The organism is Nonomuraea sp. CA-141351, from assembly GCF_050944675.1.
Taxonomy (GTDB): Bacteria; Actinomycetota; Actinomycetes; order Streptosporangiales; family Streptosporangiaceae; genus Nonomuraea.
Genome location: NZ_CP191982.1, coordinates 9,668,255 through 9,781,939, shown reverse-complemented (window position 1 = coordinate 9,781,939; position 113,685 = coordinate 9,668,255). Strand labels below are relative to the sequence as shown.

The 113,685-nt window shown below is 67.0% G+C and carries 106 protein-coding genes and 3 pseudogenes (1 of these 109 running past the window's edge); 49 read left to right on the top strand and 60 right to left on the bottom strand.

What is annotated here, in order from left to right:
- Window positions 1–662: 662 nt before the first annotated feature.
- Window positions 663–1,454 carry a potassium channel family protein gene (locus ACQPWU_RS45870; protein WP_433432154.1) on the top strand — a complete coding sequence of 264 codons (792 nt, stop codon included), beginning with the start codon at window positions 663–665 and terminating at the stop codon, window positions 1,452–1,454.
- 305 nt (window positions 1,455–1,759) lie between these two features.
- Here the strand turns inward: ACQPWU_RS45870 and ACQPWU_RS45865 are convergent, their stop codons facing one another.
- From ACQPWU_RS45865 to ACQPWU_RS45855, 3 genes are all read right to left on the bottom strand, one after another.
- On the bottom strand, window positions 1,760–2,593 hold the full coding sequence (locus ACQPWU_RS45865) for a class I SAM-dependent methyltransferase (protein ID WP_433432152.1): 834 nt from the start codon (window positions 2,591–2,593) through the stop codon (window positions 1,760–1,762).
- On the bottom strand, window positions 2,593–3,198 hold the full coding sequence (locus ACQPWU_RS45860; RefSeq protein ID WP_433432150.1) for a hypothetical protein: 606 nt from the start codon (window positions 3,196–3,198) through the stop codon (window positions 2,593–2,595). Before ACQPWU_RS45860 ends, ACQPWU_RS45865 begins: the two co-directional genes overlap by 1 nt.
- A gap of 189 nt (window positions 3,199–3,387) precedes the next feature.
- Window positions 3,388–4,551: an FAD-dependent monooxygenase gene (locus ACQPWU_RS45855; protein ID WP_433432148.1), complete on the bottom strand. Its 1,164-nt coding sequence runs from the start codon at window positions 4,549–4,551 to the stop codon at window positions 3,388–3,390.
- Between the two features lie 536 nt (window positions 4,552–5,087).
- On the opposite strand from ACQPWU_RS45855, the gene ACQPWU_RS45850 reads away from it, so the two are divergent.
- On the top strand, window positions 5,088–5,465 hold the full coding sequence (locus tag ACQPWU_RS45850; protein WP_433432146.1) for a DUF3040 domain-containing protein: 378 nt from the start codon (window positions 5,088–5,090) through the stop codon (window positions 5,463–5,465).
- A 210-nt stretch (window positions 5,466–5,675) separates the two neighbouring features.
- Window positions 5,676–6,337, top strand: a pseudogene (locus ACQPWU_RS45845) (SDR family NAD(P)-dependent oxidoreductase).
- Window positions 6,338–6,863: 526 nt separating this feature from the next.
- Here the strand turns inward: ACQPWU_RS45845 and ACQPWU_RS45840 are convergent.
- Window positions 6,864–7,040, bottom strand: a complete 177-nt coding sequence (locus ACQPWU_RS45840; RefSeq protein WP_433445590.1) for a hypothetical protein — start codon at window positions 7,038–7,040, stop codon at window positions 6,864–6,866.
- On the opposite strand from ACQPWU_RS45840, the gene ACQPWU_RS45835 reads away from it, so the two are divergent.
- Window positions 6,966–7,142, top strand: coding sequence for a hypothetical protein (locus ACQPWU_RS45835; RefSeq protein ID WP_433432144.1), 177 nt, complete (start codon window positions 6,966–6,968; stop codon window positions 7,140–7,142). The two genes, ACQPWU_RS45840 and ACQPWU_RS45835, sit on opposite strands and share 75 nt — an antisense overlap.
- Before the next feature lie 49 nt (window positions 7,143–7,191).
- On the top strand, window positions 7,192–7,929 hold the full coding sequence (locus ACQPWU_RS45830; protein WP_433432142.1) for a DsbA family protein: 738 nt from the start codon (window positions 7,192–7,194) through the stop codon (window positions 7,927–7,929).
- 74 nt (window positions 7,930–8,003) lie between these two features.
- Here the strand turns inward: ACQPWU_RS45830 and ACQPWU_RS45825 are convergent, their stop codons facing one another.
- Together ACQPWU_RS45825 and ACQPWU_RS45820 are read right to left on the bottom strand one after the other, a co-directional pair.
- Entirely contained in the window at window positions 8,004–9,227 is a 1,224-nt protein-coding gene (locus tag ACQPWU_RS45825; protein WP_433432139.1) for a Dyp-type peroxidase, read from the bottom strand.
- Complete coding sequence (locus ACQPWU_RS45820) at window positions 9,224–9,409, bottom strand: copper chaperone PCu(A)C (protein WP_433432138.1); 186 nt, start codon at window positions 9,407–9,409, stop codon at window positions 9,224–9,226. Before ACQPWU_RS45820 ends, ACQPWU_RS45825 begins: the two co-directional genes overlap by 4 nt.
- A 14-nt stretch (window positions 9,410–9,423) precedes the next feature.
- On the opposite strand from ACQPWU_RS45820, the gene ACQPWU_RS45815 reads away from it, so the two are divergent.
- On the top strand, window positions 9,424–10,758 hold the full coding sequence (locus ACQPWU_RS45815; protein WP_433432136.1) for a transposase: 1,335 nt from the start codon (window positions 9,424–9,426) through the stop codon (window positions 10,756–10,758).
- Between the two features lie 80 nt (window positions 10,759–10,838).
- On the opposite strand, the gene ACQPWU_RS45810 is transcribed toward ACQPWU_RS45815, so the two are convergent.
- Window positions 10,839–12,272, bottom strand: a complete 1,434-nt coding sequence (locus ACQPWU_RS45810; RefSeq protein WP_433432133.1) for an MFS transporter — start codon at window positions 12,270–12,272, stop codon at window positions 10,839–10,841.
- Window positions 12,273–12,361: 89 nt separating this feature from the next.
- Between ACQPWU_RS45810 and ACQPWU_RS45805 the strand changes: the two genes are divergently transcribed.
- From ACQPWU_RS45805 to ACQPWU_RS45795, 3 genes and pseudogenes are all read left to right on the top strand, one after another.
- A complete protein-coding gene (locus ACQPWU_RS45805) occupies window positions 12,362–12,931 on the top strand; it encodes a TetR/AcrR family transcriptional regulator (protein ID WP_433432132.1) in 570 nt (189 codons plus the stop codon).
- A gap of 226 nt (window positions 12,932–13,157) precedes the next feature.
- A pseudogene (locus tag ACQPWU_RS45800) lies at window positions 13,158–13,400 on the top strand (site-specific integrase); the annotation flags it as partial.
- Between the two features lie 292 nt (window positions 13,401–13,692).
- Window positions 13,693–14,532 (top strand): TSUP family transporter, encoded by an 840-nt coding sequence (locus tag ACQPWU_RS45795; RefSeq protein ID WP_433432130.1) that lies wholly within the window; start codon window positions 13,693–13,695, stop codon window positions 14,530–14,532.
- A gap of 107 nt (window positions 14,533–14,639) precedes the next feature.
- On the opposite strand, the gene ACQPWU_RS45790 is transcribed toward ACQPWU_RS45795, so the two are convergent.
- From ACQPWU_RS45790 to ACQPWU_RS45770, 5 genes are all read right to left on the bottom strand, one after another.
- Window positions 14,640–15,695, bottom strand: a complete 1,056-nt coding sequence (locus ACQPWU_RS45790; RefSeq protein ID WP_433432128.1) for an ArsO family NAD(P)H-dependent flavin-containing monooxygenase — start codon at window positions 15,693–15,695, stop codon at window positions 14,640–14,642.
- On the bottom strand, window positions 15,692–16,039 hold the full coding sequence (locus ACQPWU_RS45785; RefSeq protein WP_433432126.1) for a metalloregulator ArsR/SmtB family transcription factor: 348 nt from the start codon (window positions 16,037–16,039) through the stop codon (window positions 15,692–15,694). Before ACQPWU_RS45785 ends, ACQPWU_RS45790 begins: the two co-directional genes overlap by 4 nt.
- Window positions 16,040–16,070: 31 nt before the next feature.
- Window positions 16,071–16,250, bottom strand: coding sequence for a hypothetical protein (locus ACQPWU_RS45780; protein ID WP_433432125.1), 180 nt, complete (start codon window positions 16,248–16,250; stop codon window positions 16,071–16,073).
- A gap of 11 nt (window positions 16,251–16,261) precedes the next feature.
- The gene (locus ACQPWU_RS45775) at window positions 16,262–17,671 is read right to left on the bottom strand and encodes an FAD-dependent oxidoreductase (protein WP_433432124.1); all 1,410 of its coding nucleotides are present in this window, start codon (window positions 17,669–17,671) and stop codon (window positions 16,262–16,264) included.
- 149 nt (window positions 17,672–17,820) lie between these two features.
- The gene (locus ACQPWU_RS45770; RefSeq protein ID WP_433432122.1) at window positions 17,821–18,918 is read right to left on the bottom strand and encodes a flavin-containing monooxygenase; all 1,098 of its coding nucleotides are present in this window, start codon (window positions 18,916–18,918) and stop codon (window positions 17,821–17,823) included.
- A gap of 81 nt (window positions 18,919–18,999) precedes the next feature.
- Between ACQPWU_RS45770 and ACQPWU_RS45765 the strand changes: the two genes are divergently transcribed.
- Window positions 19,000–19,347: an ArsR/SmtB family transcription factor gene (locus tag ACQPWU_RS45765; protein ID WP_433432120.1), complete on the top strand. Its 348-nt coding sequence runs from the start codon at window positions 19,000–19,002 to the stop codon at window positions 19,345–19,347.
- A 176-nt stretch (window positions 19,348–19,523) separates the two neighbouring features.
- Here ACQPWU_RS45765 and ACQPWU_RS45760 read toward each other — a convergent pair whose 3' ends face one another.
- From ACQPWU_RS45760 to ACQPWU_RS45735, 6 genes are all read right to left on the bottom strand, one after another.
- Window positions 19,524–20,003, bottom strand: a complete 480-nt coding sequence (locus ACQPWU_RS45760) for a hypothetical protein (protein ID WP_433432118.1) — start codon at window positions 20,001–20,003, stop codon at window positions 19,524–19,526.
- Window positions 20,004–20,162: 159 nt separating this feature from the next.
- A complete protein-coding gene (locus ACQPWU_RS45755) occupies window positions 20,163–20,288 on the bottom strand; it encodes an ATP-binding protein (protein WP_433432116.1) in 126 nt (41 codons plus the stop codon).
- A 25-nt stretch (window positions 20,289–20,313) separates the two neighbouring features.
- Complete coding sequence (istB, locus tag ACQPWU_RS45750; protein WP_433432114.1) at window positions 20,314–20,937, bottom strand: IS21-like element helper ATPase IstB; 624 nt, start codon at window positions 20,935–20,937, stop codon at window positions 20,314–20,316.
- Window positions 20,938–20,993: 56 nt separating this feature from the next.
- Window positions 20,994–22,397, bottom strand: a complete 1,404-nt coding sequence (istA, locus tag ACQPWU_RS45745) for an IS21 family transposase (protein WP_433432112.1) — start codon at window positions 22,395–22,397, stop codon at window positions 20,994–20,996.
- Window positions 22,298–22,999, bottom strand: a complete 702-nt coding sequence (locus ACQPWU_RS45740) for a Tn3 family transposase (RefSeq protein ID WP_433432109.1) — start codon at window positions 22,997–22,999, stop codon at window positions 22,298–22,300. The genes istA and ACQPWU_RS45740 overlap by 100 nt, the downstream gene beginning before the upstream one ends.
- A gap of 279 nt (window positions 23,000–23,278) precedes the next feature.
- Complete coding sequence (locus tag ACQPWU_RS45735) at window positions 23,279–23,752, bottom strand: DUF6653 family protein (protein WP_433432107.1); 474 nt, start codon at window positions 23,750–23,752, stop codon at window positions 23,279–23,281.
- A gap of 124 nt (window positions 23,753–23,876) precedes the next feature.
- Between ACQPWU_RS45735 and ACQPWU_RS45730 the strand changes: the two genes are divergently transcribed.
- The gene (locus ACQPWU_RS45730; RefSeq protein WP_433432105.1) at window positions 23,877–24,359 is read left to right on the top strand and encodes a GbsR/MarR family transcriptional regulator; all 483 of its coding nucleotides are present in this window, start codon (window positions 23,877–23,879) and stop codon (window positions 24,357–24,359) included.
- 110 nt (window positions 24,360–24,469) lie between these two features.
- Here the strand turns inward: ACQPWU_RS45730 and ACQPWU_RS45725 are convergent, their stop codons facing one another.
- The gene (locus ACQPWU_RS45725; RefSeq protein ID WP_433432104.1) at window positions 24,470–25,195 is read right to left on the bottom strand and encodes a DUF998 domain-containing protein; all 726 of its coding nucleotides are present in this window, start codon (window positions 25,193–25,195) and stop codon (window positions 24,470–24,472) included.
- 153 nt (window positions 25,196–25,348) lie between these two features.
- On the opposite strand from ACQPWU_RS45725, the gene ACQPWU_RS45720 reads away from it, so the two are divergent.
- From ACQPWU_RS45720 to ACQPWU_RS45710, 3 genes are all read left to right on the top strand, one after another.
- On the top strand, window positions 25,349–25,822 hold the full coding sequence (locus tag ACQPWU_RS45720; RefSeq protein WP_433432102.1) for a GbsR/MarR family transcriptional regulator: 474 nt from the start codon (window positions 25,349–25,351) through the stop codon (window positions 25,820–25,822).
- Window positions 25,819–26,973, top strand: coding sequence for an FAD-dependent oxidoreductase (locus ACQPWU_RS45715; protein ID WP_433432100.1), 1,155 nt, complete (start codon window positions 25,819–25,821; stop codon window positions 26,971–26,973). Before ACQPWU_RS45720 ends, ACQPWU_RS45715 begins: the two co-directional genes overlap by 4 nt.
- A 288-nt stretch (window positions 26,974–27,261) precedes the next feature.
- On the top strand, window positions 27,262–28,200 hold the full coding sequence (locus tag ACQPWU_RS45710; RefSeq protein ID WP_433432099.1) for a sodium:calcium antiporter: 939 nt from the start codon (window positions 27,262–27,264) through the stop codon (window positions 28,198–28,200).
- A gap of 193 nt (window positions 28,201–28,393) precedes the next feature.
- Here ACQPWU_RS45710 and ACQPWU_RS45705 read toward each other — a convergent pair whose 3' ends face one another.
- Complete coding sequence (locus tag ACQPWU_RS45705) at window positions 28,394–30,346, bottom strand: DUF4082 domain-containing protein (RefSeq protein WP_433432097.1); 1,953 nt, start codon at window positions 30,344–30,346, stop codon at window positions 28,394–28,396.
- A gap of 917 nt (window positions 30,347–31,263) precedes the next feature.
- On the opposite strand from ACQPWU_RS45705, the gene ACQPWU_RS45700 reads away from it, so the two are divergent.
- Window positions 31,264–31,653, top strand: a complete 390-nt coding sequence (locus ACQPWU_RS45700) for a helix-turn-helix domain-containing protein (RefSeq protein ID WP_433432095.1) — start codon at window positions 31,264–31,266, stop codon at window positions 31,651–31,653.
- A 215-nt stretch (window positions 31,654–31,868) separates the two neighbouring features.
- Entirely contained in the window at window positions 31,869–32,036 is a 168-nt protein-coding gene (locus ACQPWU_RS45695) for a hypothetical protein (protein ID WP_433432093.1), read from the top strand.
- Window positions 32,037–32,128: 92 nt separating this feature from the next.
- Here ACQPWU_RS45695 and nhaA read toward each other — a convergent pair whose 3' ends face one another.
- From nhaA to ACQPWU_RS45670, 5 genes are all read right to left on the bottom strand, one after another.
- Window positions 32,129–33,433, bottom strand: coding sequence for a Na+/H+ antiporter NhaA (nhaA, locus tag ACQPWU_RS45690; protein ID WP_433432090.1), 1,305 nt, complete (start codon window positions 33,431–33,433; stop codon window positions 32,129–32,131).
- A 611-nt stretch (window positions 33,434–34,044) separates the two neighbouring features.
- Window positions 34,045–34,707, bottom strand: coding sequence for a potassium channel family protein (locus ACQPWU_RS45685; RefSeq protein ID WP_433432088.1), 663 nt, complete (start codon window positions 34,705–34,707; stop codon window positions 34,045–34,047).
- Window positions 34,700–36,049 (bottom strand): TrkH family potassium uptake protein, encoded by a 1,350-nt coding sequence (locus ACQPWU_RS45680; RefSeq protein ID WP_433432086.1) that lies wholly within the window; start codon window positions 36,047–36,049, stop codon window positions 34,700–34,702. The genes ACQPWU_RS45685 and ACQPWU_RS45680 overlap by 8 nt, the downstream gene beginning before the upstream one ends.
- Window positions 36,046–37,350 (bottom strand): cation:proton antiporter, encoded by a 1,305-nt coding sequence (locus ACQPWU_RS45675; protein WP_433432084.1) that lies wholly within the window; start codon window positions 37,348–37,350, stop codon window positions 36,046–36,048. Before ACQPWU_RS45675 ends, ACQPWU_RS45680 begins: the two co-directional genes overlap by 4 nt.
- 432 nt (window positions 37,351–37,782) lie before the next feature.
- A complete protein-coding gene (locus ACQPWU_RS45670) occupies window positions 37,783–38,940 on the bottom strand; it encodes a PP2C family protein-serine/threonine phosphatase (protein WP_433432082.1) in 1,158 nt (385 codons plus the stop codon).
- Between the two features lie 324 nt (window positions 38,941–39,264).
- On the opposite strand from ACQPWU_RS45670, the gene ACQPWU_RS45665 reads away from it, so the two are divergent.
- Window positions 39,265–40,488: a glycosyltransferase 87 family protein gene (locus tag ACQPWU_RS45665; RefSeq protein WP_433432080.1), complete on the top strand. Its 1,224-nt coding sequence runs from the start codon at window positions 39,265–39,267 to the stop codon at window positions 40,486–40,488.
- Between the two features lie 56 nt (window positions 40,489–40,544).
- Here ACQPWU_RS45665 and ACQPWU_RS45660 read toward each other — a convergent pair whose 3' ends face one another.
- The 7 genes from ACQPWU_RS45660 to kdpF form a co-directional block, all read right to left on the bottom strand.
- Window positions 40,545–40,859, bottom strand: coding sequence for a hypothetical protein (locus ACQPWU_RS45660; protein ID WP_433432078.1), 315 nt, complete (start codon window positions 40,857–40,859; stop codon window positions 40,545–40,547).
- Window positions 40,860–40,935: 76 nt separating this feature from the next.
- A complete protein-coding gene (locus tag ACQPWU_RS45655) occupies window positions 40,936–41,604 on the bottom strand; it encodes a response regulator (protein WP_433432077.1) in 669 nt (222 codons plus the stop codon).
- Complete coding sequence (locus ACQPWU_RS45650) at window positions 41,601–44,138, bottom strand: DUF4118 domain-containing protein (RefSeq protein WP_433432075.1); 2,538 nt, start codon at window positions 44,136–44,138, stop codon at window positions 41,601–41,603. Before ACQPWU_RS45650 ends, ACQPWU_RS45655 begins: the two co-directional genes overlap by 4 nt.
- A 1-nt stretch (window position 44,139) precedes the next feature.
- The gene (locus tag ACQPWU_RS45645; RefSeq protein WP_433432073.1) at window positions 44,140–44,955 is read right to left on the bottom strand and encodes a potassium-transporting ATPase subunit C; all 816 of its coding nucleotides are present in this window, start codon (window positions 44,953–44,955) and stop codon (window positions 44,140–44,142) included.
- Window positions 44,956–47,079 (bottom strand): potassium-transporting ATPase subunit KdpB, encoded by a 2,124-nt coding sequence (gene kdpB, locus ACQPWU_RS45640; RefSeq protein ID WP_433432070.1) that lies wholly within the window; start codon window positions 47,077–47,079, stop codon window positions 44,956–44,958.
- A 2-nt stretch (window positions 47,080–47,081) separates the two neighbouring features.
- On the bottom strand, window positions 47,082–48,743 hold the full coding sequence (kdpA, locus tag ACQPWU_RS45635; protein ID WP_433432068.1) for a potassium-transporting ATPase subunit KdpA: 1,662 nt from the start codon (window positions 48,741–48,743) through the stop codon (window positions 47,082–47,084).
- Window positions 48,743–48,832, bottom strand: a complete 90-nt coding sequence (gene kdpF / locus ACQPWU_RS45630) for a K(+)-transporting ATPase subunit F (RefSeq protein ID WP_433432067.1) — start codon at window positions 48,830–48,832, stop codon at window positions 48,743–48,745. Before kdpF ends, kdpA begins: the two co-directional genes overlap by 1 nt.
- 678 nt (window positions 48,833–49,510) lie before the next feature.
- Between kdpF and ACQPWU_RS45625 the strand changes: the two genes are divergently transcribed.
- The gene (locus ACQPWU_RS45625) at window positions 49,511–49,903 is read left to right on the top strand and encodes a hypothetical protein (RefSeq protein ID WP_433432065.1); all 393 of its coding nucleotides are present in this window, start codon (window positions 49,511–49,513) and stop codon (window positions 49,901–49,903) included.
- Window positions 49,904–50,249: 346 nt separating this feature from the next.
- Here ACQPWU_RS45625 and ACQPWU_RS45620 read toward each other — a convergent pair whose 3' ends face one another.
- The 8 genes from ACQPWU_RS45620 to ACQPWU_RS45585 all read right to left on the bottom strand — a co-directional run bounded on the left by ACQPWU_RS45620 (window position 50,250) and on the right by ACQPWU_RS45585 (window position 58,171).
- Entirely contained in the window at window positions 50,250–50,750 is a 501-nt protein-coding gene (locus ACQPWU_RS45620; protein ID WP_433432063.1) for a hypothetical protein, read from the bottom strand.
- Window positions 50,747–52,729, bottom strand: coding sequence for an amino acid permease (locus tag ACQPWU_RS45615; RefSeq protein ID WP_433432061.1), 1,983 nt, complete (start codon window positions 52,727–52,729; stop codon window positions 50,747–50,749). The genes ACQPWU_RS45620 and ACQPWU_RS45615 overlap by 4 nt, the downstream gene beginning before the upstream one ends.
- Before the next feature lie 110 nt (window positions 52,730–52,839).
- Window positions 52,840–52,989 (bottom strand): hypothetical protein, encoded by a 150-nt coding sequence (locus ACQPWU_RS45610; protein ID WP_433432060.1) that lies wholly within the window; start codon window positions 52,987–52,989, stop codon window positions 52,840–52,842.
- Between the two features lie 157 nt (window positions 52,990–53,146).
- Window positions 53,147–54,085: a sodium:calcium antiporter gene (locus ACQPWU_RS45605; protein ID WP_433432058.1), complete on the bottom strand. Its 939-nt coding sequence runs from the start codon at window positions 54,083–54,085 to the stop codon at window positions 53,147–53,149.
- Between the two features lie 2 nt (window positions 54,086–54,087).
- Window positions 54,088–55,680 (bottom strand): ABC transporter permease, encoded by a 1,593-nt coding sequence (locus tag ACQPWU_RS45600; protein ID WP_433432055.1) that lies wholly within the window; start codon window positions 55,678–55,680, stop codon window positions 54,088–54,090.
- Window positions 55,677–56,570 (bottom strand): ATP-binding cassette domain-containing protein, encoded by an 894-nt coding sequence (locus tag ACQPWU_RS45595; RefSeq protein WP_433432052.1) that lies wholly within the window; start codon window positions 56,568–56,570, stop codon window positions 55,677–55,679. Before ACQPWU_RS45595 ends, ACQPWU_RS45600 begins: the two co-directional genes overlap by 4 nt.
- Window positions 56,571–56,928: 358 nt before the next feature.
- Complete coding sequence (locus ACQPWU_RS45590) at window positions 56,929–57,240, bottom strand: hypothetical protein (protein ID WP_433432050.1); 312 nt, start codon at window positions 57,238–57,240, stop codon at window positions 56,929–56,931.
- 85 nt (window positions 57,241–57,325) lie between these two features.
- Window positions 57,326–58,171 carry a cation:proton antiporter domain-containing protein gene (locus tag ACQPWU_RS45585; RefSeq protein ID WP_433445452.1) on the bottom strand — a complete coding sequence of 282 codons (846 nt, stop codon included), beginning with the start codon at window positions 58,169–58,171 and terminating at the stop codon, window positions 57,326–57,328.
- A gap of 636 nt (window positions 58,172–58,807) precedes the next feature.
- On the opposite strand from ACQPWU_RS45585, the gene ACQPWU_RS45580 reads away from it, so the two are divergent.
- The 7 genes from ACQPWU_RS45580 (at window position 58,808) to ACQPWU_RS45550 (ending at window position 65,206) form a co-directional block, all read left to right on the top strand.
- Window positions 58,808–59,251 (top strand): CBS domain-containing protein, encoded by a 444-nt coding sequence (locus ACQPWU_RS45580; protein WP_433432048.1) that lies wholly within the window; start codon window positions 58,808–58,810, stop codon window positions 59,249–59,251.
- 2 nt (window positions 59,252–59,253) lie between these two features.
- Window positions 59,254–60,540 carry an ArsB/NhaD family transporter gene (locus tag ACQPWU_RS45575; protein ID WP_433445451.1) on the top strand — a complete coding sequence of 429 codons (1,287 nt, stop codon included), beginning with the start codon at window positions 59,254–59,256 and terminating at the stop codon, window positions 60,538–60,540.
- Window positions 60,541–60,596: 56 nt separating this feature from the next.
- Window positions 60,597–60,755 carry a hypothetical protein gene (locus ACQPWU_RS45570; RefSeq protein ID WP_433432046.1) on the top strand — a complete coding sequence of 53 codons (159 nt, stop codon included), beginning with the start codon at window positions 60,597–60,599 and terminating at the stop codon, window positions 60,753–60,755.
- A gap of 204 nt (window positions 60,756–60,959) precedes the next feature.
- Complete coding sequence (locus tag ACQPWU_RS45565) at window positions 60,960–62,435, top strand: FAD-dependent oxidoreductase (protein ID WP_433432044.1); 1,476 nt, start codon at window positions 60,960–60,962, stop codon at window positions 62,433–62,435.
- Window positions 62,432–63,052: a TetR/AcrR family transcriptional regulator gene (locus ACQPWU_RS45560; protein WP_433432042.1), complete on the top strand. Its 621-nt coding sequence runs from the start codon at window positions 62,432–62,434 to the stop codon at window positions 63,050–63,052. The genes ACQPWU_RS45565 and ACQPWU_RS45560 overlap by 4 nt, the downstream gene beginning before the upstream one ends.
- Window positions 63,053–63,539: 487 nt before the next feature.
- On the top strand, window positions 63,540–63,992 hold the full coding sequence (locus ACQPWU_RS45555) for a GbsR/MarR family transcriptional regulator (RefSeq protein WP_433432040.1): 453 nt from the start codon (window positions 63,540–63,542) through the stop codon (window positions 63,990–63,992).
- Window positions 63,989–65,206: a glycosyltransferase gene (locus tag ACQPWU_RS45550; RefSeq protein WP_433432037.1), complete on the top strand. Its 1,218-nt coding sequence runs from the start codon at window positions 63,989–63,991 to the stop codon at window positions 65,204–65,206. The genes ACQPWU_RS45555 and ACQPWU_RS45550 overlap by 4 nt, the downstream gene beginning before the upstream one ends.
- A gap of 242 nt (window positions 65,207–65,448) precedes the next feature.
- Here ACQPWU_RS45550 and ACQPWU_RS45545 read toward each other — a convergent pair whose 3' ends face one another.
- Together ACQPWU_RS45545 and ACQPWU_RS45540 are read right to left on the bottom strand one after the other, a co-directional pair.
- Complete coding sequence (locus tag ACQPWU_RS45545; protein WP_433445450.1) at window positions 65,449–65,757, bottom strand: cytochrome P450; 309 nt, start codon at window positions 65,755–65,757, stop codon at window positions 65,449–65,451.
- 894 nt (window positions 65,758–66,651) lie between these two features.
- A complete protein-coding gene (locus ACQPWU_RS45540) occupies window positions 66,652–67,938 on the bottom strand; it encodes a glycosyltransferase (RefSeq protein ID WP_433432035.1) in 1,287 nt (428 codons plus the stop codon).
- A gap of 154 nt (window positions 67,939–68,092) precedes the next feature.
- Between ACQPWU_RS45540 and ACQPWU_RS45535 the strand changes: the two genes are divergently transcribed.
- The 4 genes from ACQPWU_RS45535 (at window position 68,093) to ACQPWU_RS45520 (ending at window position 70,949) form a co-directional block, all read left to right on the top strand.
- Window positions 68,093–68,554: a GbsR/MarR family transcriptional regulator gene (locus ACQPWU_RS45535; protein WP_433432033.1), complete on the top strand. Its 462-nt coding sequence runs from the start codon at window positions 68,093–68,095 to the stop codon at window positions 68,552–68,554.
- A gap of 179 nt (window positions 68,555–68,733) precedes the next feature.
- Complete coding sequence (locus ACQPWU_RS45530) at window positions 68,734–68,955, top strand: hypothetical protein (protein ID WP_433432030.1); 222 nt, start codon at window positions 68,734–68,736, stop codon at window positions 68,953–68,955.
- A 562-nt stretch (window positions 68,956–69,517) separates the two neighbouring features.
- The gene (locus ACQPWU_RS45525) at window positions 69,518–69,715 is read left to right on the top strand and encodes a hypothetical protein (RefSeq protein ID WP_433432029.1); all 198 of its coding nucleotides are present in this window, start codon (window positions 69,518–69,520) and stop codon (window positions 69,713–69,715) included.
- Window positions 69,716–70,544: 829 nt separating this feature from the next.
- Window positions 70,545–70,949: a winged helix-turn-helix transcriptional regulator gene (locus ACQPWU_RS45520; RefSeq protein WP_433432027.1), complete on the top strand. Its 405-nt coding sequence runs from the start codon at window positions 70,545–70,547 to the stop codon at window positions 70,947–70,949.
- Between the two features lie 178 nt (window positions 70,950–71,127).
- Here ACQPWU_RS45520 and ACQPWU_RS45515 read toward each other — a convergent pair whose 3' ends face one another.
- The 3 genes from ACQPWU_RS45515 to ACQPWU_RS45505 form a co-directional block, all read right to left on the bottom strand.
- Entirely contained in the window at window positions 71,128–71,244 is a 117-nt protein-coding gene (locus ACQPWU_RS45515) for a DUF397 domain-containing protein (RefSeq protein ID WP_433445448.1), read from the bottom strand.
- A gap of 61 nt (window positions 71,245–71,305) precedes the next feature.
- Window positions 71,306–71,551, bottom strand: a complete 246-nt coding sequence (locus ACQPWU_RS45510; RefSeq protein WP_433432025.1) for a Tn3 family transposase — start codon at window positions 71,549–71,551, stop codon at window positions 71,306–71,308.
- Window positions 71,552–71,580: 29 nt separating this feature from the next.
- On the bottom strand, window positions 71,581–71,865 hold the full coding sequence (locus ACQPWU_RS45505; RefSeq protein WP_433432023.1) for a hypothetical protein: 285 nt from the start codon (window positions 71,863–71,865) through the stop codon (window positions 71,581–71,583).
- Between the two features lie 593 nt (window positions 71,866–72,458).
- On the opposite strand from ACQPWU_RS45505, the gene ACQPWU_RS45500 reads away from it, so the two are divergent.
- The 8 genes from ACQPWU_RS45500 to ACQPWU_RS45465 all read left to right on the top strand — a co-directional run bounded on the left by ACQPWU_RS45500 (window position 72,459) and on the right by ACQPWU_RS45465 (window position 79,090).
- The gene (locus ACQPWU_RS45500) at window positions 72,459–73,271 is read left to right on the top strand and encodes a hypothetical protein (protein WP_433432021.1); all 813 of its coding nucleotides are present in this window, start codon (window positions 72,459–72,461) and stop codon (window positions 73,269–73,271) included.
- Window positions 73,272–73,673: 402 nt separating this feature from the next.
- Window positions 73,674–74,003, top strand: coding sequence for a hypothetical protein (locus ACQPWU_RS45495; protein ID WP_433432019.1), 330 nt, complete (start codon window positions 73,674–73,676; stop codon window positions 74,001–74,003).
- Window positions 73,990–74,415, top strand: coding sequence for a hypothetical protein (locus ACQPWU_RS45490; protein ID WP_433432018.1), 426 nt, complete (start codon window positions 73,990–73,992; stop codon window positions 74,413–74,415). The genes ACQPWU_RS45495 and ACQPWU_RS45490 overlap by 14 nt, the downstream gene beginning before the upstream one ends.
- Before the next feature lie 7 nt (window positions 74,416–74,422).
- Window positions 74,423–74,716 (top strand): hypothetical protein, encoded by a 294-nt coding sequence (locus ACQPWU_RS45485; protein ID WP_433432016.1) that lies wholly within the window; start codon window positions 74,423–74,425, stop codon window positions 74,714–74,716.
- A 156-nt stretch (window positions 74,717–74,872) separates the two neighbouring features.
- Window positions 74,873–75,916, top strand: a complete 1,044-nt coding sequence (locus ACQPWU_RS45480) for a DUF4192 domain-containing protein (RefSeq protein ID WP_433432014.1) — start codon at window positions 74,873–74,875, stop codon at window positions 75,914–75,916.
- A gap of 6 nt (window positions 75,917–75,922) precedes the next feature.
- The gene (locus ACQPWU_RS45475) at window positions 75,923–77,389 is read left to right on the top strand and encodes an ATP-binding protein (RefSeq protein WP_433432012.1); all 1,467 of its coding nucleotides are present in this window, start codon (window positions 75,923–75,925) and stop codon (window positions 77,387–77,389) included.
- A gap of 80 nt (window positions 77,390–77,469) precedes the next feature.
- The gene (locus tag ACQPWU_RS45470) at window positions 77,470–78,507 is read left to right on the top strand and encodes a DUF932 domain-containing protein (protein WP_433432011.1); all 1,038 of its coding nucleotides are present in this window, start codon (window positions 77,470–77,472) and stop codon (window positions 78,505–78,507) included.
- 91 nt (window positions 78,508–78,598) lie between these two features.
- Window positions 78,599–79,090, top strand: coding sequence for a hypothetical protein (locus ACQPWU_RS45465; RefSeq protein WP_433432009.1), 492 nt, complete (start codon window positions 78,599–78,601; stop codon window positions 79,088–79,090).
- 544 nt (window positions 79,091–79,634) lie between these two features.
- Here the strand turns inward: ACQPWU_RS45465 and ACQPWU_RS45460 are convergent.
- The 9 genes from ACQPWU_RS45460 to ACQPWU_RS45420 all read right to left on the bottom strand — a co-directional run bounded on the left by ACQPWU_RS45460 (window position 79,635) and on the right by ACQPWU_RS45420 (window position 91,234).
- Window positions 79,635–80,333 (bottom strand): DUF305 domain-containing protein, encoded by a 699-nt coding sequence (locus tag ACQPWU_RS45460; RefSeq protein WP_433432007.1) that lies wholly within the window; start codon window positions 80,331–80,333, stop codon window positions 79,635–79,637.
- 242 nt (window positions 80,334–80,575) lie between these two features.
- Window positions 80,576–80,956: a hypothetical protein gene (locus ACQPWU_RS45455; protein WP_433432005.1), complete on the bottom strand. Its 381-nt coding sequence runs from the start codon at window positions 80,954–80,956 to the stop codon at window positions 80,576–80,578.
- 263 nt (window positions 80,957–81,219) lie between these two features.
- The gene (locus ACQPWU_RS45450; protein ID WP_433432003.1) at window positions 81,220–82,461 is read right to left on the bottom strand and encodes a C40 family peptidase; all 1,242 of its coding nucleotides are present in this window, start codon (window positions 82,459–82,461) and stop codon (window positions 81,220–81,222) included.
- A complete protein-coding gene (locus tag ACQPWU_RS45445) occupies window positions 82,458–83,300 on the bottom strand; it encodes a replication-relaxation family protein (protein WP_433432001.1) in 843 nt (280 codons plus the stop codon). The genes ACQPWU_RS45450 and ACQPWU_RS45445 overlap by 4 nt, the downstream gene beginning before the upstream one ends.
- On the bottom strand, window positions 83,301–85,619 hold the full coding sequence (locus tag ACQPWU_RS45440; RefSeq protein ID WP_433431998.1) for a type IV secretory system conjugative DNA transfer family protein: 2,319 nt from the start codon (window positions 85,617–85,619) through the stop codon (window positions 83,301–83,303).
- Entirely contained in the window at window positions 85,619–87,367 is a 1,749-nt protein-coding gene (locus tag ACQPWU_RS45435; protein WP_433431997.1) for a VirB4 family type IV secretion system protein, read from the bottom strand. The genes ACQPWU_RS45440 and ACQPWU_RS45435 overlap by 1 nt, the downstream gene beginning before the upstream one ends.
- Window positions 87,364–88,302, bottom strand: coding sequence for a PrgI family protein (locus ACQPWU_RS45430; protein WP_433431995.1), 939 nt, complete (start codon window positions 88,300–88,302; stop codon window positions 87,364–87,366). The genes ACQPWU_RS45435 and ACQPWU_RS45430 overlap by 4 nt, the downstream gene beginning before the upstream one ends.
- Window positions 88,299–89,939 carry a conjugal transfer protein TrbL family protein gene (locus ACQPWU_RS45425; protein ID WP_433431993.1) on the bottom strand — a complete coding sequence of 547 codons (1,641 nt, stop codon included), beginning with the start codon at window positions 89,937–89,939 and terminating at the stop codon, window positions 88,299–88,301. Before ACQPWU_RS45425 ends, ACQPWU_RS45430 begins: the two co-directional genes overlap by 4 nt.
- A 5-nt stretch (window positions 89,940–89,944) precedes the next feature.
- Complete coding sequence (locus tag ACQPWU_RS45420; protein ID WP_433431992.1) at window positions 89,945–91,234, bottom strand: hypothetical protein; 1,290 nt, start codon at window positions 91,232–91,234, stop codon at window positions 89,945–89,947.
- A 184-nt stretch (window positions 91,235–91,418) separates the two neighbouring features.
- On the opposite strand from ACQPWU_RS45420, the gene ACQPWU_RS45415 reads away from it, so the two are divergent.
- The 3 genes from ACQPWU_RS45415 to ACQPWU_RS45405 all read left to right on the top strand — a co-directional run bounded on the left by ACQPWU_RS45415 (window position 91,419) and on the right by ACQPWU_RS45405 (window position 95,163).
- On the top strand, window positions 91,419–92,033 hold the full coding sequence (locus ACQPWU_RS45415) for an XF1762 family protein (RefSeq protein ID WP_433431990.1): 615 nt from the start codon (window positions 91,419–91,421) through the stop codon (window positions 92,031–92,033).
- On the top strand, window positions 92,033–93,055 hold the full coding sequence (locus ACQPWU_RS45410; RefSeq protein WP_433431988.1) for a DNA-methyltransferase: 1,023 nt from the start codon (window positions 92,033–92,035) through the stop codon (window positions 93,053–93,055). The genes ACQPWU_RS45415 and ACQPWU_RS45410 overlap by 1 nt, the downstream gene beginning before the upstream one ends.
- A 218-nt stretch (window positions 93,056–93,273) precedes the next feature.
- Window positions 93,274–95,163: a recombinase family protein gene (locus ACQPWU_RS45405; protein ID WP_433431986.1), complete on the top strand. Its 1,890-nt coding sequence runs from the start codon at window positions 93,274–93,276 to the stop codon at window positions 95,161–95,163.
- A gap of 104 nt (window positions 95,164–95,267) precedes the next feature.
- Here the strand turns inward: ACQPWU_RS45405 and ACQPWU_RS45400 are convergent, their stop codons facing one another.
- The 4 genes from ACQPWU_RS45400 to ACQPWU_RS45385 form a co-directional block, all read right to left on the bottom strand.
- On the bottom strand, window positions 95,268–95,909 hold the full coding sequence (locus tag ACQPWU_RS45400; RefSeq protein WP_433431984.1) for a hypothetical protein: 642 nt from the start codon (window positions 95,907–95,909) through the stop codon (window positions 95,268–95,270).
- Window positions 95,910–95,921: 12 nt separating this feature from the next.
- Window positions 95,922–96,797, bottom strand: a complete 876-nt coding sequence (locus tag ACQPWU_RS45395) for a hypothetical protein (RefSeq protein ID WP_433431982.1) — start codon at window positions 96,795–96,797, stop codon at window positions 95,922–95,924.
- Window positions 96,794–98,509 (bottom strand): hypothetical protein, encoded by a 1,716-nt coding sequence (locus ACQPWU_RS45390; RefSeq protein WP_433431980.1) that lies wholly within the window; start codon window positions 98,507–98,509, stop codon window positions 96,794–96,796. Before ACQPWU_RS45390 ends, ACQPWU_RS45395 begins: the two co-directional genes overlap by 4 nt.
- Before the next feature lie 94 nt (window positions 98,510–98,603).
- Window positions 98,604–99,518: an IS982 family transposase gene (locus tag ACQPWU_RS45385; RefSeq protein ID WP_433431365.1), complete on the bottom strand. Its 915-nt coding sequence runs from the start codon at window positions 99,516–99,518 to the stop codon at window positions 98,604–98,606.
- 141 nt (window positions 99,519–99,659) lie between these two features.
- Here ACQPWU_RS45385 and ACQPWU_RS45380 point away from each other — a divergent pair, with 141 nt between their 5' ends.
- The 3 genes from ACQPWU_RS45380 (at window position 99,660) to ACQPWU_RS45370 (ending at window position 103,275) form a co-directional block, all read left to right on the top strand.
- Window positions 99,660–100,361 carry an NUDIX hydrolase gene (locus ACQPWU_RS45380; protein ID WP_433431978.1) on the top strand — a complete coding sequence of 234 codons (702 nt, stop codon included), beginning with the start codon at window positions 99,660–99,662 and terminating at the stop codon, window positions 100,359–100,361.
- Between the two features lie 395 nt (window positions 100,362–100,756).
- Complete coding sequence (locus ACQPWU_RS45375) at window positions 100,757–102,895, top strand: MGMT family protein (RefSeq protein ID WP_433431976.1); 2,139 nt, start codon at window positions 100,757–100,759, stop codon at window positions 102,893–102,895.
- 182 nt (window positions 102,896–103,077) lie between these two features.
- Entirely contained in the window at window positions 103,078–103,275 is a 198-nt protein-coding gene (locus tag ACQPWU_RS45370) for a helix-turn-helix domain-containing protein (protein ID WP_433431974.1), read from the top strand.
- Between the two features lie 24 nt (window positions 103,276–103,299).
- On the opposite strand, the gene ACQPWU_RS45365 is transcribed toward ACQPWU_RS45370, so the two are convergent.
- A complete protein-coding gene (locus ACQPWU_RS45365) occupies window positions 103,300–104,589 on the bottom strand; it encodes an IS256 family transposase (protein WP_433431943.1) in 1,290 nt (429 codons plus the stop codon).
- A gap of 162 nt (window positions 104,590–104,751) precedes the next feature.
- On the opposite strand from ACQPWU_RS45365, the gene ACQPWU_RS45360 reads away from it, so the two are divergent.
- On the top strand, window positions 104,752–104,907 hold the full coding sequence (locus ACQPWU_RS45360) for a hypothetical protein (RefSeq protein WP_433431972.1): 156 nt from the start codon (window positions 104,752–104,754) through the stop codon (window positions 104,905–104,907).
- A gap of 353 nt (window positions 104,908–105,260) precedes the next feature.
- Here ACQPWU_RS45360 and ACQPWU_RS45355 read toward each other — a convergent pair.
- A pseudogene (locus ACQPWU_RS45355) lies at window positions 105,261–106,025 on the bottom strand (transposase family protein).
- Window positions 106,026–106,616: 591 nt separating this feature from the next.
- Between ACQPWU_RS45355 and ACQPWU_RS45350 the strand changes: the two are divergent.
- The 5 genes from ACQPWU_RS45350 to ACQPWU_RS45330 all read left to right on the top strand — a co-directional run.
- Window positions 106,617–107,864: an AAA family ATPase gene (locus tag ACQPWU_RS45350; protein WP_433431970.1), complete on the top strand. Its 1,248-nt coding sequence runs from the start codon at window positions 106,617–106,619 to the stop codon at window positions 107,862–107,864.
- A 77-nt stretch (window positions 107,865–107,941) separates the two neighbouring features.
- The gene (locus ACQPWU_RS45345) at window positions 107,942–108,547 is read left to right on the top strand and encodes an RloB family protein (protein ID WP_433431968.1); all 606 of its coding nucleotides are present in this window, start codon (window positions 107,942–107,944) and stop codon (window positions 108,545–108,547) included.
- Between the two features lie 19 nt (window positions 108,548–108,566).
- Window positions 108,567–111,053 (top strand): N-6 DNA methylase, encoded by a 2,487-nt coding sequence (locus tag ACQPWU_RS45340; protein WP_433431966.1) that lies wholly within the window; start codon window positions 108,567–108,569, stop codon window positions 111,051–111,053.
- Window positions 111,046–112,284 carry a restriction endonuclease subunit S gene (locus ACQPWU_RS45335; protein WP_433431964.1) on the top strand — a complete coding sequence of 413 codons (1,239 nt, stop codon included), beginning with the start codon at window positions 111,046–111,048 and terminating at the stop codon, window positions 112,282–112,284. The genes ACQPWU_RS45340 and ACQPWU_RS45335 overlap by 8 nt, the downstream gene beginning before the upstream one ends.
- A 19-nt stretch (window positions 112,285–112,303) precedes the next feature.
- A protein-coding gene (locus ACQPWU_RS45330; protein ID WP_433431962.1) for a type I restriction endonuclease subunit R crosses the window boundary here: on the top strand, window positions 112,304–113,685 show its 5' portion. 2,122 nt of this gene lie beyond the right edge of the window; only the first 1,382 of its 3,504 coding nucleotides appear in the window; the start codon lies at window positions 112,304–112,306; its stop codon lies off the right edge, out of view.

Genomic DNA, 113,685 nt, shown 5'->3' with positions numbered 1-113,685 from the left:
GTTGTAACGCCCATGGCCTGCCTGCAAACGGTGGTTGCTGCTCTGGACGGATGGGGTTCCTGTCGGCGAAATCCTTGCCGAAGTGGATGAGGACCATGCCGAGCTCTCCCGTCCCTGCGCATCAGCCACGAAACCGACCTCGCTCGGGCATGTAGCCAATGGCGACCCCCTCCGGGGTACGTGCGGGTGCGCGAGTACTGCCGGCCGTGCACCAGGAAGAAACGGATGGCCGTCAGGTGCTGAACGCGTATTGCGGCCCCCTGCACAGACACCCTGGACACATCGTTGCACTATGCAATAGATTATCGGGGCAGCTCGGCAGCGGCGAGCTGTCATGTAGGGACAGGTGAAGCGAGCGCCCCCGGAATGACGGCAGAGGACAGGCCGGTCAAATGTCGTGCGCCGGGAGCGCTCGCTACACATGCCCTCACGAGGTCCTCGCGTCCACCGTTACTCCCATCTGAGCGCGAGACAGCCGCCCCGCAGGAGAGCACCCCGTTGGCCATCCTGGCTGGACCGTGCCCGCTACGGCGCGGCCGCAGGTGGGTGGATTCTCGGCCTCTGTCCGCCGATAACAAACACGCCGATCGCCTCGGCCAGCGGTGACGCGGGCAGCGATGAGAGCCGCCCACCTCCGCCATCGTCTGACGGACGGAACGAAGATGGAACAAGCCAGCGAGACAACCACGCCATCGTTCCGGCTGAAAAGCTGGGAGCGCAGGACCGATCCCCTACTGTTCGGCGTGGGCCTGCTCTTCCTGACGACTTGGGCACTGCCGATCGTGTTTCCCCAGTTGATGGACACCGCCGTTCACCGGCTCGGACACGTCCAACAGGCGGCCTGGGCGCTCTTCGCCGCCGATTACCTGATCAGAGTGTGGCTGGCCGACCGGCGTTGGCACTTCATCGCCACCCACATCCCATCGTTACTGGTCGTTCTGCTGCCGCTGCTACGGCACCTGGCGGTGCTGCGTTCACTTTTGCTACTGACCGCGCTGATGCGCCGGGTCACGCTGCCGTTTCGCATGCGCGTGACCGTATACGTCAGCGGCTGGGCCTGCTTCCTGGCCCTGGTCGGCGGCATCGCGGTGCTGGACGCCGAACGCCGTTCCGCCGATCCCACGATCGTCACGCTGGCCGATGCCCTGTGGTGGGCGCTGACGACCATGACCACGGTTGGCTACGGCGATCTGTACCCGACCACGCTGGAAGGACGGCTCATCGCCGCCACGCTGATGCTGTCCGGCATCGCGCTGCTCGGTGTCGTCACCGCCTCGATCGCCGCATGGTTCGTCGAACGCTTCCAGCAGACGTCAACGGCGGAGGCCCGAAATCAGGCCGATCTGCGGCTCGTCCTGACCGAACTGGAAAAGCTCCGCACCCGTCTCGACGAGATCTCCCAGCATCAGCCGGGCCCTCCGAAGCCTGGCGACGACCGCAATGGACCCGCTTGATCGTGGCGGAGCAGCACTCCACTGCCTATTACGATCATGCCTTCACTGGACTCCTTCGCGTGGCGGGCGGGCGACAGCGGGAAGTCACGGCTGTGCGCATCAGCCGCCCAGAGGCAATGGAGATTCACGACGAGCAGCGGCGAAATCCTGGCCGCCAGCACGTTGTACTGCTGCGAGATCAGGCATGCGACGCGGCTCGGCCGGGGAAGGCCCGGTCGGGCTCGACACCGAACCCGACCGGGGCTTTCGCTGCCCCGGACGATCCCGACAGCCCGTGCGCAACCGGGGGTTTGCGGGATTGGGCCTCAAACAGCGGTGGCGGTGACGATCCACGCCGCAGCGGGCAGTCGTACGGCCCCGTCGCGCTCGTGGGGGCGCAACGCCGCTTCCAGTGCGGTGCGGGCTTGTCCTAGGGCTTCGTCCCCGGCACCGTAGACGAAGCCCGCCATCTGGACGTCGAGCAGGAAGCGCGCGGCGTCGGCGGCGTCCAGGCCCAGCACGGTGAGGTACTCCACCGGTGAGGTCGCGATGGTGGCGAAGCCCGCGCGGTCGAGCACGCCGCAGATGTGGTCCCGATCCGTGAAGTCCGTGACTCCCTGCATCCGACTGCCGGGATCCAGGGCCGGCAGATGCCGGGCCAGTGCGGCGAGGATGTCGGCCGTGTGGCTGTCGCCGCCCCGATGGCACAGAAACCCCAGTCGGCCCTGCGGGCGGAGCGTCCGTCTGATGTTGGCGAACGCGGCGACCGGATCGTCGAAGAACATCACCCCCGCCCGGCTGAGCGCCACGTCGAAGCGACCGGACGGCAACGGGTGGACCTGCGCGTCTCCCCGCTCGAAGGTGATGTTGCCGATGGCCTCCTCGGTGGCGATGCGCCGGGCCAACTCCAGCATCGGAGCCGATAGGTCGATCCCGACGGCGTGCCCGCGGGCCGCCAGGCGCGCGGACATCCGGGTGGTCTCACCTGTGCCGCAGCCGATGTCGAGCACCTGGTCGCTCTCGCCGATGGCGGCGGCCGCGAACAGGTGCTCGTTGGCGGGGGCGGCCATGCGGTCGAGTCGTCGGTGATGATCGGTCCAGCGCCTGCCCTCCTCTCCGTTCCACAGTTCGTCCTGCCCGGCGTTGGCGACCAGCGTCATCAGGACGCCTCCGCGATGCTCAGCCTTTTGGCGAAGCGCCCGCGACAGTGAGTGCAGCAGAAGCCGTAGGTCTGCCCGTCGTGTTCAAGGATGACCGCCTTGTCCAGTGGCACGGTCGCGCCGCAGATTGGATCGACGATCATGCCGTCCGGTACGGGCGCCGCCGGTCCGGTCTTGGCCTCCTCGATCAGAGGGACGAAGTCCGCGGAACGATGCGCCCGCCCGCGCAGGCCGTAGCTCCCCTCGGGAAGACTGATCACGTTCACTACGACGCGCGGCTCGGCATTCCCCTCCGCCAGTTCGGCGGTGATCCGGGAAATGAGGTGCTCGCTCATCTCCTTGCCCCACATTCCGGCGATCACGTTCACCACGTACCAGGGGTCCTGGGACTCGTCGAGCAGGTTCCCGCCTGCGCTCCAGATCTCCTCCTCACGAACCACCACGTGGGAGAGCGAGTCGAAGAGGTCCATCACGCCGGGGTCCGTGGCGGGCGTCTTGCCGTTCCCTGGAGACAGCAGGCGCCGCGCCGTCAGCCGCCCGGCGAACCGACGGCGCTCCTGCTCGTCGAATGCTCCCTTGGGCACCAGCAGTTCGACAAACAACATCGTCGCTTCGTCCTTTCCGAAGGGGGGTGATGTCTGGATATGGTGCAGCGGCGAGCCACCCTCTGTCGTCAACCTGGGACAGGCTTTCCCGGCTACTGTGCTGGTCGCAGCAGGCGGGCACGCTACGCCGTGGGAAGTAGTCCGTCATGGTCCGGCCGACGCCTACGAGCGCCGCGGGTTTCTCCCGTCTCAGCTGCGAGGGAGCTGATCGACTCGGCTTTCGATAAGGTTGTGACCTCCAGGAGTCAAGGAGTTCAGGAAAAGGCGATCGGCTCCGGGAAGAGCAGTCAGGCGGAACATCAAGTCGCGAATGGCGATGCGAAGCTGGCTGGATGGTGCCATCCACTCAATGAAGCGGCGACCGAGCGCCTGCACTTCGGCGATGGTGGGGCGCATGCGTCGCTCGTAGCTGCTCAACGCGGTCGCGAGGTCGGTGCCGGCCAGTTCGTCGGCGAGAATCCAGGCGGCGGCCATGGCCATGGAGGCGCCGTGCCCGGCGAACAGCGATACCGCCTGGCACGCATCGCCCAGCAGCACCACCCGGCCTCGACTCCAGGACTCCATCTGTACCTGGGTGACCTGGTCGTAGTACAAGTCCGCCGGGATCCGGGAAAGGAGGGTGGGCAAGATCCATCCCAAGTCGCCGTAGTGGCGGCGGAGCGTCTCCCGGGGGTCGGAGGGAAGGGTGGGATCGGCTTCGCGGCGCAGGAACAGCAGCGCCAGCCGGTCCTGCCTCAGGGCGTACGCACCGGCCATCAGGCCGGGCACGGTCAGCATCTGGTAGCGCTGGCCAACTTGGGCGCTCAGCTCAGGATCGGTGAGGATGCAGGCGGCGACGTGATGATCGAGATAGCGAACATAGCGTTCCTCAGAACCGAACGCCAGCTCGCGGACCCGGGAATGAGCGCCGTCCGCCCCGACCAGCAAATCCACCGTCGTTTGAACACCGCCGGTGAGGGTGACCGTGACCCCCTCGCCGTTCTGGTGAACGGCCTCCACGGTGGAGGCATAGCGAATGGGTGCCCTGACCTCCTCGGCGAGGATCCGGGCCAGATCACCACGTAGCAGGCTGACCACTTGGCGGAAGCTCGGCGGCAGGACGAAACCGCTGGTCCGGCGGCCACCACGATTGACGTAGTCGAGCTCCGTGAAGGGGTACCGCACCTCCTGCAGGCGGCGAGCCAGTCCCATGTGTTCGGCGACCTCATAACCCGCTCCGTAAAAGTCGATCATGTAGCCGCCGTTGCGGAATGCCGGCGCGCGTTCGACTATCTCGACGTGCCAGCCCATGCGCTCCAGATGCCAGGCGAGCGTCAGCCCCGCGATGCCGGCGCCGCAGATGAGGGCCCTCATGTCTCACTCCCTTCGCACTGTCGCCCGCAGCGGTTCCACTGAGGAGAAGGGTCTCCGCGATGGCCGAGGGGGCTACTCCTTGCCTCTCGTGCGATCGCCTTGGACGTTTGCCCAAAGAGTAGACCCGATCATTGCCTTGTGCAACGATTCCTGTCAGGTTGAACATTCACCCAGACAGACACCCGGGAGGCATACCGGCGGCCTCATGTCAGCGGCCGAGATGGACACGCATGGGCGCTGGCGACACGAGTGCACTGCGGGATCAACGCTTCGACCGCCCCCACCCAACTCGCCGTAGCAAGTATCTGCGCCTCATGCGCCGGGCTAAAATCTTGCATTATGCAATGAACGTTAAGGATCAACCGTCAGAGGCAGAACGTCAGAAAAGGACGCATGCACCATGGCAGACGCCTGTTCCAGCACTCTGCCGACTCGCCGCCGTTCGCCTGTCGCGAGCAACCGGTCGGAGCGCGAGGCACGCCTCCAAATCGAATCACGCGCGCAGCCCTCCCCGCACTTCGGAACGAAATGACGCCATGGCATTGTCGGAAGAGGAACAGCGGATAATCTCGGAGATCGAAGATCGGCTTTCGATCGAGGACCCACGCCTCGACGCGCTCTTGTCCCGGTCCTTAGGTGGCGACAGCGACCTGGCCTCGCGCACCATTTCGACGCCGACGTTGGTCATGTGGACACTGGCCGCCGTGACGAGCATCGTCCTGACGCTTGCTGTGGTGCTGCTGCTGTCGTATCCAGACTGGTCGGGCGATGTGCGCCCATCTCCCTCCGCGATACCTTTCACCAGTCTGGACGCCGCCGTCGACCGTCAGGACGACAACGAAGTGGATGCGCTCCACTTGCCTCTATCCAAGCGGGCCGGCCTGCTTGCTGAGCTGTTCGGTGCTCTCATCTGACACCTCCGCCAGTCCCTTCCGCGCCGCACCGTGATCAGAAAACCCTGTCATGAAGACCTTGTCGACGTGTTCGTTGCTCGCTCCATCGCCCTGTTCGTTGCTGCCGTGATTGAGATAGGCGATGCCCGGCTGGCATGGCAGTGGTCATGTATCCCCCTTGTCGCCACTGATCGATCGCGCTGCACGACGCGCTGACGAAAGGCCGACTCCATGTTCTCCCCGTCGTCCACCGCCCGAACCGTCCTGGTCACCGGTGCCTCCTCAGGTATCGGCCAGGCAACGGCCCGCCTGTTCGCCGAGCGCGGCGCGCGGGTCTTCGGCACCTCACGGCGCGAACGCCCGGATGAGCGCGGGGTGGAGATGCTCCAACTGGACGTCCGTTCGGCCGAATCGGTCCGCCAATGCGTCGACCAGGTCCTTGCCCGCGCTTCGACGTACTGGTCAACAATGCTGGCGTGATGCATGAAGGCTTTGCCGAGGAGACCGGTCAAGCAGAAGCCGAAGCGGTCTTCGGCATGAACTTTTTCGGGGCCGTGCGCGTCATTCACACGGTGCTGCCCGGGATGCGCGACCGGCGGCAGGGCCGCGTCATCAACGTCGGCTCGCTGGCTGCCTGGGTCGGAGAGCCAGGTGAGGGATTTTATGCCGCGTCCAAGGCCGCGCTGGCCCGCTACACCGAAGCTCTGCGCCATGAGGTGTGGCACCTGGGCATCCACGTCACTCTGGTCGAACCTGGGGCGTTCAGTACCGCCGTACTGGACGCGTCCTCCTCGTCTCAGGCGAGGATCACGACGGGCCCCGCGAAAACGCCCACCGCACGCTGCACAACGCCCTGCAAGACGGGGAGGACCCTCGCAACGCCGCCGAACTGATCAGGAAGATCGCCGATGTCCCCGCACCTCTGGGTCGCTACGGCGCCGGCCACCAGAGCAGGTGGGTCCCGCGCCTGAAAACCCTGATGCCGCAACGCCTCTTCGATACCCTCCTGCGGCGCGCCTACCACCTGCCACGCTGACCACCCGCGTCGGCGGCACGTGGAGACGAGGCTGCTTTCGCGCGGTGCGCATGTGGCGGGAGATCGTGGGCACCATTATGGGAACGTCGAGCGCCGTGCACGTCGACTCCACGACAGTGTTCCGTGCGCGCATGATGTGAGGCCTGATCGGGTCGGCAGGGACGGCGAGTCGGGCCCGGTGTGATCGCGGCGGCCCCGCATCAGCGAGGTCGTCCGCCCGGACGCCGACGGCGTCCTGCTCAGCCCGCAAGGGCAGACTGCGCCTATACGGCAAACGGCAAGTACCGCGAGGTCGACATCTACCCCAAGCTCCGCCAGGAACCGCAGCTCTGGCTCGACGAACGCCAACCGGCCCCACGCAGACGACAACCGAGCCCTGTTCCTCAACGCCAAGGGGGGCTGGCTGACCGCCCGCGCCCGCCGGTGGCATCATTGCCGCCATCGCTCAGACGGCCGGTCTGGACGATGCCGCCAATGCGCACGTCTTGCGCCGTACGCTCGCCACCACCCTGGTCCGCGGCAAAACCGACCTGGTTCTGTTCGCCGAGATTCTCGGGCACGCCCCCTGGAGACCACCCGCCGGTACGGCTTGCCGTCCGATGAGGCCCACGCCAAGACCATTGCATGCTGCAACGGTTCAACGCTATGCTGCTCAGGCCTAAACATGCTCCGTGCAATAGTTCGCAAACAAACTTTTGAATGGAGACCCGGGTGAGTGGATCGGCCTCGCGGTCGGCCCGAGAGCGGTTACGCGAGGAGCGGGCTCGGCAGGCGAAGAGCGACAAGAGACGGCGCATCCTGATCACAAGTGTGGTGGTCGTTCTCGCGTTGACGGCGGTGGTCATCGGCGTTCTCGTGCAGGTCAACCGCGCCGCGCCAAGCGCCTTCACCGGTGGGCTGGCCCCGGTCTCCGTCTCGCCCGACGGATCCGTCACCATGGCTCAACCAGGCGTGGACAAGCCGGTGCTCGAAGTCTACGAAGACTTCCAGTGCCCGATGTGCAAGGAATTCGAGCGCGTCAACGGTGGCGCTGTGAAGGATCTCGCCGCTCGGGGAAAGGTAAAGATCGTCTACCACCCGATCGCCTTCGTCAACCCCACAGGTTCGCTCCGCGCGGCGGCAGCGGCCCAGTGCGTGCCCGGCGGGAAGTGGATGGCTTTCCACGACGCCATCTTCACCGGTCAGCCCGACGAGAGAACGGCCCTGACCGTCCAAGATCTCAAAGACTTCGCCGATCAGGCGAAGATCGACGATTCCTCCGTGATCTCCTGCATGGAAAATCAGAAGTACGCCGGCTTGATCACTCAGAACACCGCAGCCGCCTTCAAAACGCCAGACGTCCAGGGCACTCCGACACTGATCCTCGACGGTCGCAAGCTGGACGACAACGACACCTTCACCTCCGACGGCCTTCGCTCAGCCCTGCAGAGCGCCACGACGCAGAGCTGACGAGGCAGCGGCGATCAACATTTGACCAGCGGAGACGCTCCTTGCACGGCACGACGCCGTGCTTCGGTGGACCTTCACAGGGCGTCCAGCAAGCCCTGCCCGAGATAACCGTGGCCGTCGGTTCCGGGCGGAACGGCGAAGAGGGCGTTCGACTCGTGCACGATGAATCGGCTGAGCTCATCCGCCATCGCCAGGCGTTGCTGGATCCGGGTGAATCCGTCCCGGGGATCTTTCTGGAAGGCGAGGAAGAGCAGGCCGGCATCCGGCGTGCCGTCGGCCCGGTAGCCGTCGAAGTAGGAGAACCCCTTTCTGAGGATCGTCGCTCCGGCGTTGGAGACGGGAGCCGCCTGCCGTATGTGTGCGCCGGGACCGATGGCGAGCCCGCCGTCGGGGTTCTGCTTGTCGAGATCGAAAGCGGTGAACTCGGCGCCGCCGGACAGCGGGGCTCCGGTGTCCTTGCGCCGCCCGATGATCTGCTCCTGCCGCCCGCGTGACAGGGTGTCCCACGGGTCAAGCAACATCCGGATCCGCCGGAACACCAGATAGCTGCCGCCGCGCATCCAGACGGGATCGGCGCCGGCGAACACGTGCGCCTCGAACCCCGGATCGCCCGGCTTGGGGTTGCCGCTGCCGTCGAGCTGGCCCATGAGGTTGCGAGGAGTGGCTTCCCGCGCCACGCTCACCCCGCTGACGGCGTTGAACCCGCTCATCTGCCACCGCACGCCCGCAGTCCCGCGTGCCGTACGGGTCAGCGCCCGCAGCGCGTGGGCGACGACGATCGCGTCGTCGGCGGCCAGGAGAACGCCGATGTCGCCATCGCTGCGTCGCTCGTCCAGCCGATCCCGAGGGAACGGAGGGATCGCGGAGAGCTCGGCGGGAACAGGAGCGTTCAGCTTGCGGAGCAACGAGGCACCGAAACCCACAGTGATCGTCAAGGACGAGGGCGCATGACCCAGCGCCATGCCGTCGTCGCCCGCTACAGGCTCGCCTGACGTCAGCAGCCGGGCATCACGGGTCCAGGCGCGCATCAGCGCGGCCACCTGGCGGGCCGTGATGCCCGGTCGCGTGTCGAAAGCGGCGAACCAGCCGTTGGCGGCAGGCGGGGCCAGGATGCCGGCTTGGTGCGCGCCGTCGAAAGGAACGTGCCGCCCGCCCAGCTGGCGGGCACGCTCCCCGCCCACCATTGACGTCGCGGCGTCGCCGCCCACCGCACCCGCGGCGGCGGCGACGCCGGCCGCGGACGTCATCGCCAGCAGGCCGCGCCGGGTGAACCGGCGCGGCTGCTTGCCCGCGCTCATCGGGCCTGCCCCGGAGGGTGGTAGCCGACCGGCATCACGGGAGCGTGCACGTCGATCTCGCCCACTCCCGCGAAACTGAGCACGAGATCGACGCTGCCGCCTTCTCTGAGAGGCCGCGCCGGGGACTCGATCATGATGTGGTAGCCGCCGGGGCTGAAGGTGAACGTGCCGTGCGCGGGCACCGGGCGGCCGGCCGGTGCTCAAACGCCGTAAGGGCGCCGAGCGGAGCAAGGAGGCGCTCAAGCTAGAGGAGGCCGTGCACGAGCGGCTCCCGCAACGGGACCTGCTCGACATCCTCACCCGCACTGCCTACCAGACCGGTTGGACGCGGCACCTCGGCCCGGCCTCGGGCTCCGACCCGAAGATCAAGGAAGCGCTGGGCCGGTACGTGCTGATGGTGTTCACCTACGGGACGCTGCTCGGCCCGGCCCAGGTCGCCGCGCACATGCGCGGCAAGGTCAGCGCCGCGGAGATCGCCATGACCGCGAACAAGCACTCCACCAGCGACAAGATCTCCAAAGCCTCCACCGACGTCATCAACGAGTTCAACAAGCTCGACATCGCCTCGGTCTGGGGCGACGGCAAGACCGTGGCCGCCGACGGTTCCCAGATCGAGACGTGGGAGAACAACCTGCTTGCGGAGAGTCACATTCGGTATGGAGGATATGGAGGTCTGGCCTACAGACACATCTCCAACACCTACGTGGCGCTTTTCTCCCATTTCATCCCATGTGGCGTGTGGGAGGCGGTCTACATCATCGAAGGGCTGTTGAAGAACGCCTCGGAGATCCAGCCCGACACCATCCATGCAGACACTCAAGGCCAGTCGCTGCCGGTCTTCGGTCTCGCCGCGCTCATGGGGTTCGACCTGCTGCCCCGTATCCGCAACTGGCACGACCTGATCTTCTACCGGCCCACCCCGGGCACCCGGTACCAGCACATCGATTCGCTGTTCGGCGACGAGGCGATCGATTGGACTCTCATAGAGACCCACTGGACGGACCTGCTCCGTACCGCGATCTCGATCCGGGAGAACCGGCTGTCCTCAGTGACTCTGCTGCGCCGCCTGGGCAACCACTCTCGCAAGAACCGGCTCTACCGAGCCTTTCGCGAGCTCGGCCGCGCGGTCAGGACGATCACGCTCTTGCGGTATCTGTCGGATCCAGACCTTCGCGAGCAGATCACCCAGGTCACCAACCGCAACGAGTCCTTCCACAACTTCGCCGACTGGCTGATGTTCGGCGGCAAGCTCATCGGCCACAACGACCCCGACTACCAAGAGAAGATCATCAAGTTCAACGAGCTGCTGGCCAACTGCGTCATTTACTCGACCGCCCAGGACATCACAGACGCGGCCAACGCCATCGCTGCCGACGGCCACCCCGTCGACCTCGATGACCTGGCCACCATCTCGCCCTACATCACCCACGTCATCCGCCGGTTCGGCAACTGGATCCTCAACCTGACCCCACCGGCCGCCAACCCCACCACCCGACTCGACCTCGAGTCCCAAGTCCTCTTCGCCCCATAACCGGCGGCTCGCTCGCCGCTGCGGGTGTTCTTCGGCACCCGAAGGGCTGCGGGTGACCCAGCAGGCCTACGCCGAGCGGCTCAAGACGTGGGCCGACTGGGAGGAGCTGTCAGCGGCGGCTCACTGACTGCTTGGCCTCCTGACTGTCCGGCCAGGACGCCCCTCGGCGTCCGGACCGCGGTCAGCCACAGGCCGGTGAATACGGCGCAGGCCAGCGTCACGGCACCCGCCGCGAGGAAGGCGCTGTTGAGGCCGGATTCGAAGGAGGCTCCGCCGGACTCCCGCGTGTGGACGATCGCCCCGAGCACCGCCACGCCGAGCACCGCGCCGATCTGCCGGGTGGTGCTGCTGACGCCCGAGGCGAGGCCGCCCTCCTGCGGGCTGACCGCCTGGATGGCGGCCCCGGTCAGCGGCGACATGGTGAGAGCGAACCCGATGCCGACGACCGCCAGCCGCCACCACACGTTCCCGTAGCCGGTATCGGCGTGGACGAAGCCCAGCGCCAGCAGCCCCAGCCCGGCCAGCGCCAGGCCGATGCCGACGACGACACGGAAGCCGTACCTGGCCGCGAACCGACCCGCGTACGGGCTGACGATCACCATGGCCAGCGAGACGGGCAGGGTCCGCAGCCCGGCGACCAGGATCGAAGTGCCCTGGACGTAGACGAAGAACTGGGAGAAGAAGAACGACGACCCCATCAGCGCGAACCCGACCACGACCATCGCCGTGTTGGACACCGTGAACAGCCGCTGACGGAACAGCCGCAGCGGCAGCATCGGCGTCGGCACACGACCCTCGATCACGACGAACGCGGCCAGGAGCGCCAGTCCGGCGGCGAAGCTGCCCAGGATCACCGGCGAGGTCCAGCCTTGGGAACCACCCTCGATCAGGCCGTAGGTCACAGCGCCCACGCCCGCGGCGGACAGGACCGTGCCGGGGACGTCGATCGGCGGTGCGCTCGGGTTGCGGGATTCCCCGAGCACGCGCAGCCCGGCCAGCAGCAGTGCCGCCCCGATGGGCACGTTGACCAGGAAGATGGCGGGCCAGCCGAAGGACTCCACCAGGATCCCGCCCGCCAGCGGTCCGGCGGCCAGGCCGATGCCGCTGAACCCGGCCCACAACCCGATCGCTCTGACGCGCTCCCTCGGGGCGGGATACGCGGCGGCGAGCAGCGCCAGCGAGGCGGGGCTCAGCGCCGCGGCCCCGACGCCCTGCAGCACCCGCCCGGCGATCAGCCAGCCGATCGAGGGCGCGAGCGAACACACCACCGACGCGGCCGTGAACACCACCACCCCGGCCAGGAACACCCGCCTGCGGCCGAACCGGTCGGCGAAGACGCCGCCCGACAGCAGCAGCATGGCCACCAGCAGCACGTAGGCGTCGACGATCCACTGCAGGCCGGTCAGCCCGGTGTGGAGCCGCTGCTGCATGTCGGGCAGGGCGGCGCCGACGATCGTGTTGTCGAGCAGCACCATGAACTGACCTGCGCAGGTCAGGGTGAGCAACGCTTTCACGTACATCTCTCCTAAAAGCAGTTTGTGACTGCGTTAACGTAGCCTCTCAGAGGCTCTAACGCAAGTCTCGACTGCGTTAAGGTGGGGGTATGGATGAGCAGGGGCGGGCCAGGCGGCCCGGCGGGCGCAGCGCCCGGGTCCGCGCGGCAGTGCACCAGGCCGTTACCGAACTGGTCAGGGAGCGCGGCTACGGAAACTTCACCGTCGGCGACATCGCCGCCCGCGCGGGCGTGGCCGACACCAGCCTCTACCGCCGATGGGGCAACCTCCAAGCCCTGCTCAGCGATGTGCTGCTGACCCGGCTCAACGCGCAGTCGCCGATGCCTGACACCGGCAGCCTGGCCGGCGACCTGCGGACCCACGCCGCCAACGTGGCCCGCGAGGTCACCGGACCCGACGGCCTGGCGCTGGTGCGGCTGACCCTCGCACTGTCAGGCGAGGGTCAGCAGGGCCTTCAGGCGCGCGACGAACTCCTGGCCGACCGCACCAGGCAGTTGCAGGCCATGCTCGACCGCGCCCGCGGCCGCGGCGAGGACCCGCCTGACGTACTGGAGGTGCTGGACCATCTCCTGGCGCCGATCTACATGCGCGTCCTGTTCGGCGCTGGCCCGCTCACCCCTGACTACCTCAACGGGTTGGTCGACCGGTTGCTCGCCTGATCCAGTCCGTCGCGCTGTGGAACAGCCGCTACCTGTCGACCGCCGTCGACGAGCTACGCCCCCATCACTGCTTGTGGCTGGAGGTCAGTTTCGGGAATAGGATGCCGAATTGGTTGCGGGATAACGTCCGTTATCTGGCAAGACAGCGATCAACAACGTAGCGCGAGCTGGGCGACCACCGTCCGGCGCGCACGCTTCGTATCCCGGTTATCTGGCAACTCGGCGGATGGTGGAGGCGTACCGCATGGATCCGGTCATCGCCGAGCGGCTCGGCCGCACTCATCCGCTCGCCCGTCATCTCGACGACTTCCTCACCGACCTGGCCAACGCCGGCGCCTCCGCCCACACCCGGCGCGCCTACCGCGGCGACTTGATCGCTTTTGCCGCCCACCACGGCGAGGAGATCGGCGAGCTGACCGCGACGCCGATCCGCGCCTATCTGGCCGAGCTCGCCGAGCTGTCGCCGGCCAGCCGCAAGCGCAAGCGCGCCGCGATCGCCTCCTTCACCAAGTGGGCGGTTCGCCACGACCTCCTGGGTGCCAACCCGATGGATCGGATCGACACCGTCAAGGTCCCGAAGGCCCTGCCACGCCCGGCCGCGGCCGCCGACGTCGCCAAAGTCTTGGCCGCGATCTGCTCGCGGCGGCCGCGCAAGGACCTGCCGCTGGACCGGCTGCGCGACCGGGTGCTGTTCGAGACCGCCTACGTCTGCGGCGCCCGCGCCTCCGAAGTGTGCGGTCTCTACGTCGATGGGAGGGGACATGAGCGCCGACGAAGCCACCATGCCCACCGGTGCAGTGCGCTCGCTCCCGCTGGCCTTCGCCGCCGGCGCGGCGGTGGGCGTGCTGGGCGGCATGATCGGCCTGGGTGGCGCGGAGTTCCGGCTGCCGCTACTGATCAGTCTGTTCGCCTTCGCCGCCCTGGCCGCCATCATCGTGAACAAGGCGATGAGCCTGATCGTGGTGGTGGTCGCGCTCCCGGCCCGGCTGGCCGCCGTCCCGCTTGCCGAACTCGGCGCGCACTGGACGATCGCGGTCAATCTCCTGACCGGCAGCCTGATCGGCGCCTGGGCGGGCGCCTCCTGGGCGGTGCGGATGCGCACCGCCACCCTGTACAAGGTGCTTGCGGCGCTGATGGTGGGCATGGCCGCCGCCCTGGTGCTCACCCACACCACCACCCTGGGCACACTGGCCCTGCCCGGCCCGGCACAGACGATCGCCGGGGGTGCGGCCGGGTTCGGCATCGGCGTGGTGGCCGCCATCATGGGCGTGGCCGGCGGCGAGCTGCTGATCCCCACGATCGTGCTGCTGTACGCGGCCGACATCAAAACCGCCGGCAGCCTGTCGCTCCTCGTGTCCCTGCCCACCATGCTGGTCGCCTTCGCCCGCTACAGCCGTGACGGCAGCTTCGCAGTCCTGCGCTCCAACCTGCGCTTCGTCGCCGTCATGACCGCCGGCTCCATCACCGGCTCCCTGCTCGGCGGGCTGCTGCTCGGAGTCATCCCCGACCTGGTCCTCATCCCCGTCCTGGCGGCAATCCTGCTGATCTCGGCGGCGAAGATGGCGCGTCACGCCCCTCCAGCCGAGGTAGCTGAGCCGTGATCTGCCGACGCAACGGCCGTCACTGAATCGGGTGCGCCGGTGAGACTCCATCCGCCGGCTGCCTGCGAACCGCCGCTCATGCGAGTTCGGCGGCGCTGCATGCCGTTTCAGGCATCGTGCGAGGGCGATGCTTGGAGCTGGCCGGTGATCTCGGCGACCATCTGACGGGCGGTACGGGCGGCGCCGATGAGGGTGGCAGAGGCCGGGCCGGTCCAGTCGCCGTAGCCGAGCAGGTGCAGGCGGGGCTCGCCGATGGCGCGGGTGCCCTCGACGGGGATGAGGCCGCCCGGGCCGCGCAGCCGTAACGGGGCCAGGTGGCCGAGGGCGGGGCGGAAGCCGGTGCACCAGATGATGGCGTCGGCGGCCAAGCTGGTGCCGTCGGGCCAGGCGACGCCGTCGCGGATGATCCGGCGGAACATGGGCTCGGCCTTCAGAACGCCGCGGTCGCGGGCCTCGCGGACAGGTGGGACGGCGACGATGTCGCCCAGGTCGCCGATGCCGCCTCCGCCTTGGGTCCGGCGGGTAGCCAGCGCGAACAGCGCCCGGCCGTCGATCTCGTCGGGCAGCAGGCGGGGCGGGCGCAGGGTGACCCAGGTGGTGTCGGCGACGGTGGAGACCTCGGCCAGGATTTGCGCGGCGGAGTTGGCCCCGCCTACGATGACCACGCGTCGGCCGCGGAACGGCTCGGGGCCGCGGTAGCCGACGGTGTGAAGCTGCTCTCCCCGGAAGTCGCGGATGCCGGGATAGTGCGGGACGTACGGTCGCCACCAGGTGCCGGTCGCGCTGATGACGATCCGGGCCTGCCAGGTGCCGGTGTCGGTTTCGACCGTCAGGCGTTCACCGCCGCGCCGTACCGCATGGACCTGCACTGGCCGCAGCACGGGAAGGTTGTAGCGCTGCTCGTGGTCGGCCAGGTAGGCGACCGTGTCGGCGGCGCTCGGGTAGCCGCCGCCGGGTGGGACGGGCATCATCCGTCCGGGCAGCGAGCTGTACTGGGCGGGAGAGAACAGCCGCAGGGACGGCCAGGCGTGCCGCCACGCGCCGCCGGGGCGGTCCTGGGCGTCGAGGATGACGAAGTCGGCTCCGGCGCGGCGCAGGTAGTAGCCGGCGGCCAGCCCGGCCTGGCCGCCGCCGATGACCAGAACGTCGACCAGACGGGTCACGCGGGGACCGGCTCGGACAGCGGGGTGAACAGGGCGCCGAGCTTGTTCACCGCCTCGGGGATGATCCGGTAGTAGACCCAGGTGCCGCGCCGCTCACCGTCGATGAGGCCGGCGGTGCGCAAGACCTTGAGGTGGTGGCTGATGGTGGGCGCGGTCAGGTCGAAGGCGTCGGTCAGGTCACACACGCACGCCTCCCCGCCCGCGTGGGAGCCGATCATCGACAGCAGGCGCAGCCGTACAGGGTCGGCGACCGCCTTGAGCATGACCGAGAGCTCGGCCGCGTCGCTCTCCGACAGCGGTTCACGCGCGATCGGTGCGCAGCACTGGATCGTGCCCGCAGTCATCCAACCCTCCCTGATTCGAAATCTGTCGAAATTATAGGCGATGGTAGGCAAGCAGCGCGAACGCGGCAATCGCGCACACCAGACGACCGCGCCCGCCGTAGTCGATGGTTCGGGCGATCGCCAGGGCCGCGACGATGCGCCAGCCCTGCCCGGAACGCGATCGACCGCCGCCCTCGGTGTCGAGGGCGGCGGCCTGGGCGGTGGAGCTCATGCCTGATCCGTTCAGCCGCAGCAGCCGCCGCCATCGGAGGCGGAGACGCCTGCCAGCGGGAGCGGCGTGGACAGCAGGCCGCCGCTGATGCCGGTGGCCAGTCCGACGCGCTGCTCCTGCGCCTCGGCCAGGCTGGAGGAGCACACGCCGGTCTCGGGCAGCTCCAACTGCACATCCCGCGCCGCCTCCCAGTCCCCGGCCAGAGCGGCGACGACCGAGCGGGCTTGTTCGTATCCGGTGGCGAGCAGGAAGGTGGGGGCGCGGCCGTAGCTCTTGACGCCGATGGCGTAGTAGCCGGCCTCCGGGTGGGCCAGTTCGTCCGCCCCGTGCGGGGGCACGGTTCCGCAGGAGTGCGCGTTGGGGTCGATCAGCGGTGCCAGCGCGCGGGTGGAACCGAGGATCGGGTCGAGGTCGAGGCGCAGCTCGCCGGCGATGGCGTGGTCGGGCCGGTAGCCGGTGGCGGCCACGATGCGCTCGGCGGTGATGGTCTGCTCGGCGCCGGACGGGTCGCGGCTGATCACCCGCACCTGCTCGCCATCGCCATCACCCTCGCGCTCGATGGCGTGAGTGAAGAAGCCGGTCACCAGGCGGATACGGCCGCTTTCGACGTGGGCGTGCAGGCGCGTGCCCAGCGCGCCGCGGGCGGGCAGCGCGTCGGCCTCGCCGCCGCCGTAGGTGCGGCTGGCGTTGCCGGCGCGAATCGCCCAGGTGATCGGGGTGTCATCGAGCTGGGCGAGGGCGAGTAGGGTGGTGGCGGCCGAGTGGCCGGCGCCGACGACCAGGACGTGCCTGCCGGCGTAGCGGTCACGATCCGCGCCGAGCACGTCGGGCAGCGCGTGATCGACCAGATCCGCCGCGTCGGCCTCACCGTGAGCGGGCAGGCCGGACGCGCCGAGCACGTTCGGAGTGGCGTAGGTGCCGGAGGCGTCGATGACGGCTCGGGCGTGCAGCTCGCTTCCGTCGGCCAGCCGGATCAGGTACGGCGCCTGCTCGCGGCCGGCGGTGCGGACCTGGTCGTAGCCGAGCCTGCTGATCGCGATCACCTCGGCGTTCGTGCGGACCCGGTCACCGAACAGCTTGGCCAGGGGCGCCAGGTAGTCATCGATGAGCTCGGCGCCGGTGGGCAGCCACTCGGGGTCCGGCGCGCTCCAGCCGTCGGCTTCGAGCAGGCGTCGGGCCGCAGAGTTGATGTTGTACTTCCACGGGCTGAACACCCGCACGTGCCCCCACCGGGCCACCGACGCACCCGCCCGCTCACCGGCCTCGAGCACCACGAAGTCCAGGCGCCGTTCAGCCAGGTGAGCCGCCGCGGCCAGGCCGATCGGGCCGGCACCGATGACCACGATGGGTAGCTCGCCGGGCTGTGCGGCCTGGCGGCTGGGCTCCAGTTCGACGGCGGTGGGACCGCAGCATCCGCTCATGGTGGTTCTCCTCATCGTTGCGCGGGCCGTGCCGGTCCGCGTTGTTTTGAAGGCTGTCTAAGTAGCTTCGTCGGCAGGATGCCCGACGACTTAGAGGCATGTCAAATTAGAGATGAATCTAATCAGTAGGCACACGGAAGTGGTGCCGCTCACGCGCGGGCATGCCGGCGGGTTCCGCGTAGGTGGCGGGCGAGCACGGCGACGACGCGGCGGGCGTCGGCGCCGACCCCGCGCAGGGTGTTGGAGGAGGGAGTGCGCTGCCACTCCAGGCCCAGGTAGCCCAGACCGGGATGGGTCAGCGACAGGCCGCGGCGCTGGTGGGGATGCCCGCCGGTGGCCAGCGCGCCCAGGCCGGTGAGGTAGGGCAGGTTCGGCCGGTAGCCGGTGGCCAGCAGCACCGCATCGACGCGTTCGCGGCCGCTGTCGGGCCAGACCGCGTGATCGCCGTCGAGCCGCGTGAACATCGCCCGCCGCGCGTAGCGGCCCTCGCGCAGCGCCCGGCGGTAGCGGCCGTCATCGAGCACCGGCGAGGCGGGCGGAGCCTCCGCACGGGCCAGCGGCAGCCGGTCGAACCCGGTCACCCGGAACCAGAAGTGCAGGTCCCGGCCCAGTGGGCGCTGCTCGACGAAGCGGATCGGCGCCCGGCTGGCCAGCGTCACCCGTCGCTCGGCGGCCAGCTCGTGCGCGACCTGGACCGCCGAGTTGCCCGCCCCCACCACAACGACGTGCTCGCCCGGCAGTGAGGCCGGCGAGCGGTAGTCGGCGACGTGCAGCATCGGACCGGTGAAGGCGTCCAGGCCGGGCAGGGCGGGCCGGTGCGGGCGATCGAAGGAGCCGCTGGCCGCGATCAGGGCCGGGGCGGTCAGTTCCTCGCCATCGGCCAGGCGCACGAGGAAGCCGCTCCTGCCGGGCTCGCCAGCGGGGCGGACGGCCTCGACGCGGGCGCCGGTGCGCAGCTCGGCGCCACGCTGGATCAGGGCGGCGGCATAGCGTTCCAGGTAGGCGACGACTTCGTCGCGGCGCGGGTAACGCTCCGGGTCGCCGCCGAAGGCCATGCCGGGCAGGCTGCTGTAGCGGGCGGGCGAGAACAGGGCGAGGCTGTCGTAGTAGCGCGGCCAGGATCCGGCGGGCCGGCCGGAGGCTTCCAGCAGCACGGGGCGTATTCCCTGCTGCAGGGCGGCGTGCGCGGCGGCCAGTCCGGATTGCCCGGCCCCGACGATCAGGACGCGGTCGTTGTCGATGGTCATGCCGCAGAACGTACCGTCATTTTCTAATATGTCAATAAGTTGAAATGAGCGGTAGGGTTCGGTGGATAGGAGGGAGCAGGCATGGCCGAGACCACGACATCACCAGCCGCGCCGATGGATGCGACGGCGGGCGGGACGTGCACACCGCAGCTGCCGCAGGCCACCCAGGATTTCCTCAAGGCCCTGGCCAATCCCGGACGCCAGCAGATCATGCTGCTGTTCGCCCAAGGCGCCGAGTTGTCGGTCAACCAGGTCGCCGAACGCGCCGGCGTCAGCCAGTCCGCCGCCTCTCAGCAACTCGCCCTGCTGCGCCGCGGCGGCATCGTCACCTCCCGCCGCGACGGCAAGGAGGTGCTGTATCGCGGCGACCGCGACAGCGTCACCCGTATCCTCGGCGACCTGCAGAACTATCTGAAATTCTGCTGCTGACCGCCCGTCACCGGCGGCGAGCCCACTCGACCGGAGCCTCGCCTGCCAGCGGTGCGCGCCCGTCGCGCTGGCCACTGCGGTGGACCGGCGACGGCCTCCAGCTCCAGGTGGCGGTTCATGTTGTCGGCGTACTCATCGGTGTGCAGAGGTGCGTACGAGTATTCGTGCAGAGGATGTCAGGAGTGGGCGAAGAGGGTGAGTGTGCAGCTGGAAGCGATGGCGAGAGTGTGACCCGTTGGTGAGAATCCCGCCGCGCGGATCTCGCATCCTTCTTCGCGGTGAATGTGCCACCATGTCGATCCGGCTTCGTCGCGGTAGGGATCGCCCTGTTTTGACAGCAGGATGCTTTCGTTGGGCCAGTCGGGCGTGACGATGTCGATGGACCATCCGTTGGTGGTGGTCGTGTGCAGGCCGCCACCCAGGAGTCCGGAAATCTGGATGGCAGTACCTGCGAGAGGGCCTATTCCTTCGCAGGTGAGGGTGTAGTCGTCAGGCCATGCTGGTTCTGGATCGGGGTCGCGTGCTATGCGCTGGCCGGTGACGCAGTTGACGACGCCGCGTCCCTGATGAGAGGTCACGAGGATGAGGTCTTCGCCCGAGTCTGGGTGCGGGCCGAATCCGACGCCGGTCAGGCCGCCGACGGCTAAGGGTGGCAAGGGGCGCCATGGCGGGGGCGGTGGTTGAAGCGGAGCGTTGCGGAATCGGGCACGAAGGCGTTCTTGATGGGCGTTCAAGGCGTCGAGTCCTGTCGGCTGTCTGGACGTGGTGCAGGGAAGAGGCATCGTATGCCTGGCAGGGGCGAGACGCGTGCTTGGTCAGCCGGTGGCGGCGATCTCCGTGGTCACGGCGGCAAGTCGATTCTTGAGCCGGTAACTGGGGCCGTTGATCGCGATGACTTCGCAGTGGTGCAGTAGGCGGTCGAGGATGGCGGTGGCCAGCACCTCATCGCCGAAGACCTGGCCCCACTCATCTGAAAGCCTTGTTGCTTGTCAGCAAAATCGAGCCCTTCTCATACCTTTTCGAAATCAGCTGGAAGACCAGGTTGGCCTCGTCACGGGCCAGAGGCAGGTAACCCACCTCATCCAGCACCAGGACGTGCGGGCGCAGATAGGTTCGCAGCTTGGAGGCGAGTCGGCCGATGGCGTCGGCGGCTTTGAGCTGGCGAACCATGTCATCAAGGGTGGTGAAGTAGACGCTGAAGCCGGCGCGGCAGGCGGCGACGGCCAATGCGACGGCGATGTGGGTCTTGCCGACCCCCGGAGGGCCCAGCAAGGCGGCATTGGCCTTGGCCTCGACGAAGGCCAAGGTGGCCAGGTCGCGCACCTTTCGAGCGTCGAGCTCGGGTTGGTAGGAGAAGTCGTAGTCGTCGAGGGTCTTGTGGTGGGGCATCTTGGAGATGCGCAGAGCGTGCCGGATGCGGCGTTCCTCGCGAACGGCGTGTTCTTCTTCCAGCACCAGGTCCAGGAAGTCCAGGTAGCCCAGCCGGGCGGCGTCGGCGCGGCCGACATGGTCGTTCAGGTGCTCGGCCAGGTGTGGCAGGCCCAGCTTGGTGGCGGTGGCGCGGATGCGGGCGGTGACCAGCTCACTCAACGTGTGATGTCCCTTGTGCGTGCGGAAGGTCGGCTCGGAGCGGTAGGTGCGGCTGGTCAGGAGAACGGGCCAGTCCCGGTGATCTGGTCATAGACCGACAGCGGCCGGCGGCCGACCTTGACGTTGGCGGCGTCGGCTCTGGCCAGCAGGAAACGCAGCGCTCCGGTCGGTTCGTGGCTGGTGCGGCGTGTCGCCAGCTCATCCGCCGGCGTCATGTGGTTTTCGCCGCTGGTCGTGGTGGCGCGGGTGTGGCCGTCGGGCAGAGCGCGCCAGTGCTCGGGGTCGACGACCCGGGCGCCGCGGCCGACCGCGCGCGGGTGCACGGCCAGCAGGGTGATGCCTTGTTCGTCCGGGACGGTGGTGTGCAGGCTGACGGTGGCCGAGGAGGCACGCACCTCTACCAGTTGCCGGGGCACGACCTTGGTCGCCGGCACCGAATACAGGTTGGCTTCGAAGGCGACCAGGCAGTCCTTGCCCACGTGACGCAGATACCGGTTGGCCACGATGTAGGGCCGCGATGGGATCGGGCGGAGCGCGGCGTGGTCGCGGCGGGCCCGCACTCCGATCACCTCGCCATGCGTTCGGTGGGTCAGCCTGCGGCGCAGCGGCACCCAGGCCAGGAATGCGTTGTCGAGCTCATCCAGTGAGGCGAACGAGCGGCCGGCCAACACGTGGTCGCGGACGATGGACACCTGGCGTTCCACCCGGCCCTTGCCCGTAGGCCGGTAGGCGGCCAGCACGTCGATGTCGAAATCGTAATGGCCTGCGAACGCCACTGCCTCCGGATGTAGCGGCACCGCCTTGCCCGGGGCCACGTGCCGGCGCACTACCGTTTTGGTGCGGTCGTAGACGATCGCGCCGGGCACGCCGCCGAAGTGCTCAAATGCCCGCCGGTGGCAGGCCCAGAAGGTGGCTAGGTCCTGGCTGGTGGTGAAGCAGCAAAACGGGTCGCGCGAGTACGACAGCACCATGTGGAAGGAATAGACCTTGGCGATCCCGACATGCGCCAGGATGGCGCCCTCGTCGCCCCAGTCGACCTGCGCCTGAGCACCTGGCACCACCTCGAACCGGCGGTGCAGTCGGGCCAGCTCGTTCGGGCTATAACCCAGCTCCGCGGCGATCCGCGGCCGGGCCTGCTGCAGGTAGAGCTTGACCCGCTGGTAGTTGCCCGTGAAGCCGTACTCCTCGACCAGCCGTTCATGGATGACCGTGCCCTTCAGTAGCAGCTCGGCGCGCAACCACGCATCGATCACCGGTGCGTATGCGTCGATCATCTGGTTGCGCCGGCTCGTCCGCGCCGCGGCTACCGGCGGTGCAACCGGCCCCTCGTGCTCCAGGTATTTGCGCACCGTTCGCCAGTTCAGCCCGGTCTCTCGGGCGATCTCCGAGATCGACGCCCCAGATTCCCGCAGCGCCCGGAACCGGCGCAGCTCCAGCCACCGCTCGGCCTCCAGCACCATCGCCTCGCCCCCGCCAAGATGGTCGACATCACTTGGCAGGCTTCACCAACACCGCCCGACTCGGCAGCGGACACACCGCTTACCTCTGCACGTTTACCTGTACCTGCCTCTGCACATGGCCCCGTACGCCGACACATGTCGAGCTCGAAGCGTCCGTACAGGTTCAGATGGGTCCAGAACAGCGCCGACAGGCCACGCCGATCGGCCGGACTCAGCCGCCTTTGCCAGGCGGGATCGCGCAGCACGATCTGGATCATCACCGTGTTCAGGTAGGCGATAGCCGCGGCGACCAGGTGCAAGGCCAGCGCGGAGACCTCGGCGTGCTCGCGGTCGTCGCCGGTCAGGTCGCCGGCCTTGCCGTAGAACAGATCCTTGTCGGCGGAGTTGAAGTTCTCCACCACGTTCAGCCCTTCGTTGATCTCCCGCCTGAGTTCCTCATCCGCGAGGTAGTCGCAGATTGCGAAGATCGTTCTGACGACGTGGCCGAGCTCCTCGATCGCCTGGTAGGTGGGGTGCTTGGGACCGCCGCTGGTGAAGCGGCGCAGCATCTGGTGCGACTCCGCGGTGCGCAACCGCAGCGCGGTCGCGTGCTTGACCATCATGTCGTAGTGGCGGGGCGATCACTTCCCAGTCGATCGTCTTGTTCGACAGCACCTCCTCCAGCGCCGGCCACGCCTCATCCTCTCCGATCCCGGGCCGGTAGAGCCTCGCCGAGCCGATGGTGTTGTCGATCACCAGGACGAGCAGGCTCACGCAAAGCGCTGCGAGGATCCACCAGCGGCGCGGGGTGTGCGGTGCCAGAGGTGGGCATGGGTTTCTCCACACCTGGGGTCGAGGTGGGTTGTCGGTGGCCGGTGTTGTCGTTCGCCGGTCGTACCGGGTCACCGGGTTTGGCTGTGGTGCTGTTCGTAGAGCAGCCCGTAGCGGTCGATCCGCCATAGCTGGGCGAGTACGAGCAGCACGGTGCCCAGCAGGAGCGGCCAGATCTCCAGGTCGATCAGCCCCCAGGCGATGAAGGCGAAGCCGACCAGGCCTGCCACGATGAGCAGCCGCAGCACCAACCGGTGCGCCGCCGGCGCCTTGCCCTCGACGTGGAGCTGCTCGCCGTAGATGCCCCGCGCGGCCCAGCTGGTCGGCTCGACCGTGCTGAACAGGTGCACGTTCAGCCACAGCCACAGGGCGACGAGGGCCACGCCGGCCAGTGACCACCAGCCGATCCACTCGCGGCTCCAGACGGCCAATTCGAAGGCGGGGATCGCGGCGAACCGGGTCCAGACGCTCCACGGGTTGGCGTGCTTCTTCCATGCCTGGTCGGTCATGCCGTGCGCGCCAGCCACCACGTTCTTCGACGTCACTACGGGGTCTCCTTCGGTTGTCGGGGAGATCGCCCTGAACGCGACCTCGACCCCTCAGACCGTATAGAGCTTTCAGAGATTTGTAAATTCTCTGAGAACTCGAAGTTCTTGCTAGGCTTGATGCATGGACACCGACCAGCGGCTGCGCGAGGCCGCCGAGAAGCTGGCGCTGACCCTGGCGCAGGGCGGCATGCAGAAGACCACCGCCCGGGTGATGACGGCGCTGCTCTACACCCGGCAAGAGTCGATGACCGCCGCCGACCTGTGCGCGGAGTTGTCCATCAGCTCGGGAGCGGTGTCCACCGCGGTCAAGCAGCTGATCCCGCTCGGCCTCATCGAACGGGTCCCCGCCCCCGGCAGCCGCCGCGACCACTACCGTTTCCGCCCGGGTGCTTGGGCCAGCTTGATGTCACAGCAGAACGCGATGCTGGCCACCATGGGCGCCGCCGCCCAGGAAGGCCTTGACGCGGCAGGCGAGGACAGCGTCGCCGGTCGGCGCCTGCACGAGATGAAGGACTTCTACGCCTACATGACCGAGCAGTTGATCCCGCTCATCGACAGCTGGCGCCAGCACTATGCCGCCAAACACGCTGGCGCTCCCCGGTAGCGGCTGCGGCCGCGTGCCGACGGAAATGACGCGGAGCGGGAGGCGGTCGATGGCCGCTCCCGCTCGGCAGCTGCAGGCGGCCGACGGACTGCCGGCGGCCTGCTTTCTTTTCATCCAGCCTGGGGCCTGACCGGGCCGGATCCTTGGGCGCCCACAGGAGACGTGCTCGGGGCTCCGGGGACGTGGCCGCGCAGGAGACGAACGCCCACGGCGATGATCCAGCTGAAACCGGTCAGCAGGGAGAGGTGTTCGAGCAGACCGGCGGGGGCCGGTCGCCAGAGGCCGAGGGTGTCGAGGCGGTAGGCGATGCCGGCGGCGAAGGCGAAGCCGATGATCAAGGCGCCGGACAGACGCGAGTAGACGACCCAGGCGCGGACGTGCTGCCCCAGGCGACTGGCCAGCACGAACGCAGCGGCGCTCAGCCCGGCGAACAAGGCGAAGCCGGCCGCCTGGTGAATGACGCCATCGGTGGTGAGCGCGCCGGTCGCCGGGGCGGACTGCCCGGGAGGGTAGCCCAGCGCCGGGTCGGTGGGCACCAGCCCGGCCACGACCATCCCTGCCGCCGCGGCCGCGAGCAGGATCGGCCCCCAGGTAGCACCGCGGCCACCGCGCAACGCCCGGCGCAGCCCGGCCGCGAAGGCCAGCAGGAGCAGCCCGCCAAGCACGAAGTTGGCCGTCTGCAGCCAGCCGCGTTCGCCGGTGCCGAGCTGGCTGGCGCCGTGGTGCCACAGGCTGTAGCCGGGCCGGGTGGCGCCATCAGCCCACAACACCACCGGTACGAGCACACCGGCGGCGACGCCGCTACCGAGCAGGGCCTTGAGGGTGCGGGGGGGCATCGGGAAAGTCCTCCTCATTCTCCGTGACGGCGAACGTCACGGGCCGACCAGACTTCCCGGCTCCCCAACGGCACGCCCCAGCAGGGCGTATGCTTGATCAATACATGGATTTTAGCGCATGCTGAAACAATTGCAAGAGGAAAGGGGTCACACGTGACCGAGCAGGAACGGCTGCTGGAGTGGGTGGAGCGGATCGCCATGTACCTGGCGCGCGATGGGGTGCCGCCGATCGCCGGACGTGTGCTGGGCTGGCTGATGGTGTGCGATCCGCCGGAGCAGTCCGCAGGGCAGATCAGTGAGGCCATCGGCGCAAGCCGGGCGTCGCTGACGTCGAACCTTCGGCTGTTGACCGGCATGGGGTTCTTGACATGGCGGACCCGGCCGGGAGAGCGGACCGTCTATTACTGGATGGCCGAGGACGCCTGGGGGGTCGTGGTGCGCCGCCAGATCGCCTCGATCACCTCGTTCCTGGACATCGCGCGCGACGGCCTGGGCCTGGTCGGCCCGGATGATGATCGGGCCGCGCGCGTCCGGCAGGCGCACGCCACCTTCGAGTGGATGGCCAAGGTGTTCGACAACGCGCCGCCGCTCCGCACCGATGGTTCCGACGGTAAGGAGACGGCATGACCAGAAGGGCGATCGTGGTGGGCGGCGGCATCGGCGGGCTAGCCACCGCCCTGGCCTTGCAGCGGATCGGCTGGCAGGCCACGGTGCTGGAACGCGCCCCCGAACTGGGCGAGATCGGCGCCGGCATGTCCCAGGCCCCGAACGCCATGCGCGCGCTGGCCGAGCTCGGCGTCGCAGAGCAGGCCCGAGCAGCTGGAGTGCCCACCCACTCCTCCGCGAACCTGCGCGCCCCGGACGGCCGCTACCTGCAACGGGCCCGGCCGGGCGATGCGAGTGCGCTGCTCGCCTTCCACCGGGCCGACTTGCATCGGGTGCTGCTGGAGGCGCTGCCTGCTGGCTGGATGCGCACGGCCGCGGAGGTCACCACGGTGCGGCAGGACGTGAGCGGCATGACGGTGGAGTGCGACGGCATGGAGTTGAGCGCCGAGGTGGTCATCGCCGCCGATGGCATTCGCAGCACCGTGCGCCGTCAGCTGTGGCCGGACGCGCCGCCGCCGCGCTTTCTCGGGCGGACGGCCTGGCTGGGCATCTCTGAGGTTCCTGATTTGCCGGGCAGTGTCACGCTCGGCCCGGGCGGCTACTTCTTGATCCATCCGATCACGCGCGGCCGGGCGTACTGGGCCTACGTCACTACCACCGATGCGCCCGGCATCCGTTACGACCAGGAGAAGGCCGAAGTGGTCCGCCGGATCGGGACCTGGCATGAGCCGATCCCGGCGCTGATTCAGGCCACTCCGGAGAATGCGGTCATCCATATCGACATCCACGATGTGGAGGCACTGCCGACCTACATTCGCGGCCGGGTGGCGCTGCTCGGCGACGCCGCGCACGCGATGAGCCCCGATCGCGGCCAGGGCGCCGGTCAGTCCATAGAGGACGCGGTCGTGCTCGCCGCCGCCCTCGCCGGCGAGCCCACCGTCGAGGCTGCGCTGCGCCGCTACGACGCCGAACGCCGTCCACGTACCCAGTCCACTGCCCGGGGCGCCGGCAAAGACGGGCGGCGCCTCACCTCCAGGGCCGCCCACCGAGCAATGGTGACCATGCTGCGCGTGGTGCCCGGCCCGTTGTGGCGCAAGGGCATCGCGGCCGACGGCAACGCCACCTGGCGCTGGCAGCCGCCACACCTGCCATCGTCGGCCCCGCGCCACTGAGCCGGGTGCGAGCGCCACGCGCGGCCGCCTCTCGCCCAGGGCCGCAAGGGGCTGATGGCTCGGGATGTGTGGCACCGCTCGTTGGTACCGCGACCGACGGTGATGCGAAAACGACGGCGTGATCCTCGCGCCACGAGAGCGTGAGAGAGGCGGCTCATTCAACAAGCAGCAGTTACTTTGAGTATGTGATCGATCCCTTACTGTTATAGCGTCGATGTGTCGCCGCGGCGGCGTCCGCGCTGGTCAGCGTGGCCCATTCGAGTGAGGTGACCTGCCGGGAGGCCGCTGATGCTGCTCCTTATCGCCCTTGTCGTGCTCGGGCTGGTCATCCTCGCCTTCGCGGGGGATCACTTGGTGTTGGGCTCGGGCCGGTTGGCCGGACGGCTCGGTCTGCGGCCCGTCGTGGTGGGCGTTGTGGTGATGGGGTTGGTCGCCAGTGTCCCAGAGCTCGTCGTGGCCGCTGCAGCTGGTCTCAGGGGGCATGAAGAGCTGGCGACGGCCAGCTTGGTTGGCTGGAACATCCTCAACCTGACCGTGATCCTCGGCGTCGGCGGGCTCACGGGTGCACTGGTCATCTGGTCCTCGCTGCTACAGCGTGAGGCGCTGCTGTCGGTGGCGGCGGTCACGATATTCGCGATCACGTTGCTGGAGGGGCTCGGTTGGGCGGCGGGTGTCACGCTGGCCGTGGCGCTGATTGGCGCGTTGGTGCTGCTGGTGCTCCTGGTCCGGGGGGTTCCGAACGACGTTGTGGCGGCGCAGAGCGCGGGTTACCTGAAGACGGCTGGGCCGCCGCGCCTGAGGAGAGAGGTGTCGCGGACACTTATTGGCCTGGCCGGGGTGCTGGTGGGTGCGCAACTGCTGGTGATCAACGCATCCGAGGTGGCCTCACGGGCGGGTGCCTCGGCGGATCTGGTCGGGTTCACGCTGGTGGCGTTCGCTGCGGCGCTTCCCGTCTTGATCATCGTGATCCGGGCTCAGCGGCACGGATACAGTGATCTGCTTGTTGGTACCTTGCTCGGTGGAAACCTGTGTAACAGTCTCGCGGGCGGCGCCATCGTCGCCCTGCTCACCTCTGGAGCGCCCGCTGTGGCGCCGACCGTCATCGTGGCGATGGTGGCCATCAGCGGGTTCATCTGGGCCCTGCTCGCCCCCGGTATGCCGCTCAGCCGAGCCCAATCGGCCCTGTTGGTGGCGGTGTATTTCCTAGTGTTGCCGTTGCTCACATGAGCGGCATACGGGCGGGCCTAGCGTTTTAACGCCTGTGTAGGTACCTGTCTGGCGGCGTCCCGCTTGGTCTGAGCCAGGCGTGAGGAACCGCCGGCACCGATGCGCCACGACCGATCCCTCTTTACTGCGATGGATTCAGCGCCATCCCTCCTCCGAAGAGCCGGCGCTGAATCCATCGGTGATCGTCGCACGGCTAGGGCGCGACGAACATGAGGTCGACCCAGTAGTTGCTGGCGTTGAAGGTACTGGTCGGGAACGAGGGCGAGGCACCGTAGGTATAGACGCCGTTGCCACCCTGAAAACCGTCTTCGAGGGCGGTGAGGGGGCCGCTCTTGCGTGGCGAGGTGAAATACGGCCGGTTGTATGACCAGAATCCGGATGTGGTGTGGTACGAGGCGATGTAGGTGGTGCCGGCGTTGATGGAGACCGGGGTGGTGAAGTAGGCCTTCTGCCAGCCGGTTGCGGATTCGCCGGTGAAGGTGACGCCGGCCAGGAGTTGGCCGCCGGTGGTCCACAGGCCGCCGGTGTGGGTGCCGGTGTTCTGGGAGCCCTTGTAGAAGCGGATGCCGTGGACGACCCCGCTCGAGGCCGACCTGAACTTCACGCCGAGGGTGACCGCCCGGTTGTCCGCTGATTGGTTGGCGGGCGTCGTCGAGTCGCTCCAGAGGCTGTCCGACGGTGTGAACATGACATCGGCCCAGTAGTTGCTGGCGTTGGAGGTGCTGGTGGGGAAGGAGGGCGAGGCGCCGTAGGTGTAGACGCCGTTGCCGCCGTCCGCGCCGTTCTGAAGCGCGGTGAGGGGGTCGTGGGTGAACGCGGTCGTGAAGTAGGGCCGGTTGTAGGACCAGAATCCGGATGTGGTGTGGTACGAGGCGATGTAGGTGGTGCCGGCGTTAATGGAGACCGGGGTGGAGAAGTAGGCGTTCTGCCAGCCGGTTGCGGATTCGCCGGTGAAGGTGACGCTGGCCAGGAGTTGGCCGCCGGTGGTCCACAGGCCGCCGGTGTGGGTGCCGGTGTTCTGGGAGCCCTTGTAGAAGCGGATGCCGTGGACGAGCCCGTTCGAGGCCGACCTGAACTTGACGCCGAGGGTGACCGCCCGGTTGTCCGCTGATTGGTTGGCGGGCGTCGTCGAGTCGCTCCAGATCGAGGTCGTGACGTTCTGGACGACGACGTTGGACGTGCTCGGCGCGAAATTGATCGGCTGTTCGCCGTTGAAGGTGATGCCGCCCAGGAAGACGGCGGTGATGTGGTGCTGGCCCGCGGTGAAGTCCGAGACGGTCACCGTGGCGGGAGTTTGGCCGTCGAAATGGTCCTGCCCGATGGTGGTCGCGCCGTCTTTGAAGACCACGTCGCCTTCGGGGGTCACCGGTTGCGAGCCGCCGTCGACGGTCGCGGAGAAGGTGACGGTGTTGCTTGGGGTGGAAGGGTTGAGTGACGAGGTCAGGGTCGTGGTGGTGGGCGGGCGGTCCGGCAGGCTGACTCGCGTGGCCGGGATGCCTCCCGTACCTTGGAGCGTGACCGAGGCGTTGAGCGAGAAGACCCGGCCGAACACCGCCGCGCCGGAGCTTACCGTGACCCCACTCGACGAGAGCAGGGTTCCACGGAAGGTGCAGAAGGTGCCGAGCGTCGCCGCGCCGGTGATCTGCCAGAAGACGTTCTTCTCCTGGGCACCCCCGACCAGATTGATGTTGCTGACGTTGGCCGCCGTGAGCGTGGAAGCTCTGAAGACGAAGACCGCGTCGGGGTCGGCCTGGGCGTCGAGCGTCAGGGTCCCGCTGATGGAGAAGGTCCCGTTGGTCGACGTGTAGAGGCCGGGGGTTCTGGTTGTGCCGCCGAGCGCGGGAGCGACGGTGTTGTCGACCGGGCGGCTGGCGAGGTCGTTGTAGGCGCTCACCGCGTCGGCCTTCGCGGCGATCGCGGTGGAGTCGTTCGTGTGGATGGTGCCGCTCACCGTGCCGGGCGGGAATCCCGACACCGAGGTGCCCGGGCTCACGCCCAGATCTCCGGTGACCGCGGTTTGGCCCGTGTTCGACACCGACGATCCCGCGAACACTGCGAAGGGTTCGGCGTTGCCGAGGCCGACCGGGGGCGTGTCGGCGAGCGCGGCTGGTGCCGCGGCGATCAGCCCGGCTGCCAGGACGCACACGAGCAATCCCGAGAGGAAGGGTTTGCGGCTTCGCGTGCGGGAGGTGGGGGCGGCGGCTTCTTGCCCGGGTTGTGCGGGAGGTCGGCGGGATGTGTCGTTACGGGGCTGAGATCTGTTCATGGCGACCACTCTTCGGCGATCTCTGACAGCCTCCGGTACTGGCTTCGCGAGCGGCCAGGACGACGGATAACGTCGCCGGGCTGGCTTTACTGCCTTTCTGCGTGGCCACATAAGATCGCTCTGGTAAGCTGATTTTCCTGAACTTTACGCTCATTTTACTTTCTGCGCCAGCCCCGAAAGAAGGTCTTCCGTTCGGATGCAACGCGCGACCCAAAGCTCGCGATTTCGTAGATATATACCTTTTATGGGGAAAGCGGCCGAGCGTTCCGGCGGGGGCACAAGGCGACCCGCGAGTGGACCAACACCTCCCGGCTGGTCACGACGGTGTCACCCATGCGCGGAAAGTCGCAGCCGACACAAACACAGACCATCTCTGGAAGCCCTGCCCCCGAAGGCTTGCCTGTCGTCGCAAGCGACATGCCGACTAAGGAATCATGAATGTTTGATAGGTGCAATTCGTTGGAAGAGAATTTCCGGAACGCGTACTCGATGCATCCCGGGCGTGGAACCGCGGTTTAGGACTCCGCTATCTCACAACATGCGGAGCAAGAACGAGAAGACCCGTCCGGTCCCGCCACCTCGCTACACCTCGGCCGACGCCGCTCCCAGCGAGTTGCCCACCAGCACAACCCGGTCCAAATCCGCGACCGCCAAGACCTCGTCCAGTACCCGGCTGTACCAGGCCAACCTGCCCCGCCAGGGCCCGTGCGTTCGCTGAGTCCGGGCTGACGCCGGGAACGCTGCTGCGTTGGCACCGGCGTCTGATCGCGCATCACTGGACCTACCCGCACCGGAGGATGGGACGGCCTCCGACCGATCCAGCGGTCGTGGCGTTGATCCAGCGGCTGGCGCGGGAGAATTCGCGCTGGGGTTACGAGCGTATCCGCGGCGAACTGCGGTATCTGGGCCATCGGGTGAGCGGTGCGACGATCCGCCGCATCCTGAAACGAGCACGCCTGGGGCCGGCGCCGCGACGTGCCGATGACCGATGGGGAGATTTCCTCCGCGCCCACACTGCGACCACGCTGGCCTGTGATTTCTTCACGGTGGACACCGTCACGCTGCGCCGGTTGTACGTCTTCTTCGTGGTGGAGGTCGGCACTCGGTTCGTGCACGTGCTCGACGTAACCGCCGGCCCTGATGGCGCATGGGTTGCCCAGCAAGCCCGTAACCTTCCGCCGATCTGAAGGACCGCGCCGGGACGTTCCGTTTTCTGATTCGGGATCGGGACGCGAAGTTCACCGACAGCTTCGATGAGGTTTTCGCAGGCGACGACATTCACGTGCTGAAGATCCCGCCGCGGTCGTCTCGCGCGAACGCGTTTGCCGAGCGATGGGTACGGACCGTACGCACGTAGTGCACCAACAGGCTGCTGATCTTCAACGAACAGCACCTTCGTACCGTGCTGGACGAATATGCCGATCATTACAATCGGCACCGGCCGCACCGTTCTCTCGGCTTTCGAGCTCCCGACGATGACGACTCCGACGTGATCCCGCTGCCGGTGGGTTGGATCGAGCGTCGTCAAGTCCTCGGCGGGCTGATCAGCGAGTACGAGCGAGCTGGCTGACCAACGGGGTGCAGTCATGAAATACGCAGGTCAGGGCCTTGAGCCTAGTTTTGACACCCTTCAGCCGGAAAGAGGGCGTTACGCACGTGCCCCTAGGTGGCCTGGTAGCGGTCGGGGATGTCGTCGTGGTCGAGATCGAGGGTCTCGGCCTGGTGGATGCGCCGGTAGACGCGGGCGCGTAGCCGCAGGATCACCGTGGCCAGCAGCGCGGCGGCCAGGGAGCCGGCCAGGACGGCGATCTTTACCCGGGTGTCGGCGGTGCTGCTAGCTCCGAAGGCCAGCTCCCCGATCAGCAGGGACACCGTGAAGCCGATCCCGGCCAGGATCGACAACCCAGCCATGTCGATCCAGGCCAGGCCCTGGTCCAGGGTGGCGCGGGTGAAGCGGGCGACCAGCCAGGTCGCGATCATGATGCCGAGCGGTTTGCCGACCAGCAGGCCGATCACGATGCCCACTGCGACCGGGTCGGTCAGGGTATCCGCTAGCTCGCTGAGCCCGCCGACGGCTACCCCGGCGGAGGAGAAGGCGAAGACGGGGACGGCGATGCCGGCGGAGATCGGGCGGAAGCGGTGTTCGAAGTGTTCGGCCAGTCCCGGCCCGGCTTCTGGCCCGCCGGCCTGGTCGCTGCGGAGCACCGGTACGGCTAGGGCCAGCAGCACCCCGGCCACGGTGGCGTGCACGCCGGAGGCGTGGACCAGCGCCCAGGTGGCGAAGGCCAGCGGTAGCAGCAGCCACCACGCGCGCATCCGCCGCTGGACCAGCACGGCGAAGACGGCCAGCGGCACCAAGGCCCCCAGCAGCGGCAGCACCGACAGGTGGGTGGTGTAGAAGACGGCGATGATGACGATGGCGATCAGATCGTCCACCACCGCCAGGGTGAGCAGGAACGTGCGCAACGCCGTCGGCAGGCACCGTCCGATGACCGCCAGGACGGCTAGGGCGAAGGCGATGTCGGTGGCGGTGGGGATCGCCCACCCCCGCGCCGCGCCGGCTGGGCCGGCCACCGCGAGGTACAGCAGCGCGGGGACGATCACTCCGCCGAACGCTGCGGCGACGGGCACCGCCGCCCGCTGCACATCGCGCAGGTCACCGGCGACAAACTCGCGTTTCAGCTCCAGGCCCGCGACAAAGAAGAAGATCGCCAGCAGCCCGTCGCCGGCCCAGGCGGCAAGGCTGAGATCCAGGTGCAGGTCGGCAGGCCCGATCCGGATCGCGCGCAGATCCGCGTAAGCCTGCGCCCACGGCGAGTTGGCCCACACCAGCGCGGCGAGTGCGGCGACCAGCAGCAGCGCGCCGCCGATGGTCTCTTTGCGCAGGATGTCGGCGATCCGCCGCGCTTCTGGCCACGTGCCCCGGCTGAGCAGGCGGGGATTGCGGTCGGAGGTGGTGCCGGGCATGAAACTCCGCTCTATGGCAGGGGTCGGGTCGCTCACCTGCCGACCAGACTTCCCGGCGCACCTATCAATAACGTATCAGGACACGCAAAGAGCCTCATAACGGGATCAATGCCGCGCCCTTGGAACCGGGGCGGGCGTGTCCGCGCCCGCCCCGGGGAAAGGCCGGACATGTCTCAACGGCACCGGAAGGATCGGTGCAGCTCAACCGGCGGCGAGGAAACCCTTGATCTCTCCTGCGACGTCGGGGACTCGGACCCGAACCAGATCATGTGGCTGTCGCCCCGGTTCTCCACCAGCTCGGCTCGCGGCAGGGCCGCAGCAAGAGCTTCGGCATGGGCGAAGGGCTATGCGGGTGGCGATGACCAGCGCCAGCTGGCCGACCTGTCCCGCGCGGTCCGGCACCGGGACCAGGTTACCTGAGCTCATGAGAGCGAACAGGCCTGCAGTGCGGCCCGATCCGGCGCGGGCCTCCGTAAGGGTAGGGGAGCAAGAGGTGCTCCAGGACGACGTCCCCCCTCGGCAACCGTCTTGGCCAGGACCGGCGACGGCCCCCAGGAAGATCATGGAGCACCAACGTTCACAGGACGGGCTCGCCGTCACGCCGCGCACGTCTAGGGCAGTTCGGCGAAGCGTTCGGCCTTGTCTGTAGGGCCGGAGACGATGATGACATCGCCGTAGCCGAGCTCGGTTTCCGCGGTGGCGTAGGTGAACTCCTCTCCTGGGTTCTTGACCGCGACGATCGTGACGCCGTGTTTGCGGCGCAGGCCAGATTGCCCGAGCGGAATGCCGACGTACTCCTTGGGCGGACGCGTCTTGACCAACGCGAAGTTCTCATCGACCTGCATGTAGTCGAGCATCCGGCCGCTGACCAGATGGGCGACGCGCTCGCCCATGTCGTGCTCGGGCAAGACCACGTGATGGACGCCGATCCGGTCCAGGATCTGCCCATGCTGTCTGCTGACCGCCTTGGCCCAAATATGGTCGATCTCCAGCTCCACGAGCAGGGAAGCGGTCAGGATGCTCGCTTCGAGGTCACTGCCGATCGCGACGACGGCCCGGTAGAAGTCGGGCACGCCGAGCTGGCGCAAGGCAGCCATGTCCGTGGCATCCGCCGTGGCGATGTGGGTGATCTGCTCCGACAGGCTCTGCACGTGCCGGGGGTGGTTGTCGATGGCCAGCACCTCGGTGCCGCGCCGGGTCAGCTCAATGGCCAGCGCGCTGCCGAACCGCCCGAGGCCGATCACCACGACCGGATCACTGTTCTTGTCAGCCAACGATGACTCTCTCCTCGGGTAGCTGGTAGCGGCGGGTGCGGTCTTTCAGGGCAAGCGCGGACCCCAAAGTGAGCGGACCGGTCCTGCCGATGAACATGAGCAGCGTCAGCAGCAACTGCCCTGCTGGTGTGGTGTCGGCGGTAATGCCCGTGGACAGGCCGACCGTGCCGAAGGCCGAGACGACCTCGAACAGCACCTGGTCCAGGCTGTGCGGGGTGAGGGCGAGCAGCACGTACGTGGACAGCGCGACCAGCGCCACACTGATGAGGCTGATCGAGATGGCCTGGCGCTGCGCCGACTCCGGGAGGCGGCGATGGCCGACGTTGACCTCCCGCTCGCCACGCATCTCAGCCCAGATGACGAAGGCCAGCAGGCCGAAGGTGGTGACCTTGATGCCGCCCGCGGTGCCGGCGCTGCCGCCGCCGATGAACATCAGCAGGTCGGTGACCAGCCAGCTGGTCGGATGCAGGGCGGCGATATCGAGGCTGTTGAAGCCGGCGGTGCGGGGCATGACGGCGGCGAAGAAGGCGGCCAGCAGCTTGCCGGGGTCGTCGAGCGCGCCCAGCGTCTTGGGGTTGCGCCATTCGGTGATCAGGAAGACCAGCGTGCCGCCGACCAGCAGGACCACGGTGACGCCTACGGTGATTCTGGTCAGGACCGACCAGCGGCTGGGGCGGCGCCAGGTGCGCAGCAGCTCGAACATCACCGGGAAACCGAGTCCGCCCACGATCACCGCGATCGCGATGGTCAGGCAGATCCACGGGTCGGTGACGAAGCGCATCAAGCTGTCGGACCACAGCGCGAACCCGGCGTTGTTGAAGGCGGAGATCGCATGAAAGACGCCCAGGTAGACCGCTCGGCCGAACGGCTCGCCATAGCCGAGCAGGAACCGGCCGATGAGGACCAGCGCCGCGGCGGCCTCACAGGCAAGGCTGAAGACGACCACTTTGCGCACCACATGCCGCACGTCCGCCATGTTCAGCGTCTTGGTCTCGGCTTGCGCGAAGATCCTGGCACGCAGACCTAGACGACCGGCCACCAGGATGGTGAACAGGGTGGCCAGCGTCATGATGCCCAGTCCGCCGATCTGGATCAGGCCCGCGATCACCCATTCGCCGAACACCGACCAATGCGTTGCGGTGTCCACGACCACCAAGCCGGTGACGCACACCGCGGACGTCGCGGTGAACAGGGCCGCCAGCCAGCCGGCGGACTGTCCTGACTCGGTGGCTATCGGCAGCGTGAGCAAAGCTGTGCCGATCAAGACCGCCGCCCCGAATCCGGTGACGATCACCTGGGCCGGGTGCTGGAAGCGATCAAGGATTCCGTGTGGCCGTCTCATGATGCCTTCTCGCGTCTGCGGAGCCGGCCGAACCAGGTGGGGACATCGTGTTCGTCGTCGAAGCCGCGGGCCACCACGATGTCAGTGGAGGAGTGCAGCAGGATCGAGGCCACGATGGTCACGGCGACGATCTGGAACACCTGCTGCCCAGCCGCGATGCCGGAGGCGAGCACGAGCAGGCCGTACACGACGGAGGCGAAGCCCTTGGGCCCAAACCAGGCCACCGCCGCCTGTTCCCGCACCGACAGCCCGGAACGCAGGAACGACAGCCAGATCGCGACAGGACGGGCCAGCACCAGGGCGCCGATCGCGAACAGCCATCCCTGCCAGCCGACCGAGCCGAGCAGGGCGGGGGTGATGAGCGCGCCGAACACCAGCAGCGCGGCCAGCTTGAACACCTCGGCGATGAGCTCGCCGAAATGCTCGAACGATTCGCGCTGCCGCTGTCCGAAGGTGGCCACGGTGATCCCGGCGGAGAAGGCGGCCAGGAACAGGTTGCCGTGGGTGGCCTTGCCGACGGCGAGCACGAGCAGGCCGATGGCCAGGGCGTTGAGCGGCTCGTAGGGAGTGGAGGCGGAGAACCAGCGCGTCTGCTCCAGCCTGATCGCCGCCCAGGGGATGGCCACACCGATGAGGATGCCGAGGCCGAGTTCCAGGCCGAGCTCGCCGAGGTGCAGGTCGTCGGAGCCGGAGGCGATGGCCAGGAAGAGGATGACGAACGGCAACGCCAGCCCGTCATTGACGCCGGATTCGACGTTGAGCAGTTGCCGCAGCCGCGGCGGGACCTTCTCGTTGCCGACCAGGGCGGCGGCGAAGACGGGGTCGGTGGGCGCCAGGATCGCGCCGATCAACAGCGCCTCGATCCAGCCGAAGCCGAGCAGGTAGTGCGCGCCGACGGCGGTGATCACCAGGGTGAGTGGCAGGCCCCAGCCCAGTGCCCGGCCCGGCAGCCGCCAGGCGCTGCGCAACTCGGCCCAGCCCACCCGCATACCGTCGGTGAACAGCACCGTGAACAGCGCCAGCTCGGCCAGCGTCGCCACCAGGTCGTCGCCCGGTTTGAGTGACACCACGCCCAGGACGCCGTCGCCCAGCACGAACCCGGCCACCAGGAACAGCGCCGCCGTGGACAGGATGGTGCGATGAGCCAAGCTCGACAGCAGCACGGCTACCAGCAGCACGCCCGCGAAGGCCGTCAGCAGCGTGCCCATCAACGGCACCGCGAGAAGTGGGCCATGTGCGCCTCCGGTCGGATCGTCGTCGAAGATCTTGCCGACCAGACTTCCCGGCGCACCGGCGCCCACCCTACAGCCACGATGTCGCTCACGCCTATACGGGTTCTTGACGCGAACCTGGGCGGACAGCTGCTGGAACCACGCCCCGATCGGCCGATGACCTTCGTCGTGATCTTGGCGGCTCTTGATACGGTGCCGACCGCGAGCGGTGGCCTACGCTGACGTCCACCAGGCGCAGGGAGACCGAATCGTATGCGATTCCATCCCGCTGCTCTCCTTCGTGAACCCGCCGCCCGTGTGCCCGGCCCCTGGCGCGGCAGTTTGAGACGCGTTCGAGGTGTTCGTGCACCCTGGTGAGCAGGCACGAACCGGTGTGGTCGGGCCAGTGTGGTCGGGCTGGATGCCAGGACACCCGGCTTGTCGGCTCAGTTGCCAGGCTGGGGCATACCGCTGACGGTGGCCGGCAACAAACAGCTAGGGCGGGCGACGTCCAGGACGGCATTATCCCCGGACAGTGGATCGATCCGGATCTGGGACAGCTTGTGTATCACTTGTGGATGTGATGGCGGCCCGGGAATCGGGATACCTCTCGCCATTCTGTACCGCACGTCCTTGTCGAGGAGTCTCCGCCTGCCAGGGCTCCCTACAGCGTAGGAGCAACATCGCCGCGTCGTCCTGCAACGGCCCGTCGACGTGGGCCACCAGATCCAGGCGGAGCTTCTCCAACGCCGCCTCCGGGTCATCGCCGTCCAGCAGGTACGAGCGCTCCGCTAGCGGATAGAAGCAGCCCAGCCGGTCTCGTGCCTCGATCACCCCGTCCGTGTAAAAAAGGATCTGGTCGCCAGGTTCGAAAGCGATCTGGTGCGGCGTCGGCCGCTGTGCCTGGAGATCAGGCAGCCCGAGCGGCGCGGCGAAGTCGTCCGGTTCGACAAGAACAACTGCCCCGTCGGCGCGTAGCAGCAGCGGGGCTGGATGACCGTAATTGAGCAATGTCAGGGTCCCGCCGGCGTCGGCCTCGGCGACGATCGCCGTCACGAACTCCTCGCCCGACAGCCGCCGGTTCAGCGCCCGCTCCAGTCGTTCGGTCACTCCGAGCAGATCGGCTTCATCGTGGGCGGCCTCGCGAAACGCGCCGAGCACCGTCGCCGCGCTCTCCACCGCCTCCAGTCCTTTGCCCTGCACATCGCCGACGATCACCCGTACCCCGGTCGGCCCTGTCACCACCTCATACAGGTCCCCCCCGATGCGCGCCTCCGCGTTGGCGGAGGTGTAGGAGACGGCGACACGCAAGTGCCCGGCGCGGCGCGGCACCGGCCGCAGCAGAACCCGCTGTGCCACCTCCGCCACCGACCGGACACTGGCCAGTTCTCGTTCGCGTCGCTGCCGTCCCATCGCCGCCAGGACGCCGGCCGCTGTCACCCCCGCGATGGAGATCAGACTCAGATTGCCCTGCCGCGTTCCGAACAGCTCGTCATAGACCCCCAGCAGCAAGGACAGCGCCAAGGCCACCAGCCCGATGACAACCGTCCGGCGGACCCGCCCGACCAGGCTCGCGAACGCCGGCCCCAAGGCGAGCAGCGACAGATATCCGTACTGAGGTCCGGCCAGAAGATCGACGCCGGACACGACACCCATCATGACGAACGGCCAGGCGGCCATCAGCCGAGCCGTACCAGCCTGATGCGTCCAGGGGCGGCTCGCCACGTGGTGCCTCCAGGGGAATCGACAGCTGTTTGCCGACCAGACTTCCCGGCGCACCGCCGTCACTGTAACCCGCGTTCGCCTCATACGACAGTCCTATGCGAAACCATGACCGCACGGCCGGCGTGATCGCCATGGTCCTGTAGGCTTTCTCCACGTATGTCTTCGCGGGCGTACATGGTGTGCCGGGAAGTCTGGTCGGCGTGAGGGCAGAGGCTTCCGACAAGACGAAATGCAGATCACCATGTATCCCATTTCCGCTCCCATGCTGGGCGGCATCGCGTGAACCAGCCGATCCTTACCGCTGTCCTCCTTGCCGCGGGGCTCATCCTGGCGATCGCCGCGCAACGGTATGGCTGGCGTCCCTCCCTGCGCACGACGCTCCTCGCGGCCGTGGGCTTGCGCTTGGCCATCCTGGCCATCGCCGCCGTGGCAGAGTGGCAGCCGGTCGACTTCGTGCAGAGCTTCCAGCCCGCTGGAGAGGCGATCCTGCGGCACGAGGATCCGGTGCTGTCCACCGACGGGTCGTGGCGGTTCCTGCCGATGATCCCCTATGCCTACGCCGCCACCCTGGCCGCCGGCATCCCCTGGGAAGTGGGTGGACGGCTGGTCACGGTGGTTGCTGATGTCATCCTGGTCATCTTGGTCGGCAGGCTCGCGGGCCGGGATCAGGAGGCTCTGCGGCGTTTCCAGTACGCCTGCTGCCCGCTCGCGGTGATGGTCGCCTCCATCCATGGTCAGGTGGAACCGGTCTCCCTGGTGTTCCTGGTCGGCGCCTATCTCGCTGCCCGCTCCGGCCGAGGGCCGGCTGCCGGGATCTTGTTCGGCCTTGCCCTGTCCGCCAAGAGCTGGCCGATCGTCTTGTTGCCTGTCCTGTTGCTGATGCTCACGACCTGGCGGCAGCGCCTTGTCGCGCTCCTGGCCTCCGGCGCGGTTCCGTTGCTGTTCTTCGTGACGCTTCCTCTGGGGGCGGGTACACCTGTCTCTCGGCTGCCCGAGGTGGTGGCGATGCTGCGCTGGGTGCGACCCATCGTCGGGGAATGGGGCTGGACGGCTTGGTTGACGGGTGGCAACTGGGCGTTGGAACCCACCTATGCGACGATCGGCCAGGCGCTCATCTATGCCGTCCTGATCATCGTCTTCTGGCTGTGGCGTCGCGGCGATCCGGTGGATCTGACGTCGGCGATGCTGCTGGCGTTCATGGTGGTGACGCCGCGGCTGGGCGCTCAGTACCTGCTGTGGTTCGTCCCCTTCCTGATCGCACGTCCGACCCGCTGGAGCCAGACCGCGCTCGCGGCCTGCGCGCTGTGGGCCGGGCTCGGCTACATCTACCTCACCCAGTTCGACCACACCGGTTGGGCCGCCCATCACTCGTGGTGGGCCATGAGCTCGATTCTGGTGATCCCGCTGCTAGTCCTGGCCATGCCCTGGGATCGCAGGAGCAGGCCGGGCAGCGGCACTCCGCAAGAAACAGCACCAAGACACATCGCAACAGCCGCCACATAGCCCGGGATTCCGAGCCCCGGGTCGCACCGGCCGCAAGTCATGCGGACGTGCCGCTATCACATGCGCGGATCCGGCGGCGAGCGACGTTCACGGTTCAGGTCGTGCCACTGCTCTTCCAGCGTCTTGACCGCTCTTGCGGCAACCCACCAATGCCGCAGCAGGCGAAGTCGCCACGACGCCAACCAGGTTGACCAGCCCGCCAGGAGCCCGGCCAGCAGGACGCCGAAGATGATCTCCACGATGCCGTGCGGTCTCGGCGCCACTCGTCCCTGGCGGTCGAGCCAGATCTGGGCGCGGGTGTCGGAAAGGTGGTCCAGCGGTAGCCGCACCATGCCGCTACGCGGCACGCCGGCCTCGTCCTGCCAGGTCACGCCGGCGACGATGGCATGCCTTGTCTTCGGAGCCCGTTCCGAAGGATGGTTACCGGGAGATCACGCTGGAGCGTGATCAGGGAGTGAAGCGGTAGCCCATGCCCGGTTCAGTGATCAGGTGTTGCGGGCGAGCGGGGTCGCGTTCGAGTTTCTTGCGCAGCTGGGCCATGTACTGACGCAGGTAGTGCGTTTCCTTGACGTGCTTGCTCCCCCATACCTCGGTCAGCAAGTATCGCTGGGGGATGAGCTTGCCGGGGTTGTGCAGGAGGACCTCCAGGATGTGCCATTCGGTGGGGGTGAGCCGCACGCCTCCGGAGATCGTCTTTCCGACCAGGTCCACCGTGTGGTCACCGACCTTGATGCTGGACAGCTCGGCTTCCTGTACGGCGGCGCGGCGGGAGACAGCTCGGATTCGGGCGAGGAATTCCTCGATGCTGAACGGTTTGGTCACGTAGTCGTCGGCGCCGGCGTCCAGTGCTTCGATCTTGTCCTGGTTTCCGGCCCGGCCGGACAGCACCACGATGGGGATCCGGGTCCAGCCGCGAAGTCCATGGATGACGTCCACGCCGTCGATGTCGGGCAGGCCGAGATCGAGCACAACCAGGTCGGGCTGCCAGTCGGCGGCCTGGCGCAGGGCGGAGGCGCCGTCCGCGGCGACGGCGACCTCGTAGTGGCGGGCGGCCAGGTTGATGCGCAGCGCGCGCAGGATCTGCGGCTCGTCGTCGACAACGAGGATCTTGGTCATGGTGTCACCGCCCGGGATGAGATGGGCATCTTGATGATCATGGTGAGACCGCCGCCGGGGGTCTCCTCGGGTTCGAGCGTGCCGCCCATGGCCTCGGTGAGCCCACGCGACAGGGCCAGGCCGAGCCCGACGCCGGTACCGTTGGGGCGATCGCCAAGCCGCTGGAACGGCAGGAAAACCCGCTCATAGGCCTCTGCCGCGATGCCAGGACCGCGATCGATCACGCGGATCTCGACCACATCATCGTGCCAGCTGGCCGTGATGAGCACTTTCTGATCCAGCGGGCTGTAGCGGACGGCATTGCTCATCAGATTGACCAGCACCCGTTCCAACAGCGCCGGATCGGTCTCGATCTCGGGCAAGTCGAGGGGGATGTCACCCTCGACGCGGTCACGGAGCGGGCCGAGGTCGTCGATGGCGCGGGGGACGACCTCATCCAAGGCGATGGGCTGGAGCGCCAGGCCGAGCACGCCGGCCTGCAGGCGGCTCATGTCGAGCAGGTTCTCCACCAGCCGGTCCAGCCGGTCCAGGGATTCGTCGGCGGTGGCCAATAGTTCCTCGCGGTCCTCGGGCGTCCAGGTGACGTCGTGGCTGCGCAGGCTCTCGACGGCGGCCTTGGCGGCTGACAGCGGGGTGCGCAGGTCGTGGCTGACGGCGGCGAGCAGGGCGGTGCGCATCTTGTCGGCCTCGGCCAAGGGTCTGGCCTGTTCGGCCTCGGCTTGGAGGCGTTCCTGGCGGAGCGCGACGGCGGCTTCGGCGGCGAAGGCCTCCAGCACCCGCCGGTCGCTGGCGTCCAGCAGCCGGCCGCGGACGGCCAGCACCAGCCTGTCGCTGATCGTCACGTCGGTGTCGGCCGCGGCGGGCGCAGTGCACGGGGCGGTGCCGGAGCTGGCGATGATGCGCCAGGCGGCGGCCTCGGACTGGTCGTCGGGGGTGGGTTCGCCGAGGCGTTCGAGCAGGGTGACGGACTCCAGGGCGAACGTTTCGCGCAGCCGGCCGAGCAGCGACGGCAGCGCGGCCTCGCCACGGAGAACGTGCCCGGCCAGGGTGGACAGCGCCTCGGCGTCCGCACGGGCGCGTGCCGCTTCCCTGGTACGGCGCGCTGCCAGGTCGACGATCGAGCTCACCGCAGCTGCCACCAGCACGAACACGGTAAGTGCGAGGAAGTTCTCCGGATCGGCGATGGTCCAGGTGTACAGGGGCGGGGTGAAGAACCAGTTGAGCAGCAGGAAGCCGCCGACGGCCGCGGTGAGGGCGGGCCACGTGCCACCGATGAGGGCGACGCCGATGACCAGGCACAGGAACAGCAGAATCTGGCTGGGCAGCGAGAGCACGTCCCGTAGAGGTGAAAGGGCGGCGGTCAGCAGCGGCAGACCCGCCGCTGCGGCTGCCCATCCAGCCAGCCTGCGCTTACTGGTCAACGCGGCGCGGGACCGGTCCGGACGTCCGCGGCCCTTCTTGGCCTCCTCGTGGGTGACCAGGTGGACGTCGATCGGACCGGAAAGAGCGGTGGTCTCCACCCCGACGCCGCGAGAGAAGATCTGGGCGAACCGGCCCCTTCTCGATGCGCCGAGGACGAGCTGGGTGGCGTTAACGCCGCGGGCGAAGTCCAGCAGGGCACGGGGAATGTCGTCACCGACGACCTGGTGGTAGGTGCCACCCATGCTCTCGACCAGGGAACGCTGGCGGGCCAGGTTGGCCGGCCCGCCCCCGGCCAGCCCGTCGGCCCTGGTGACGTGGACGGCCAGCAGGTCGGCGCCCTTGGTGCGGGCGGCGATGCGGGCCGCTCGGCGCACCAGGGTGTTGCCCTCCGGGCCGCCGGTCAGTGCCACCACGACGCGCTCGCGGGTCTCCCAGGTGGCGGCGATGCCGTGCTCGGTCCGGTAGCGGTCGAGCTGGTCGTCGACCTTGCCCGCGACCCACAGCAGGGCCAGCTCGCGCAGAGCGGTGAGGTTGCCGACACGGAAGTAGTTCGACAGTGCCGCGTCCACCTTCTCCGGGGCGTAGACGTTGCCGTGGGCCATGCGGCGGCGCAGGGCTTCGGGGGACATGTCGACCAGCTCGATCTGGTTCGCGCGCCGCACCACTTCGTCCGGTACGGTCTCGCGTTGCGGGATGCCGGTGATCTGGTGGACGACGTCGTTGACGGACTCCAGGTGCTGGATGTTGACGGTGGAGACGACGTCGATGCCGGCGTCGAGGATCTCGTCGATGTCCTGCCAGCGCTTGGCGTTCTTCGAGCCTGGCACGTTGGTGTGGGCCAGCTCGTCGATCAGCGCCGCCTTCGGCCGGCGCGCGATGACCGCGTCGGTGTCGAGCTCGGTGAAGGTGGCCCCCCGGTGGACCAGCGTCTTGCGGGGGATCACCTCCATGTCCTCCAGGAGGGCGGCGGTGTGGGGGCGGCCGTGGGTCTCGACGTAGCCCACGACCACGTCCCGGCCGCGTTCCAGGGCGCGGCGGCCCTCGCCGAGCATCGCGTACGTCTTGCCCACCCCGGGGGCCGCCCCGAGGTAGACCCGTAGCCGCCCGCGCATGTCAGGCCCTATCGAGTGCGAGGTTGAGTTCGAGCACGTTGACGGCGGGTTCGCCCATGAAGCCCAAAGCGCGGCCGGTGGTGTGCGCGGCGATCAATGCCTTCACGCGGTCAAGCGGCAGCCCGCGCTCTCTGGCCACGCGGGGCGCCTGCAGTTCGGCGTAGGCAGGCGATATGTTCGGGTCCAGGCCGGAGGCGCTGGCAGTGACCGCATCGGCCGGAACAGCGGGCGTGCCCGCGTTGCCGCGGACCGGGACGGTCTTTCCGGCTGCGTAGTCCTCGCCCGGCTTGGCGCACTCTACCCGCAGCCCTTGGTAGGCGGCGATGAAGGAGGTGGCGGGGCAGGCCTGGTTGACGCTGACAGCATGGTCGGGGAAAACCTTGAGCACCGCGCCGACACCGTCCGGCGTGCAGTACGGGCGGGCGCCGCTGACGCCCTCCAGCTCGCCGACCGCCTTGGAGCGGGCGCACACCTGGGTGAGCAGCGATTTCCGGTCCTGCGTGTCGATCACGTCCTCGGGGCCGAGGTTGCTGGCGCTGGTCGAGGTCGGGTCGTAGCCGTCGCCGGCGGCCGACGGGCGGGACTGGAAGTACTTCTTGACCGGGCCGTCGGCGTCTGTGAAGGACTGGCCGATGATCGCACTGCCGACCGTCTTGCCGTCCTTCTCGATCGGCGAGCCGTTGGCCTTGTTGTTGAACAGCGCCTGGGCCACGCCGGTGGCGACCAGCGGGTAGATGATGCCGGTGACCACCGTGAGCACGAGCAGCGCGCGGAGCGCGGCGACGTGCTGGCGGACCCAGCTGGGCATGCGGTCCATTTATGACATCCCCGGAAGGAACTGAATCAGCAGATCGATGAGCTTGATGCCGATGAACGGGACGATGATCCCGCCCAGGCCATAGACGTAGAGGTTGCGGGACAGCAGCTTGGAGGCGCTGGAAGGCCGGTAGCGCACGCCGCGCAGGGCTAGCGGGATCAGCGCGACGATCACCAGTGCGTTGAAGATGACCGCGGCCAGGATCGCCGACTGCGGGCTGGCCAGGCGCATGACGTTCAGGGCGTCCAGGCCCGGGTAGACCGCCGCGAACATCGCGGGGATGATCGCGAAGTACTTGGCGATGTCGTTCGCGATCGAGAACGTGGTCAGCGCCCCGCGGGTGATGAGCAGCTGCTTACCGATCTCGACGATCTCGATGAGCTTGGTCGGGTTGGAGTCGAGGTCGACCATGTTCCCGGCCTCCTTGGCCGCGCTGGTGCCGGTGTTCATCGCCACCCCGACATCGGACTGGGCCAGCGCGGGCGCGTCGTTGGTGCCGTCGCCGGTCATCGCGACCAGCCGTCCGCCTTCCTGCTCCTTCTTGATGAGCGCCAGCTTGTCTTCGGGGGTGGCCTCGGCCAGGAAGTCGTCCACTCCCGCCTCGTCGGCGATGGCCTTGGCGGTCAGCGGGTTGTCGCCGGTGATCATGACGGTACGGATGCCCATCCGGCGCATCTCGTCGAAGCGCTCCCGCATGCCCTCCTTGACCACGTCCTTGAGGCGGATCACCCCGAGCACCCGGCCCTTCTCCGCGACGACCAGCGGGGTGCCGCCGGAGCCGGAGATGCCGTCCACTATGTGCCCGACCTGGTCGGTGGCGTGGCCGCCGGCATCGCGTACCCACTTCATCACCGCGGTGGCCGCGCCCTTGCGGACCTCGCGCCCGTCCAGGTTGACGCCGGACATGCGGGTCTGGGCGGTGAAGGGCACCCACGCGGCGTGGGCCAGCTCGCCCGGCTGGCGTTCGCGCAGGCCATACTGCTGCTTGGCGTAGACGACGATCGAGCGGCCCTCAGGCGTCTCGTCCGCCAGGCTGGACAACTGGGCCGCCTCCGCGAGCGCATTCTCCGTGACGCCGTCCACCGGGACGAACTCCGAGGCTTGCCGGTTGCCCAGCGTGATGGTGCCGGTCTTGTCCAGCAGCAGCGTGGAGACGTCACCGGCGGCCTCGACCGCGCGCCCGGACATGGCCAGGACGTTGCGCTGGACCAAGCGGTCCATGCCGGCGATGCCGATCGCCGACAGCAGCGCGCCGATCGTGGTTGGGATCAGGCAGACGATCAGCGACACCAGCACGATCCCGGTGACGCCGTCGCCGGCAAGTGCCAGCGAGTCGCCTACGCCCGGGTTGATGGATTTGGAGAAGATCGCCAGAGGCTGCATCGTCGCGGTGGCGACCAGGAAGATGATCGTCAGCGCGGCGAGCAGGATGTTGAGCGCGATCTCGTTCGGCGTCTTCTGCCGGTTCGCCCCCTCCACCAGTGCGATCATCCGGTCCACGAAACTCTCACCCGGCTTCTGCGTAACCTGCACGATGATCTGGTCGGACAGCACCTTTGTGCCGCCAGTCACAGCCGAGCGGTCGCCTCCCGACTCGCGGATGACGGGGGCGGACTCGCCGGTGATTGCCGACTCGTCCACCGACGCGATGCCTTCGACCACGTCGCCGTCACCAGGAATGATCTCCCCCGCCTCGACGATCACACAGTCGCCCTGCTGGAGCTCGGACGCGCCGATCACGTCCCACTGGCTGTGGTCGCCGGGGTTCTTCAGGCGGCGGGCGGTGGTGTCGCGCTTGGCCGCCCGCAACGTGGCGGCCTGCGCCTTGCCCCGGCCTTCGGCCACCGCCTCGGCCAGGTTCGCGAATACGGCCGTCAACCAGAGCCACGCGACGATGGCCCAGGCGAACCAGGACGGTTCGGCGATCGCAAGGACGGTGGTGAAGGCGGCGCCGATCTCGACGATGAACATCACTGGGTTGCGCCACATCCTGGCCGGGTTGAGCTTCTTCAGCGCGTCCGGCAATGACTTGATCATCTGCTTGGGGTCGAGCAGCCCACCGCCCACCTTGCCGCCCTTGGGAGCAGGGGTACGGCCCGGCGCATGCACTGTCTGCGTGGACATGTCTAGCGAATTCCTTCTGCGAGCGGCCCGAGCGCCAGCGCCGGGAGGAACGTCAGGGCAACCAGGATGATCGTCACGCCGACGACCATGCCGACGAACTGCGGCCGGTGGGTGGGCAGGGTGCCGGCGGAGGCGGGCACGGGCGCCTGCTGGGCCAGCGATCCGGCCAGTGCCAACGCGAGCACGATCGGCAGGAAGCGGCCGAAGGCCATGCACAACCCGAGCGTGGCGTTGTGGAAGGGAGTGTTCACGCTGACCCCGGCGAAGGCCGAGCCGTTGTTGTTGGACGCCGAGGTGTAGGCGTACAGGATCTCTGACAGGCCGTGCGGGCCACCGTTCAGCATGGCCGCGCGGCCGGTCTCGGTGGCCATCGCCACGGCCGTGCCAGCCAGCACCAGCACCGGCGTGACCAGGAAGTACAGCGAGGCCAGCTTGATCTCGCGGGCGCCGATCTTCTTGCCCAGGTACTCGGGGGTGCGGCCGACCATCAGGCCCGCCACGAACACCGTGATCACGGCCAGGATCAGGATGCCGTACAGGCCCGCGCCCACGCCGCCGGGCGCCACCTCGCCGAGCAGCATGTTGAAGATCAGCATGCCGCCGCCGAGCGCGGTGTAGGAATCGTGGAACGAGTCCACCGAACCCGTGCTCGTGAGTGTCGTCGACGAGGCGAATAGGGCGGAGTTCGACACGCCGAAGCGCGTCTCGCGGCCCTCCATCGCAGCGCCGATGGCCTGCGGCACCGTGCCGCCCGCGGACAACTCGGCCCAGTTGGTCAGGGTCACGCTGATCAGGAAGATGCTGGCCATCACGGCGACGATCGCGTACCCCTGCCGGTTGTCACCGACCATGCGGCCCAAGGTGCGCGGCAGGGAGAAGGAGATCACTAGGAGCAGGAAGATCTCCAGCCAGTTGGTCCACGACGTCGGGTTCTCGAACGGGTGGGCCGAGTTGACGTTGAAGATGCCGCCGCCGTTCGTGCCCAGGTCCTTGATCGCCTCCTGCGAGGCAGCCGCGGCCGGGGTGAACGTCTGCTCGCCGCCGGTCAGCGTCGTCCACGTGCTGTGGTCCGCGAAGGTCTGGATCACCCCACCGGCCACCAGCACCAAAGCGGCGACGAACGCGATCGGCAGCAGGATGCGGATCGTGCCGCGGACCAGATCCACCCAGAAGTTGCCCAGCGTGTCGGTCTTCTTGCGGGCGAACCCGCGTACCAGCGCGATCGCCACCGCCATGCCGACGGCCGCGGAGACGAAGTTCTGCACGGCCAGGCCCGCGGTCTGCACCAGGTGGCCCATCGTGGACTCGCCCGAGTAGGCCTGCCAGTTGGTGTTGGTGACGAAGCTGACCGCGGTGTTCCAGGCCAGCGCGGGTTCCACCGGCTTCATCCCCAGGGACAGGAACAGGTGGTTCTGCAGTCGCTGGAGGCCGTACAGAAACAGGATCGACACCAGCGAGAACGCCAGTACGCTGCGGGCGTAGACGCCCCAGCGCTGCTCGCCGTCGGGGTTGACGCCGAGCAGCCGGTAGATCACCCGCTCGACAGGGGAGTGCTTGGTGCCGGTGTAGACGCGGTACATGTAGTCGCCCAGCGGCTTGTAGCACAGCGCCAGGGCGAGCAGCAGGGAGCCGATGAAGGTGATCCCGGCCAGGGTCGGGGACATCAGAATCGCTCCGGGAACAGCAGGGCCGCGACAATGAAGATCACCAGACCGGTGACCACGACGAGACCGGCGGCGTTGACGGCACTCACAGCCGCTCCACCGCCTTGATGACCAGCCCCAAGACCACGAAGACCGCGATCGTCAGGGCGACGAAGATGACGTCCGTCATCCCCACTCCTCAGATACAGGACATCTATGTTCGGCCGCCCCTACTTCGGACGACCACAAGGCAAGCAAATCCCGGATTTTGTCGGGTTCTTCCGTTCTTGACGCATTTCATACGGCGAGAGCCTGATTATTGACGCGGCCTCTACGCCCCTGCGCCGGCAGCGCTATCCAGAGCCGAGATCGCGCCGCCAGCGGAACCGACCCAGCGAAGAACCGGCCTCATCAAGGTGGCGTCGCCCGTGATGCTCCATCACGGGCGCCGGTACCGGCGGTTGGCGTAGAGCCGAAGGCCGGAGCAGGTCTTCGACGGCAACGGTAGCAGCGACGGGCGGCGCTCACTGTGTGCAGCCGAGACCTCAGCAGAGGTGGGTGGCAGGGCGGGCAGCGTATTTATTGCGTAGGCATGCGTTAAATGGGCGTCAGGCTTCCGTATGAGTGGGCGTGAACGGCTCGTCCTTGAGGGATCATGAAGAGAAATCCCCGTAGGAGCATTCCAAATGCCCGGTGCTACATCCCTGGGGACAGCCGTCCACCGGACTTGGGTCCGACCACACACGATCACGACCGTAATCTCGCTCGTGGCCGGATGCGTCGTCGGCGTGCTGGTCTCCGTCTTGCTTGTCGGGGCGCTGCACGCCTATCAGGCCACCTACCGTCAGGTCGTGGCTCAGGTGGTCGATGAGCACGCCATCGTGGCCGACGTTACCTGGTGGGATGCGGCCGGTGTGCAGCAGAGCGGCAGCGTACGGACACCGCTGGACCGCGTCTCCGACACCCAAACGCGTATCTGGCTCGATCCGCGAGGCCGACCAGCGCCCGGGCCGATAGGACCGGTGCAGATCGTTTTCGGCTTCATGCTCTCCGCGTTCTCGATGAGCATGGGGACCCGGGTGGCGTTGTCATGGCTTCGCGAACTGCGGCACAGGTGGATCGCCAGGAAGGCGGTCAGCGAGCTGGACAGGCGATGGCACCACGTGGTCGGCAAGCGTTGATCACTTCAGGGCTGTCCGTTGTCGCGGCGGCGCAGGCTGTACAAGCTCATTCAGAGTTCATGTGGCCGAGTACTTTCGCCTTGTCAGCGTGACCACCAGTTCGACGAATTCGGTACGTAGCGACGCAGACCCGCGCCGCCGCTGACAGGGCAGTCCGGGATGGCCCGCCCTCCTTTCCGATGAGCTCGCCTCGGACTGGAGGACCCGCGGCCGCGAAGTGATCAGCATGACACTGCGGCTGGTCGCGCGCTTGGGATCGGCTATGGCGTGCTGGGCTGATCATCCGGTCGTCAGTGTTGTGTGTCCGCTAGGGCAGCCGAAGCTGTTATGGAGGGATGGAGCAGTCCTATCCGCTCTGGCTCGGGGGGTGCTGAGGGCGCTGCACGGTCACTGGTTGGTTGCTTTGGGGCACTTCGCTGCCGTACGGAGGTGCGGTGTCGTACGAAGTCGTATGTTGCGACCTGTCGATCGACGTGAGGTGGGTCGAGGGTCGGGCCTGCGCCTGATGGTGAGCCGCGTTGGATCGGCCGATCATTGCGCCGAACACGGCGGCGGAGATGAGAGTCGCAACTCGGATGAGGTCATCATTGCCGTGCCAGGCAAGCTGGCCGGCCGTGTTCACCAGGAAGCCGTTCAGGAACGGCCAGGCCATCGCTCCGGTGGCAAGGGCGGCGATCATATTCCTTGCCAGCGCGGAGACCAGGAAGACCGCCATCGCGACCACCATCAACCGCTCGGTCTGGGACTGCGGCGGAAAGAGCAGCGCGGCCACGGAACAGCCCAGGGCAATTCCTGCAAAACCCGCCGCTATGGCCAGCTCGGTCGCCCACCTCTGGCCACGCATCATGCCCCCTGGGTGGTGTGGGCTTCGATAGCTGCCTGTTCGTCGGGGTGGCGGGCGAAGGCGGCTTCGGCGGAGCCGAGCTGCCAAGGAACGCTGATGACCATGACGCCGGGCCGGAACAGCAGCCGTGCCTTGAGCCGCAGGGCGCTCTGGTTGTGCAGGAGTTGCTCCCACCAGCGGCCGACGACGTATTCGGGAACGAACACGGCGACAAGATCGCGCGGGCTCTTGCGGCGGATGCGCGTCACATAGTCCAGGACAGGTCCGGTGATCTCACGGTAGGGCGAATCGAGCACGGTGAGCGGAACCGGGATGTCCCGCTCGCTCCACTCGCGCTCCAGCGCAGAGGTCTCCTCGGGCCGGGTCTGGACGGTGAGCGCGGTCAGTGTGGTCGGCCGGATAGCGCGGGCGAAGGCCAGCGCCTGCAGGGTGGGGGCGTGCAGGGTGGAGACCAGGACGACGGCGTGGACGCGGCTGGGCAGCGTCACGACCTCAGGACCGGGCCTCAGCTCCGCGGCGACGTGATCGTAATGTCGCCGGATCGCTTTCATCATGGCGAAGACCAGCGGCATGGCGATCACGACGATCCACGCGCCCTGGGCGAACTTGGCGATCAGTACGATGACCAGGACCAGGCCGGTGAAGCTGGCACCTACCGCGTTGATCAGGCGGGCACGGTGAATGGCCCGGCGTGCGGCCGGATCCGGTGCGGTGGGCAGCAGCCGGGTCCAGTGCCGGACCATGCCAGCCTGGCTGAGGGTGAAGGAGACGAACACGCCGATGATGTACAGCTGGATCAGCCGGGTGGTGCTGGCGTCGAACGCCCAGATCAGCACGCCGGCCAGCAGGGCCAGCAGCACGATGCCGTTACTGAAGACCAGCCGGTCACCGCGGCGGCCGAACTGCTTGGGCAAGAAGCCGTCCTCGCCGAGGATCGAGGCCAAGATGGGGAAGCCGTTGTAGGCGGTGTTGGCCGCGAGGATGAGAATCGCCGCCGTGAACGCAGCGACCAGGTAGAACAGCACCGATCCTGCGCCGAACACGGCCCCGGCCACCTGCGTGATGACGGTCTTCTGCTCATATCCTTGGGGAGCACCGATCAGATGCTCGACCGAGTCGGCGACGCGTACCTGTGACACGAGCGCGAGCGCGGTGATGCCGGCGAACATCGCGATGGTGACACCACCCATGATCGCGAGCGTGGCCGCGGCGTTGCGGCTCTTGGGCGGTTTGAAATTGGGCACTCCGTTGCTGACCGCCTCCACGCCGGTCAACGCGGTACAACCTTGGGAGAACGCCCGCAGCACCAGTATCGCGGCCAGCAGGCCGGTTGTCTGATGGGTGGGCGCGATATCGAAGCCGGCCGATTCGGCCACTGGGGTCTGCCCGGTCGCAATGCGCACCGCCCCCCAGATGATCATCGTGAAGACGACGGCGATGAAGCCGTAGGTGGGGATCGCGAAGACCGTTCCTGATTCCTTGATCCCCCGCAGGTTCATCAGCGCTAGCAGGGCCACCATCGCCAGCGACAGCTGCACCGCGTACGGCGCGAGCGCCGGGATCGCCGAGACGACGTTGGCCACGCCCGCGGCCACGGACACCGCGACGGTCAGGACGTAGTCGACCAGCAAGGCGCTAGCCGCGGCCAGGGAGGCGTTGCGGCCCAGGTTGGCCCGGCTGACCGCATACGCCCCGCCGCCGTTGGGGTAGGCGTGACAGGTCTGCCGGTAGGAGGCCACCACCACGACGAGCAGCACGATCACCGTGAGCGCGACCCACGGAGTCAGGTGGAGCAGGGCCAGTCCGCCCAGGCTCAGTCCGAGGAGGATCTCCTCAGTGGCATAGGCATTGGACGACAGCGGGTCGCTGCAGAAGACCGGCAGGGCAAGTTTCTTGGGCAGTAGCGTCTCACCGAGTTGGGAGCTTCGCAGCGGGCGGCCAACCAGCAGTCGCTTCGGCAAGTCGCGGACGAGCCTCTTCACGATGGCCAGCCTTACCCCGTATTACCTGGTTCGACAGTGGCCCATACGGCTTTCAGACGCCAAAAATACGGATATTGACGACTTCTTGACGCCCGGACCTGGTCCTTCTTTCACAGGCTCTCTTCGCCCAGCGCGAGACCGGCCCGCATGTGCCCGCCGTGGAACACGATGATCGCAGCCCGGCCGCGAGGCTCCAGCCGATACTCCATCGGACCCGGCGGCAGATGTGCCATCGCGGTGGCTCTCTCGAGAGTGGTCATCGTCACCGTGCCCTCCATGCTCCAGTGCCGGACCGCATCGTCATCGTGATGGCCCATCCTCGGCCTGCCGACGATGGGAGTCCTCCTCGCGCGTCAAGATCGTTCATCCTCGGCTCCTCCTTCGGGGTTCATCCGGGTAGCCCTGGTCGGGCGCCGTTCACGCGATCAACGGCAGAAGCGCGACATAGAGGACGAGCAGCAGGACCGACTCCCTGCGGCTGAGTCGTTTGCCGCGGGCCAGCAGAGCCCAGGTGATCCCGCTGACTCCTGCCATCGCGGCGATGACAGCAGGCGCCATGGTGGGCGGTTCGGTGGTGGTGAACGCGATGATCGCGCCACCGGCGAGGCTGTTGACCAGGTTGCTGCCGAGCAGGTTGCCGACGAGCAGGTCGCTGTCGCCGCGGCGCTGGGCCTGGATGGAGGTGACCAGTTCGGGCAGTGAGGTCCCGAGCGCGACGAGGGTGAACCCGACCAGGGTCGGTGACACTCCCGCCCGCACGGCGAGCTCGGAGGCGTTGGCCACGAGCAGATGCGCGCCCAGCAACGTCCCGGCCAGACCGGCCAGCGTGCGTGGCACTTCGACGGCCAGCCGCGGCCGTACGGAGGTGTCCAGGTAGTCCGTGGTCTCCGCAGCGACCACGTCGCGGGGAGTGGCGCGGGCGAAACGCAGCAGCACCACCACCGCCCCGATCAAGGCCGCGGCCAGTACGACTCCGGCCGCCGGGCTGAGCCCGTACAACAGGATGATCGCGAAGATCGTGACGGCCGCCACCGACAGCGGCGCCTCCCGCCGCAACACCGAGGAGCGGACAGCCAGGGCGGTGGTCAGGCCGCCGACGCCGAGGATCAACGTCAGGTTGATGATGTTCGAGCCGACCAGGCTGCTCGCCGCGAGCTCCGCCTGCCCGTGGAGCCCGGCCGTACCGGCCACGACCAGCTCGGGTGCGCTGGTGCCGAACCCGATCACGACCACGCCCACGACGACGGGCTCCAGCCCGAGGCGTTCTGCCAACCGGCCGGAGCCGAGCACCAGCTGATCCGCGGCGAAGGCCAGCACGGCCAGCCCCAGCACGCTGAGGACGATCAGGAGCGGCACGATCAGTCTCCTCGCAGGTCACGCCACTGGAAGGCGGCGATCCCGGCCAGCGAGAGCGCCGCGGTGACCGCGCCCAGCCACAGCAGCGGGCTCACGTCCAGCGGCCGGCCCAAGGACGGTGGGACGTGCACGAAGGGCGACAGATCCCTGACCCATTCATCGAGCTGGAGCAGCTCGCCAAGTTGGCCGAGCAGGGCGAAGGCCACCAGCGCGGCCCATGCGAGCGCGCTCAGCCGGGGCAGCAGCCCGAACAGCAGCATCGCGATCCCTGCCAGCGTCCACGTGGCGGGCACCTGGACCAGTGCCGCACCCAGCAGGCGTACGGCCTGACGGGTCGGCTCGCCGATCCGGAAACCATGCGCCAGTCCGGCCGCCAGCCCGCCTGCGGCGAGAATCAGCGTACTGCCGCCCAACGCCACGGCCAGATGGCCAGCCGTCCAGCGCCATCGGGCCACGGCCGTGGCCAGGACGGGCTCGGCCCGGATCGCGGACTCCTCGCCTTGAAGCCGCAGCGTCGCCTGGACGGCGAAACCGCCCGCGACCAGGCCGAGCAGGCCCAACTCGGCTGCCAGGAACGTGTCGGTCAGCGCACTGGCGCCGCCGCCCATCCGCGCCAGCAGCTCGGCCAGTTGCGGGTTGTCGCGCACGATGTCGCCGACGCTGTAGGCCAGCGCGCCGAACATCGCCCCCACTACGGCGAAGCCGATCGCCCAGCCGAGCAGGCCGCCGCGCTGCAGCCGCCACGCCAGCGCCAGCGGGCTCCTGAAAGAGGCAGCCGCGTCCGGCGGGCCCGGACGCGGCGGCACCAGCCCGGCACCGAGGTCCCGCCGACTGGCCAGCAGAGCGGCTACCGCCATCAGGACCAACCCCGTGACAGCGAATAAGGCAGCCACCCACCAGCGCTCGCCGGCGAACGCCCGCATCCGCTGCGCCCAGCCCAGTGGGGACAGCCAGGCGAGCGTCTCCACCTTCGCTGCGTCGCCGAGCGCGCGCAGGAGGAAGGCCAATCCGAGGGTCGCGGCGGCGATGCCGCCCGCGGTGCGGGCATGCTCGCTTAGCTGCGCGGCCAGCACCGCGACGCCGGTGAACGTCCAACCCACGCCGCCCACGGCCAGGCCGAACGCCAGCGCGCCCGCCGCCGGCAGTCCCTGACCGGCCAGGGAGATCGCGATGAGGAGCACGATGAGCAGGTTCGCGCCGCCGGCGACGAGCATCGCCGAGGCCAGGGGCGCGTGGCGGCCGACCGCGCAGGCGCCGACCAGCTCGGCCCGGCCGGTCTCCTCGTCGGCGCGCGTGTGCCGGGTCACCACGAGAATGCTCATCAACGCGGCCAACACCGAGGCCATGGTGGTGGTCCGCCAGGCAGTGAGCCCGCCGACCGACGTCGCGTCGAAGACCGGCCCGGTGAGTGCCTGCAGCGCGGGGGCGGAGCCGATGGTGACGCCCAGGGCGATGCGCTGGGCCGCCTGCGGGTACAGCTCGGCGATGGCCGAGGCGCTGGCAGCGAGGAGCCCGATGATGGTGACGATCCAGACGGGCAGCACGACGCGGTCGCGGCGCAGCGCCAGCCGCACCAGCGTCAGCGTGCCGGTCATGCCGCGACCTGGTAGTGCCGCAGGAACAGCTCCTCCAGCGTGGCCGGTTGACAGGTCAGCTGGCGGATGCCGGAGTCGGTGAGCAGGCGCAGTGCACTCTGGAGGTGTTCGGCGTCGATGCCGAAGCGGACCTGGGAGCCGTTGACGGCCAGGTCGTGCACGCCCTCCAGCCCGGCCAGGCCGTCGGGGATCCGGTCGAGCTCGGCGGTGACCGAGGTGCGGGTGAGGTGGCGCAGCTGGGCCAGCGTGCCGGTCTCGACCGCGCGCCCGTCGCGGATGATGGTGACCTGGTCGCACAGCGCCTCGACCTCGGACAGGATGTGGCTGGACAGCAGCACGGTACGGCCCCCGTCGCGCTCTTCGCGGATGGTCTCGCGGAAGGCTGCCTCCATCAGCGGGTCCAGGCCGGAGGTGGGCTCGTCGAGGAGCAGCAGTTCGACATTCGAGGCCAGGGCGGCGATCAGGGCGACCTTCTGGCGGTTGCCCTTGGAGTAGGCGCGGCCCTTCTTCGTGGGGTCGAGGTCGAAGCGTTCGAGCAGGGCAGCCTTGCGCCGCCGATCGAGGCCGCCGCGCAGGCGTCCGAGCAGGTCGATGGCCTCACCGCCGGACAGCGTGGGCCACAGTACGACGTCTCCAGGCACGTACGCGAGCCGCCCGTGCAGCTCGACCGCGTCCCGCCACGGATGGCCGCCGAGCAACTCGGTGTGGCCGGAGTCGGCGCGCAGCAGGCCGAGCAGGATACGTAGCGTGGTGGTTTTACCCGAGCCGTTCGGGCCGAGGAAACCGTGCACCTCGCCGACGTGGACGGTGAGGTCGAGCCCGTCCAGTGCGCGGACTTTGCCGTACCGCTTGGTCAGGCCGCTGATGAAGACAGCAGGACTGCTCGCCATGGGGGCGCCTCCTGAAGCCGGTCCAATACGACGTTTGCCGACCAGACTTCCCGGCGCTCCACGATCGACGGTAGCAGCGCCGGATCCGCCGCACCAGCCTGCCCGTTCCAGAGATACTGACGGACAGACCGGCGCTGAGCGGCCCCACCGCCATATCGTGGCTCAGGCGGTCGATGAGCCAGGCATTGTCGCCAGTGTGGCGTGGCTGGACGAGGTCGGCGTGCAGCGGGGCGCAACGGTGCGGGAGCCGCATGCCGTTTTCTTCCCAGCGGGAATGACCAGCTTGCGGGCGATCTCTGATATCGGCTCTCAACACGGCTGGACAGCCCACCTTGGAGGGCGGCCCCTCCATGCGTGTTCAGCCCTTGATGAAGCGGCGGGTCATGTACCGGCGCACCGGCGGAAGGGCAGCCAGGCGCAACGGGAGCTGAGTCAGCCACAGCAGCAGGGGGTTGGCGGGCGCGTAGACGCCCTTGACCCGGCGGCCCAGCCTCTGCTTCTTGTCGACCTCGGGCCGCAGCGCCGCCTCCCAAGCGGCCAGGGCGGCGCCGATGTCGCCCGGGTGGCGCTCCAGTTCGGTGCCGAGCCGGTCGGCGCCGCCGACTGCCAAGGCGGAGCCGTAGCCGGCGAACAGGGTGACGCACCAGGCGGCGTCGCCGAGCAGGACCACGCGGCCGCAGCTCCAGCTCCATCAGGTGAAGGGGTCACGCCTCCGGGCGCGGGGGCGCGCGGAGGTCTGGGACGAGCCTGCGGGTTCACTCTCGCCCGCGTTTTTTGCGGGTGAGGCTGCCGTACCAGGCCGGCACCTCGCGCTCGTCGTCGAACCAGCGGGCCACCACGATGTCGGTGGAGGAGTGCAGCAGGATCGAGACCACGATGGTCACGGCGACGATCTGGAAGACCTGCTGTCCGGCGGCGATGCCGGAGGCGAGCACCAGGAGGCCGTAGACGACGGAGGCGAAGCCTTTCGGGCCGAACCAGGCCACCGCCGCCTGCTCGCGCACCGACAGCCCCGATCGCAGGAACGACAGCCAGATCGCCGCCGGCCGGGCCAGGACCAGGACGAGCACCGCGAATAGCCAGCCGGTCCAGCCGACCGACCCCAGCAGCGACGGGGTGATGAGCGCGCCGAACACCAGCAGCGCGGCCAGCTTGAACACCTCGGCGATGAGCTCTCCGAAGTGCTCGAACGAGGCGCGCTGCCGCGGCCCGAAGGTGGCCACGGTGATGCCGGCCGAGAACGCGGCCAAAAACAGGTTGCCGTGGGTGGCCTTGCCGACGGCGAGCACGAGCAGGCCGATGGCCAGGGCGTTGAGCGGCTCGTAGACCGTGGAGGCGGCGAACCAGCGCATCTGCTCCAGCTTGATCGCCGCCCACGGGACGGCGACGCCGATGACGACGCCGAGGCCGAGTTCCATGCCCAGCTCACCCAGGTGCAGGTCGGCCGACCCGGCGGCGATGGCCAGGAAGAGGATGACGAACGGCAGCGCCAGGCCGTCGTTGACGCTGGACTCGACGTTGAGCAGTTGCCGCAGCCGCGGCGGCACCTTCTCGTTGCCGACCAGCGCGGCGGCGAAGACCGGGTCGGTGGGCGCGAGAATCGCGCCGATCAGCAGCGACTCGATCCAGCCCAGGCGCGCCGAGCGCGGTGATAGCCAGGGTGAGCGGCAGGCCCCAGCCGAGCGCCCGGCCGGGCAGCCGCCAGGCGCTGCGCAGGTCCGTCCAGCCCACCCGCATGCCGTCGGTGAACAGCACGGTGAACAGCGCCAGCTCGGCCAGCGTGGCGACCAGGTCGTCGCCGGGCCACAGCGAGACCACGCCCAGCACGCCGTCGCCCAGCACGAACCCGGCCACCAGGAACAGCGCGGCGGTGGACAAGATCGTGCGGTGGGCCAGGCTTGACAGCAGCACAGCCAGCAGCAGCACGGCCGCGAACGCCGTCAGCAGCGTGCCCATCAGGGGCACCGCGTGGAGAAGATCATGGGAGGCCTCCGGTCGGGATCAGTGACGATCTTGCCGACCAGACTTCCCGGCCCACCGCGCTCACCATAACAGCGGCGCTGCCGGAGGCGACAGACGCGTTCTTGACGGGTACCGCGACACCACAGCGCCGCAGAGTCTCACGTGAGCAGGCGATCCCCGCCTGTGCGATCTTGACGGTTGTTGATACGTTGTCTGCAGGTGCGCCGGGAAGTCTGGTCGGCAGGTCCTTGTCCCGTTGCCTGAAGGATGTCCCAGTGCGCGCACGTGATCTTCTTGCCGACTTCCCCGCTGTCGGTCTCGATTCTCCCGTGATCGACGCCGCCCGGTTGCTGGCCGATCAGGATCTGCCCGGTCTCATCGTGGTCGACGGCGACGGCCTGCCGGTCACCGTCCTGCCCGGCACTCAGGTGCTGCGGCTGGCCGTGCCCGGTTATTGCCTGGACGATCCGGCGCTGGCCCGGGTGGTGGACGAGGCGCACGCCGATGCCTTCCTGAACGCGCTGGCTGGTCGCACCGTACGCGAGGCACTGCCGCGGGAGCGGCGCGAGCTGCCGGTCACCGACCCTGAGGCCACGGTGCTGGAGGTGGCCGCGTTGATGGCGCGCACCCGCAGCCCGCTGGTCGCGATCGTCGGCGACAGGCACCTGCTGGGCGCGGTGACGCTGCAGGCACTGCTGGACCGGGTGCTCACGCCGTGAACATGCTCGCCTGGGTCAGCGTCGCCGTGTTCCTGGCCGCCTACGCGCTGATCGCCACCGAGAAGATCCACCGCGTCGCCGCCGCGCTCGGCGGCGCCGGGATCATGCTGGCCCTGCACGCCACCGGCGCGCAGGCGGCGTTCTTCTCCGAACACACCGGCATCGACTGGAACGTCATCTTCCTGCTGCTCGGCATGATGATCATCGTCGGCGTGCTGAAGCAGACCGGAGTCTTCGAATACCTGGCCATCTGGGCCGCCAAACGCGCCAAGGGGCGGCCGTTCCGGCTCATGGTGCTGCTGGTGCTGATCACCGCCGGAGCGTCCGCGCTGCTGGACAACGTGACCACGGTGCTGCTGATCGCGCCGGTGACGTTCCTGGTGTGTGAGCGGCTGGCCGTCAACGCGGCGCCGTTCCTGATCGCCGAGGCGATGGCCTCCAACATCGGCGGCGCGGCCACCCTGGTCGGCGACCCGCCGAACATCATCATCGCCAGCCGCGGGGGCTTGAGCTTCAACGACTTCCTCCTCCACATGGCGCCGATGGTTATCGCGCTGATGGCGGTGTTCGTCGGGCTGTGCTGGCTGATGTTCGGGCGGTCCTTCCGCTACGACCCCGAGCGGGCCGAGGAGATCATGGCGCTGGACGAGCGCGAGGCGATCGCCGACCGGCGGCTGCTGTGGCAGTCACTGGCGGTGCTCGCGCTGGTGATGGCCGCGTTCGTGCTGCACCCGGTGCTGCACTACGAGCCGTCGGTGGTCGCGCTGCTGGGGGCGGGTGTGCTGGTGGCCGCGACGAAGGTGACCACCGAGCAGGCCATCGCCGAGGTGGAGTGGCCCACGCTGGTGTTCTTCGCCGGATTGTTCGTGATGGTCGGCGCGCTGGTCGAGACCGGCGTCATCGGCCAGGTGTCCCAGGCCGCCGTCGAGGCGACCGGCGGACGGCTGGGGTTGGCCACGATGGGGCTGCTGGGAGCCTCGGCCGTGCTGTCGGCGATCGTGGACAACATCCCCTACGTGGCGACGATGAGCCCGATCGTGGCCGACCTCGTCCAGGCCAGCGGCGGAAACGGGCCCGGCCAGGTCCTGTGGTGGGCGCTGGCCTTCGGCGCCGACCTCGGCGGCAACGCCACCGCCGTCGGCGCCGCCGCCAACGTCGTGGTGCTCGGCATCGCCGCCCGCAACGGCACCCCCATCAGCTTCTGGCAGTTCACCAAGTACGGCCTGATCGTCACCGCGGTCACCGTCACGCTGGTCGCGCCCTACCTGTGGCTGCGCTACCTCATGTGACCAGAACTCATCCCGTAAGCACTTTCCGCAGCGAATCGTGAGGCAGGTGAACCGGTGTGGGACGCGACCTCCTCATGCGAGCCGCGGTCTTCGGCATCTTCACACTCGGCTGGGTGGCGTTGGGCGGGTCCGCTCGGCTGTTATGGCCTGCGGTCATCGTGGTCGCCTTCGGCTTGGCCCTGCACGCCTGGGTCAAGCACCGCGCCGACAAATAGCAGCCGGCGAGCCACGTAAAGCGCGATCGCTACTGGCCGTCATGAGGTGCCTGCCCCGGCGCAGGGACCGACCTCACCGCTTCACCCACCCCACAGGAGGTTCGCAGCGGTTGCGGCGCTGACGCGTCAGCGCCTCTGGACACTATGGATGGCCCCAAGTAATTTATTTACGAGTACGATTCGTAAATAAATGAGGAGGCGGCAGTGGAACCAGATGTCTTGGTGGTCGGTGCCGGGCCTGTGGGTCTGGCGCTGGCGTGTGCGTTGCGGCAGTACGGCGTCTCGGTCCGGGTGATCGACAAGGCAGCGGGGCCGGCCACCACGTCACGGGCGAACTTTGTGCACGCTCGCGGCTCGGAGGTGTTGGACCGGCTGGATGCTCTCGGCGATCTGCCGGAGGAGTCGGTGCGGGCGATGACCATCACCACGTACGCGGGGGATCGTCCGATGATGAAGATCAGGTTCGGCGACCCAGGGCTGGGCACGGCGGCTCCGCCGATGGTGATCTCTCAGGCCAGGGTCGAGGCGCGGCTGCGTGAGCGGCTTGCCGAGCTGGGCGAGCGGCCGGAATGGGACAAGAGACTGACCGCCTTGGGCCAGGACGCGGCCGGGGTCACCGCGGTGCTGGCCGATGGGAGTACCGTCCGGGCGGGCTGGCTGGTGGGCTGCGACGGGAGCGCCAGCGCGGTTCGTAAGCTGGCCGGAATCGGCTTTCCCGGTGTGAAGGTCAGCGAGCGGTTCCTGCTGGTCGACGGCCGCCTCGACGTCGGCACCGATACTGACCTCGACCGGTCGGGCACCAGCGGCTGGACCCATCCCGAGGGCGTGCTGGGCGCCATGCCGATGCCAGGCGATCAGTGGCGGCTGCTCGCCTACGACGCCACCTTCCGCGACGACAAACCCGGCGAGGAACAGATCGTCGAACGCATGCGGCGCATCCTGCCCGAACGCACCAGCCTGACCGGTCTGCGTCTGCACGATGTCACCTGGGCGTCGTTGTTCAGCGTCCACCGGCGGCTGGCCGATACTTACCGCGACGGGCGCATCCTGCTGGCCGGGGACGCCGCCCACGTGCATGCTCCGTTCGGTGGGCAGGGCATGCTGACCGGGCTCGGCGACGCCGAGAACCTCGCCTGGAAGCTCGCCCTCGTCGTCAAGGGGCGAGCCGCAGAGCGCCTGCTCGACACCTACCAGGCCGAACGCCGCCCGCTGGCCACCCAGGTCTTGCGCGGCAGCACCGCCGCCACCAAGGTCAACATCGCCGGCAGCCCGCTCGGCCGCCTCCTGCGCGACAAAGTGCTGATGCGGGTGTTCAACCAGGCATGGATCCAGCGCTGGACCACGTACACGACCTCCCAGCTGTGGGTGAGCTACCGGCGCGGCCCGCTCGGTGGGCGCGGCCGCAAGCCCCGCCCCGGCGACCGCATCGGCGACCTGGCCTGCGAACGCCCCGACGGCAGCCGCACACGGTTGCACGCCGAGCTGCGCGGGAAGTGGGCCGTGCTCGGTGATCAGGCCGCCTTCGAGGCAGCCCGGCAGCGGCTCGGCGACCAGGTGGTCAGCCTCTGCGCCGCAGGGCCCGCGAGCGGGCTCGCCATGCTCGTCCGCCCGGACGCCCACCTGGCCTGCAAGGGCGGCTCCGCCGAGCTCGCCCGCTGGCTGGACGGAGCCCTCGGATGACCGCCACCCGGGGGCGCGGACGCCCGCGCGACCCCGAGACCGACACCGCGATCCTGAACGCCGCGCTGGAGCTGTTCGTCGAGCGCGGCGTCGAGGGCACCAGCATCGAACAGGTCGCCAAGCGCGCCGGGGTGGGGAAGCTGACCGTCTACCGCCGCTGGAGCAGCAAGGAAGATTTGATCGCCCAGGCCATCGAGCAGTGGGTCAGCACCGAGGTGACACCGTCGGCCGCCGACGTCTACGCCCTGCCGCCACAGGCCATCGTCGAGCATGTCCTGCCTGCGGCGGCCGAGATGGCCGCGAGCCCCGACTTCCGCGCGCTGGTCGCCCGCATCATGGGCTCCGCCGTGAGCCATCCCGCGCTGATGGCCGTCTACTGGAGGCACTACATCCTGCCCCGCCGCGAGCTGGCCGCCGCCATGCTCCGGCGCGCCCAGCAGGACGGCACGGTGGCAGCGGACGCCGACCTGGACGTCCTGATCGACATGATGGCCGGAGCGGTGACCTACCGCGTGCTCCAGCCCGACCCACCGGACGCCGCCGAGATGCTGCGCTACCTCACCGCCGTCTACCGCCAGGCCGGCCTCTATCCGCCCGCCCGGCAGACGCACCCATGACAGCGACCCAGGATCATGACAGCCGGCCGCCGTACACGACCGGACGGCTGTAAACGCCGCTCTGTACCTGGCCGACGGCACCGAGCTGGTCGCCGGCCTGCCGTCCGGCCCGGCCGCCGAACTCGGCGACACCTTCGAACGCGGCGTGAAACTGTCCGGAGGCCAGTGGCAGAAGCTCGCCCTCGCCCGCTACGCCGACGCCGCCACCCCGGCACCGTCACCCTGCTGATCCCACCGCTTCCGCACGGTCCGCATGGCGGATCTGATCATCGTGCTGGACCGAGGCGGATTCGGCTCTGGCGGCCGGCTGCGGCCAGGCGTTCAGGCTGATCGCGGCAGTGCTCGTCATCGTCGCCGTCGCCCTGCCAGCGCTGCGGGAAACACTTGTCGCCCGGTCAGTGGGCCGGCAAGCGCACCCGCTGATCAATGCCACTCGACCACAGACGATATGTTCGGAACTATCCGAACAATTCGATACTATTCTCTTATGAGTGTCGATCAGTTCGTGGAAGACGCCGGGATGTTCTACGAGCGGCTCGGATTGAGCCGTACGTCCGGCCGGGTGATGGGGTGGCTGCTGACCGCCGAGGCCGACAGCGCCGACGCGCCGGAGCTGGCCGAGGCTCTGGCGGTGGCCAAGAGCAGCATGAGCGTCGCGTTGCGACAGCTGGAGCAGGCGGGCCTGGTCGAGCGGTTCCGGCTGCGGGGTGAGCGGCGCGACCGCTACCGGCTGGCCGAAGACGTCTTCGCCCGCGCCTTCCGCGCCAAGATGGCCGAATTCGAGGCCTTCCGGACGCTGGCCGAACAGGGACTGGGAGCGGTGGGCGACGACCCCGCTCGTCGGCGACGTCTGGAGCTCATGCGCGACATGTACGCGTTCATGATGGACCGCTTCCCCCGCCTGCTGGATGAGTGGGACGAGCTGAAGGACCACCGATGAGACCGTTGCTGATCACCGTGGGCAGCCGCGGAGACGTCCAGCCGTTTCTGGCGCTGGCGCGCGGGCTGCTGGCTGCCGGGCACCAGCCGGTCCTGGCCGCGCCACGCCGGTTCGAGCCGCTCGCGGCCGGGCATGGGGTGGAGTTCGCGCCGCTCAACGACGAGATGTTCGCGCTGCAGGACTCCGTCAAGGGACAAGGCGTGCGCGCGGCTATCACCGCTGCGCGATCAGTCAGGCCGATCCTCCGCCGCCTCCTCGACGACCAGGCGGCACTCGCCGCGCGACAGGCGGATGCCGTCGTGTACCACCCGAAGTCCCTCGCCGGGCCCTACGTCGCCGAGAAACTCGGCGTCCCGGCCCTCGCCGGTCTACTGATCCCCCTGTACGTGCCGACGTCCGCCTTCCCTTCTCCCATCTTCCCGGTACGGCCACCGGCCCCGCTCAATCGGGCGAGCTGGCGGGTCACCGCCGCGATCGAGGCCCCGTACCGGGGCACGATCCGCACGTGGCGGGCCGAGGCACTCGGCCTGCGAGATGGCTTCCTGCCGATGGCCGAGCTGGTCAGGACGGGCAGCGTGCTGCACGCCTGGAGCCCGCATCTGCTGCCCGCGCCCGCCGACTGGCCCGACTCCGCCCGCCCCACCGGCTTCTGGACGATGCCGGCGGACGACACCTGGACCCCGCCCGAGCGGCTGGCCCGCTTCCTGGAACTGGGCGAACCGCCCGTCTACGTGGGCTTCGGCAGCTCGACCACCGGCGACCCCGAGGCATTGACTGCCACGGTCCTGGAGGCGGCCCGGCTGTCCGGGCGCCGGGCCGTGCTGGCCACGGGCTGGGGCGCCCTTCGCGCGGGCGCCGCCGACGCGGACGATGTCCTGGTCATCGAGGAGGCCCCGCACGACTGGTTGCTGCCGCGCGTCGCGGTCGCCGTGCACCACGGGGGCGTCGGCACGGTCGCTGCCGCCTTGCGCGCGGGCGTCCCACAGGTGGTGCGGCCGTTCGTGGGCGACCAGCCGTTCTGGGCCGCACGCCTGCACTACCTCGGTATCGCCCCGCCCGCTCTGTCCGGCCGCCTCACCTCCGAGCGACTCGCCGCCGCCATCGACACCGCGCAACAGCTCGCTCCGGCGGCCCGCGCGCTCGCCGCACATGTCGCCGCCGAGGATGGCGTCGCCACCGCCGTCGCCCGCGTGGAAAGCCTGGCGCGTACCTAGTGTCGCATCAGGCAACGTTGCCCTCTTGGCTACCTCGCGGGGCGCCGAAGGCAGGCCGAATGGACGGGCAAGGCGCTCAGGCCTCGGTGAGGCCGTCGAGGCCAAGCACGCGGCTCGCGGCAAGAAGGCCCGGCCCCGGTACGGTCATCGCCCGCGCCGGTCCACCTCGTCTGCCTCTCGCTGGACATCGCCGGCCTGGCCGGTGTCCTGGCTCGCCGACACCTCGGCCGTCAACGTCGTCATCAGCGGATTCTTTTGGCGCTGCTCGCCTGGGAGATGCCGCTCGCCCGCGCACGTACCGGCAAAGCGGTCAGCGCCCGCCTCAAGCCGGGCTGCCAGCCGATCCGGTCGGCAGGCACGGCCACCTCCAGCCCGGGAAAGCGGCGCAGGAGAGTGGTGAGCGCGATCTGCGTCTCGGCACGGGCCAGGGCGGCGCCGAGGCAGTAGTGGATGCCGTGGCCCAAGCCCAGGTGCGGGTTGTCCGCCCGGTGTGGGTCGAGGACCTGGGGCCGGTCGAAGCGGCGCGGATCGCGGTTGGCCGCGGCGTACACCACCTGCACCGCCTCGCCCGCGCCGATCACGATGCCGCCGAGCTCCACCGGTTCGAGGGTGTAGCAGAACGGCGATCTCGGCAGGTCCGCTGTAGCGCAGAAACTCCTCCACTGCCGCTTCGACGTCGTCCAGCTTGAGCGACCGGGTGAGGATCAGGTGGACGCTCTGGCTGATGAGGCCGACCGTGGTCTCGTGGCCGGCGATCAGGATGCTGACGGACAACGCGATCAGCTCGTGCTCGCTGAGCCGGTCCCCATCGTCGTCCCGCACGGTGATGAGCGCCGACAGCAGGTCATCGCCGCCCTGGCCGGCCTTGTGGGCGATGAGCTGGGCCATGTACGCCACAAGCCCGCGTGCCCCGGCCGCGATCCGGGCCGGATCCGGGGCGATGAGGTCGCCGGCCCACGCCCGCCAGGTGTCGCGATCTTCCGCAGGCACGCCAAGCAGTTCGCAGATGACCTGGATCGGCAGCGGGTAGGCGAAGCACTCGATGAGGTCGAATTGCTCCGGCAGGCCATCCAGCAACTTCTCGGCGATCTGCTGGATGCGTGGGCGCAGCCGCTCGATGCGGCGGGCGGTGAACGCCCGCGACACCAGCCGCCGCAGCCGGGTGTGGTCCGGCGGGTCGTAGGCGCCGAGCGTGCGCAGCAGGTACGGGGCCACGTCGTCAGGCAGACCGGCGGTTGCGGCCAGGTCGAAGGTGGCCTGTTTGACTGGGTCGCTGCTGAAGCGCGGATCGGTCAGCACGAGGAGGCTCTCAGCATGGCCGGTGACCAGCCAGATGGGGCTGCCGTCCAGGTGCACGCCGCGGCTGACCGGGCCACCGTGCGCCAATGCGGACAGAAACCCGTCGCGGTCGGCGGCACACAGCAGGTCGCGAAGGTTGTACATGGTCATGCCAGCGACTCCAGGATGGTAACGGCGCCACCGGTCCCGGCCTCGGCCCGCACGCGCTGCCCGAACTCGGCGGCGGCCGCCGCCATCCGGGCGTCGGTGGCGGCCAGACGGATGGCGGCGGCGAGAGTGTCCGGGGTGAGACGCCGCTGGGGCTGGGGCGGCACGGCCACGCCGGCCGCGTACGCGCGGCCCGCCCAGAACGGCTGATCGGCGACGAACGGGCAGATGACCTGCGGCCGTCCGGCGGCCAGCGCCGCACCGGTGGTCCCGCTGCCGCCGTGATGCACGATCGCGGCCATCCGCGGCAGGAGCCAGTCGTGCGGGGCCTCATTGAGCAGGTGCACGGTGCCGGGCAGGTCGGTGGCCTGGATGCCGCCCCAGCCGGAGGCCAGCACCGCCCGTACCCCCGCCGATCGGATGGCTTCGGTGACGATTCGGCCCAGACGTTCGGGGTTGGTGCCCGCCATGCTGCCGAATCCGATGTACACCGGCGCCGGACCCGCGTCGAGGAAGGCGGCCAGGTCCGCCGACGGCGTCCAGCCAGGTGGGGCGGGCAGGAACCAGAAGCCGGTGGTGTGCACCCACGCCGGATAGTCCAGGCCGCCTGCCGGATCGTGCGGCAGCAGATGGCGGCTGAAGCCGTGCAGAACGGTCGCCGGACGTCCGTCGGGGCGGCGCAGGATGTCGTGCCGCCCGCGCCGCCGGGGCAGGTCCAGCCAGTGTTTGCGCAGGTCGTCGGCAATTCCGCCGAACGAGCGCAACATCAGCTTGATCGGCAGGTAGGAGGCCCGATTCAGCGCCTTGGGCAGCGGCAGCGGCAGCATTGGGTTGCGGAAGGCGGCAGTGGGCACCCACACCGGTTGCAGTGCGGCGGGCACCGCGGGCACGCCGAGCCGTTCGGCCAAATGCTGGGCTGAGATGCCGGGTGCGTGCACGACCAGGTCGGCGCCCTGGCCCGCCCCGTCTACCGCAACGTCGGCCATGTCGGCGAAGACCTTGGCCATGAGCGGCTTGCTGCGGCGCATCACCTGCAGGGCGACCTGCTTGCCCCGCAAGCCGCGGTAGTTGCTCTCGATGGCCTGCCGGATGTCCGGGTCGTCAATGAGCGTGTTCGGCCCGTCGTGCACCGGCGCGAAGGCGATGCCGTGCGGCTCGACCAGGCCCGCCATCGCCGCCGGGGCCGCCAGAACGGCTTCGTGACCGGCACGCTTCAGGGCCAAGGCGAGGGCGGCGTACGGCTGCACGTCACCACGGGTGCCATGGGTGAGGATGAGAACCTTCATCGGCGCTCCCTGCTCGGAGGACTGCTGCGCTCGCCGACCAGGCTTCCCGGCACACCGTCGACCCTGCGACGGGTCGAATACCAGCAATATAGCCAAGCTTCGGAAATTTCTGAAGTCTCAATACATCAGCTATCCTGCCTATGGAGGTGGCCGGATGAGTGAGCAGGAACGATGGCAGGCCGCCGAACGGCTGGCACTGGTGCTGACCGAGGGCGGCCTGCAACGGATGTCGGCGCGAGCCCTGGCGGTGTTCCTGTTCACCGACGCCGAGACGGTCACCATGGGCGATATCGCCGCCCGGCTCGGCGTCAGCGCGGGATCGGTGTCCGGCGCGGTCAAGGCCCTGCTGTCGGTCGGCCTCATCGAACGCCTGCCCGCGCCCGGCAGCCGCCGCGAGCACTACCGGCTGCGCGACGACGCCTGGGCCACCCTGTTCTCCACCCAGAACACCGTCGTCAACGTCATGCTGCAGGCCGCTGAGACCGGCATCGCCGCCACCGCCTCCGGCGACCCGGCCCACGCACGGCTGACGCGGATGCGCGACTTCTATGAGTTCCTGCTGGGTGAACTGCCCGGTCTGCTGCGCCGCTGGGAAGAGAAACACGTACCGCGCTGAGCATGCCTCACCACACCGGCGTCACCAGGCCCGCGTCCACGTGACCGGGGTAGCGATGCCGGCGATGCCGAAAGGCCGGAGCGCACTATCCGGCACGTCCCGGTAGGGATAATCTGACGCTAGGTGAGCCGGGAAGCCTGGTCGGCACGTCCAGTCCGCATCGAGACAAGGATGTGCCCGTGCGCCTCCGAACCTCACCATCTGATGGCGCCACATCTGAGCCTGCGCCCCCGCCCATGACCCCCGGGGCCGCGCCGGTCATCGACGTCGCCCACCTGAGCAAGCGCTATCGCGACGTGACGGCCGTCGACGACGTCACCCTGCACGTGCGGGCGGGACAGATCTACGCCCTGCTGGGCCTCAACGGCGCCGGCAAGCCCATTGTCAAGATGGGTACATAAATTCAGCTCATTGCCCCCGTAGAGAAGATCAGCTCTGCGGGGGCATTGTCGTTGTCTGGAGGGCATCCCCCGCGTGACTGCTGTCTGATCTTCCCGTCACCTTCGCCCGTTGCGGGTTTAGCAGACATGAGTCAGGGTGTCACGGTGGAGCGCCCAACTGGACGAGCGACCGTTACACCCTGACTCATGTCTGCTCTGCTTGGCCTGGCGAGAGGGACGGGAAGATCAAGCTTTCCAGCCCAGCTACGTACGGACGCGCGCCAGTAGATGATCATCCTGGATCCGGAGTCCCCCGCCGGAGGCCTGTTCTAACGGAGCGAACCTGTGGGGAGATCCGGTGCCCGTCAGCGGGGAGAACTCACGCCCCCGTCAGTGGGGGCCGTTCATGTCCGCCAGTGGGAATTCTGCCGTGTCCACTACCGCATGGCGATTACCCGCCAGCTAGATGCAACGGCGACAACCCGATCGTGATCAAGCCTTCTCAAACACTCACCGAGCCTCAGCGTGGACTTACTGCACGACAAGTGCAGTTGATGCTACACTTGTCCAATATCCTAATTTTATGCAGAAGGAACAAATTGTGCTTCGTGACACTATTGTTCGCGCAGCGATCTTCGGCATTTTCGTTGTGATTTGGGTGGCAACCGGCCATTATACGGAGTTTGTTTGGCCAATTGTGGCTCTCGTGTTTGGGTTGCTTATTATACGTGCGCTGGCCTTCCGCAACAAGGACGCGACAAAGAAGAGAAAGAGCAACTGAATGGCTCTCGCCTCGGGGGTGCCACCGTCCATTGACGGGACTAACCCAAGGCGAGAGCTACGGTGCTGGTGGTTAACTTGCCGCTAGGCCGGAGTCCATCCCTCGTTCTCGCACAGAATGTCCGAGACGGTGGTCCTCGTGTTGTCGGGCCAGTCAACGCGTGCAGTTACCTGAACGCACCATTCCTGATTACCCGAGCGGTTGGGAGTCTGGGCCGCCTGGCTGCAGTAGGTTGTGTCGTAGCAATCCTGGGAAGCCGACTTAACTATCGAGTAGTTGTCGAGAATCTCCACTATGAAGCGGATGTAGTACGGGGTTGAATCGCAGGATACGTTCCCGCCGCCGACGATGAGCCCGTTGGAGTAGTACAACGTATTAGCGTCTGCGGTGCAGACTCGCGCGAGAGCCGAACTCGCACCCTCGGCGCTCGCACCTGAAGGAGTCGCGCCTAGTAGCAGGCCGAGACACGCTAAGAGAGCGATTGCCGTTGTGCGGAATTTCACGATTGTGACCTTTCCTGTTCGTGGAGACATGTGCCGACTAGGATCATTATCTGACTTGACTTTCTTATCAAGAAGGGGCATTGAGGCCACCAAGTGGCATAACTGTCATTCCCCACGCAAGATATGGTGGCGTTACGCGGTGGCGCGGTCCCACGGGGGAAGCCCGGGCGCCTCACATCCAGCCACGGCATAGCACGAACTCTTGGTCCAATCCGGCGAGCGAGGCCGCAAACTGTAACAGGGAGTGATCGCTTGAGTCCGCTGCGCTTGTTGATTCTGGGCTCGAACAGACGTACGTTCTAACAGACATCGAAACAAGAAGTGGTATGACCTTAAAGGGCGACTTTCGGGAGGGTTGGACGAGATTGTTTCACGCCCACACGGCGCAACGGGTAATCAACGCCTTCAGTGGAAAATGGCCCCTAGTTGTCTTGTCGGAGCTGTCAGACGGTCCTCGCTGCCACAATGAATTGGCCCGCGCCTGCGGGCTTGACCATAAGACGCTCGGCCGAGAGTTGAAGCGCCTCGAACACAGTCGCCTAATTCGGCGGGATATACTTACCGACAAACCGGTAAGGGTGTGCTATCAGCTAACCGCACGCGCATTGAGTGCTGCGCCGCTAATCAGCGAGTTGGCTGAGTGTTGGCTGACGCCAGAAGCGTATGATGGTGCTGAGTGGCAAGCTGAATTGATGTTCGAGTCCAGCGATCCCGTTACTCATGTCGATTGACGCGACTGAATAAGGGGGAGTCTATGCGCCTGGTCGGCGCAAAGGCCCCCCCTTTGTGCTTTGTGCTACTAGACGTCCACAATAAGGCCGATAGACAATTCCAGCGAATTATCCGCCACCTTGGCGTGTAGCCTGCAAGACGTTGAAAGGCCGGCTTCTCGGGTGGCGAACCAACGGGTCACGCTGCTTGCAGGGCCAGGTTGTCGAACTCGCCACCCTTCGCACCGGCGACGAATGCACGGAACTCGGACGGTGTGAACGTCAGGACGGGACCGTTTGTCCTGGGCTCGGTGATCTGGACGGCTGGCGCTTGGAGAAGGTGATCGAACTCGCCGGACTTTACGCGGGCGAGATAGTCACGGAACTCGGGAAGTCGCGGTAATCTGCTCGCGCAGCTCCGGCTGCGACAAATACCGCAACAACGTGATCGTCCGGATCGCCCGCCCCAACTCCCGGAAAGCCCGATACAGACGATTCTTGCGCGAGTGGTTACCCAGCCGGCGCAGCAGCGTCACCGACGACAACCGGCTCTCCCGGATGGAGATCGCGGTCCGCAGCAGGTCCGTCCAGGGAGCACTCTCTCGGCCGTTGGGGAACTCCAACCGTCACTGCTCGCCCGAGCAACGGCTGGCTATCGATCGGGGACGATCGGGCGCGGTGTGCTCATCGCAGGGGGATTGTCCCTCGGTCGGCACCGGGTGGGTGGTGTGGAGTGCTTGGCAGCGATTGCCAGGATCGCGCCTGTCAGGGCCGCGGCCGCGGAGGTGCCGAAGGCCGCGGTCCCGTTGCCGGGGCCGGCGCGGTGGCCGGCGATGGCGGTGCCGAGGCCGTAGCCGGTCCACATGAAGGTATTGAGCCAGGCGAAGACCTCAGTGCGGTAACGGACCGGGGCGTGGTCGGCGCGCAGGACCGGCAAGACGGCGTCGCATGGACCGCTACCAGGCCGATGACGGCGATCAACCCGGCGACGTCCTCGGCCGCCGGAGCCGACGGAGCAATCAGCGACCGCAAAACCGTGGAGATGGAGGCGTCCAGTGATTTTGCCTGCGGTGCTGCGGTCGTGAGCTCGCAGACGGACATCCATTCGGAACCGCTATCTCCTTCGCCATTCGAATGGCCGATGGCCAGCCAATGGGCAGCCGATTTAGATCGGCCACGTCTGCTCGGGTGTTATCCCTGGTCAGGCGCTGCTGCTATGGCCAGTCGCTGACGCGACTGTATGGCGGACCCGCCATGTCGTAGGTGGCGGCGGCCGGGAATTATTGTTTGTTGCCCATTTGAATTGGCAGCTTGGTTTATGGCGATTTGCCATTTGTATCTGTTAATGGTTTTTCGGACTGGTCGTCTTCATGTCTTTTGCGCGATTTGGCGGAGTGCTGGTGTGACCTGCGAAGATGTCGTAAAGAATTGATGTCGGATATTGATTCGATCTACATTTGGCGATTCAATTGAACTGACCAAAGAAAGGTGTGGAGCGCGTCGCGCATCACATGAGATCGGGAGCTTAACATGGCGAAGGGAATCCTCGGCAAGCAAGTCCCTGCAAACGTCCCTGGCGAAACTCTATCGGCGGAGGACATGGCGCGCGTGACGCCCGAAGACTGGACGGAGCTTCGGAAGCTCGCGCGGGGCTACTGCCGTACTGTAGACAGCACGCGTTCCCGAAAGCGTATGGATGGAAGCGCCACCATCGTCAAGGGCGGACATGCCCCGTACGGCACCGACGACGTATCAGACGACGTCACGCAAGACGCCGTACTCATGTTCGCTCAGCGCCTGCGCGACATCATCGCAAAGTGTCGAACGGCACCCCAGAGTACGACCGCCATCCCTGCATGGGTCTACGTCCGGCGGGACGGTTCGGAGATGATCATTACGCGCACCACCCTCAAGCGGTGGGCAGTGCGCGATGCCGCCGCCCGTAACGGCTACCGGATCGATACGCCTCCAGACGAGATCGACGCCATTCCGGGGGCCCAGATCATGCGCGGGTTGCCGCATGCGGAGAACATCACCCGTGCGGCCGTGGCGTACTGTGCCGCTCAGAACAGCGCGACCATATTCCGCATCGCGTTCGGCGACGGCGGCGATTTTCCGATCATTGCTGACGCCATGGACATGGCGTCACGCGCCGACGACTTGGGGCGTGCGGGCATCTTCAGCACGATCGCGCAAGCCCGGTACGGGGGCGCGTACGGCTCCCGCCGGAACGTAATCCGAGTACGAGACGCGGCACGAGCTGAGTGGCGGGAACTGGCTGAACGTCTCGACGACGCCAGAGACGCCCTGGTGTACGCGGGCACGGAAGCGACGCCAGACTGACCTTAACCGATAAAAGGGCCCCAGAAGGGTACTCTGGGGCCCTTTTCCTTGTCGCCGGCCGTTCGTGCGATGGATTCGGATAGAAGAAGTCCGGAAGGCGCGGACGGTTGATAGGACTTATCGACCGTATTTAAGTAGGCACGCGATCGCGCCCATGTGGCGATGTGTCGGCTTGGCCTTCCGGCGAGTCGTAGTAGAGATTCAGAATGGTGGACGGTCGGGACGTTGTGGTGCCCGTATTTAAGTGGGAGCCAATACTCCTGGCGTAGCAAAGGGACTTAGCGTGAGGGCCGTTCTCCTGACCTTGCCACGTCAACTTTCTCTTCTTTCTCGTTGTTCTCCGTCCGGGCGGTACGGCAGGCCCGTTCGGACGGTTTCGCATGCCGGTGAGGAGGTCCGTCCATGGACGTTGCCCCTGCCGAGGAGTTGTTCGTCGTGGTGCTGTGCCCGCGGCTCGCGCCGATGGCGCACGGGCCGAGGTGTTCCTTCCGGCATCTGTTCCTGCCGCCCGAGCCTGGCAGGGAGGGGGATTGGAGCGGCACGGTCACCGATCTTGATCAGGTCCGGGAGCGCTTCCCCGGTGTGCTGTTTCACACGTGCCTGTGGGACGCGCTGCAGTACGGCATCCGCCGGGCCAACGCGATTGCGGCGGGCCTGGAACCAACACCCTCGCCCCCGCCTGTGGAGGGCAAGCGTCGACCGCGAGGAGGTCACCCCTATGGCCGTGCTTGACGGCATCACCCTGCCCGTACGCTGGCGGATCACTTCCCGGCTGCTGGCCGGATGGCCGATCGATGCCGATCATCTCCTCGAACTGTGGCCGCACGGCCGCACCTGCGACGGGCGGATCCGGTGGCTGTATCGGCTCTCGCACCGCAATCGGACGATCTTCTCCGACACCGACATCAGCTCACCAGTCGGCACCGTGCTGTCCACCCACACGCTGATCTCCTCCGCGACTGCGGTGCTCAGCTATCTGACGCTGCGCCCGGGAGACACCGACGCCGACTATTTCGACGCCTACACGCCCGCGCAGATCGCCTGGCGCGATCGCTTCGCCGAGGAGCTGTCGCTACATGCGCTGGAGGACGTCTGCGGCTACTGCGGCGACGGGCATGCCTCGCCCGGCTGCGAGACGAGGTGAGCTCCCCGTGCCGCGCGTCTCCAGCCGGTCTCGCTTCCCTGGTCTACGCCTGGCTCAGCGCGCCGCGTTCACCACCCGCGGCGGGCTGTCGGCGGTGTGCTCGCCCCCGGCCGAGACCGGACGGCTCCCAGCCGAATGGGTGGAGCGCTACCGATCTGACCAGTCGCGCATCGTGTACGTGGTGCTGTCGTATGCCACCCCGATCGCCTGGGTCTGCGACGACGGCGAGGTGATCATCCCTGAGGGCCGGTACTCCCTGATCACGACCCGCCACCAGCGGCTATGCCGCACTTGGCTCTGAACCTCGCCAGCGCGAAGCAACCGAGCAGAGCCGTACCGACACCAATCAATCCGCCTCGCCGCCATGTCAGCGCGCCGTACAGCCCTGTCCCCGGGTTGTGCGGCGCGCTTCATCGTTTCCCGCTCTCTGGTCCGACCTTCTTGGAGGTGTCCTGTCGTGACCGAAACCGTACGCCTGTCGCACCCCACCGACTACCTCGCCATCGTGCCCTACCTGCTGGGCTTCCATCCGACGCTGAGCCTGGTCATCCTCGCCTTTCACGATCAAGCTCTGGTCAACACGATGCGCCACGACCTCCCCGACTGCCCGCACGAGGCTCGTGACCTCATCGCCACCAGTCTGAACATCCTGGCCCGCCATCACGCCGACGAGGTTGCCGTGATCGGCTACGGTCCAGCTGGCCAGCTCATCCCGCTGCTGGAGGATGTACGAGAGGCGCTCTCGTCTGCCGAGGTCCGGATCAGGCAACTGCTGCGCTGTGCGGATGGCCGCTACTGGCACCACCTGGACGCCCGCCCGGACGAGGGCACCCCGTACGATCTCACGATCAACCCGGCCGCCGCGGGGGCGGTCGTGGCGGGCCTGTGCGCATTGCCGGATCGCGAGGCCTTCGCCGCCACTCTGGCCCCAGCAGGCGGCCCGGATCGCCAAGCCGTGCGAGAGGCCACCCGCGCTGCCCGAGAGCACGCCGCCGCACTGCTGGACAGCGCCCCGCCTCGATATTGGTACGACGAAGGGCTGCGCCGGGTGCGTGAGGCGTTCGCGCGCAGCGCCGCCGATGAGCCGCTCAGCGCGGAGGAGGTGGCCTGGCTGGGGGTGCTGCTCACCTCCATCGTGGTCCGCGACAGGGCGATGACGCTGCTGGGCCACTACACCGCGGCGGCCCACATCGCCCTGTGGGGTGAGCTGACCCGCCGGGCCGAGCCCGGCTACGTCGCCGCCCCTGCCACGCTGCTGGCCTTTGCCGCCTACAGCAGCGGCGCGGGCACCCTGGCCCGCATCGCCCTCGACCGCGCGCTGGCGGATAACCCGCGCTACAGCATGGCCGCCTTGCTGGACTGGGCCCTTAGCCACGCCGCGCCGCCGTCGCTGATCCACGACATGCACATCGCCGATCAGGCCGACGTGATCGAAGCCCAGGTCGAGCGCTGCCCAAAGGCGGTGCCGCCGCGGCTGCCCGAGCCAGTCGAGGGGCGGTGACCGGTCATGGCATTCGCCGCAACGTCGTCCGCCGTCGTGATCGGCCTGTCCGGGCACCTGGTCCGCATCGAGGCCCGCCTATCGGCAGGCCAGGGTGGCTTCCAGCTGGCGGGCCTGCCTGACGGCACGGCGGCCGCGGTCCGGGACCGGGTCCGCGCCGCCATCCTCAACAGCGGCCTCGCCTGGCCGGACCAACAGGTCACCGTCACCGTGCTGCCATCCGGCATACCCGCCTACGGCTCCAGCCTGGACCTCGCGATCGCGGTGGCCATCCTGGCCGCCGACGGCACGATCCCCACGGAGCGGCTGACGAACACCGCGTTCCTTGGCGAGCTGGGCCTGGACGGCAGCATCCGGCAGGTCGGTGGTCTGTCCTGCGCCGTCCAGGCTCTGGTCACCTCCGGCATTCGCAGCGTCGCCATCCCGCTCGGCAACGCCAGCGAAGACAACACGCGCTGCGCGGTCATCGCGGCCGAGTCGCTGACTGAACTGGTCGACCGGCTCAACAGCGGCGCACTGGCCACCGTGACCAACCCGCCGGAGGCGGGGCAGGTGCTGTCGCTTGATTTGGCCGACCTGCCGGGGAACCACGCCGCGCGCCATGCCTTGGAGGTCTGCGCGGCTGGTGGGCATCACCTGCTGCTGATCGGGGACGGCCCGGCCACGATGCTGGCCGAACGCCTGCCCGGCATCCTGCCCCAGCTCGATGACGCCGACTTGGCTGAGGTCACTGAGATCTACGCGCTGACCGAAACCCCGCGCCATAGTCGTCGGCCGCCGCTGTGCGCACCGCACTACACCGACACCGCCGCCGCGATCTTCGGCCGCCGCGCCACCGGCCGACTCCGCCCCGGAGCCGTGTCACTCGCGCACGCGGGCGTGCTGTTCCTCGACCAGGCCCCGGAATACGCCCGCAGCATCCTGGACGGTCTGCGCCATCCCCTGGACACCGGCGAGATCATCCTCGCCGACTGGGACGGCATCCCCCGGCTGCCCGCCCGCTTCCAACTCCTACTGGCCAGCTCACCCTGCGCCTGTGGCGGCGCCAGTTCGTGTCGATGCGGTCCAGTGGAGCGGCACCGCTACCTCCACCGGCTCACCGGACTGCGCGACCGGATCGAGATCACCGCACCCATCGAACCCCTCGATCGGAACGCCGCATCGGGGGGACCGAGCAGCGCCGTGGCTGACCGGGTGGCCGCCGCCCGCGCCCGTACCGCCCACCGGCTGGCCGGAACCCCGTGGCGGACCAACGCCCAGGTCTCGGCCTGGGAGCTGCGCACCAGCTACCGCCTCGACCCCGACGCCCTCGACCCGCTCGAAAGCCGGCTACGCGCCGGAGCGTTGACTCCCAGCACCTTGACCCGGATGCTGCGCCTGGCCTGGACCCTGGCCGACCTGCGCGCCGCCCCCCGCCCTACCCGAGACGACACCCAGCTCGCCCTGCGCCTCTGGCACGGCGAGCCCGCCTGACCCACACCAATCGCCGCCCCGGGCCGCCCACCAGCGCCCGGGGCGCCTTCGGCATGCCCGAAACACAAACGGAGGTCTTCATGTCCCGCGAAAGCCTGACCTGGCTGAACCAGAACACGCTCATCGGGTTCACCGCCAAGCGCGGCACCGCCTGGCACTACCGCGCCAGCCACCAGGGTGACGAACCCAACCACTACCCCGGCCCCATCCCCGTCGCCGACGTCAAACGCCGCCTCTTCCACTGGCAGCCGGTTGAAGGCACCGTAGAGACCAGCTACCTGACCGAGGACGGCGTCACACGGCTGACTGACCCCACCCGTAAGACGATCATCCGCCCCGACACCGGTCAGATCCTGGGGATCTTCAAACAGGGCTTCCAAATCCACGAATACAACCGTTGGCTCGTCGATCACATCGAAACGATCCTGGACGATGACCTGGCCATCGGCTCGGCCGGCCTTCTCCGCGGCGGCGCGCTGGCCTGGGTCCAGGTCGAGCTGCCCGACACCTGCACCACTCCAGAGGGCGTCGCCTTCCGCCCGTTCCTGTCGGCAGCCACTTCCCTGGACGGTTCCCTGTCCTCGACTTACCAGACCGGCGCCCAACTGATCGTCTGCGACAACACCCTGTCCGCAGCCCTGGCCTCCGCCAACGCCAGGCGCGTGAAGATCCGGCACTCCCGCAGGAGCCTGGCCCGCATCGTCGACGTCCGCGACGCCCTCGGGATCATCCACCAGGCCGCGGATAACTTCGCCGCCGAAGTGCAGCAGCTCTGCCGGGTCGAGGTGTCCAACAGCCACTGGCGCGCCTTCCTGGACCAGCATGTTCCTCTCCCGCAGGAGCGCGAGAGAGGCCGTACCCTGGCCGAAACCAAGCGCCTGGCCCTGACCCGCCTCTGGACGCAGGACGAACGCGTCGCCCCCTGGCACGGCACCGCCTTCGGCGTCCTGCAGACCGTCAACACCTACACCCACCACGGCCAGATCGTCCGCGGAGCCGTACGCGCCGAACGCAACATGCACCGCATGATCACCGGCGACGTCGACGACCTCGACCTGACCACCGTGCAAACCCTGGAGAAAGTGCTCAACCGCTCCATCCTGGGCAAAGCCGCCTGACGCCTAGCCACAGTGCGTGGCGCCGCGACCGGCGCCACGCACCACCCGGGTCGTGACAGGATCTGGAGGACTGCGGGGTTCGGAGGACGCGATGAACGACGAGACGGCCACGTTGCTCTTCAACGTCGTCGAGCGCCTCGAAAAGAACATCATCGCCCGCCAATGCCCCGCGATCGCCGCGCTCCAGGGGGAGCGCCTGCTTCTGCTCAGCGACTACGACTACCTCCAGGATCGGCAGACAGCTGTCGCGTTCGAAACACGAGCAGCAGACAAGGCACGCGAGATCGGCGCCACCCGCTGGGTCCTGGCTGTTCCACAAGTGTGGATTTTCAAGCCACCAAGCACGATCGCGCTGCGGGCCATCTCGAACCATCCGCTCCGTGCGGGTGAGCAGGAGGCGATCACCTGGATGAGCCTCGATCAAGTGGACGGTGTTGACTACGGTCGGGTGGCCTTTGCTCGCCGGCCCAACGGGGAACCCGTCTTCGAAGAGCCAGAGCTCTTCGACGTTGGCATCCGCCCGCGTGAGGCGATGCCGGGACATACGCTCCTACAGGCGTTTCTGAGAGACGACCGCCCTTAGCCGCGAGGGCCGCCCCGGAGGGACGGCCCTCTGACCATCTTCAACTCTCTGACCAAAGAAAGGTTGAGATCGGTCACCGCCAGCGTACGCTCTGACCGCGGACGATGCTGGTGAGAACGGTGCCGACTTCGGGCTCAGGTCACCCAGACAGTGCACACCTCGGCTCTCCAGCTGCTGCCCCTCAAAGCCCCGACGAGCTGGAAAAGCGCCTGGCCGCCAAGGGGGAGCACGACCCGATGCTTACCCGTGTCGATGGCCGCATGGTCGGCGAGTCAGGCTAGGAACATTCGGACCCTGGAGCGGTAGGCGCGGCGTCTCGGCCGACAGCGGCGCGCACTCCAGCGCGGCGGCGTACCTGCTCAGAACGGTGTCGTAGGCGGGCGGGAGCCGAGTGGGGCGGGCTCCGGGACGACGCTTCGTAATCTCGGAAGTCACACCTGGGGGTGTACTGCCGAGATGACGTAAATCTCGGAAGTCACGGGAGTGTGTTTGCCGGGCGGGCGCGCCGGTCGTCCGCCCGGATGGTGCGTGTTGGGGCGCGCCTTCACCAGCCCATCATTCCGCCGGGCATCCAGGGTGAGCCCGGTCCCCACGATGCCGACGGTGTGGAGCCGTCCGGCCATCCCCCTGGGCCCCATGGGCCGCACGGCATCCGCCAACCGGTACCGAACCAGTCGGCCAGGTAGCGCTGCATCTGGAGCATCTCGGTGTGCTGGCCATCGCGCACCGTCCGGGCGAAGTCGGCGATCTCGGGGTGCTGGATGCGCCCATGCATGAGCAGTTGCTGCGACATCATCACCGCCACCATGTGATGCGGAATCATGTCCTGCAGGAACGTCCCATCCAGTGCGTCGCCCGACAGCTTGGAAAGATCGCTCATCATCGGCCGGTAGCCCGGGGCCGGCCGGCCCGGGTACCACTTGGCCAGCCAGCTTTGCATGGTGGCGATCTCGGCGGTCTGTGTCTTGTCGATGGAGGCCCCCAGGGCGCGCATCTCGGCTCGGCCGGAGCGCTGCAGCTGGCGGGCTGCTTGGACCGCCTCTTGGTGGTGGGCCACCATCTCGGCCAGATAGTCGGCCTCGTCGTTGACCACAATCGGGCGCATGGAGGCCATCGGCCAGCGGGGCTGCTGCCATGTGGCGGCGGTAGCGGTGGGTTCCGGTCGGCGGTCAGCGGTGGCGAGGGCGGTCCCACTGACTGCCGTGGCGGTGGCCACCGCTGCGGCTGTTATCGCCGCGCTCATGGAGCGTTTCATGTCAATCCCTCCGCTCCCTGGAGCAGGTATCTGTTCCACCCTGCTCCCTGCCTGCTTTCCGCGCCCAGGGCCGTTAGGCCTGCTCAGCCGGTGTCAATGGTCCTTGCCCGGGCGCGGCGGAGGTGGCTGTGGGGATTACGGTGCGCAGCTTGCCGCCGGCGCTGTGCCGCGGCGGCTCGCTCGCGCGCTCGATGTAGACATGGTCGAGGCCGTGCCGGGCCAGCAGTCCCTCATGCGGATCTGGACCGTGTGCCACAGCGTGCCGGGGTCGGTGCCGGGTACGCCCTGCAGCCGGACGCGCAGCACAGCGGTTCGGTTTGGACGATCTGGAACAGTTCCAGGCCGGGCACCGCCTTCAGGAGCGTGGCCAGCGGCAGCGGGGCGAGGGCGACAGGCCCGCCACCGGGGAGGGGGAAGGTGAGGGGATCGGCGGCGCGGCCTTGGACTCGCAGGGCCGGGCCGGGGTTGCCGCATGGGCAGGCGTCCGGGCGGAGGAGGACGGCGTCACCGAGGTCGTAGCGCAGGATCGGCTGGACGTGGTTGGCCAGGTTGGTCAGCAGCACGGTGTGGGACGGCTGCCCGGGCGGCATCGGCCGGTACTGGGCGTCCACGGGTTCGAGGATCGCCCAATCGGCGTTGAGGTGCAGCCAGCCGTGTTCGCAAGCAAGGCCGGATCGCTCACCTCAGCCGGGAGCCCGCGGTACAGGTGGCGGTAGTAGGGCGAGCGGGTGCGCGAGTACCGGACAAGTTCGGCCAGGCGGGCCTGCTGCCGGGCGGCCATTCGCCTGTCCTTCAAAAACACCACGCCGCTGTCTTTTCCAGGGGAGATTCACCACGTAGTGGTCGGACAAGCCACAGAGGCGTGAATTGGCAGTCATCCTGGCCGTACGGCGCCGATGTAGCCTCGCCGGGCGATGGGATCGATACGGACGACGGCGCCGGTATATGGCGCATTCACCATCTCGGTGTTGCTTATTGCAAGACCGACATGATCGGGGCCCGAACGAGAGGGATCGGTCTCGTAGAAGACCAGATCTCCCGGCTGAATCTGTGAGTGAGGAATCTTGGAGCCGGCGTTGATCTGCTGGTAGGTGGTGCTGCCGATGCGGATCCCGGCCTTGCTCCAGGCATATTCGGTCAGGCCGCTGCAGTCGAACCCCTTGGTGCCGGCGCCGCGGCCGATGCCGTAGCTGGGGCCGTCCGGACCTCCTCCACCCCATGAGTAGGGGATGCCACGTTGGGCCAGGGCGGCGCTTGCGGCCACGGCGCCACGAGGGGAACCGGCGACGATGGTGAGCCCGGCGCATAGCTGCCCTGCGGTGGTGTTGACGATGCCCTCGGCCTGCTTACGCAGATCGGCAGGGTCCATGCTCGTGGCGCCATATTTCCGCTGCAGACCGGACATGACGTCCAACACCACCGCTTCTCGAGGAATGCCGAGTCCGGCGGCAGCCTCGATGCTGCTTTGTACCCGTGCCCGTTCCTGAGTCGTCAGTCCGAGGTTCTTCGCGATGTCGCCTGCCGGCGTAGGTTTCGCGGACCAGAGAGCGGCCACGAGTCGTTTTGCAACCGGCTCGTGCTTAGCATATTCGCCGCGAAGGTCCTCTCTCGGCCGCTGCACGATCGCGGCGGCTTTCGTCAACGGCATGTCCTTCCAGCCACGCACCTGAACCAGCCGCTCATAGAAGGTGCGAGCGGCGTGGTTCGGTGTCGTGACTTGTTCGCGAGTTCCCCAGCCTGCTGAGGGTTTCTGCTGGAACAGACCCAGGGACTCCCCGTGGTCGCCGACGGCGGCGTTGTCAAGGTGGCTTTCTTGCAGAGCCGTAGCGAGTGCGATTTCCGCGGCTCGCCGGGGAAGCTTGAGCTTGATGGCGATCTCCACGATGACCTTGGCGTTGGCCATCTGTGTCGAAGACAATCCTCGGCTTGATCCCTTGTTTTCGCGGGCAGGGGATTCGGAGGCGTAGCCGCATACAACGCTGGCCGTCTTGGCCTTGTCTGATGAGCTGGCGGCGTATTGGGCGCCGCCAGTGATGCCGGCGAGCACCACCACGCCGGAGACGAGTCCGCCGCCGATCGCGATGGCCTTGGCCACTACTCCCGTCTCGATGATCAACCTGGAACCTCCGTCGCTACCAGGCCGAGGTGCTGCCAGTGGCTTGCCAGCTCGATCAAGCGCAGCCGGATGTCCTGCCGGTCGTGCGGCAGCCAGCGCTCGCCTCGGATGTCGCCGACAGCCGTTGCGGCGGGCACCCCAAGTTGCGCGGCCCGGAGCTGGAGTCTGCTGTGGAGGGACTTCTCGCGGCGGGGCGTACTGGTGAGGAACAGGACCGGTGTGACGATCCTGGTGGCGGTCGAGAGGGCGGCATAGCCGGACAACTTGGCGATGACCCGGTCCAGCGTCTCGGTCCCGGTGTCGTATTCGAGGAAGAAGTCCAGCGTGAGGCGGTTCTCCCGCCAGCGGCCGTACGCGTCGGGGCGGACGTGTTTGCCCCAGGTGGCGGCGCAGCGGGTTTCGGTCCACCAGGTGTCCAGGGAACAGCCGGTCGTCCTGCGGGCGGTGCCGTACAAGGTGGCGAAGACCTGGTTGACCCCGACCGTGTGGGCCAGGCGTTGGCTGTACGCGATGGACAGGGCTCTGTCGCGTCGGTAGCCGAAGGCGGCCATGTCGATGCCGTCCTCCTGAGCGAGCACGGTGGCGCCGGATTCGCCGAGGACGTAGTGCCAGGGTGCGGAGCCAGTCGGGGGCCTGGGGCGGAAGCGGTCCAGGACTCCGAGATGATGCAGGGCGATGAGGCGGTGGCGGGCGGTGGAGGGGTGCTCGAAGCAGAGTTGGAAGAGCTGGTGGGAGGTCAGGACCTTGTGGGTCCAGACCAGGCGAAGCAGGTGGCGGTCGCGGTTGGTCAGTTTGGTGGCCAGGGAGGCGAGGACGCCGGGGGTGTAGCGCTCGTTCATTCATGTTCTCCTTCGAGGGTCGTCTTCGGGTGGGGGAGAGGTGGTGGCGGGGACGCGGCCATGGGCTTGGGAGGCGGCGGCGCGGATCCGTGCTGCGAGGTCGGGGTTGGGTTCGGGGAGGGGGCGGGTTCGCAGGGTGAAGGGCGGTGCTTCTGCGGAGCGGACGACCAGGCGGGCGGCGGCTTGGAAGGCGTCCAGGCTGGCCAGGTCGTGGGCGGTCAAGTGGGGGGTGAAGTGGCGTTCGACCTCGCGGGCGTCATCCGGCGAGAGGGAGAAGTAGATCTTGTTGCGGGCGTCGGAGCTGATCGCCTGGCGCAGTCTGGCCGGCAGCTGGGCGAGGTGCTGGTGCGCAAGCACCATCGACAGCCGGTAGGCGCGGGCTTCGGCGAGCATGTCGGACAGGGCGTGGGGAAGGTTGAGGAAGTTCTGGGTCTCGTCCACGTACAGAGCGGCGGGTGCGCGGGACTTGCCGAGGCGCGCCCGTTTGGAGGCGGCCTGCCAGACCTGGGCCAGCAGCAAGGAGCCCAGTAGCCGGGCGGTGTCGTCACCGAGGACGCCCTTGGGGAGGCGGGCCAGCAGGATGCCGCCGTCCAGGACGTCGCCGACGTCGAAGGTGGATTGCTCGTTGCCGAGGATGTCGCGGACGAACGGGCGGAGCATGAAGGCACGGAGTTTGTTCATAATTGGAGCGGTGACGTGGGCTTGGGCTGGCTCCGACAGGTGCTCGTACCAGTGCCAGAAGCCCAGCAGGAAGCCGTCGTTCAGGCGCTCGACCAACTGGCGGCGGTACGGCGGGTCGGTGAGCAGTGCAGGGATGTCGGCGAGTGTCCCGTCGTTGTGTGCCAGGGTGAGGGCGCAACCGCGCAGGATGTCGTCGGTTCGCGGCCCCCAATAGTCGGCGTAGATCTTGTGGAAGATGCCGACGAGGTTGTCCACGCACGTCTCTCGGTCCGTGCCGGATAGGACGTTGAGGGCGGGCCGGGAGTGCCGGTCGTCCGGGTCGATCAAGACGACTCGGTTTCCGGCGTTCTCGGGGATGAGCCCGAGCAGATCGGTGACCAGGTCGCCTTTGGCCTCGATGACGGCCACACCGTGACCGGCTTCAATGTCTGAGAGGATCATCTGCGCCAGTAGCGTCGACTTGCCGGTGCCGTTCGGCCCGAGGACGTGGACGTGGTGGCAGGAGTCGTGCACCCGGAGCGCGACGGGCCGTTCGTGGCCCGCGTCGGAGAATCCGAGGACCTTGCCACTGCGGGAGATCTGAGGAGTGGGCGCGACCGTGTTGGCCCGGGCCCGGCGGAGGCCGGGCACTGCGATGTCCAGGGGCAGGTGTGCGAGTGCGGCCAGCTCGGGGATCGACACCAGGAATCCGCGGCCGAGACGCCGGGACGCCAGCCACCGAGCGGGCAGCAGCAGTCGGTGCCGTTCGAGCCTGTTGTATCCGGAGAACAGGGCAAAGGCTGACGCTATGGCGTGTGCGCGTCCCTGGATCGCGCCGGCGCGGGCCTCGCCACATCCGTCAGCCTGTACGGCGTAACGGATGGCTATTTCATAGCGCGGGCGATGGGCCTTGTCGCGGATGGCACGTGCCTCGGCTGCTTCCTCGAGCCGGATCGCATGGTCCTTTGGACCTGTGTGGCCGGTAGGGACAGGGGCGACCAGGTCGAGCGCGGCTCGTACCAACCGGATAGGGCCACTGTTGAGGAAGTGGGCGAGACGGTGCCCAGTGGCCGGGCGGGCCAGGACCTGAACCACCGCATGCTGCCAGGGAGGCATGCCCACTGCGGCACCGACCAGCGCGCGGAGCGGGTCGCGGTCATGGTTGTGGCGCAGTGGCAGTCGCTCGCTGCGGGCGATCATGAAACGTCCACCGGTTGCCAACCCGGTGAGCGGCACAGGGGGAGAGGCTGTCTGTACGGCAGTGCGCGCCGATGGCCAGGCTGCTTCGATCGCGTGCTCAACAAGGTACTGAGGGAGGACACCGGGCACCCAGAGCCGGATCCGCACTCCGTCGGCCCCGAAGACGTACTCGAAGGCCAGGTGCGGTTGGCCGAACAGCAGCCGCTTCCATGCCGGGCGCAGCAGGCCGACCAGGTTGCCCCAGAGTGCCTCGGCTCCGGGCATGTCGGCGATCGGCGGGGCGAGGATCTCCACGCACCGCGCATTCTTGGCGAGATGGCGGTGGCGGAGCCGTACGAGCAGGAATCTGAGCGTGATGAAGCCGACTTGAGCGGCCAGGGTGAGGGCGGCGAGTTGCCGGAGATGTGCGGTCAGCCAGTCCAGGTACGGGTCCGGGTTGGTGAGGAGGTCGTAGAGCATCAGAGTTCGTCCTCCTCGTATGCGGAGATCTCCTGAGGAGACGAGGTCACGAGACGGTGCTCCTGTTCGCTCGCCAGCACTTGGAAGGCCACCCGAGCAGCTCCTGAATCGGCAGCCAGAAGCCCGAACCCTCGGTCCGCGGACAACAGCAGTTGGCGCTCACCGTCAGAGAGGCGGAAGGCCTCGGCGACTGCCTCGATGGCCTGGGGTGCCTGGCGGAGCAGGATCTGTGTGGTGGAGTTGGCGATGATCGCCTGGCCGAGGTCGGAGCTGAGCAGGTCCCCGGCGTCCTGGGTGACCACGGAGAGGCCGGCCCAGTGCTTACGTGCTGCCTTGGCCATCCGGAGCAGGAACTTGGCGCCCTCCGGGTCCTTCATCAGCAGCCACGCCTCGTCGACCACGATCAGGCGAGGGCGCCGGTTGTGCGGGTCGGAGACGCGCCTCCAGACCGCGTCCAGAGTGAGGAGCGTACCTACGGCTTTGAGCTCTTCTGGGAGATCTCTGAGGGAGAAGACGATCAGATGGGAGTCGGGACGGGTGGTGGTGTGGCCGTCGAAGAGCTGGCGGTGGCTGCCCGTCACGTATGGGGCGAGGCCGGCGGCGACCTCCTTGGCCTTGGGATCGGGGTCCTTGGCCAGCACCGTGGCGAGGTCGCGCATGAGCGGTGGGCGGCGCTTCCAGGTGCGCTGGTCGAAGGTGATGCCAGCTTGCTTGTACGCGGCGATGATGGCGCGGTCGAGTGCGGCCTTGGCGGCCTTGTCGAGCGGGCCGCCGAGCATGACCGCGATCAGCGTGTGCAGGAACAGCGATCGTCGTGTGAGCGGGTCCTCGCCGCGTTGGACGCGCGGCGGCAGGTCGAAGGGATTGAGCCGGACCTTCGGCGCGCCCAGATGGAGGTAGGCACCGCCGACCGCGCTGCACAGCCGGGCGTACTCGTCCTCGGGGTCGATGACCGCGACCTCGACGCCGCGGTAGAGGGACCGCAAGGCCTCCAGCTTGGCGAGGTAGGACTTCCCGGCTCCGCTGCTGGCGATGATCGTGGAGTTGTGGTTGGGCTGGGCGAAGCGGTCCCAGGCGACTAAGGAGGCGCTTGCGGCGTTCGCGCCGTACAGGACCGTGGTGGGGCCCAGCTCGGCGGTCAGGTCGGGTGAGGTGAAGGGGAAGGCCGCCGCGAGAGCAGGTGTGTCGAAGGTACGGAGCATGGCCAGGTTGTCGTAGGCCAGCGGCAGGCTCGACACCCAGCCTTGGAGCTGCCGGAAGGCGACCTGCCGGGCGTCCAGCAGGAGCGAGGCGGCCAGTGCGCGGACCTGGGCGCAGGCGTCGTCGAGCTCCTCCTGCGTGGCGGCGTGCACAGTGAGATAGATCGAGGCACGGAACAGCTTGGCCTGGCCACGGGCGATCCGGGAAGCCAGGTCCTGGGCATCCTCCGCGGCCGCTTCCGCGCCCGGGTCCAGCAGCCGGCCGTGTTGCTGGTCGCTGCGCAGGCCGGACTCCAGCCGGGCGAGTTGCTTGCGGAGCCGATCGGAGGCCACCAAGGAAGGGACGGGGTCGACGTGGAGGGAGACGTCGAGGCGGCCGGGGTAAGTGAGCAGGGGTTCCAGCCAGCCGGGGGCAACTTCACGCGGATATCCGGTGACGGCGAAGGTGGCGCACACGCCATCGCCGATCCGCAGATTGCGGGGTTGAACCTCGACGGATTCGGGGCCGAACCCCGTCGGTGCGGGGCTCTGGCGCCGGAGAAGTCTCACCAGCGCTCTCCTTTCGTGATGACCTCGCCGGGCTGGGCGAGATCGGTGTCGACGAGGGGCGGGGCGGTGGGGTCGAAGCAGGACATCAGCAGGGCGTGTGTGGCCGGGCCGTCCAGCAGGCGGACCGTGAGCCCGCACGCGGACAGCACCCGAGAGGCCTCGTCGAGGCGGCGCAGGGCACGGGCCGCCGCTGCGTCGTGGCCGTTGGCGCCGACGGACGGTTCGCGGATGATCAGCAGGACCTGGCGGCGCAGAAGGTCGTGACGTGCCGAGATGTTCGCGAGGAAGGCCGCGTGCTCGCGCGCGGCGGCGGTCAGCGCAGTATGGGGCAGTCGGCGGGCGTTGTCTTCCAGTTCAGTGATGGTTTGAGTGAGGTCGACACGTTCCGCGCGGACCAGGATCTGCGCAGGCCCCGACAAGGAGTTGAGCCACCGGCCGAACACCGCCACGAGCACGTCCTGCTCGTCCGGGGTGCGGAGGGCGAAGCTGACCGTGGAGACCTCGGCGATGGCCACGACTCCGTCCGCACCGAGATCGACCAGACCGTTGACGGATACGCCACGCGCTGGGATGCGAAGTTGCGCTGGTCGCGGGCCGGGGCGGACGGCCATCCAGGCAGGCGCGGCGGGGACGTCCTCGGGGGTGGAGACCAGAAGCTTGGGAGAGCGCTGGTGACGGACCGCTGCCAGGAGGTACCGGTCCAGGGAGACGCCGTCACGCCTGCCGACGGCCAGTACGATCCCGAGGACCACGACCGGCAGAGCTGCCGCGGTGAAGACCACGAGCGAGACCTGATCCCCGAGAGCGAGGTAGGTGACATAGAGGAGGGCGCCGGTGCCACCGAGAATGACGACCTGGCGGGCTGTGAAGTTGGCAAGGATCTTGTCTTCTTGCTCGACGTCGGCAGGGATACGGACCGGCTGCACCCAGCTCATCGCTTTTCACCGCCTTTGCGTCGGCCGCGTGGCGGCGTACGGCGGGATCGGCCGGGGTTTTCCGGCCATTCGGGAGTGCCAGGGATGGGAGCGTCAGGCCGGACGATGGGATTGACGTTCCGCGCCGGGATGGGCGGTGGTTCGATCGCTCTCCTGGGAGGCGGAGGTGAAGTCGTTCCCTGGGCGCGAAGCCGATACATCTGAGCCAGCCCTGCCGGGCCGTTGGCGTAGTAGACCTCGCGCGGGTAGCCGTACACCGGCGTGTTGCGGGGGATCGGCTCCGACGGTTTCGGCGTGGGTCGATATTTGCCCTGAACGCCGGGAGCCGTGGGGGCATGTTTGATCGGCGCGGGCAACCAGTCCGAGGCACTGACCGGGCGTCGCGCGCCCACCGGCGCATGCTTGACCGGTCCCGGCCCGCCGTGCGCCGCTGCGGCAGCGGTTGCGGCAGTGGTGGCAGCCGCACCGGCAGGACCACCGGCAACGGCAGGCAGCACCTTGCCGACCAGCGTGGAGGCCACCACTCCCTTGGCGGCAGCGGAAGGCTTGCCACTGCGTCTGCCCCTGCCGAGGTGAAGGGCGTTCAGGACGGGTGAGGTGAACTTGTACGCCAGGGCGTACTTGAAGATCCGGACGATCGTGCTGTTGCTGCTACCGACTTGGGCAAAGATGCGGCGCGAGATCCAGCCGGGTATCCGGACGAGGATGAGCAGCAAGCAGAGGGCGAGCATCAGGTTGATGAGTTGCCCGGTTGGAGCCACGCCGAGGAGCAGGCGGCCGTCTTGGTTGAAGAAGATCCGTACGGCCAGGACCAACGTGAGCGATTGGGCGATCTGGATGATCAGCAACCCGGCGAACGCGCGCCACCAGAAGCGCGCGAAGCCGTCGGTGTGCGGCAATGCGTGGCATGCCAGTGCGAGTGGAGCTGCGACGACGAGGAGGATCACCAGGGCGGCGCGCTTGATGAAGGTGATCAATAGCAGGATGAGGAGGATGATGCCGACTAGGGCGAGCAGGTTGTAGAAGATCGACATAGTGCTGCTCGGGAGGAGCATCGATCGCAGGGTGGTCGCGGCCCGCTGCCGGTCGAAGTCCTGGCCGAGGATCGTTTGTGAGAGGGCATCGGCCAACTCGATGGCCTTGCCGCAGACGAGGAAGCTCGTGTTTGTCGCGAGGAAGGCTATGGCGAGCCGCGGCAGGACCTCCTTGGCTGCGTACCGCGTCTGGACGGTCTCGTATCCCATGGCGGTAATCGCGCCGATGGTGAGGAGGAGAACGAAGGAGGCGTTGGCAATTGCCGCAGTCGCCTTCCACAGGTCAAACACGCGGCTGTCTCCGGAGATGTTCGGCGTGGCAAGGAGCGTGGCCGCCAGCAATTCGAGGAGCGGCTGGATGGACATGGCCACGAGCTCGGCGAACCAGTGATTGATCTGGCCGACGATCCAATCGCCGAAGTTGAGGCCGAGACCACCAGGCTCTGGCATCGCAGGAAACGGCAGGCTGCCCGTGCCCGCAGTGGGGGTGGGGGTTGGCGTCGGAGAGGCAGTGGCAGCCGACGCGATCGTGTGGAGCGTTGCCGCTGCGGTAACGGCAATGACTGCCGTCCGCCGACTGAAAGGCGTCAGGATTTGCGGCATCGTGCTCACCCGCCCACGACGCTCTTGAGCACGTTCACGAAGATCGGCGCGAGGACGGCCAGTCCGTAGCCGAAGGCAGCAGCCTTCAATGCCGCTTTGGCCTTCTGGACCTCGCCCGGGTCTCCGCCGGCAACCAGATATCGCAGTCCGCCGACGGTCAGCATCAGCGTGGCCAGCGTCGCCAGCAGGCCGATCAGCCAGTTCCGGATGTTGGTGAAGACCGTGTTCAGGTCGGTGGGAGCGGCCGCATCGGAGGGAGCGGCGGCAAACGCCCCCATTGCCACGAGTACGACGAGCAGGATGGCGACCGCCGTGACGACGGCAGTCGTTGCCATGCGGCGCCGCAGGGCCTTTCGTCGGCCGCGGCACGGCTTCGCCCGGCGTGTGGCGGGTTGCCGAACGTCCCAGGCATTGCCGGAGGGAAAGGTCCGCGCGGAGCCGGGGGCAACGTCCCTGCCTCCTTTCGGATCAGTTGCCGCTTCCGCATCCGGAAGACCCCGGCTCCGCACGGGGCTCGTGTCCTCCACCCTTCGAGGGGCGGAAGAAGTGATCGTCGGGGACAGCGCTGACCCGATTTCCCCGGATCGGAGGGCCGCAATGAGCTGCGGCTCACACCGCTGCCGCCGCTTACGCGCTGCCGCCTCGCTCAGCCCGAGCCGCGCTGCGGCCTGCCGCAGCGGCATCCGCTCCAGCCGGGTCAGGCCGATCAGCTCAGCGTCCAGTTCACTCAGTACGCCGCTGGCCACCGCGTCGATCAGGACCAAGTCCGGATGACCCCACGGGCGCGGCGGCGGAGCGGACTCGTGTAGCGGCAGATGCCGCCCTGCTTCCGATGCATAGTCCCGTACGGCCCGCTCACCCGCGTGCTGTGCCGCCCCGCAGAGCCGAGGCCGGACGTTGGGACCGGCGAGGTCGATGCGCTGAAGGGCCCGCAAGTAACCGGTGAGGATCTCGGTATCCAGGTCCGCCACGTCTGCCGTTGGCGCGTGGCGAGTGAGCGCGCCGGCGATCATACGCAGTGCGGGGATCGCCATGCCGACGGCGGCGACCGTCCAAGCGGCTCCCAGCTGGCGCGAGCGAGTCACCAACTCCCGCCAGACGGCGTCCCGGGTGTCGTTGACGACGGCGCGGCTGGTGAGCAGGCGCCGCAGCTCCAGCAGCCCCACCTCGCCCTGAGGGAGATCAGGTGCCAGACCTGCACAGTCCAGCGTCAGCCCGCCGGGACCGGTTGCCAGCAGGCGGAACGAGGTCTCCGCGATATCCAGCGGCGAGCCAGTCATGAGATCGGCGCTCATTTCACGCTCCAGGTCAAGAGAAATTCCGTTGTCTCGAACCCGGTGTACGCGCCGCATCAGAATTCGCTCAGATGAGCCTGTGCTGAAATTCCTCAGAGCCAGGCTTCAGATGTTCTGAGAGCTCGCCTTCTGAGGTCAGTTCTGAGGCCTCTGAGAAGGCTCTGAGCTGGGTGTTGTCCTGGACGTGCATCCGGAAACGTCCCGACACCACTTCATGGAGAATTGGAATGAGAAATCGCGACCACTCGGTGAGCTGAAAAATCAGCAGCAATCAGCGGACGGCCGGCTGACGATTACCCCGGTCGCTATTCAAACGGCAAAAGCATTCGTCGCCTGGACCCACCGGCATCTCGGTCCGCCGGTCGGCGCCAAGTTCGCCGTAGGCGTGAAGACCACCAGCGACACCCTCGTCGGTGTCGTGATCGTCGGCCGCCCGGTCGCCCGCAACCTCAATGACGGCCACACCGCAGAGATCACCCGCCTGGCCACCGACGGCACCCCCAACGCCTGCTCCGCCCTACTCGCTGCCGCCTGGCGGGCCTCCAAGGCCATGGGCTACCGCCGCCTGATCGCCTACACTCGCGCCGACGAATCCGGCACCAGCTTGCGCGCCGCCGGGTTCCGACCCGTGGCTGAGCTCTCGCCCAGGCCGGGCTGCGACACCCTGAGTCGCCCTCGTACCTCGAAAGACGCCGACAACATCGCCGGCATCCAATGGGAGATCACCGCGGGCGGTGAGGGCACCCAACTCGCGTCCGATGCCACTGGCGGGCGCCGTCCGGCAAGGAGGCGCTCTTGATGCGCCAGCCTTACTGGGGCGACGAGTACGCCGAAATCTTCCAAGGCGATGCCCGCGAAGTACTGGCCGAGATGGAAGGCGGCTCCGTCGACTGCATCGTCACCAGTCCGCCTTACTACGGACTCCGCCACTACTGCCCTGGCGAATACGGTCAAGAGCCAACGCCGGAAGAGTATGTGGAAAACCTGCGAGGTGTCTTCGCCGAAGCCCGGCGGGTCCTGGCCGACGACGGCACCTTCTGGCTGAACCTCGGTGACTGCTACGCGGCCAACTCCGACGGCTGGGCACGTGGCGCGAACTTCAACCAGCACCAACCTCGCGTCCGGCCGGCAGGCGGATGCTCGCTACCGCCAAAGAACTTGCGTGGCATGCCGTGGCAGGTCGCCTTCGCCCTTCAACGAGACGGCTGGATCCTGCGGAACGCCATTGTGTGGCACAAGCCAAACGCGATGCCCCAGTCTGTTCTCGATCGGCTCTCCAACCGCTACGAGTTCATCTTCCTGCTCGTCAAACAGCGCCGCTACTGGTTCGACCTCGACCCGATCCGGGAGCGATACACAGGAGACCGCTCCATCGCACGCCGTTCAAGATTCGGTGGCAACAAGCCGAACTCCGTCAAAACCGCATGGCCCTCAGGCGGCAAGTACGACGCCGGTGCCGAAGTCTTCAGCGGCAAGCGACATGGCGAGGCCATGTTGCCTACCGGTGGGCGACATGACGCAGTACACCCGGAGGGCCGGAATCCGGGCGACGTGTGGTCCGTCTCCACCCGTCCGCTCCGAGAAGCGCACTTTGCGGCCTTCCCCATCGATCTCCCTCTCCGAGCGATTGCCTCTGGCTGCCGCCCAGGAGGCACCGTCCTCGATCCCTTCACCGGCGCCGGCACGACCGGCATCGCCGCGCGGCAACTCGCCCGCTCCTTCCGGGGCATCGAGCTCAATGTCGCCTACTGCGATCTTGCACGTGCGCGATTGGCTGCCGCTGCGGCACAGGGGCATCGGCCGGAGGCGGATGATGGCTGAAGAGATACAAAGGGCCTGCTCAGGGCCTCCCAAAGCGGCTTCGGCGGCGTACGCTGCAGGGCCTGGTCAACCATGCAGCGGTCAGCCAGGCGTGCGGATCGAGATCGAATTCGTCTTGCTCCAGGGTGAGGAAGGCCGCTCATTGCGTGCGGCTCAGGCGGATGTGATCCACGAGGTCCTGTGCTGGTTGGCCGTGCGCGATAGGTATGAGGAGAACGATGAGCGGGTGGGGAGCGGGGAGCAGCCATGACCCGTTTGACGGTCTACGTATCGCCTGGTGCGGCCGGACCTCGACCGAGGACCTGCAGGACCCGACCCTTTCGCTGCCTCGACAACTCGACAACAGCCGGGCGGCCCTGCCGCCCGGCGCCATCATCGTCGCGCACTTCTATGACATCGAGTCTGGCCGAAAGAATCTCGAAGACCGCGGCCATGGCACCGCGCACGAGCGTTTCGACATCCCGATCCCCCGCGATGGCGGCATCCAGGACCTGCTCGCCGAGGCAGGCCAGCGCAACCGCCGATTTGACGCGGTGATCTGCGAGTCCATCGACCGTATCTCTCGGCGTACTTTCTACGGCACGAAGATCGAGCACGAGTTGGAGGAACTCGGGGTCGCTCTCTTCGCCGCCGACGAGCCGATCACGCTGAACGGCAAGCGCGCCACCGCGATCCTCACCCGCCGCGTCAAGCAAGGCATCGCCGAATGGTATGCGGTGCAGATGATGGAGGCCTCATGGGACGGCCTGCGCACCCACACCCTGCAGGGCTGGAACGTCGGACACCCGCCGTACGGCTACCGGGCCGAGAAGGTCCCTCACCCCGTTCCGGCCAAGGCCGCCGATGGCAAGAGCAAGACCCGCCTGGTCCCCGAGCCGGTGCGAGGACCGGTCGTCACCAAGATCTTCATGTGGCGGGTCATGGAACGGCTGGGCTACGGAGACATCGCCGACCGGCTCAACACCGACCACGACCGCTTTCCACCGCCTGAGTCGCTGAACCCCAACTTCCGCGGCCGTAACGCCTGGTCGCGTTCGGGGGTTCGAGAGATCCTGCGCAACCCCAAGTACACCGGCCACATGGTCTGGAACCGCAAAGCCACCACGAGCCGCCGAGGCAGCAAGCGGAGCATGGCCAACCCACCCAGCGCCTGGGTCTGGTCAGAGCATCCCACCCATGAACCCTTGGTCACCAGAGAGATCTACGAAGCCGCCCAGAACATAGGGCGTGTTCGCGGCACCTCCCGGACTGGCTCAGCGGTCAACAGCCACCGCCAGACCCGACGCACCTATCCCTTGCGATCCTTCGTCTATTGCGATCCTTGTGACCGGCGAATGTTCGGCCAGACCGAGACCCGTCGCAAGGCTCAGGACGCTTACTACTGCTGCCAGCCTGACCGGAACCACAAAGGCCGCGAAGACCGCTTCTCCGGACATCCGAAGGTCATCCGCGTCCGTGAGGACACCCTCCTCGACGCGGTCCACGACCTGTTCCAGCGCCGCATCTTCGGCCCAGGCCGCCATCAGCTCCTGGCTGCCGACCTACCGCAGAGCAGTAAGCAGGCGGAAGGAGAGTGGGAAGCGCGCTGCCAGGCCCTCAGGAAGCGCATCACCGAGATCACCAAGAAACAGGACCGCCTGATCGCTCAGGTCGAGGAGGGCGAGATCGACGACGCGTTTGCCCGTCGCCTGCGCACACGGTTCTCCGAGTTGGAGGTGGAGCGCCGCACCAAGGCCCAGGAACTCGCCGAGACCGAGGCCAACCCGCCCGCCAGCGACCACCAGACCGACTTGCTCTACAAGATCCCCATGCTGCAGACCGGAATCGCCGAACTACCGGAAGAACTTCAACGCAAGCTCTTCGAGGTCTTCCACCTGGAGATCCGTTACAACGACAGCGTGGGAATTGCGCTGATCAGGGTCGCTCTCGACCACGACACCATCGAAGGAGTAGCTGCCATGGCAGAACACATCCCCGGAAACGAAAACAAGCGCCCGCTGGCCGCGTGCGCCTGTGCCGAAGATTTGGAGCGTGCCCCCGGCAGGATTCGAACCTGCGGCACCCGCTTTAGGAGAGTGGTAGCCGTAGGGCTGGCGCACACGCTCTGACCTGTGCAGAAGCTTTGCGACACATGCGCCGCCTCGAAGATCATCCCGCGCATGTCCCCGGACCCGTCGAGGCTGGCCACCACGCCACTTAACGGCACGCCTGTCTAGGCATGGTCCCAGGCCGTGGTGAAGAGCTGAAGGGCGTAGTCGTACATCAGGCCGGGGCGGGGCGCCACGATGCAGGGCGAGTCGCGGCCGTGGGCCGCTCGACGGTAGAGAGTGAGGAAGGCGACGCGGTCGGTGATCACTATTCGGTGGAGGTTGGGGAGGTTGTAGCGGCGCAGCTCGATGTTGTCCCTGTCAACGGCGACTTCCCTGATGTATCCGGCGTTGATGTCGACCTGCTCGGCCAGCATTCCGCGGGAGAAGCCCGGGTCGATGCGCCGGATCTGGTCCTCGCGCCACTCCAGCCATGATGCTGAGGGGTGGTTGGTATCGGGAAGCAGTACGTGAACGAACTCTAGGCGACGTCCTTCGTCCTCCCACAGGGCCACGAATCCGTCGCGGGTGAGTTCATTCCCTCGGCCTGCGAGCACCCGTACCCAGCGGGCTTTGCCGAGTTCTGCTGTGAGAGCTTCGGCGGCGACGCGCTGTCGCGGATGCACCCGGGAGATTCCCAAGCCGGTGAATCTGGACAGAAGCAGGGTCGGCCAGGAGCGCACGCGAGGCGACAGCGCCATGCCGCCCACAACGGCGAGCACTGTGGCGACGAGCGAACTCACCACCCCGATTACGAACTCTCCCATCGAGACTTCCCGTCAGGTGTGAGATGGAAGGTAGGGGATTAGGGCTCGCAGTACCTCTGCGGCGTTCCGGGCAGCCGATTTCTGTAGGATGTCATTCTTTTCTTTGTTCGAGTAGTCGGAGACTCCGCGAATCACTACCCATCCGCGCATCTGAGCCAGATTGCCGCGCTCGTGGAATGCCTGAGCCAGACCGCCGGCTTCCATATCAACCACAGAGATCTTGTCGTTGTAGTGTTTGAGGTATTTCCTGATTTCGGACTCAGCGTCCGCAATAACGGCGTCACCGGTTCCGACGATGCAGGAGATGACCTGAAATCCGTCCTCTCCGCTTCCGAATCGTGCCGGTTCGCCGTAGTCGACGAAGAAGCTGTTCACGGCGTTTCCCACCATGGCTGATGTCTCACGGTCCTCGCCTCTGCGCTGGGTGCCGTCAGCCGTTTCCTTTCGGAGGTCGTAGTAGACGGCTCGCGTTGCTATGGCGACGTCGCCCGCGGAGACGTCCGGATGGAACCCGCCGCCGATGCCGACAAGTGCGACGACCGCCGGTCGGAACGTCTCCCTGAGATTCTCGAACGCGGCCATTGTCGATCGCTGGCCCTGGCCCAGCGATCGAGTCATCGCCACCCTGGCGGCTACGCCTCGGAGGTCGATGGTGCCGTGCCAGAAGGGAATCCCGTTCACGGGGGCACGTTCGAGTTTGAGGGTATCTATGACTGCCCTAGCCTCTGACTCTTTGATTGTTATCACGCCAACGTCTGCGCGCCTACCGGCCACGGCCTCGGTCAGGTGGTGGTGGACGACCGTGGCACCGTCGCCGACCGCGGTGCCGCTGATGGTCATAGAGCCGCCCTGATTGATTATTCCGCTGTTCTTGAACTGACCGGTCATGCGTGGCCTCCTCCTGATGCGCTGCCGAAGTTCTCAGGCAGATCGAGTCTCACCGCGTTGGTGCCGACCGCGGAGTTGTTTACATTCATCGACTCACCGAAGTTCATGATCCCGGTATTGATGATGTTGGTAGCGCGTTCCTCAAACTCCGAGATGTCGACCTTGTGATCGCGCAGGAACTCGGTCGCCGCCTTCAGCAGACGGTCTTCTATGAGCTTCACGTGGTCGGAGATGAGCGTTCGGTCGAGTTGTGCCGTCTCCCACGGCATGCGCTTCTCTTCCCGCACACTCAGCTTCGCTCCGATCTTCACACCGCGTTTGGGATAGAGAACGCGGGTTCGCCGTGCTCGAAGGGCGCCGAGCAGGATGGTCGGGAGGTGGATGAGACGCCACGACTGCAGGATGTCGGTCGGAAGTTCGGTAAGAGCTCGGACCGCTGCCCGGAGTATGGCAGTGACCCCAGACTCGCCATACTCGTCGAGGACGTGATACTCGTCCGGAGTCCGCGTCAGCGCACAGGCAGCGAAGTCGAGGCTGAGCGCGCGCCCTTTGACTGTGGTGCGAAGGAACACGGTTGTGACCAGCTCACCGGATACCGATGTACGGATCTCGAGGAAGTGATGGAATCGGTCGAACGGCCGATCAATGATCTCGTTGATTTCGTTCGTAGCAGGCTCGCCTTGCAGCCAACCGCGCTCGGGATCGACATCAGCCTCCGCTACATAGATACGGTCCGCTTTTCCGAAGTCCGGAAGGCTAGTGGCGTCATCCAGCCCGTCGAGCCGTTGCATCTCGTCCTTCAAATAGGCGACCAGCTCATGCGCCTTGAACGGGAGGGGATCAAATTCCCGATCGGCCATGCTGCCTTTGCCCATTCTCAGCAGGTGGATGTTGAGCGGCGGATTCCAGCGATGCGTCAGCCGCCCGGCTCCGACAAATGGTTTATGTGAGTCGTCGAGCGCAAGGATGTCGCGGAAGTCCTCCGGCTCCGGCTCCTCCTTGGGGACCCTGCGATAGATGACGAAGGTGTGGTGCTGCTGTTCATCGATCGCTCGACAGCGGTGGCTGTCCGGCGAGGGCAGCCGGCCCTTGGCCGTTTGGTGCAACGCGACGCGTTGGGCGGCCCCAAAACCGCACGCGACGAGAACCGTCAACATCCCTATGATCGCTGTTTGCTGCAGCAGCTGCGAGAGCGGAATGCCCGCCACGCCGGAGATCACGGGAATGGCGACGACCAGAGCACCGCTGCCGATACAGGCAAGCTTCAGGGAACGGAGGTGCTCGGCGAGATCGTTCGACTCGCTGCTCCAGCGGACACGTCGCAAGAACCGGTCCGCGCGCTCTTTTGCCTTCAGCGGCAAAGCGACCCGTGCGCTTCTGACGGCGACGGCAGCAGACCGGCGCAGGCCGAACAACGCCGTCGCGGTGGCTGTCGCGGCGGGCGCCCATGCGATGCCACCCAGGAGAATCGCGAGGACCAGCACCCACTTCAGTGTCTCCAGATGCCACGCCCGCCAGGCGTGCGCGACAACTGGCACCAGATCGAAGCCGTAGGAGGGCGCGACCATGTGCTTGGAGTCGTTGTAGACACGGCGGATGACCATGTCGCGGAAGTCGCGGTCGAGGTAGACACCGGCACAGAGGTACCGTGTCGCCTTTGAGCCGACTGCCCCCGTGTCGTTCTTGAGACGTACCGTGCGCGATCGGGACATGAGCCCCTCCGGTAGTCATTTAGGTAAACATGACCATAAGTGCGGCACGACTTGGAGTCAACTAGACGACTGATTCCAAGCCGTTCGGATGGGATCAGTGGTCGTAGGCGGTGAGGGATCGCGCGATGGGCTGATCAGTCTTGTCGTTGTGCCAGATCACGGCGGTCAGAGCCAGGACACGGGTGATCACACGGATGGCCACCCCGGCGGCGGTGCGTGCGCCGTGGCGTTCCAGGTCGAGCTGACCTTTGAAGGTCTGGTTGATCGATTCGATGGTCTGGCGCAGCGGTTTGAACAGGTGCGCTCCCGGGCGTGGGGGCTCGCCCTTGCGGGCCTTGCGCAGCAGGCGCACGCCCGCACCGGCCAGGGTGTCTTCGAAGTCGCGGCCGTAGTACTGCATGTCCGCGATGAGGTCCTGGCCGCGGTGACGGGCCAGCAGGTCGGGGTCGGCCTGGAACATGCCGAGCAGAGTGGTTCGCTCGTCGGCCTTGGCTCCGGTCAGGGCGAAGGCGATCGGTAGCCCACCCAGCGTGCACAACAGGTGCAACCGTAATCCCCAGAAGAAGCGGGAGTGCGAGGGGCAGTAGCCGTACTCGGCCCAGCCGGCCAGGTCGCTGCGCTGGGCTGTTTGACGGGAGCGGCCGCACTCGACCGGGGTGGAGTCGACCACCCACACATCATCGCTCCACAGCGAGGTGTCCCGGCCAAGGATGCGGATCATGCTCAGCACCAGGCTGGTGGCGGCGCGCAGGCGTTTGTTGTAGCCGCTTTGGCCGGGCAGGTAGGGGAACATGCCGGCCAGGTGGGCGCGGGCATAGCGCAGCCAGCGCCGCTCGGAGGTGAAGCCGAGCAGCGCCGACATCACCGCCAGGGTCACGAGTTCGGCGTCGCTCAAGGTGGGCTGGATGCCTACCCGGGGACGTTCAGGTGCCAGGTCCGGGAATGTGATCAGCTGATCGTCGATCTTCACGTACAGTGCGGTAGCGAGGGTGTTCAGGTCTTTCGTCACAAATCGATCTTGGACACCCTCGCTGCATGTCCGCAGGCGATCAGCGAATCTCAGCCCTTGGAATCAATCATCTAGACCTTTAATGGGGGTATGGCAACAAGCAAGACTGTCCGCCAACGCCGCCCGCCCGCCTCCCTGGCCGTGGCCGTGGACCTGGTGATCTTCACCGTGCGCGATGGCGGACTCCACGTTCTGCTGATCGAGCGCGGCAACATGCCCTACCGTGGCGTAGCGGCGCTGCCGGGCGGGTTCGTCCGCGATGGCGAGGCGCTGGACGCGGCCGCCAGACGAGAACTGCGAGAAGAAACCGGAGTCGCCGGCGACAGCCTGCACCTGGAACAACTGCACGCTTACGGTGACCCCAGTCGCGACCCACGTGGGCGGATCATCTCCATCGCCTACCTCGCGCTCGGCCCCGATCTTCCCATGCCCCGTGCAGGAACCGACGCGTCAGCCGCCAACTGGACCCCGGTCTCCTCCATCCTCGACGGGCAGATCACACTCGCCTTCGACCACGAGCAGATTCTTCTTGACGGGCTGGAGCGGGCCAGGTCCCAACTCGAGCACACCACGATCGCCACCGCCTTCTGCAAGGAGCCCTTCACCATCGCCGACCTGCGCCAGATCTACGAAGCGGTGTGGGGCCTCTCCCTCGACCCCAGCAACTTCCGCCGCAAGGTCATGAAGACGCAAGGCTTCGTCATACCTATCGGTGAACGACGGCTCCCCGACGTAGGCCGCCCAGCCGCCCTATTCCGCCGAGGACTCGCCAAGACACTCACTCCATCGTTGACGAGGTTGGGCAGCGTCGCCCCGCCTTTGGCTGACCACGAGAAGCCTTGATCGCTTCCAGTAGTCGATGACGCATGTCAGCCCCCTTGTGCGGGTCCCGCACCGGTGGCGTTCGGCGATCGGTCGTCCGGCAATGTGGCGAACTAGTTTGAAGGAGATAACGAGCGTGGCACGATAGTTGCTCAAGTGGATTTTCGGTAGCGGTGGAGACTTGAAAGGCTCTTCTACAGGGCTCCACCTATATAACAGAAACTGTGCTCTGTGCCCGTTCCGCACTCCTCTCCCTATGCCCCTCTCGAGACGTCAAACCCAGTTGTTCAGGTCGATCTTGCAGAGATCACCTCATTGTTGACAATTTGTCCTCGCTGCCACGTTGACCCGCTCAGTTGGTGGTCACCTCAGACCTCTCCAGTAGGCATACCAGCAATTGAGATCAAGGAGCCTCGATGTCCTTCGCCGAGCACATCGCACCAATTCTTCGCACGACCTTGGAGGTCCTCCGGGAGGCCGGTCGCCCGCTACAGCCCGATGAAGTGCGGAAAGCGGTCACCGAAAAGATCTCCATCGCCCCGGAGCACCAGGGTCCCAATGCGCACGGCCAGACCCGCTGGTGGGCACAGTTGGGATTCAGGACGGGGGAAGCGGCGTCGCTCGGCTGGATGATCAAGAGGAACGGGTGGTCGATCACACCCGCCGGAATCCAGGCACTGGAAGATTTCCCCGGGGTTGAGCTCTACCGGGAGTTGGGGCGTCAATATCGAGCACGGCGGCTGCCTGCTCAGGGTCGCAAGGATGCCCGTTGGGACGTGGTCTTAAAGGCCCTGAAGCACTTGAAGCCTGGTAGCTGGACGACCTACGGTGACTTGGCCGAACTGGTCGGCATGTCAGCGCAGTCGATCGGCGGGTTCATGGCCGAGGCCCCCGAGGGATACAACGCCCATCGAGTTCTCCAAGCCGGAGGCCGGATCTCGCCGCAGTTTCGCTGGCTGGACCCGCTGCGGACCGAGGAGCCGCGTGCCGTCTTGGAGCAGGAAGGCCTAACCTTCGACCAGGCTGGGCGGGCAGACCCAGCACGCCGCGTCACGGCGAATGACTTCCGCAAGGTGCTCAGCGAGGCAGGGCCGATCCCAGGGGTGACCAGCGCGGTATCACCTGCGTCTGCACCCGACGATGTCCCGCCGGCGTTCGAGCAGTTTCAGCAGAATCTCGGATATGCCCGGCAGCTCGTACACGGGGGCCAGAACCTGGAACGGCTCAGGGTAGGCGCCTTTGACGTCGGCGATCTCTACCGAGCCGCCTGGACCCAGTCCGTAGCCGCCTTGGACCACTGGATTACACGGGAGATCATCGACCGGGCGGTGGCTCTCGCGTTGCAGCCGGGGGTGGCTCGTCCTCCGAAGTTCAGCAAGCTGTCCATCCCCGTCGAGCTGTTCGAGAAGGTTCACCATCACGATGAGCCCCTCGACGAGGCCTTCCGCGCCCACTTGGAGCAGGTCTTCGCATTCATGACCTTCCAGAATCCAGACAAGATCAAGGACGGGTTCGCCCATGTCAGCACCGTCAACCTCTGGGTGAAGGTCGCGGAGATCCTCACCGCTCAGGACGCGGCGGAGCCGATCACCTCCGACGGCGTGCGGAGCAAACTACGCGACATTGCCTGGCGCCGGAACAACATCGCGCACACGGCCGACCACGACCCGGACCAGCCCGGACAGAAGGCGGCCATCAGCGCGCGCGAGGCGGAGGAGACCATCTCCTGGCTTGAATCGATTGCGATCGCCATCCAACTGGCACTCGGCGACCCGCTGCCGGCCTCGAACTACGACGCCGCGCCGCCCGAAGCGGGCACCCTCGGAGCCGTCCCAGCAATGACCAACGAGCGACGGGCAGCGCTATCACGAGGACAGAGCAAGTGGGATGAGGACAGCCTTCTCCATGCGCTGGAGCAATACTGTTCCGAGGACGTGGCCAACACCCTGCTGGCGGTCTATCGGCACGCGGAACGCCATCCCTCGTTTCGCGGGTACTACTTCGGCGAGGCCGAATACCCCTCCGTCACGGCATGGTTCAGTCTCGGCACCGACGAGGCGGCGGTCTGGAGCATTTACACCGGCGTGAGTAAGTCGGTCCTTTCCATCAACTTTGAATGGATGCATAACCGCGGAGCTTCCCAGGACCGACTAGCGCGACTCGTCAACGCTCTGAGCGTCTTTCCGGGATGGGCGCAGGTCCGTGAACAGCTCATCGCTGCGAACTACGCAAAGCGCCCATCTCTCGCCCCGGCTGCGCTCGCCCAGCCTAATGCCTCAGAAGTTGTGACCGCCGCGCTCAATGACCTCTTGGCGGTGAAGTCACGCATCGTCCAGATCCTCGATCCTCAGCCTTCGGCGTGGTACAAGAACCCGAACAGTACGGGCGCTCGGGGCGGTTGCAGCCAGCACGGAACTCCGCCCTGTCACGCTGATATCGTCGCAAGCGTCGTTCTCGCCGATGCTGGTAGCGACAATATCCAGTGGGCAGTCTGCCAACGCGGACTCCAAGAGCTCAAAGCCGACCTTTCGCCTCCCCGTGAGAGCACAATCTGATCTGTGGGGAAGGGCAGGTCTCTCGTTGATGGCTCGCCGTCCTGCTCATTCGGTAGACCTCTCAGAGCAACACTCAAGCCCCCGCTCTCCCTGGGCGTGGAAGAGCGGGGACGGGTAACGCGGGTCTATGCCCGCTCAGCATACCTCGTTCCCGATCATGAGCTGTGGCCTAATCTTCTCCTATGAACCCATCGACCCTAGGGCACCTGATCAGCGCGCGGAGGATCGAAAGGAACCTCACCCAGGCACAGCTTGGTAGGAGGCTTGGCTTGGACCAATCCCGTGTCTCACAGTATGAGCGCGGCGAAAAGATCCCTTCCAAGCACCTCAAGCAGCTCTACGACGTGTTAGGCATCAACCCGGCGGAGGTAGAGCAATAGTCAAGACCTGTGGATCATGCGTTCCTAGGCGGCTGTGGGGACGGGTGATTCTGCAGGGCGTTCGACGAGCTTGCCGTCGATGAAGGTGGCGCCGGCTCGGACCAGGGCGACCAGGTGAGCGCCGTTGACGGCGCGCCAGCGCGCCTGAGCGGACTCGATCAGCTTGAAGGCCATCGCCAGGCCGGCGGCACGGGAGCCGGGACCCTTGGTGACCTTGGTGCGATGCCGGACGGTGGCGAAGGTCGATTCGATCGGGTTGGTGGTGCGCAGGTGCCGCCAGTGTTCGGCCGGATAGTCGTAGAAGGCGAGCAGTTCTTCGACATCGTCGACGACTTTGGCGACCGCTTTGGGGAACTTGGCGCCGTAGGCGGCCTCGAACGCGCTGATCGCGGTCAGCGCCTGGTCCTTGCTCTCGGCGTTCCAGATCTCGGCCAACGCCTTCTTCGCGCCAGGATGGGCGGACTTCGGGAGCGCCCCCAACACATTGGCAATCTTGTGAAACCAGCACCTCTGCGCCCTGGCCTGCGGAAATACCTCACTTAGGGCTGACCAGAAGCCCAGCGCGCCATCGCCGATCGCCAGGACCGGGGCGCGCATGCCGCGCCGGGCGCAGTCACGCAGCAGGTCAGCCCACGACTCGCTCGACTCCCGGTAGCCGTCGGTGAGGGCGACGAGTTCCTTGCGGCCGTCGGCGCGCACGCCGATCAGCACCAGCAGGCACAACTTGTGCTCTTCCAGGCGGATGTTGACGTGGATGCCGTCGGCCCACAGGTAGACGTAGTCCACGTCGGATAGGTCGCGTTCGGCGAAGGCGCGTTGCTCGGCTTTCCACTGCTCGGTGAGCTTGGTGATGACCGGCGCAGACAGCCCGTTGCTCGAGCCGAGAAACTGGCCGAGAGCGGGCACGAAGTCGCCGGACGACAGCCCGTGCAGGTAGAGCAGGGGGAGCACCTCGGTGATGGCCGGGCTCTTGCGGCACCACGGCGGCAAGATGGCTGAGGAGAAGCGTCGGCGCTTGCCGGTGGCTTCGTCGATGCGCTTGTCGTTGACGCGTGGGGCGCGCACTTCGATGGCTCCCGCGCTGGTCAGTACCTGCCGGGGTTCGTGGTGACCGTTGCGGACGACCAGACGGCGGCCGTGTTCGTCACGTTCGTCGGCGAACTGGGCGATGTAGGCGTCGACCTCGGCCTTGAGCGCTTCGGCGAGCATCCGGCGGGCGCCTTCCCGGACGAGCTCGTCGATCAGCGCGGGCGACGGGGCGGAGATCGCCGCGGCGCGGTCGCCGTTGGCGGGGTCAGGGACTACGGTGAGCACGGGTGTGCCTTCCCGACCGACGTTGGCGCGTCGGTCATGCTTGTGGATTCACATGATCATCGGGAAGGTACACCCCTTCCCGATGATCCACAGATCTCAAGCATTGCTCCGGAGGTATTCGCTGAGATAGACGACCTCTTCAACGCAACCGAGAAGGCGATAGTGACTGACCCAGAGCTGACCCGCAAGGAGCAGGACATCTTCTTGAGCGCCTACGGAGCGGCCACAGGACGGCCGTCGGTGGAGAACGCGACCTACTACCGCACCATAGGGGACGGCTGGGACGACATGATGCGCCGAAAGCGGGACGAAAAGTAAAACGGCCCCGTTCCTCTTTGAGGGACGGGGCTTCTCATGCTCCTTTGCCGATCGTCCTCCCGCCGTCATGGCAATTCCTTGACCTCGCAGAGCTGCCGTTCCTACATATGGGCGCTCAACTGCTGGATGAACGTGGCGGCACAGCAGGATTTGCACTCGCGGTACCGCTGTAGGAGAGCGGTAATCGTAGGGCTAACTCAGGCGGCCTGAACTGCGCGAACACCTCCTGTGGCCTGCACCGCTTGCAAGATCATCCCGTGTATGTCCCACATGTCGCTTCGGCTTACCCATCTCACTCTCAGGCAGTGGCTGGCTTCCGGCGGCCCTCCGGATTGCCGTTCAGTGAATGCTTTTCATCCCGCTTCGCGGAGTTGGAGCGTAAGGATGGCCTTGACGAGCTGACCTGCGAGAAGGGGGCAGCAGCGAAGCTTGCGGAGGATGCGCCAGGTTTTCAGCTGAGCGTTGGCGCGCTCGCCGGGTCCGCGGAGCTTGGCATGGGCGACGTTGGCGGCCTTCTGCGAGGCGGGCTTGTTGTGGCCCTTGTACGGCACACGCACGTGCTCACCGGCGCCAACGTAACCCTTGTCGGCCAGGGTGATCAGGTCCGCGGCCTTCAGACGGCGCAGGATGCCCCAGATGCGGGCGGCCCTGAGGTCGTGCACCGAGCCCGGCAAGGAGCCTGAGGTCCACAACGGGGTGCCGTCGGGCGTGGCCAGCACCTGGATGTTCATGCCGTGCTTCTTGTGCTTGCCCGAGTAGTACGGCCGGTCGGCGGCCACCCGGTCGATCGGGATGAGGGTGCCGTCCAGCACCAGGTAGGGGTATCCGGCGCGCTAGGCGGCGCGTAACACCTGCTCCAGGCGGGGCGAGCGGCGCGCCAGCAGGGTGACGGCCTCACCGATGTAGCGCCAGGCGGTCGCGATGCCGACGCCGAAGCCGGCGGCGACCTCCGCCAGCGTCTCGCCCTTGCGCAGGTGAACGAGGACGAGCAGGGCCTGCTGCCCGGGGGTGAGGCGACGCCACGGCGAGCTGATCGTCTTGCGGTGCCGGCGCAAGAGGCCGGACAGGTAGGACAGCGTCCGAGATGACAACGGCAGCGCGGCGCGGTAGAACAGCAACTCAGAGCCTCTGGTGGCGAAGGTTGATCTTGGTCGACAACCCTTCTATCAGGGGCTCTTCTCGTTGTCGATCAGTCCCACGTGCCCACTGCACTCTCGACCTGCGGCTTCAGGTTGGAAATCCCTCAGTACCTCGACGGATGGCCAACCCGCTCATTCGGTGGCAAGGGGACCCGTACCGTAGGGCCGCCAGGCCCGAGGAACGGAAGCCCCGCGGCAGCCCAAGAAAATCGCACGCAGTGCGATACTGCGCGGCAAGTCTGCGTAATCGGAGCTGTGCAAATGCCTCAAGCAGCAGCCCGTAGTACGCACATGATCATTCAATGCGTGCCCAGTGGCAGGACACCCGCCAGGTACCGCTGGCGGCCGTGGCTCTGGTGAGGGCGCGCCCACCGACCCGACAACCGCTCTTGCCACCGGCACCGAAGATGCGCTCGATTACCCCCAGCGGGCCCGCTCCTGGTAAGACTCAACCGTGCCTTCCCTAATTGATCAGGTACAGAACCGGATTTCGAGGCCGCCAGTGTAGGTTTCTGCCACGACCGGGCATAGGATCGTGCCAGGTGCCTCATCGATGTGAGGAGGCTCGGCATGCTTGTGGGGTTCCGCGCCGGGAACGTGTTGTCGTTTCGCGGAGAGTTTGAGCTATCGATGCTCGCACCGGAGGGCAGTGACCGCTTCACACGATCGCTCGGCGGACTGCATCTTTCCTCGGTCGCCGCTGTGTTCGGCGCCAACGCCTCTGGGAAGACGAACTTGCTGGGCGCCATGCGGTGGATGCGGCACGCAGTTCTGGACTCGGTAGCCGATTGGGCTCGGCTTAAGGGCGTACCCCGTCGGCCGTTCGAACTGGATCCGGAGGCGATCAACGAGGCCTCCTTGTTCGAGGTCGATGTCATCATCGGAGGTGACAGATATGTCTACGGGTTCGAGGTCTCTGACGAGCGCGTAGAGACAGAATGGCTGCATGTTTACCCCCAACGGAGCAGCAGACGCCAGGTATGGTTCGACCGAGATGCCGCACGCCCAGAGCATGGCGAGGAAGAGTACCGCTTCCCCAGCGATCGGCTCAGAGGCGCGAAGAAGACAGTGATCGAGGTGACCCGGCCTAACGCGCTCTTCCTTACGGCCGGGGGATCCCTCCAAATGAAACAGCTGACGCCCTTGTACGACTGGTTTAAGGCAAATCTCTGGCTAGTCAGCCCGGGCGATGATCTACGTCAGCGTGATGCTTACACGCGACGGGAGCTGCTTAAGCCGGAATTCCGCAAGCGGGTCGAGAGCCTATTGGCGATCGCGGATCTGGGGTTGGCAGGTGTGACAGTCGAGGATCGTGGCGAGGAGTTGCCGGAAGTCTCCTTGCTGCACAACGGCAAGGATGGGCCGGTGGCGCTTGACATCCGGCATCAGGAGTCTCTCGGGACGCTGGTCTGGCTGGCGTTTCTGGGGCCGTTGTTGAAGGCGCTCGATGACGGAGCCGTCCTGCTAGTGGACGAGCTCGACTCCAGCGTGCATCCGATCCTGGTCGCCGAGGTCGTCCGGCTCTTCGAGGATCCTGTCGCAAATCCCAGAGGAGCGCAGCTCGTCTTCACCGGCCACGATGTGACTCTGCTGAGTAAGGCACACGTGGAACGCCCCCTCGATCGTGGTCACGTATGGATCACCGAGAAAAGCAAGAATGGCGAATCGGAGCTCTATCCGCTCACGGCGGCGGGCGTGCGCGCGGATGAGAGTCTGGAGCGCGGATACCTGCGCGGACGATACGGCGGAGTGCCACGCATGGGGCTACGGAGCGTGGCGGTGGAGGTCGAGAAGCGAGCAGCCGGGGCTGGACGGTGAGCCGCGTCAAGCGAAAGGGCCCGCCCACCACTGGCCCACGCGTGCCGCGGGTCGTGACAGATGGTAAGGCCCGCAAGGTGATCTACGCCGTATTGGAAGGTGAGACCACCGAGCGCGACTACCTTGCTTACCTTGAAGACAGATTCGGTGGTAATCCACGTACCTTCGAGATTCACCCGATCTGGGAACGCGACGGTCTCAAACCTAACGTGGTGGTCACACGGGCGGTGGAGAAGGTCGCTGAGCTGGACAACCCCGACCGCGAGCAGGTGTGGGCATTCTTCGACAGAGACACCCATGAGCAGGTTGCGGAGTCCTACGCACGAGCCGAGGCCGCTGGAGTGCATGTGGCCTTCTCCAACCCGTGCTTCGAACTGTGGCTGCTGCTCCATTTCGTACCTGGAGCATCAGGGGCGCTGAGTCCCAAGGGCGTCCAGGACCAGCTTCGATCTGCCCATCCGAGCTTCAGCGCCTTCGTCAAGAGCCTGGGGACCGCTCAGACGAACGCATTACACGGAGCCGAGAAGGACGCTGTTCAGCGAGCGAAGATGTTGATCACAAACTGTCCAAGCGTGGGCTGCTCCGCCAAGACGGGCCATAGGGCCGACTGCAGGGTGCTCGACCGCCTTCCTTCAACGGAGGTGTGGAAGCTTCTCGTCGGGCTGGGCATCGTGCCGGGCTGAACTATGAGAGATTCTTCTCGTGCCTAAACTGACCCTTCCCCAGCTCGAACGTCATCTCTTCGCCGCTGCCGACATCCTTCGAGGGCAGATGGAGGCATCCGACTACAAGGACTACATCTTCGGCATGCTGTTCCTGAAGCGGGCAGCCGACGAGTTCGAGTCCGCGTGGAAGGCCGTCTACGAGGCTGAGCTCATACGGACGGGCAGCAAAGAGGAGGCCACGGCCGCCGCCAACGACCCTGAGTCCTACCCAGATCACTTCTTCGTCCCCAAGGACGCACGCTGGTCGCACATCGAGGGGCTGGTCTCTGAGGTCGGCGAGGGACTCGACATTGCCTTGGTCGCCCTGGAGAACGCGAACAAGGACGACCTGGACGGCGTCGTCGGGCACATCCACTTCAACCGCACCGTGGCCGAGGGCGCCCGGCGACTGGACGACCGAAAGCTGCGCGAGTTGATCCGCCACTTCGGTAAGCACCGCCTGCGCAATGAGGACTTCGAGTTCCCCGACCTGCTCGGCGCCGCCTATGAGTATCTGATCGGCGAGTTCGCCGACTCGGCGGGCAAAAAAGGTGGTGAGTTCTATACTCCTCGCCCGGTCATCCGGATGATGGTCCGTCTCGTAGATCCGCAGCCGGACGACTCGGTTTATGACCCGTGTGCTGGCTCAGGAGGGATGTTGATCTTCTCTCGGGAGTACGTTGACGAACACGATCCGGAAGGCACGGCGGGCCGTCGACTCACCCTGGCCGGGCAGGAGTTCAGCGGCACGTCTTGGGCTATGGCTAAGATGAATCTCCTCCTTCATGGGATTCGGGACGCTTCCCTCAAGCAGGGGGACACCATAGGCGATCCCAAGCACGTCTCGAACGGCAGGCTCGACCGGTTCACAAAAATCCTCAGCAATCCCCCTTTTTCCATCAACTATGACAAGGCGGGGGCATTGCGGAACTTCAAGGAGCGCTTCCGCTGGGGCTGGTGTCCGGACGGCAGCAAGAAGGCCGACCTGATGTTTGTCCAGCACATGGTCACCGTCCTGGAGGACGGGGGGATCGCAGCCACCGTCATGCCTCACGGAGTGCTGTTCCGGGGAGGTGTCGAGCAGGAGATCCGGGAGAAACTGCTGATCGACGACGTCATCGAGGCGGTGATCGGCCTCGCCCCCAACCTGTTCTATGGAACGGGCATACCGGGGTGCATCCTCATACTCCGCTCGCCTGGCGGCAAACCGCGCGAGCGGGAGAACCAGGTGCTGTTCATCAACGCCGATCGCGAGTTCATCTCCGGGAGGGCGCAGAACCACCTGGGGTTCGACCACATCGAAAAGATCGTGACGACCTACTGCCAGTGGCGTGAGATTGACGGCTTCTCCCGGCTGGTCGGCAAGGATGAGCTGCTGAAGGCGGAGGCCAATTTCAATATCCGACGGTGGATCGACAACTCGCCGCGCCCGGAGCCACAGGATGTGCGCGCGCACCTGCATGGTGGAATTCCTCGGACCGAGGTGGACAGCGCTGCGGACTCGTTTGATGCTCTCGGTATCGACGTACTCTCGCTTTTCCGCGAGCGCGACTCCGCCTACCTAGACTTTCTCTCTGAGGGGCACAAGGCCACGGCCATGAGGATCGCCCATCTCGCCGGCCCACGCCTTGCCAAGCTTCGTGACGCGTTCGCTGCCTGGTGGACCGAACATTCACGACCACTCGCTGTACTCCCGGAGACCAGGAAGCTCATGGCGGTCCGCGAAAAACTGATGGAGTCCTTTGGCGCAGCTCTCGCTCCTGTGGGCGTGCTCGACGAGTTCGCCACCGCCGGGATCATCGCCCAGTGGTGGGGAGAGAACAAGTACGATCTCAAGGCGCTGGTAGCCGATGGTGAGCCACGTGGTTTTCTCCGGGTGATCGATGGCTGGGTTACAACCATCGAGACTCTTTTCCTTCCTGGCGATGGGGAGAAGAGCAAGTCAGCGGCCGAGCGCCGTACAGCCTACGAACATCCCCTTGTAACGCAGGTCATTCCAGATTTCCTGGATCGCTTGGCCGAAGTTATGGATGCCCACGCCGCAGCAGACGCCGCTGTCAAGGCCGCCGAAGCTAAGTTGGCGGAGTTCCTCGGTGAAGAGGAAGAGGCACGTGAGATGATAGATCCCCTCTCCGAGGAGGCCATGGAGCTGCTTCGATTGGAGATGGAGATCGCTAGGCTGAAGAAACAGCGCGCCGCAGTAGCCAAGAAGCGCAAGACATTGGAGGATTCCTTCCTACCCGAGTTGCGAAACAAGGTTTCCCTGCTATCGGATGACCGAGCCAGAGATATCGTGCTCGGTATCCTGCACGACCGACTCCTTCCTCAGCTGGAGTCGCGTGCAGCCGAGAACCTTCGCGCGATCCAAGCTCGATTCCAGAAATGGGTGGAGAAGTATGCACTGTCGTTTGATGACCTCGAAGCATCTCGTGCCACTACCGCCAAGCGGCTGGCCGGGCACCTGAAGGAGCTGGGCTATGCTTGAGGCGCACAGGATTCGCTATGTTCCTGTACGGGAAGTCGGTGAGGTGACGTTGGGCCGGCAACGCTCGCCCTTGCACACCGCTGGCGCCAATCAGGCTCCCTATCTGCGTGTGGCCAACGTGCTGGATGGCCGCATTGACTACTCAGATGTGCTAAAGATGAGCTTCGCTCCTGCTGAGCGAGAAGTGTACGAGCTGAAGCCAGGCGACATTCTTCTAAATGAAGGTCAGAGTCGAGAGCTTGTCGGGCGGTCGGCCATTTATGACGGGCCACCTGGTATGTTTTTTCAGAATACACTAATCAGATTCCGTGCAAGCAATTCTATTTCTCCAGGATATGCTCGTCACGTATTTAAGCATTGGCTGGACACTGGCATGTTTGCTGAGGTTTCAAAGCAAACTACTAGCATTGCTCATCTGGGTGTCGATCGCTTTAGCTCGATGCCGTTCCCCCTGATCAAGCTAGAAGATCAGGAGCGAATCACGAGGATCCTAAATGAGATTGATCGGTTGATTGTATGTATACGCAGAAAAATCGACAAGATCGAGCGCTTGCGAACAGCGCTACTGCTTGAGGCGCTACGAGCTACGTCTGCCGCCGAGCCGGGCAAGGGATGGCAGCGTATTCCGCTTCGCGAGTTGATCGTCTCAGTGGACTATGGAATCTCGAGCCCATTGACGCGCAATGCCGAGGGGACACCTATCCTGAGAATGAATAACTTGCACGATGGGCGAGCTTATCTTGACGATATCAAGTTCTCTAGCGCGCCTATACCATCAAGCCTCCTCCTCAAGTCCGGAGACGTTCTCTTCAATAGAACGAACAGCATTGACCATGTAGGACGCACAGGTATCTGGCGCGGAGAGTTGCCCGAAGCCTCATTTGCTTCATATCTGGTTCGAATAAATCCGATAACGGATAGACTGAGGCCGGAATATCTCACTCTCTGGCTTGCGCACCCGGTAATCAAGAATCGCATCAGGGCTATTTCTACACCCGCTGTACAGCAGGTGAACGTTAACCCGTCGAGATTGTTGAACCTCGAAATAGACGTGCCATCTAGTCTCGACGAGCAGCGACGCGCATGGCAGTCGGTTTCGACAGTGGATGAGCCGCTTGAGCATGAAAGGTTGGAGTTGAGGAAGCTCAAGACCTTGCGTAGGGGACTGGCAGATGATCTCTTGACCGGTAGGGTACGAGTCACTGAAGTGTCGGGAGCTATCGGGGGATAGAACCGAAAGGTGACGGCAGGTGCCTGAGCGGGACGAGGTGGAGCTGCCTCTGATCCAACGGTTGCTCGCGTTGGGATGGAGGGAACATCTCGACGGCTCACGCGGTGCCGCGATACCGAGTGATCCGGATCACTCTGATCGTGATAGCTTCACAGAGCACTTACTGCGGCGGCGGTTCCGCAAAGCTGTTCAGCAGATCAACACGCGTCCGGGCGGCGAGGAGTGGCTCGACGATGCTCGGCTGGACGCCATCGAGGCGGTCTTCACCAGGCCGCCGGCCGGCGGCCTCCTGGAGCGCAACCAGGCGGTCACAGAGCTGCTTCTGAAGGGCGTGCCCGTCGAGGGGGTGCCCGACTGGGACAGCGGCAAGGTCAAGACTGCCCGGCTGGTGGACTGGGACGACCCCGCCGCCAATGACCTGCTGGTCGTCAACCAGTTCCGGGTGCGGACGGCCAACAGCTCGGTCGTTTTCGATCTGGTTCTGTTCGTCAACGGTATTCCGCTGGTAGTCGTGGAGGCCAAGCGGCCGGGGCGGGAGGGTGGGATCGGCGAAGCAATCGCCGATCTCCGAGCCTATACGGGTGAGCGTGCGTCCGGCCCGGATGATGGAGTCCCGGACTTCTTTCGATTCGTCCAGCTCCTGGTGGCTACCGACGGGGATCGGTCCAGGCTCGGGACGATCTCCTCCGAGCCGGAACATTATGCGATCTGGCGTACGGTGGAACCGGCTGCAGCGCGGCAGGTTCGGGCAGAGCTCGGCATCGGGGCAGGGCTGCCCTTCACCGAGTCGGAGATGCTGACTGCCGGGGTGCTGCGTCCTGAGCACCTACTCGACATCGTCAGAAACTTCATCGTCGTACATCAGAATGACGACCGGAAGGTCAAGATAGTTGCCCGCTATCAGCAGTTTCGTGCGGTGTGGCGAATGGTCGAGCGGCTTAGAAACCGCCGCTCAAAGCTTCAGGGCGCCGCGCGAGACGAGCGGGGCGGTATCCTCTGGCACACCCAAGGGTCGGGAAAGAGCCTCACGGCCGTTTTCTTGATCCGCAAGATGCGAACCGTCAGACGCCTGTCTCGATTCAAGATCGTCATCGTGTCTGATCGCCGTGACCTCCAACGGCAGCTCCAGCCGGTCCTTGCACTGAGCGACGAGACTCCCCTGCTGGCCCGCAGCATCGTGGCGGCCAAGGCATACCTTGCAGAAACCGGGCCGGGCGTAGTCCAGCTGATGATCCAGCAGGCACAGAGGGACGAAGCACTGCTGCCGGAGGCAGAACGGGAGCGGTTCGCTGATGATCCTGAAGATTCGGTCATCAGCTTCCCTGAGCTCAACGCCAGCGACGAGATCCTGCTCCTCATCGATGAGGCGCACCGAAACCAGGCGGGGTGGCTGCACGCCCG

What these genes read in the sequence shown, in the direction of transcription:
- ACQPWU_RS45870 (WP_433432154.1), top strand. Translation starts at nt 663, where the DNA reads ATGGAACAAGCCAGCGAGACAACCACGCCATCGTTCCGGCTGAAAAGC.
- ACQPWU_RS45865 (WP_433432152.1), bottom strand. Translation starts at nt 2,593, where the DNA reads ATGACGCTGGTCGCCAACGCCGGGCAGGACGAACTGTGGAACGGAGAG.
- ACQPWU_RS45860 (WP_433432150.1), bottom strand. Translation starts at nt 3,198, where the DNA reads ATGTTGTTTGTCGAACTGCTGGTGCCCAAGGGAGCATTCGACGAGCAG.
- ACQPWU_RS45855 (WP_433432148.1), bottom strand. Translation starts at nt 4,551, where the DNA reads ATGAGGGCCCTCATCTGCGGCGCCGGCATCGCGGGGCTGACGCTCGCC.
- ACQPWU_RS45850 (WP_433432146.1), top strand. Translation starts at nt 5,088, where the DNA reads ATGGCATTGTCGGAAGAGGAACAGCGGATAATCTCGGAGATCGAAGAT.
- ACQPWU_RS45825 (WP_433432139.1), bottom strand. Translation starts at nt 9,227, where the DNA reads ATGAGCGCGGGCAAGCAGCCGCGCCGGTTCACCCGGCGCGGCCTGCTG.
- ACQPWU_RS45805 (WP_433432132.1), top strand. Translation starts at nt 12,362, where the DNA reads ATGGATGAGCAGGGGCGGGCCAGGCGGCCCGGCGGGCGCAGCGCCCGG.
- ACQPWU_RS45795 (WP_433432130.1), top strand. Translation starts at nt 13,693, where the DNA reads ATGAGCGCCGACGAAGCCACCATGCCCACCGGTGCAGTGCGCTCGCTC.
- ACQPWU_RS45785 (WP_433432126.1), bottom strand. Translation starts at nt 16,039, where the DNA reads ATGACTGCGGGCACGATCCAGTGCTGCGCACCGATCGCGCGTGAACCG.
- ACQPWU_RS45780 (WP_433432125.1), bottom strand. Translation starts at nt 16,250, where the DNA reads ATGAGCTCCACCGCCCAGGCCGCCGCCCTCGACACCGAGGGCGGCGGT.
- ACQPWU_RS45775 (WP_433432124.1), bottom strand. Translation starts at nt 17,671, where the DNA reads ATGAGCGGATGCTGCGGTCCCACCGCCGTCGAACTGGAGCCCAGCCGC.
- ACQPWU_RS45770 (WP_433432122.1), bottom strand. Translation starts at nt 18,918, where the DNA reads ATGACCATCGACAACGACCGCGTCCTGATCGTCGGGGCCGGGCAATCC.
- ACQPWU_RS45765 (WP_433432120.1), top strand. Translation starts at nt 19,000, where the DNA reads ATGGCCGAGACCACGACATCACCAGCCGCGCCGATGGATGCGACGGCG.
- istA (WP_433432112.1), bottom strand. Translation starts at nt 22,397, where the DNA reads ATGGTGCTGGAGGCCGAGCGGTGGCTGGAGCTGCGCCGGTTCCGGGCG.
- ACQPWU_RS45740 (WP_433432109.1), bottom strand. Translation starts at nt 22,999, where the DNA reads ATGATGGTCAAGCACGCGACCGCGCTGCGGTTGCGCACCGCGGAGTCG.
- ACQPWU_RS45730 (WP_433432105.1), top strand. Translation starts at nt 23,877, where the DNA reads ATGGACACCGACCAGCGGCTGCGCGAGGCCGCCGAGAAGCTGGCGCTG.
- ACQPWU_RS45725 (WP_433432104.1), bottom strand. Translation starts at nt 25,195, where the DNA reads ATGCCCCCCCGCACCCTCAAGGCCCTGCTCGGTAGCGGCGTCGCCGCC.
- ACQPWU_RS45715 (WP_433432100.1), top strand. Translation starts at nt 25,819, where the DNA reads ATGACCAGAAGGGCGATCGTGGTGGGCGGCGGCATCGGCGGGCTAGCC.
- ACQPWU_RS45710 (WP_433432099.1), top strand. Translation starts at nt 27,262, where the DNA reads ATGCTGCTCCTTATCGCCCTTGTCGTGCTCGGGCTGGTCATCCTCGCC.
- ACQPWU_RS45700 (WP_433432095.1), top strand. Translation starts at nt 31,264, where the DNA reads ATGGGACGGCCTCCGACCGATCCAGCGGTCGTGGCGTTGATCCAGCGG.
- nhaA (WP_433432090.1), bottom strand. Translation starts at nt 33,433, where the DNA reads ATGCCCGGCACCACCTCCGACCGCAATCCCCGCCTGCTCAGCCGGGGC.
- ACQPWU_RS45680 (WP_433432086.1), bottom strand. Translation starts at nt 36,049, where the DNA reads ATGAGACGGCCACACGGAATCCTTGATCGCTTCCAGCACCCGGCCCAG.
- ACQPWU_RS45670 (WP_433432082.1), bottom strand. Translation starts at nt 38,940, where the DNA reads ATGGCCGCCTGGCCGTTCGTCATGATGGGTGTCGTGTCCGGCGTCGAT.
- ACQPWU_RS45655 (WP_433432077.1), bottom strand. Translation starts at nt 41,604, where the DNA reads ATGACCAAGATCCTCGTTGTCGACGACGAGCCGCAGATCCTGCGCGCG.
- ACQPWU_RS45650 (WP_433432075.1), bottom strand. Translation starts at nt 44,138, where the DNA reads ATGCGCGGGCGGCTACGGGTCTACCTCGGGGCGGCCCCCGGGGTGGGC.
- ACQPWU_RS45645 (WP_433432073.1), bottom strand. Translation starts at nt 44,955, where the DNA reads ATGGACCGCATGCCCAGCTGGGTCCGCCAGCACGTCGCCGCGCTCCGC.
- kdpB (WP_433432070.1), bottom strand. Translation starts at nt 47,079, where the DNA reads ATGTCCACGCAGACAGTGCATGCGCCGGGCCGTACCCCTGCTCCCAAG.
- kdpA (WP_433432068.1), bottom strand. Translation starts at nt 48,743, where the DNA reads ATGTCCCCGACCCTGGCCGGGATCACCTTCATCGGCTCCCTGCTGCTC.
- ACQPWU_RS45620 (WP_433432063.1), bottom strand. Translation starts at nt 50,750, where the DNA reads ATGATGCGTGGCCAGAGGTGGGCGACCGAGCTGGCCATAGCGGCGGGT.
- ACQPWU_RS45610 (WP_433432060.1), bottom strand. Translation starts at nt 52,989, where the DNA reads ATGACCACTCTCGAGAGAGCCACCGCGATGGCACATCTGCCGCCGGGT.
- ACQPWU_RS45600 (WP_433432055.1), bottom strand. Translation starts at nt 55,680, where the DNA reads ATGACCGGCACGCTGACGCTGGTGCGGCTGGCGCTGCGCCGCGACCGC.
- ACQPWU_RS45595 (WP_433432052.1), bottom strand. Translation starts at nt 56,570, where the DNA reads ATGGCGAGCAGTCCTGCTGTCTTCATCAGCGGCCTGACCAAGCGGTAC.
- ACQPWU_RS45575 (WP_433445451.1), top strand. Translation starts at nt 59,254, where the DNA reads ATGCTCGCCTGGGTCAGCGTCGCCGTGTTCCTGGCCGCCTACGCGCTG.
- ACQPWU_RS45560 (WP_433432042.1), top strand. Translation starts at nt 62,432, where the DNA reads ATGACCGCCACCCGGGGGCGCGGACGCCCGCGCGACCCCGAGACCGAC.
- ACQPWU_RS45555 (WP_433432040.1), top strand. Translation starts at nt 63,540, where the DNA reads ATGAGTGTCGATCAGTTCGTGGAAGACGCCGGGATGTTCTACGAGCGG.
- ACQPWU_RS45550 (WP_433432037.1), top strand. Translation starts at nt 63,989, where the DNA reads ATGAGACCGTTGCTGATCACCGTGGGCAGCCGCGGAGACGTCCAGCCG.
- ACQPWU_RS45540 (WP_433432035.1), bottom strand. Translation starts at nt 67,938, where the DNA reads ATGAAGGTTCTCATCCTCACCCATGGCACCCGTGGTGACGTGCAGCCG.
- ACQPWU_RS45535 (WP_433432033.1), top strand. Translation starts at nt 68,093, where the DNA reads ATGAGTGAGCAGGAACGATGGCAGGCCGCCGAACGGCTGGCACTGGTG.
- ACQPWU_RS45525 (WP_433432029.1), top strand. Translation starts at nt 69,518, where the DNA reads ATGCAGAAGGAACAAATTGTGCTTCGTGACACTATTGTTCGCGCAGCG.
- ACQPWU_RS45520 (WP_433432027.1), top strand. Translation starts at nt 70,545, where the DNA reads ATGACCTTAAAGGGCGACTTTCGGGAGGGTTGGACGAGATTGTTTCAC.
- ACQPWU_RS45500 (WP_433432021.1), top strand. Translation starts at nt 72,459, where the DNA reads ATGGCGAAGGGAATCCTCGGCAAGCAAGTCCCTGCAAACGTCCCTGGC.
- ACQPWU_RS45495 (WP_433432019.1), top strand. Translation starts at nt 73,674, where the DNA reads ATGGACGTTGCCCCTGCCGAGGAGTTGTTCGTCGTGGTGCTGTGCCCG.
- ACQPWU_RS45490 (WP_433432018.1), top strand. Translation starts at nt 73,990, where the DNA reads ATGGCCGTGCTTGACGGCATCACCCTGCCCGTACGCTGGCGGATCACT.
- ACQPWU_RS45475 (WP_433432012.1), top strand. Translation starts at nt 75,923, where the DNA reads ATGGCATTCGCCGCAACGTCGTCCGCCGTCGTGATCGGCCTGTCCGGG.
- ACQPWU_RS45470 (WP_433432011.1), top strand. Translation starts at nt 77,470, where the DNA reads ATGTCCCGCGAAAGCCTGACCTGGCTGAACCAGAACACGCTCATCGGG.
- ACQPWU_RS45465 (WP_433432009.1), top strand. Translation starts at nt 78,599, where the DNA reads ATGAACGACGAGACGGCCACGTTGCTCTTCAACGTCGTCGAGCGCCTC.
- ACQPWU_RS45460 (WP_433432007.1), bottom strand. Translation starts at nt 80,333, where the DNA reads ATGAGCGCGGCGATAACAGCCGCAGCGGTGGCCACCGCCACGGCAGTC.
- ACQPWU_RS45445 (WP_433432001.1), bottom strand. Translation starts at nt 83,300, where the DNA reads ATGAACGAGCGCTACACCCCCGGCGTCCTCGCCTCCCTGGCCACCAAA.
- ACQPWU_RS45440 (WP_433431998.1), bottom strand. Translation starts at nt 85,619, where the DNA reads ATGCTCTACGACCTCCTCACCAACCCGGACCCGTACCTGGACTGGCTG.
- ACQPWU_RS45430 (WP_433431995.1), bottom strand. Translation starts at nt 88,302, where the DNA reads ATGAGCTGGGTGCAGCCGGTCCGTATCCCTGCCGACGTCGAGCAAGAA.
- ACQPWU_RS45425 (WP_433431993.1), bottom strand. Translation starts at nt 89,939, where the DNA reads ATGCCGCAAATCCTGACGCCTTTCAGTCGGCGGACGGCAGTCATTGCC.
- ACQPWU_RS45420 (WP_433431992.1), bottom strand. Translation starts at nt 91,234, where the DNA reads ATGAGCGCCGATCTCATGACTGGCTCGCCGCTGGATATCGCGGAGACC.
- ACQPWU_RS45410 (WP_433431988.1), top strand. Translation starts at nt 92,033, where the DNA reads ATGCGCCAGCCTTACTGGGGCGACGAGTACGCCGAAATCTTCCAAGGC.
- ACQPWU_RS45405 (WP_433431986.1), top strand. Translation starts at nt 93,274, where the DNA reads ATGAGCGGGTGGGGAGCGGGGAGCAGCCATGACCCGTTTGACGGTCTA.
- ACQPWU_RS45400 (WP_433431984.1), bottom strand. Translation starts at nt 95,909, where the DNA reads ATGGGAGAGTTCGTAATCGGGGTGGTGAGTTCGCTCGTCGCCACAGTG.
- ACQPWU_RS45395 (WP_433431982.1), bottom strand. Translation starts at nt 96,797, where the DNA reads ATGACCGGTCAGTTCAAGAACAGCGGAATAATCAATCAGGGCGGCTCT.
- ACQPWU_RS45390 (WP_433431980.1), bottom strand. Translation starts at nt 98,509, where the DNA reads ATGTCCCGATCGCGCACGGTACGTCTCAAGAACGACACGGGGGCAGTC.
- ACQPWU_RS45375 (WP_433431976.1), top strand. Translation starts at nt 100,757, where the DNA reads ATGTCCTTCGCCGAGCACATCGCACCAATTCTTCGCACGACCTTGGAG.
- ACQPWU_RS45370 (WP_433431974.1), top strand. Translation starts at nt 103,078, where the DNA reads ATGAACCCATCGACCCTAGGGCACCTGATCAGCGCGCGGAGGATCGAA.
- ACQPWU_RS45350 (WP_433431970.1), top strand. Translation starts at nt 106,617, where the DNA reads ATGCTTGTGGGGTTCCGCGCCGGGAACGTGTTGTCGTTTCGCGGAGAG.
- ACQPWU_RS45335 (WP_433431964.1), top strand. Translation starts at nt 111,046, where the DNA reads ATGCTTGAGGCGCACAGGATTCGCTATGTTCCTGTACGGGAAGTCGGT.